Here is a 92,979-nt window from a genome sequence, read left to right as displayed (position 1 = left end):
GGAAAAAATAAACACCAAGACGCCGGTTTGTCCACCATGTCGCGACTCATCTGTCAACAATGTCGCGACTGATGACAGTTGTGGAGATGGCGGGAATTGAACCCGCGTCCTTCGCCACCGCGCCAGGGCTTCTCCGTGCGCAGTCCGCACAGATCTCTGCTCGACCCTCCGGATCAGGCGAACATGTCCGGATGATGGGCCCAGTCAGTGAGAGGTGTCCCCTTCAATCACCGCACTGACACGGTGGAAGGGCAAGCTCCCTAGTCGATGCCAGGGTCCGGGACGGGAGCGAGCCCGGCCTGACAGACACGCGGTCGCTACTTAGGCAGCGAGGGCGTAGTCACGCTGAGAGTTCTTCTCTGCGCTTATAACATGCTGCGACGCTTCAATCGGTGGTCTCCAGCCTGCACCGGCACGCTTCCCCTGGCTTAGTCGGCGAAGTCGAAACCAAGTCATCCCCTTGGAGTGAACTTCACTTCCCTCCTGCGGCGGGAACGTACAGTAACACCGCAGGAGCAGTTACTTTACATCCCTGACGGGGCAACACGCAAGTGCTCGACAGTCGCGCCCGGCCCCGCGTCGACCGCCAAGCGCACGGCGTTGGCCACGTTGCTCGCGTCCATCTTCGGCCGGTCGCCGTGCTTCGGGTCCGCCAGCATGTCGGTGTCGGTCCGGCCCGGATGGATCGAGGTCACGCGGATGCGCCCCTTTTCTTCCAGTCTGAGCGAATCAGTGAAGCCGCGCAGCGCGAACTTCGAGGCGCAGTAGGCGGTGTTCTCTTCCACGCCGTGGAAGCCGGCGCCGGAGTTGATGGTGACAAGGAGGCCGCCTGATCGTCGTAAAGCAGGCAGCAATGCGCGCGTGAGCGTGACGGGCGCGAGCACATTGATGTCCATCGTCTCGCGCCACTGCTCGTCTGTGATCTGCTCGAAGGGGTCCTTGTGCAGGACACCTGCGGCGAGCACCACGACATCGACGTTCTCGATCCGCGACACAGCCTCGGCCAGCGCCTCGGTGTCGCGTAGGTCAACCTCAAACGGCTCAGCGCTGGGCAGCACACTGACAATGTCGGACGCGTCGCGCGACGCCCCGGCGATGATGTGGTGGTCTTTACCCAGCTCCTCCGCGATCGCGCGGCCGATACCGCGGGACGCCCCTGTCACTAACGCTGTTTTCATGCCACCCAGTCTAGGTGGAAACAGGCTTAAGCCTTGATCCCCTTCAGCTTCCGCCCCAGATCACGGGTGATCTCGCGGTCCTCGGTGCGCTGCTTGATGGCGCGGCGCTTGTCGTAATCCTGTTTACCTTGGGCCAGACCAAGCTCGACCTTGACCCGGCCCTCCTTGAGGTAGAGCTTCAGGGGAACGAGGGTGCGATTGCCGTCGCGCAGTTTGCCCTCGAGGGTGTCAATCTCGCGACGGTGCAGCAGCAGTTTGCGGGTGCGGCGCGGTGAGTGGTTCGTCCACGACCCCATCGAATACTCGGGGATGTGCAGGTTGCGCAGCCACACTTCACCGTTGTCGATGGTGGCAAAGGCTTCGACGAGGGACGCTTTGCCGTCGCGAAGCGACTTGATCTCCGTGCCCTGCAGCACGATGCCTGTCTCGTAGGTATCCAGGATCGTGTAATCGTGGCGCGCCTTGCGGTTGGAAGCAATGACGTTGGAGCCGTCGGTTTTCTTCTTCTTGGCCATAGGCTACTTCCGGACGTAGGAGCGCAGCGCGACCTGCGCGACAAGGCCGGACACGACCAGCGCGGCGAGGCTGACCAGCGGCATAACGGTCCACACCGCGGAATCCGGCAGACGGGCAATGAGCAGATTCTGGTAGACGGGGTCGAGCATCTGGTCGACAATCTGTGTCTTGATCAGCCACACGCCAACCGTAGCGATGATCCCGCCGATGAGCACCGAGAGAGCTGCCTCGAGAATGAACGGGGCCTGCGTGAACCAGCGGCTGGCACCCACCATGCGCATGATGCTGATTTCCTCGCGGCGCGAATACGCCGCCAGCTGCACCATGTTCGAAATCAGGAAGATCGCAGCAAGCGCCTGAGCCGCCGCGATGATGAAGGTGGCGTTGCGGAACGAATCCATCGAGTCAGCGAGACCGCGGACATCACTGGCCTGATCGGCGACATAGGTCACCTGGGGCAGGTCGCGGACAGCATCAATCGGCGACGTATCCGTCGGATCCTCCAGCCGCACGTGCAGTGCAGCCGGCATCGAATCGCGGGATGTCTCCTCCACCAGGACCGGGTCAGACTCCTTGAACAGCTCAACGAAGCGCTCGTAGGACTGATCACGGTTGCGGAAAGTCACTGACTCGACGCGTTCATCGGCCTGCAAGATATCGCGCACCTGCGTGCAGCTTTGCGACGAACAATCCTTGTCCGTCTCCGAAACCTCATCACTGAGTTCAACCATGACTTCGACGCGGTCGAGATACAGGTCCTTCGTCTCGCTGGTTACCTGTGACATGAGGATGCCGGCGCCCACGAGCGCCAAGGACAGAGCCGTGGTGATGATCAGCGCGACCGTCATGGTGAGGTTGCGGCCCAAACCGCGGAAGCCCTCACGGAAGATGAAGTTCCAGTTCATTAGCTTTCCCTCCCGTAGACACCGTGCTTATCGTCGCGGATGAGCTTGCCCAGGTGGAGCTCAATGACGCGTTTGCGCATGTCGTTGACCGCACGGGCGTTGTGCGTGGACATCACCACTGTCGTTCCCATCCGGTTGATCCGGGCGAGCAACGCCATGATGTCGTCGGCGGTGGAGGGGTCGAGGTTGCCGGTAGGCTCGTCGGCAAGCAAAAGCCGAGGGCGGTCGACAAACGCGCGCGCGATCGCCACACGCTGCTGCTCACCGCCGGAAAGCTCATTCGGCATCCGGTTCGCTTTGGCATCGAGCCCAACAATCTCGAGGGCCTCCGGAACAAGCTTGTTGATCTTCGTCTTCGACTTACCGATCACCTCGAGGGCGAATGCAACGTTGTCGTAGACGTTGAGCTTCGGCAGCAACCGGAAGTCCTGGAAGACATATCCGATGGACTGACGCAGCTTGTTCACCTCGCTCCCCTTGAGGGCGTTGACGTGGAATTTGTCGAAGTAAATGTCGCCGGAGGTGACGTTCTCTTCGCGGATGAGCAATTCCAGGAAGGACGATTTGCCCGAGCCGGACGGGCCGATGAGGAAGACGAACTCCCCGTTTTCGATGTCGACGGAGATGTCGTCGAGCGCCGGCCGCGTGGACGTCGGGTACACCTTTGTCACGTTGGAGAAAGTGATCACCCGTGTCACTCTAGTGACAGATCGCGCCGGTTAGAAATCACGCGCCCCATAACCGCAGGTCCACCGACTTTGGAGGACATTCACAGGGGAAGTGAATCTAATTCGTGACTGGATGGGGCCGAGGAAGGATTAGACCTCTGCTTCTTGCTGCTCAGCCATGCGCCAGCGGATGCCGCTTTCCAGAAACCCGTCGATGTCGCCATCGAGCACCTTCTGCGGGTCGCCTACTTCGTAGTTGGTGCGTAGGTCTTTGACCATTTGGTACGGGTGGAGGACGTAGGAGCGCATCTGGTTGCCCCAGCTGGCGTTGCCGCCAGCACCGAGGGCGTCGAGCTCAGCTTTTTCTTCCTGCCGTTTGCGCTCAAGCAGCTTGGACTGCAGGACGTTCATGGCGGAGGCCTTGTTCTGAATCTGCGACTTTTCGTTTTGGCAGGTCACCACAATGCCGGTGGGCTCGTGGGTGATGCGCACCGCCGAGTCGGTGGTGTTGACCGATTGGCCACCAGGACCGGACGAGCGATAGACGTCGATGCGGATTTCCGAGTCCGGGATGTCGATGTGGTCAGTCTTCTCCACCACCGGCAGAACTTCGACTTCGGCGAAGGAGGTTTGACGGCGCCCCTGGTTGTCGAACGGCGAGATGCGCACCAACCGGTGCGCACCCTGCTCGACGGATAACTGGCCGTACATGTACTCGCCGTGCACGACGAACGTCGCCGACTTGATGCCGGCCTCCTCGGCGTAGGAAATGTCGTAGACATCGACCTTGTGCCCGTTCTTCTCCGCCCAACGGATGTACATGCGCATGAGCATCTCTGCCCAATCCGCCGCGTCGACGCCGCCTGCTCCGGAGCGGATGTTCACCACCGCTTCGCGCTGGTCGTACTCGCCCGACAACATTGTGGTCACTTCGAGGGTTTCGACGGCCGTGGTCAGGTCAGCGAGTTCATCCTCGGCAAGCGTGTAATCGCCCTCTTCCGCGGCGAGCTCGTACATGACGGGCAAGTCGTCGATACGCTGGCGTAGGCTGCGCACCCTGCGCACGCGCGCTTGGACGCTGGAGAGTTCAGTGGTCACGCTCTGAGCGTGCTCGGGGTCGTCCCACAGGCTCGGGTCGGCGGCCTGCTGCTCCAGCTCGCGCGCCCGGGCATCCATCTCGTCGAGGTCCATGACCTTCTCAATGGTGGTCAGGGTCTGCTCGAGCGACTGGATGCGGTTGCTGGTGTCGGGATTCATGTAAGCGCAGTGTAGTAGGAGACGATAGACTCGAACTACACCCCCACACGGGCGCCCGCGGCAGCGGGCTGAGATCGCACTGATAGGCCGTGCGAGCACCGTTCGAACCTGTCTGGTTAGCACCAGCGAAGGAAGTAAAGGAGAGGCAATGGCCGACATCTACGCCCAGGAAATTCACCTGAAGCACTCGTACGCGCCGATCGTGGAAGATGGTCTGGAAGTCCCGGAGACGGAAATCCAGCTCGATGACTCACCGACCGGCCCGAACGCGCCGTTCAAGATCTACCGCACCCGCGGCCCGTGGGCCGAGCCGGAAGAGGGTCTGCCGGATCTGCGTACCGAGTGGATCCAAGGCCGCGGCGACGTGGAGAGCTACACCGGCCGCGAGCGCAACCTCGAGGACGACGGTGTCCGCGCTATGAAACGCGGAGCCGCTAGCGAAGAGTGGCGCGGGGCTAAGCGCGAGCTCCTGCGCGCGAAAAGCGGAAAGCGCGTGACCCAAATGGCCTACGCACGCCGCGGCGAGATCACCCCCGAAATGCGCTTTGTGGCACTGCGCGAACACTGCTCTCCGGAGAAAGTCCGCGAGGAAGTCGCCGCTGGCCGCGCAATCATCCCGAACAACGTTAACCACCCGGAGAGCGAGCCGATGATTATCGGCAATGCGTTCTTGACCAAGATCAACGCGAATATCGGCAACTCCGCGGTGACCTCCTCCATCCGTGAGGAAGTAGACAAGTTGCGCTGGGCCACCCGCTGGGGCGCGGACACGGTCATGGACTTGTCGACCGGAAACGACATTCACACCACTCGCGAGTGGATCCTGCGCAATTCCCCGGTTCCCATCGGCACGGTGCCGATCTACCAGGCGCTGGAGAAAGTGGGTGGCGTCGCTGAGGACTTGACGTGGGAGATCTTCCGCGACACCGTCATCGAGCAGGCTGAGCAGGGCGTTGATTACATGACTGTCCACGCCGGCGTGCGCCTGCCGTACGTTCCGCTGACCTCGAAGCGCGTGACCGGCATTGTCTCCCGCGGCGGCTCGATCATGGCCGGCTGGTGCCTCGCGCACCACAAGGAATCCTTCCTGTACGAGAGTTTCGACGAGCTGTGCGAGATTTTCGCCCAGTACGACATCGCTTTCTCGCTTGGGGACGGTCTGCGCCCCGGCTCCGTCGCCGACGCCAACGATGCTGCACAGTTCGCTGAGCTGAAAACCATCGGCGAACTATGCAAGCGCGCCTGGGACCACGATGTCCAGGTCATGATCGAGGGTCCGGGCCACGTCCCGCTGAACATGATCCAAGTCAACAACGAGAAGGAAGAGGAGTGGTGCGGCGGCGCGCCGTTCTACACCCTTGGCCCGCTGGTGACCGACATCGCCCCAGGCTACGATCACATCACCTCTGCGATCGGCGCCGCCAATATCGCCATGGGCGGCACCGCGATGCTGTGCTACGTCACCCCGAAGGAGCACCTGGGCCTGCCCAACAAGGATGACGTCAAGACTGGTGTGATCACGTACAAGGTCGCCGCACACGCTGCCGACGTGGCCAAGGGCCACCCGGGCGCCCGTGACTGGGACGACGCGATGAGTAAGGCGCGCTTCGAGTTCCGCTGGAACGACCAGTTCGCTCTCTCCCTCGACCCGGAGACCGCGCAGGCCTACCACGATGAGACGCTGCCGGCTGAGCCCGCGAAGACAGCGCACTTTTGCTCCATGTGCGGCCCGAAGTTCTGCTCCATGCGCATCAGCCAGGACATCCGCGACGAGTTCAGTGATGCCATCGACGAGGCGCTGGATGACGAGAACAAGAAGCTCATCGCCGACCTGGGCATCCCCACCTTCGCGGGCGGGGAGGATTTCCGCCGCGGCGAGCGCGAGATGGCCAAGGAGTTCCGCGAGCTCGGCTCGAACGTCTACGTGAAGGAGTAATTCGGGGATAATGGCTGCTGTGTCTACCGCAGCATTCATCGAAAGCCATACTGACGCCCCCGACCACGAGCTCGCCGCGGCGCTGACCCGCACGGCCGGGGAGCTTGCCTTGCATATGCGCAACGAAGGTTTGGAGACGTCGCAAAAAACCTCCGTGTCGGATGTGGTCACGCAGGCTGACATGGCCGCGGAGCGCTTCGTGGCCGACGCGTTGATGGCGCTGCGCCCTGACGACGGCATCCTGGGCGAGGAGGGCGCGGCCAAGAAATCTACTTCGGGTCGCACGTGGGTGATCGACCCGGTCGACGGGACGTACAACTTCTCGTGCGGCTCGGATTACTTTTGCTCTGCGCTCGCGCTTGTCGAAGGAGCGCCCAGCGATCCAGAACGCATCTTCACCAGCGCTGTCACGCGCCCCGCATTGAACACGACCTGGGTGGCGCACGACGGAACCTCCGAGCGCAACGGTGAACAGCTCCCCCACTTGGAGAACGCACCGCTGACCCAGCTCGCACTAGCCACCTACCTGCACCCGCGCGACATGGACAACGCGGACATTCGGGGCGCCTGGATGCGAGCTGCGAGCCAGGCCGCCACGGTGCGCATGTGGGGCGCAGGCTCGGTTGATTTGGCGACGGTAGCCTCCGGTGGGATCGGCGGCTGGATCCAGCATTCGGTCGCGGATTGGGACTGGCTGCCCGGCAAAGCGCTCGTCGAAGGCGCTGGCGGGAAGGCCATCAAGGTCGACGCTGGTGGAGTGACCTGGTGCGTGGCGGGCAACAGCCAAGTGGTGGATGAGGTGGCAGCACTTTTGCTCCAGTAACAACGCCCCGATCTCGCTAGGATTGAGCGCCATGACCACCTATTCAGATGATCTCGCGCTCGCACTCGAGCTCGCGGAGCTTGCCGACGGCATCACCCTCGACCGATTCGAGTCCGCCGACCTCAAAGTCGACTCGAAGCCGGACATGACCCCGGTCTCCGACGCGGACATCGCCGTGGAGGCTGCACTGCGCGCCAAGCTGGAATCTGCCCGCCCATCCGACGCGGTCCTTGGTGAGGAGTTCGGTGGCGACGTGCAATTCGAAGGCCGCCAATGGGTCATTGACCCCATTGATGGCACCAAGAACTTCGTGCGCGGTGTGCCCGTGTGGGCCACCCTCATCGCGCTGCTTGACGGCGGCAAGCCCGTCGTCGGCGTAATCAGTGCTCCAGGCCTTGCCCGCCGCTGGTACGCCAGCCAGGGCTCCGGCGCGTGGCGCACGTTTTCCGACGGCAGCGTGAAGCGGCTCGGGGTGTCGGGCGTTGCGGAGTTGGAGGATGCGTCGATAAGCATCTCGTCCTTGAGTGGCTGGCGCGACCGCGGCTTGCGCGACCAACTGATCTCCCTGACTGACGATGTGTGGCGGCTGCGCGGCTACGGCGACTTCTTCTCTTACTGCCTGGTGGCAGAAGGTGCGGTGGACATCGCTGCGGAGCCCGAAGTGTCGCTGTGGGATCTCGCAGCACTGTCTGTTCTGGTCACCGAGGCTGGCGGGAGGTTCACCTCACGCGCCGGCGAGGATGGCCCGCACGGCGGTGACGCGGTGGCCACCAACAACTTGCTGCATGATGCTGTTCTAAGGAGACTGTCATGACCGCACCTGCTCCCACCCAGAAACCCCCTCGCCTCGTTGTCCCCGATCTCGCTCGCGGGCTGGCTCTTTGGGGGATCGCCATGGCGAATCTGACCACCTTCTGGATTATGAACTCCCCTGAGGGTGCCATTGGTAAGAGCCTCGGCTGGGTAGACCCAGACAGTGCTTCAGACCGTTTCGCTGCCCTGTTCTCGGGCATGCTCGTCCACACTCGAGGCCTGCCAATGTTCGCTACCCTGCTCGGTTTCGGCATCGGGCTACTCACTTCGAGCTTGCACCGGAAGAACTACCCAGTGGGCAAAGCCACACGCATGCTGGTTAAACGCTACGGCATCCTCGCCGTCTTCGGCTTACTGCACATGTACCTGCTGTTCAACGGCGACATCATGTTCACCTATGGCTTGGCGGGAATGCTCATCGCCACGATGATCAAGCTCAGTTCGAAGACACTGCGCATCTTTGCTGCGGTGTCCTTCTGCATCGCCCTGCTCCTGTCGACGATGTCGGTGATTACCGCCCTCGCCGGTGTGGACGTCGTGCCAGAGTTCACCCCAACTGAGCAAATCACCACAGCCGGCACCTACTTCATCACGACTATCCAACAAGCACCATTTTTCATGGTGAACTCGACGTTCGCCGTTCTCGCGGTCCTATGCGTCATGCTCATCGGGTTCATCTGGGCGCGGGAGGGGGTTCTGGCCAACGTCGACGCGCACCGAAGAACGCTCACTTTTTGGGCCACGCTCGCTGTAGTCATCAGCCTCGCTGTCGGCATACCGTGGGGCCTAGCGGCGATGGGTGTCATTAACGACCAATTGGATCAGGTCTTCATGGCCCTCAATATGGGCTTGGGCACATTCACCGGCCCCGGCATCCTGGCGCTGATCGCGTTGGCCACGAACGGGATTCAGAAGCGCATGTACGACGATGCCGCAGCCGGGCATCCAGTCGCTGCCCCGAAGATTTTGTACCCCTTTGTCGCGTTGGGTAAGCGTTCAATGTCCGGCTACGTCGCCCAGTCCTTCCTGTTCATCATCCTGGTCATGCCCTTTGGCTTCGGTCTCGGCGTGGACAGCACCATCTCGGAAAAGCTCCTCATCGCCGCCGGCGTCTGGTTGATCACCCTGGTGCTTGCGGTCATCCTCGAAGCCACAAACACCCCCGGCCCGTTCGAATGGGTCCACCGCCGCCTCGCCTACGGGCGCACGGGGCGGATCGAACCCTACGCGGAGGCCTACAATGGCCCACATGACGCAGGACAAGCACCCGGAGAACACGCCCGGCGGCCCGTCGGTCAAGGACGGGGAGCTGTACCAACGCCTCCGCCAGGAGGGCAATTCGAAGTCGAAGGCGGCGGCCATCGCTAACGCGGCGACGAATTCTTCGCGCTCCGATGTCGGTGCGAAGGGCGGCGAGTCTGGCTCCTACGATGACTGGACGCGCGAGGAGCTCTACTCCCGCGCGCAGGAGCTGGACATCCCCGGCCGATCCGACATGACCAAGGACGAGCTCATCGAGGCGCTGCGCAATGACTGAGCTTGATCTCCGCTGCTACTTCATCACCGGCCAGGGGCCTGACATCGTCGGCACTGCGCGCGCAGCCGCCGCTGGTGGCGCCGGAATGATCCAAGTGCGCAGCAAACCCATCAGCGCGCGATCGCTGTTCGAGCTCGGTCAGGCCGTCGCAGAGGCTGTCTACGAGGCCAACCCCGCCACGCACGTGCTTATCGACGATCGCGCCGACGTCGCCCTCGCCCTACGCCAGGCCCGCGTTCCTAACGTCGCCGGCGTGCACATCGGCCAGGACGACCTCGATCCGCGCATCGCGCGGGAGCTGCTTGGGCCCGATGCCATCATCGGTCTGACCACCGGGACTTTGGACCTCGTGCAGGATGCCAACCAGTACGCCGACGTCATCGACTACATCGGTGCCGGCCCGTTCCGCGCGACTCCGACGAAGGACTCCGGCCGCGAACCGCTGGGGCTGGAGGGCTATCCGCCGCTCGTCGCTGCATCTTCGCTGCCCGTCGTCGCCATCGGCGACGTCACCGTCGACGATGCCGCTGACCTCGCCGCAGCCGGCGTTGACGGCGTAGCTATCGTCCGCGGCATCATGAACGCCGAGGATCCGCAGGCGTACGTTGAGCGCGTGATCGCCGCCTTCGACAGGGGCAAGCAATCCCGCTAGAACAAGCTATACAGCGAGTACCCGCCGAGCACCACGGTGACCAAGAAGATGAAGCCGCCGAGGATGTTGGAGGCGAGGCCATTGGCGTTGTCTCCCAGCAGCTTCTTGTTGTTCATGGTGTAGAGCAAGAAGAACGCCACCACTGGCAGCAGGATGCCGTTGGCTGCCTGCGCCAGGACAATCACTTGGATCGGGTTGACACCGGTCACCGCGATCACCAGCCCGATGAGCACCACGGCCAGGTAGATCGCGCGGAACCTGTTGTCTTTCAGGTCGGAGGACCAGCCGAGCACGCCGGAGATCGCGTAGGCAGCGCCAAGCGGGCCGGCGATAGCCGAGGTCAGGCCAGCCGCGAACAGACCGATCGCCAACGCCCACGGCGCGAAGTCGCCGAGCACCGGGCGCAGTGGCTCCGCCAGGTCAGCAGCGGATTCGGCTTCGACACCCTGCACGAAGAGTGTGGCGGCCGCCGTCGCCAGGATCGCCAGGGTGATCAGGCCACCGACGGAGATGGACACGATGTTGTCCACACGAGCTTTCTTCAGCCCCAGCTCCCCCGGCTCATCGCCCCACTTTTCCTGGACCAGGTTGGAGTGGAGGAAGACGTTGTAGGGCACCACTGTCGTACCGATCAGCGCGATCGCCGTGAGCACCGAGCCGTCTGGAAGGCCCGGCACGAAAATTCCCTTGAGCATTGCGCCGAGATCCGGCTTCACTGCCACTGCGGTGATGAGGAAGATCAGCGCCAGAATGATCACGAGCGCAGTCATGAATTTCTCGATGACCTTGTAGCTGCCGGTCAGCAGAAGGACAACGATCACAGCGACGATGATGCAGGACAGGACAGGGATGCTCAGGCCGGTGACGTCGGAAAGCGCGAGGGCTGTACCCGTGGTGTCACCGCCAGCGTATGCGGCGCCGCCGATGCCGATCGCCGTGACAATGAGCGCGATCATCAGCAGCTTCGCCACTGGTGACTCGAACGTCTCGCGCATTGCTTCGCCCGTGCTCAACCCACCCATGAGTCCCAGGCGCGCAGACATTTCTTGCAGGATGATCGTGGCCACGATCGAGAACACGATCGCCCATGTCAGCGCGAAACCGTAGCTCGCACCCGTGGCCGTCGCCGTGGTGACTGTGCCCGGGCCAATGAACGAGGCACTAATGAGCAGGCCCGGACCGAGCCAGCCTGACCGTCGTTTAGCCGTAACCTCAGAGTCGTCGCGATCGTTTACTGCAGTGGACATCGCTGTTCCCTTCTGCGGTTGGTGACATGTTCCGAACTACTTTATCCGGCGAAACTGTCGGCCCACAGGGGTTCATCGAAATCAGCAATCTCGTAACCGTCATTCCGAACGGGCAGGGAATGGTTGTAAGAGACGTATTTGGAACCGTCGCGGAACTCGAAGACGATCTCATCGCCATGGCGCGTGATGGTCGTGTATCCCTCTGTGACCAGAGAGTGGCATCCGGAACATAAGGGCAACAGATTATCCAGGTCGGTCATGCCGCCTTCAGCCCAGTCGCGGATGTGGTGCATTTCAATGAAGCGTCGATGCGTACAGCCCGGAGTCGCGCACTGCCCGCCCCACATAGCCATGAGCGCGTTGACTTGCCCGTCCGTTGCTAGGCGGGTTGACCGACCGGTGTTCAGGATCAGGCCCTGATTACTCACCGTATCCAGCCTGACTAAGGCGTTGGATACGAGATGCTCCAGCGTCTCGGTCGTCGCTCCTGCATTGTTGGGCAAGTAGGCTCGCCCGTCCACGGTCATCATGACGTTCACGTGCGCGCCAGGCGCTCGGAGTGTGCTGATGGGTTTTGTACGGGCCATGTTCACGATTCCCATGAGGGAGAAGACCAGGGCGCGCGGCGTCGGCAAACCGAAGCCTGACACCTCCCGCTTTGCCTGTCGAACCTCCTCATCCTTCTCTTTTTCATGGATGAGCTCATCTACCTTCTCATTGTCGACCACCCCATCCCCACCCAGTAGCTTCTCTAGCTCCCCATCCTCGGCAGCGAACGCGAGATGCCCAATTTTGAGCGCAGCCTTGAAAGCTTCACCATCTGCGGCGTTGAGCCTCCCCCACAACTTCAAGTCACCGTCTGTTTCCTGCTTCAGCCGCAGGTAATACTCCTTGCCCTCCTCCTTCGACTCCTTATGTTTGGGCTTTCCAGCGAGAGCGCTTTCCAGACCGTGGTAGTTGAGCTCCATGCCCATCTTCACCAGCTCGAACTCATTGTCAGCGGTCAGGTACTTGAGCAGTAGACGCACCGCGGAGTAGCTCAGGTTACCGTCGAGGAACATCTCCGTCAGGTATGGGAAATCGTTCAGTTGCCGTGCAACACTCACGTACTCATGCGCCGTCGACTCCGATACCCCGAGTCGCCTGATTAGCCAGGCCGCCGTACTCGTCGCTCCGCACTCATTCGCTAACCCCATGTGATCGAAATCGCCAATCAGAATCAGCAGCCGCGCTTTCGAACACACAACCGTAACGTACGTAGCCACGATTTCCTCAGCCAACCACTCCAGATCCAGCTCTTCATCCAGTATGTTCATACTGACCACCACCCTTGTCAATGCCCCACGTTGTCGATTACCCCAACTCTACACAACAACCCGAACAACTGTCGCTCACATATTCGAACCAGTTGCAAAGCACGACTCCGCATTGCGGAGTCCCTGGGGTTTTAGAGCGGAGGCAAGCGCGGTGGAGCTAGTCCTCCATTTCCGCGAAGGCTTCCTCGACAGAATCGTGCTCCTCGCGCGCTTCTTCCCACACTTCCTTGGCGGCGGAGAGGTTCACCGCGGCGATGATCGCGCCGACCACGATGTCGAACCACGCTGTCGGCCATACGAAGGTGAGTAGACCGGCGAGAATGATGAGGATGTTGGCAAGGGCGTCGTTACGCGCCGCGAGCCACGCACCTGTCGCGAGTGACGAGCCCTGCTCCCGCAACTGCAGCAAGATCACTGCGCAAATGACGTTGACCACCAGCGCACCGAATGCCACCGCAGTCAGCCCTTCCGCAGATGGCGGTTCCGGGTTGAGAATCTTAGTCACAACCATCACGATCGCTGCGATCGCAGGAATCAGGATGAGCGCCGCGAGCACGCTTCCTGCTTTTCGACGGCGCGACGCCGGCCACGCCACGGCAAAGAAGACCAGCAGGTTGATCGCCGTGTCCTCGAGGAAGTCGGCCGAGTCGGCGAACAACGAGGCTGAGCCAATCACTACAGCTGCGGCGAACTCGACGAAGAAGTAGAGCAGGTTCAGCAGCGCCACGATGAGAACGGCGCGGCGGATTCGGTCAGTGTTCATACTGCCCATGGTGCTCGCAGCAGGCCTTTCACACAAAAAGAGACTCCGCATTGCGGAGTCCCTGGGGTTTTACCGTGTTTAGTAGGAGCTGAAGCCGTCCTCAGTCAGCTCGTGCTTCTCGTCGCCGGTGATGGCCGGGTTGAACACGGAGACGAGGATCAGATCCTCGTCCTTGCCGCCGCGGAGGTAGTGGGCGTCGTGCTCATCAAGCACATACACCGTGCCCGGAGTGATGGGGTACACGTTGCCCTCGGTGTCCTCGACCTCGCCGGAACCGCCGATGCAGTAGCAAGCCTCGAGGTGGTTACGGTACTGCAGCTTGGACTCAGTGCCAGCACGGACGACAGTGTGGGCGATGGCGAAGCCCATGTTGTCCTTGGCGGTGACAACACGCTCAGAGGTGCCGCCGCCCCACTCGACCTTTTCCACTTCGTCGCGGGAACGGGTGAACATAGCTAATGCTCCTTTTTTCGATCGGTTCGCAATCTCGACCCCAGGCTAACACCCATGACAACTGTCACGCCGAGATCGTGACAGCAGGGCTACGCTCGCCTTCCCGGCGCGCAGTGGAATGTGAAGCATGATCGAAACACAGAACGTGAGCAAGCATTTCGGATCGGTGAAAGCCGTTGAAGATGTCAGCCTGAGCATTGGCCGCGGTGAAATCGTCGGCCTGCTTGGGCGCAACGGAGCAGGCAAAACAACCCTGGTTGACCTCATTCTCGGATTGACCAAGCCGACAAGTGGCACAGTACGCGTGGCCGACATGACCCCGGCACAGGCCATCCGGGACGCACGCATCGGTGCGGTGATGCAGACCGGCGGTCTCCTCGACACTGTCACCGTCAAAGACACCCTGGCCATGATCAACTCCACGCACCGCGATTCCATCGGCGTGGAGGCCGCGATCGAGCAGGCGAATCTCACCAAGATTCAGAACCGCCGGGTGGGCAAATGCTCTGGCGGCGAGCAACAGCGCATTCGTTTCGCGATAGCGTTGCTGGGCAAGCCGGACATTCTCATCCTCGACGAACCAACCACCGGGATGGACGCCACCAGCCGCCACGAGTTCTGGGACACGATGCGCGCCCAGGCCCACTCTGGACGCACCATCATCTTCTCCACGCACTACCTCGAAGAAGCGGAGAACTTGGCCGAACGCATCATCGTGCTTGACCACGGCCAGGTCATCGCGGATGGGCCGACAGACCGACTCACTGCCGACGCGAACAAGAAGCGGGTCACAGCGCAGTCATCGCAGGGGCTTATCGACGTCACCACCAGCGACGCCGATTCCTACGCCCGGAAACTACTCACCGAGACCGATGCTCACGACCTGACCATCACCAGAACGTCCCTAGAGGACTCCTTCATCGCGCTCACCTCAGATAAGGAGCAGCCATGACCACCCTGAAGTTCGCACTGCACAACCTCAAACGCCTCAAATCCGATGCCTCTTCGCTGTTCTTCAACATCGTTCTTCCGGTGATTCTCTACCTCATTTTCGGTGCTGCCCAGCAGTATTCAACCGATGAACTGGGCAACGGCAATGTCGCCGCCTTCGTCATGCTCGGGATGGCCCTCTACGCGGGCATCTCAGGAGCTGTCTCCCAGTCGTCCTTGGTGGTCGTGGAGCACAACAGTGGATGGGGGCGGCAACTCGCACTGACACCACTGACGAACATGCAGATTGCGGTGGCGAGATTGCTCGTCATCATCGTTAACGTCGTGCTTCCTGTAGCCGCCGTCTTCCTCACTGGCGCGTTAGTCGACGCGGAAATGGACGCCAGCGCGTGGTTCTGGAGCTTCCTCATCACCGTCGCCGTGTCCTTGCCTTTCGGCTTCTACGGTTTGGTCTGGGCGCAATCGCTGAAGTCCCTCACAGCAGTCTCGATCGCCGCCACCTCAGTCACTCTGTTGGCCTTCGCTGGAAACACCCTGTTCCCGCTGACGAGCAACTTGATCGACTTCTCTCGGTTCACCCCGATGTACGGCGCCACCATGCTGTCGCGGTGGCCTGTGGCCGAAGGGCTCCAGCTGATCCAGGACGAACCCTTCCAAGTCACCGACCCCCTGTGGCAACCCATGCTCAGTATCATTGCCTGGACAGTCATTTTCGCTGTGATCAGTCTGGCCTTGGATAGCCGTGAGAAAGGGCGTGCGTGACCCAAGAAACGAACGGGAGCCGCTACCACCTCATCGAAGCCGGCATCTGGCTGATCCTTCTGGTCAGCCCGCTCGCCGGCTTGTTCGCCATGGAGCGCCCCGCCTGGCAATACGCTGCGGGCGCTCCGTTGATCGTGGTCTTCGGGGCGGTGTACCTGTGCGCGCACACAATCCGGGCACACCGCAACGACACCGTCAACGCGGCGTTGTGGGTGATTGCCCTGCTGATCCCCATTATCGGAGTGACCGCCATCATGGGGGTCTGGGGGGCAACAATGCTGCCGTACATCACGGCCGTGACCGGATCACTCATGCCGGTGCGCATGCACACGATCGTGGATCTCGCCATCATCTCAGCGTTCGGTATCTACGTGTTCTTCACGGGCACCCTGACAACCTGGATATTCTTCGGCGCGTCCGTGCTCATCGCGGTGACGGTAGGAACGCAGGTCAGCGCGACCAGGCTTAGCGACGAGCGCGTCCACCTCGCCGCTGAGCTCGAGCTGGCGCGACAACGCGAGTCGATTTACTGGGACGTGCACGATCTATTGGGTCATTCGCTGACCGTGATCAATGTGAAGACGTCGCTGGCGCGCAGGCTGGTGGACGTCGACAAGCAAGAAGCGGCGAAGGAGTTGGATGAGATCGTGGAGCTGTCCCGCCAATCACTTGAGGACGTCCGGCGTGCTGTGCGGACAACCCACACGCCGTCGTTGACCGCCGAGGTGGAAGCGGCGAGCTCGGCACTGGCGGCGGCTGGAATCGAGCCGCGGATCAACGTTCACGGCGCCACCGACTCGTCACTGTTCGGATGGGTGCTGCGAGAGGCGGTGACCAACGTGATTCGGCACTCCCAGGCGACGGAGTGCGAGATCGACGTAACTCCGCACAGGCTGGTCGTGGCCGATAATGGCATCGGCTTGCCGCCGGGCACGCGTCTGGGGAGCATCGCCGACAGGGTGAGCGCTGCGGGCGGTTCACTCGTGGTTCCACCCACCGATTCCGGAACGCGGCTGGAGGTGACAGCATGATCCGGGTGCTCATCGCCGACGATCAAGGGCTTCTGGTGGGGGCGCTGTCAGCCCTGCTCAACCTCGAGAAGGATATTGAGGTCGTAGCCACCTGCCGTTCGGGTGAGGGCGTTGTCGAGGCAGTGCGGGAACACAACGTGGATGTGGCGTTGCTCGACATTGAAATGCCCGGCCGGACCGGGTTGGAACTCGCCGCTGACTTGGCAGGGTCGCCGTGCAAGGTAGTCATTGTCACCACGTTCGGCCGGCCCGGATACCTGCGCACAGCCCTGGAGGCTGGGGCCGCGGGGTTCATCGTCAAGGACACTCCCCCGGATCAGCTCGCCGACGCAGTACGGCGCGCTCACGCTGGCATGCGGGTGGTCGACCCGCAGGTTGCGGAAGAATCCCTGTTCACCCCACCGTCGCCACTGACTGCCCGGGAGGTCGAGGTGGCCCGCGAAGCCCTCACCGGCGCGGAGATCAAGCAGATCGCAGCACGGCTGAACCTCTCAACTGGGACGGTGCGCAACCACATCTCGGCCATCATGACCAAGACCGGCGCGCCCAACCGCTACGCTGCCGCACGCACCTGCAACGACAATGGCTGGCTCTGAAGTCCTGAGAAAGGCGTAGGCTGGATGGCAATATGGCAGGGAATATTGCAGTCGTTGGGGCAGGCATCATTGGCCTGTCCACCGCTCTGACGCTAGCGGACCGCGGCCACAGCGTCACTGTCTATGACCCTGATCCGGTCAGCGGCGCGACGTGGCACGCGGGCGGCATGCTCGCCCCCGCCGCAGAGGTCGTGTACAAGCAGGACCCGCTCTTCCCGCTCATGATTGCGGCTGGACAGTGGTACCCCGAGCTCATCGAGCTCACCGCAAAGCACACAGATAAGCCCACCGGTTACCGGACCGACGGCACGATCGTCGTGGCCAAGGATCGCGCGGACAAGACGCACCTTGAGGAGCTGCAGGAATACCAGGAACTGCACGGCATGACTACCGAGCGCGTGACCACCCGCGAGGCCCGCACGCTCGAGCCCGCGCTCCATCCCGCTATTGCCGGCGCCGTGCACATCCCCGGTGACCACCAGGTCCGCCCGCGGCTGTTCGCAGAGGCGCTTATCGACGCCTGCCGCAACGCAAACGTCACCTTCATCCACGAAGCGATCCATGACGTCGATGAACTCGATGCGGACCAGATTGTGTTGGCCAACGGCCTCGGCGCCCGAGAGACCACCGGCTGGTTCGAGGGCGAGAACCCGCTCAAGTTGCGCCCCGTGTACGGCGACATGGTGGAGCTGCGCGTGCCGGAGCACCAGCGCCCGTTGGCGGACCGGGTGATCCGCGGCTTCGTCGAGGACCGGCCCATCTATGTCATTCCGCGCGACGGCGACGGGCTGACCCTCGGTGCGACCACCCGGGAAGACAACCGCCCCGACCCGCAGGCCGGAGGCGTGTTCCAACTGCTGCGTGACGGGATTGAGATCCTGCCCGCCATCGAAGACTGCGACATCGTGGAAACCCATGCCGGTGCACGGCCGGGCTCCCCCGACGACCTGCCATACCTCGGCAGAGTCAGTGACCGAGTGGTCGTGTCCACGGGGTACTTCCGGCACGGTATCTTGCTCGCGGCGGTGGGGGCTCGGTGCGGGGCTGAGCTCGTCGAAAAGCAGGAGCCGTCCGTAGACTTGAAAGCCTGCGATCCAATGCGCCACAGGAGGCAAGAATGAACCTGATCGTCAACGACGAAAACATCACCACCGACGCCACCGACGTCCAGAAACTGCTGGAAGAGCGCCTAGGCGAGGTGCCGAAGGGCACTGCTGTCGCCATCGACGGCGATGTTGTGCCGCAGTCGGAGTGGTCCACCCGCGTGCTTGAGGACGGCGCCCACGTGGACATCCTCACCGCTGTCCAGGGAGGCTAGGCGTGCTCGAGATCGCCGGCACGCAGTTCGACTCGCACCTGATCATGGGCACTGGCGGGGCAACCTCGCAGGACATGCTCGAGCGTGCGCTTGTCGCATCGGGCACAGAGCTGACGACAGTCGCGATGCGCCGCTTTGCTGCCCAGAAGAACGACGGCGAGCAGGGTGAGAGCGTCTTCGACCTGCTCGAACGTCTCGGCATCGCTCCCCTGCCCAACACCGCTGGGTGCCGCACCGCCCGCGACGCCGTGATCACCGCGAAGCTCGCGCGTGAGGCGCTGGGCACCGACTGGGTGAAGCTCGAGGTCATTGCGGACGACCGCACGCTACTGCCCGACGTCGTGGAGACCGTCGACGCGTGCGAGATGCTCATCGATGAAGGCTTCACCGTCCTCGCTTACAGCTCTGATGACCCAGTGGCCGCGAAGAAGCTCGAGGACATCGGTGCGGCGGCCGTGATGCCGCTGGGTTCGCCCATTGGCACGGGCCTGGGCATTCTCAACCCGCACAACATCGAGCTCATTTGCTCGCGGGCCGAGGTTCCTGTGCTTGTCGACGCTGGAGTTGGCACCGCCTCGGACGCCGCCCTGGCCATGGAACTCGGCTGCTCAGGCGTGCTGCTCGCCAGCGCCGTCAACCGGTCCCAGGACCCCGAAGCGATGGCGCGGGCGATGCGTCTTGCAGTCGAGGCCGGTTCGGCTGCGCGTGGGGCTGGGCGGATTCCGAAGAGGGAGCACGCGGTGGCGTCGTCAAGCTTTGAAGGGCTAGCAAGCTGGGCAGACCAGGTGCTTTAGAACTCATGGACGAGCAGAAACTGCTGGAACGGTTCATGTGGCTGTCCATTGCCGCATCGGTCTTTGTCATCGGCCTGAAACTCGTTGCGGCCTGGGTGACCGGGTCGGTCGGTTTCTTGTCAGACGCGATCGAATCGACCATCAATCTCGTCGCCGCGAGCGTCGGATTGTGGGCAATCAAGTTGGCCGCGAAGCCGGCAGACGACAACCACAACTTTGGCCACGCCCGCGCCGAATACTTCGCTGCGCAGGTGGAAGGCTTCCTCATCCTGGTGGCGTCGGTGGTCATCATCATTACCGCGGTAGGGCGCATCATCAACCCTCAGCCGCTAGAGCAGCTCGGCATCGGCTTGGTGTTCTCCATCGTGGCCACCGCCATCAATGCTGGTGTGGGGATTGTGCTCATCCGCGCCGGCAAGAAGTACCGCTCCACCACCCTCGACGCGGACGGGCGTCACCTGATCACCGACGTGTGGACCACCGTCGGCGTCATCGTGGGCATGGCATTGGTGTGGCTGACAGGTTGGGAGATCCTCGACCCGATCGTCGCCCTGCTGGTCGGTGCGAACATCCTGTTCACCGGTTACTCCCTGCTGCGCGGGGCCATCCTGGGTCTACTGGCGGAGACGCTGCCGGAGGATGAGGTCGCTACTGTGAAGTCCTTCCTCGCTGACTACTCCGCTGCTCACGGCGTTGAGTTCACCTCCGTGCGCACGACAGCCGCAGGCCGTCAGCGCTTCGTTGACCTGGTGATGCAGGTGCCGGGTCAGTGGACCGTGGATAAGTCCCACGACCACGCTGACGCTGTCGAAGAAGGCATTGCCGCAGCCCTGGGCGGGGCCGAAACGATCATTCACGTTGAGCCGTTGGGCCACCCGACCACCGTCGGGCCGATGACGCCGCAAAGCCCCCCGGTGAGCGCTGACTAGCGCTCACCCTCAACCTTCGTCGACCCTGCTGGCTCGACGGTGTCGATCTCAACTGGGGTGCCCTCGGGGACTTCGACCTCGACGACTTCCTCATCGCCGTCTTCGGTCTCGGCCTCGCCTTCGATGACGAGGGTCTCGGTGAGACGCCACGTCTCGTTGTCGTAGTCGTATTCGAGCTCAGGGCGGTCGATCTCATTGCCCTCTTCGTCATAGCCCGGCGCGGGCTTCGCTTCAGCTTCCTCGTACTTCTCCGGGGTGTCCGTCTTCTCCCACTGGCGGGAGCGGAACTTACGGTCCGCAGCAGCGTCATCATCCATCGCCTTGACCAGGGCGAACATCATGATGAAGTACACGAAGAAGAACGGCAGGGCGATGATGATCACCACTTCCTGCAGCGCCTGGATACCGGAATCGTTAATGAACAGCAGCGCGGCCGTGACCACGCCGACAGAGATCGCCCACGCAACGCGGTAGTAGGACGGCGTCGCTTCCTCTTCGCCAGTGGCGAATGTGTCCATCACCAGGGCGGCGGAGTCGATCGAGGTGACAAAGTAGAACACGATGACCGCCAGCGCGATCGTTCCGGTGATCATGTACAGCGGATACTGCGCCAACAAAGTGAACAGCGCCTGCGGAGTATCGCCGTCCTCGACGACGGGGCCGGTAAGGACTCCCGGGTCGTTGCGCTCCACTTCGATGGCGGTGCGGCCGAAGGCGGCGAACCAGACAATGTCGAAAATGGTCGGCGCAAGGATGGTACCGGCGATGTACTGGCGCACGGTGCGGCCGCGGGAAATGCGGGCGAAGAACATGCCCACGAACGGCGACCAACAAATCGTCCACGCCCAGTAGAACGCGGTCCAGGTGGCGTGCCAGCCGGGGTTCTCGTTGTTGGCATCGACCCAGAACATCAACTCCGGCAGCGAGGACGCGTAGATGCCGAAGGACTCGGTCAGGTGCTGGACAATCTTCAGCGTCGGTCCTGCCAAGACCAGGAACACCAGCAGAATCACGGAACCGACGATGTTGAGGTTGGACAGAATCTTCACGCCCTTGTCCAGACCCGTCGCCACGGAAATCGATGCGGCCACTCGTAAACGCGCTTGCCCAGAAGCGGCGAGAAAATCGACGAGTAGCGGGCGGGCATCTTCCGCTTCTACACGAAGTAGCCCATGGCCAGCCCCGGCAGGGTGAAGATCACCCACATGTGGATGCCAAAGTGGTAGTAGGTGAACTCGAATGCCTGGCGCACAGCGGAATCGCTCATGGACTCCATTCCGCCGCGTGGCGGGTTGAATGCGTGGTGCAGCGGTTCTGCGGCACCCCAGAACATCAGGGTCGCGCCCATGCCGGCTGCGAAGAGCATGGAGAACCAGACGGGCAGCGAGTACTCTGGCTCGTCGTCGTCATCACCGAGACGGAAATTTCCGTAGCGGGAGACGGAAATGACGATGAGGAACAGGAACACCGCAGAGACTCCGCCGATGTAGAGCCACGAGAAGTGGTCCATCATCCAAGCGGAGACGTGGGAGTAGAGTTCTCTAGCAGAGTCGCCGAATCCAATCGTGGCGGCGACGAAGACTGTGATGAATCCGGCCGCGGAGAAGAAGATCAGCGGGTCCGAGCGTAATTTGGACATGGTGATTAGGTTTAGGTTATGAGCGATCTACACGAGAATGAGCTTCGCCGTACTGCCCGGCAGATGAACCTGCCCGGCTTCGGGCCTGAGCAGCAAGAAGCGCTTCAGCGCGCCCATGTGTTCGTCATCGGCGCAGGTGGCTTGGGGTGCCCGATCATGCAGACGCTTGCGGCGACAGGCGTCGGGCACATTTCGCTTATCGACGATGACATGGTCGACTTGACCAACATCCACCGCCAGATCCTCTTCGGGGCCTCCGACGTTGGGCGGAAGAAGATCGAGGTGGCAGCAGAACGCCTCCGGGAACTGCAACCAGGCATCCGCGTTGACACGATCGAGGGCCGGCTGGATGCGTCGAACGCGACGGATCTCCTCGACGGGGTCGATGTGCTGATCGACGGCTCCGACACCTTCTCCACCAAGTTCCTCGCCGCCGACGCCGCCGAGATCACCGGCACTCCCCTGGTGTGGGGCTCGGTGCTGCGTTACCGCGGCGATGTGGCGTTGTGGTGGACCGGCCCCGGTGCACCTGAGACCGGAGCTGGCATGCGTGACCTCTACCCCGAACAACCAGACGCGGACTCCGTGCCGGATTGCGCGACGGCGGGTGTGCTCGGTGTGACTACGTCGGTGGTCGGCGGACTCATGTCCACTGAGGTGGTGAAGTTCCTCACCGGCATCGGCGACTCCACACCCGGCAAGCTGCACATTTATGACGCTCTGACCGCGTCCATCCGCCAGTTCACTGTCACGCGGGATCCAGGCCGACCGCTGGTCACCAAGGTAGCTCCAGATTATGGCGAGGTGTGCACGGTGCCGGAGGGGGCGGGTCCACTCGTCGATAAGCTTGAGCGCGGTGAGGCGATCGCGCTCGATGTGCGCGAACCGCACGAGAAAGCCATTAAAGACCTGCCGGTGCCCGGGCACTTGTTGCCCACGTCCGACATCGAACTCCACCCGAACATGGCCGCGGAGCTTATCGACGATCTCCCGGAGCACTCCGAAGTCGTTGTCTACTGCGCGTCCGGCGTGCGGTCCCAATGGTTCGTCGACACGTTCCAGCCATTGGCAGACCAGCGCGACATCCGGCTCGTCAACCTGCCGGGCGGTGTGAACGCGCTTTAGCGCATCTTGCTGCGGTGGTACAGAGTGCCTGCTAGCGAGGAAACGCAGGCGGAGCCGATCAGGACGAGGATGGTGTAAAGGATGCCGCTGACGCCCAGCATCGACAGGATCCACCCCGTCAGCAAGGCACCAATGACAGCTCCGGCAATAGCGACGACCCAGTTCATAATTGATTCTCCTTAATTATTAATGGGCCCCATGGTAGGGCATTGCTGGTGCTAGCGTTGTGGGCATGACTGATTCCGCGTGCAACCAGCTCCCCCGCCACGACGTCGACCCCGGCGGTCTTCTTGAATACTCGGCCGTGTTCAGCGACCGGTCTCTCAACCACATGTCCGCCCGCTTCATCGGCGTCATGCAAGAGCTGCAGGAGATTCTGCGCTCCACCTACAACGCCTCCAGCATGGCTGTGATCCCCGGCGGCGGCACCTTCGCTATGGAGTCCGTCGCCCGCCAGTTCGTGCGCGGGAAGAAGGCACTGGTCATCCGGACCGGCCAGTTCTCCTACCGCTGGTCCCAGATCTTCGAGATGGGTTCGCTCGCCGACGAGACAATCGTGCTGGGCGCCGAGCCGACCACCGACGAGGCACGCCCGTCCTACGCCCCGCCGGCAATTGAGAATGCCGTCGCCCGCATTCGTGAGGAGCGCCCATCCTTCGTCATCGCCGCGCACGTGGAAACCGCAGCCGGTCTTGAACTGCCGGACGACTACATCACCGAGCTGGCCCGCGCCGCCCACGACGCCGGCGGCCTGATGATTCTTGACTGCGTCGCCTCCGGCGCGAAATGGATCGACATGGCAGCAACTGGAGTGGACATCTTGCTCACCGCCCCGCAGAAGGGCTGGTCTGGCTCCCCGGCCACCGGTTACGTCATGTTCTCTGAAGCTGCCCGAGCCGAGCTGGACAACACCACCTCCGACTCTTTCGCCATGGACCTGGCCAAGTGGACCGCCATTTCTGAGGGGTACGTGGGCGGTTCCGCTGCCTACCACGCGACGATGCCGACGGACACCATCGAGCACAACCTCGAGGTGATGAAGGAAGCGCAAGAGACCGGCCTGGAGCAGCTCACCGAGCGCCAGGTCGAGCTGGGCAGCCGCATCCGTGGCGTGCTGGCAGACGCTGGCTTCCGCTCCGTCGCCGCCGAAGGTTTTGAGGCTTCCTCCATCGTGGTCATGCACGCTACGGCCCCCGAGCAGCAGAACGGCTCCGCCTTCAAGCAGGCCGGTCTGCAGATCGCCGCTGGCGTCCCGCTCCAGATTGGTGAAGCTGAAGACTTCTCCACCTTCCGCATCGGCCTGTTCGGCCTGGATAAGTGGGGCGATGTCGACCGCGCTGTCGAGCGCTTCGAAGAGGCACTCAAGCAGGTGATGTCCTAGCGCAGCGCGGGCAAAACGTGCTCGATGAGCTCATCAATCTGCTCCTCGGCCGGTCGCGTTGAGGTGCGGAAGTTCACCGACACGTGGTGAATGCCCATGCTGCGCTGTGATTTCAGCAGCTGGACGAGCACATTGCGCCCGAGCCGGTAGCCGAAAGTCCCGCCGCTGGCTGGCTCATCCGGGTCGGTGGACAAGTCGAGCCACAGCGACTCGGCGAACGGCTTGAACGCTGCCGGCCCCGTGGCGCCCTCGCGTGCGGCCCACTCGGCGACTGCGGCATTCCAGTTCGCCACGTTCACCCGCTGCACGTCGAGGCCCTTGTGGTACATGAACCAGCCGTGGGTGTGCTCTGCACGCCACTGCAGCGTCTGCTGGCATGAGCCGGTGGCCAGCAACGGCACCTCACACGCAGACGGCTTGGGCACCACATCCGCTCCGCCCATCTTGAAGCCCTGCCCGGCAACTTCCCAGCGGAGGGGTTTGTGGGAGGTGGTGGTGGCGCGTCGATAAGCGTGCACATGCTCGCGGAAAACCTCCGCGCGTATGCCTTTATCCATGCCGAACGCTGGGAACTCTTCGGGCCTGTCCCCCGTGGCCACGCCCATGAGGAAACGCCCGCCGGACAGCCGGTCAATCGTGGCCGCGCGCTTGGCCAGCAAAAGCGGATGCTGGAAGGGCACCACAATCGCCGCCGTACCCAGCGCGATGCTGGACGTGTGCGCAGCAAGGTAGCTCAGATACATCCACGGGTCATAGACCTGGCCGACGTCACCGAAGGTCTCCACGCGCAGCGGGATATCGCGCACCCACACGGCTGCGATCCCACCGTCCTGCGCTTTCTGCACAAGACGCAGCTGGTTATCCAGGCTGTCGGTGGGGTTGGCCTCGGCGTTCTCTTCGATCGGCAGCGACAGGCCCACTGTGAGCTCGCCGGGACGGAAGGTCCGCTGGAAACCGGGAAGCTCCCAGTACGGAGTGTCAGATAGGTCAAGGAGCGATCGTTCGTGGGCCATGGGCCCAGCGTAGCGGTGGAGGGTTAAAGCACAACTGCACCGACAAGGGCGGCCCCGATGACTACTGCCCACGGCGGTACCTTCCACGACGTCAGAGCGGCGAAGCAGACGACGGCGACGGACATCGTCACCACGCCCGTGATGCCCGCGGTGAACACCGGTGTGTACAGGGCCGCGCCCAGGATGCCGACCACTGCTGCGTTCGCTCCGGCGAGCGCACTGCCTGCTCGTGGCATCTGGCGGATGCGTTCCCAGAACGGCATCGCGCCGAGCACCAGCAGCGCGGCGGGTAGGAAGATCGCGACCGTGGCAATGGGCGCGCCCACAAGCCAGTGCATGCCGTCCGCGCTGGCCCCGAGGAACGATGCGAACGTGAACAGCGGACCAGGCATTGCCTGCGCTGCGCCGTAGCCGGCGAGGAACGTGTCATGGCTGACCATGTCAGGCACCGTCACCGATTCCAGCAGCGGCAGCACCACGTGTCCGCCTCCGAAGACGAGCGCGCCGGCGCGGTAGAAGGATTCGAAGATCCCCATGCCGGTTCCGCCGACAGCGCGTGCGATCGCCGGCAGAGCGAGCAACAGCACCACGAAGAGCACGAGGCAGACAATGCCGACTGTGCCCGAGCCGCTCCCTTCGCTTGCCGACGGCTCCTCCTCACGGCCCTCCCCCTTCAGAAAAGCCAGACCCGCAACGATGCCCACCGCAATCGCGAGCACCTGCACCAGCGGATGCGGAACGAGCAGCACGACGACGAGCGCCGCCACCGCGATGGCCGCACGGATCTTGTCGGTGATTAAGTTCTGCGCCATGCCGTGGACCGCCTGGGCGACGACGGCCACAGCAGCTGCCTTCAAACCGATGAGCCAACCGGCGTCGCTGATGTCGCCGAGGTATGCCACCCCGGCAGCGAACGCCACCATGAGCACGACCGACGGCATAGTGAATGCGAACCACGCCGCGAACATCCCCATATATCCGGCGCGCTGCAGACCAATGGCCATGCCGACCTGGCTGGATGCCGGACCGGGAAGGAACTGGCACAGCGCTACGAGGTCCGCGTACTGCTTATCGCTGAACCACTTCCGGCGCTCGACGAATTCGTCGCGGAAGAAGCCCAAATGCGCCGTCGGGCCGCCGAACGAAGTACAGCCAAGGCGCAGGAAGATCCTGAACACCTCAAAGGCCGAACCTCGGCTAATGTTTGCTGCTCCAGTTTTGCCGGTCGAGGTTGTCACGATGCCCTTTCTTACCAGAGCCGCTTTGAGCTGGCCCGATAAGTTCACCCACAGTTTCTCTTTTGGCTAGTCGCCCGGGCGGGGCGTTTCGTTGACTCCGCATTGCGGAGTCCCTGCGGTTTTGCTGTCGCCCGGGACCTGGGCCGCGGCTCGCACAGCGACGGCCCACCCATCCAGCTAGGCTGGCCTGACCGACAAGCTGGAGGGGTAAACGGATGAGCGAACCGAACGACGATCACCTAGGAGAAATTGTCCCTTGCAGATTCACCGAAGCTGATTTCGAAACGGGCCTGGCATGCATGCCGGGGTGGGTTCCCGCTGAATACCGGAACTTCCTTGAACAGCACGGAGTTTTCCACATCGCCGGTGTGGACTGGCTTTCGCCGGCCTCCGCACCAAATAGCCCTTTCAGCGTTGAATCTGGGCATGAGCAACTGACCCAATCAGCAGAGATGTTCGGAGAAGACCCGGATAGATGGTTCTCGGTTGCAATCTTTGACCTCGATGAATTCGCGTTGTACCACCTCAAGGACGACGGCTCCACGGAATTTGGCCACTTCCACTTCGAGGACCTGGAATATGTCGAAGGTCCATTCCCGACGATGACAGACTGGATGCGCACCTACACGGAGGAAATCTGATGACCGATCCCGCAAACGCACTGCCCGACAAGGTCATGGGGCCTGTCGACGACATGCTTTTCGACGAGCACGTGTTTGAGTCCGTGACGTTCCATGGCGCCCTGTTCCGCAATTGCACATTCAATGCCGTGGCTTTCCACAATTGCACGTTTAGAACCGTGCGGTTTGAAAACTGCCGCATTCAGCAACCACGGTTCGAAAAATCAACGGTTGAACACATCGCCTTGATTGATACCGCAGTCATCTCCCCCGTTCACCCGCTGAAAGGCGATTGGTTCGACCGGATCAGTGGAAGCACGCTGACCGATGTCGTCCTGCGCAAGGGTAAATTCCTCTACGACATCGTCGAGCACACCACGATCAGCGGACACCTCGAAGACGTCAGCTTCATGGAGCATCACACCAAGACGCAGCTGGACGAGGTCGACCTGTCCCAGTGCACCCTGGCGAACGTCAGCTTCACCGGCGTGCCGATGCAGCGCGTCAAACTGTCGGAGCATGACCAGAGCTTTGTCGACGAGAACTGGATCCAGACCGCTGATGAACTCCGCCAGCTCACATTGTCCTACTTCGACGACGAGAACTCGCGCAAACGTAAAGCGGCAGAGCAGCTGTTCAACATCATCGAAGCGGACGCATCCAACTTCCGCTCGAAGTACGACCTTCATCGTCCCGACCTGGACAGCCTCGGTTACGACGAGCGGCGCGGAGCACGCTACATCGATGAACTGTCTGGCACGACGAAACCCGAATGGATCCGCGAACCGATCGCCGAACTCTACGCAGAGATCGGCTGGACACCGCCGAGACCCGCACAATAAGGAGACCGGCTCATGTCCACTACGTTCAATCAGATGTTCGGCGAGTCAGGATCATCGAGCATTGAGTTTGAAGGGAAAACCCTTCACGGACGCCTGAGAATCAATCCTCAGAAGGAGCACCAAACTCTCATCGAGTGGTACTTTGACTCGCCCCACCCTCCGGAAGAGGTCGCCATCCGGGTCAAAGCGTTTCGCTGCAGCTTCCGGTTCCCCGGCATGGACACATCCAAAGAGGTGCTCGGGGTGCACGGGGAGGCGAACCGGGGGTGGGTGATCGTCGATAAGCTTGGCGACGATCCCATCGTGACCGTCACGAACGCCTGGATGGACCGCACATTCGGTGGGCAGTTCATCCAAGACCTCGGCAACCACGCCATGCTTATCGACGAAGTCGAGCCAGGCACCTTCCGCATCCGCGCAAACAACGCCAGCCCGGAAGACCGCATGGCCTTTAGCGACTTCACTGGGACCGTGAAAGTGACAACCCTGGCCGAGCCCGCTGACTACGAGGCGGGATACGGCGTCATCCACCCCGACTACCCCATTGAGCACTACCGCTACATCGACACCGGCGGTGAAGCTCTCACCCCCGAGGCCTACGCCGAAATGGCTTTCGTAGTTGACGACACGGCAGAGCCCACGAAAGCCATCGACATAGTTGGCTATCGGTGGTGCGATGTCGTCGACATCATCGGGCATGGCGAGAACTTCATCGATATGCGCCTCGACCTCGAAGAAGAATCCATGAGCGAGTTCGGCATCCGCGACGAAGCCAAGTTGTGGGGCTTGGCTGCTGTGCGTCTGAGCGATGGCACCATCCTCGAAGACGGCACCATCCGATACAAAACCCCCTAGCCGGTATTGAACTGCTCCCCATTAGTTGGACTGAGAAATCAGTTATCGACTAGTGGGGAGTAGTTTTCATTGAGATCACGCAGTTCGCTGTGTGAGGGCCAGCGTGAGCAGTTAGTTGATCTTTTCGAGCAGGGTATGGGTTCTGGTGCCGCTGCGCGCAGGGTTGAAGTTTCGAGATATGCATCGCGCGCGCTCTATCGGCGGTTTCAGCTACATGGCAGGCTATGTCTCGTGGAGAAACCGACGCAGCGGCAGTACTCGTTCGAAATCAAGAAAGCAATCGTCGAACGCCACCTCGCTGGCGAGACGAAGATGGATCTTGCGCGTGAGTTCGGCTTGTCTTCTGATCAGCTGGTCAAAGACTGGTCGTTGAAGTGGCGCCAAGGTGGCGATGACGCGTTGAAGCCGAAGCCGAAGGGCAGGCCCAAAGGCTCGTCCGCGCCGAAGAGGCTCACGGAGGAGGAGAAGCTTCGCCGCCGGATCGAGCGGTTGGAGGCGGAAAACGCTTACCTAAAAAAATTGCGGGACTTGAGGAAGCAGGGACCCGCCTGAAAGTCCAGGCGATCGTCATCCTCAAGTCGCACCACCGCCTGGAGTACCTGCTAGAGGCAGCAGGTATCCCGCGGTCGACGTTCTTCTACCACCAGAAACGACTCGGTGAGCCGGATAGGCATGCTGTGCTCAAAGACGCGATCCGGGAAAGCTTCGAGCGCAATAAGCATCGCTACGGCTACCGGCGAGTACTGCTGGACCTGCGTAATCACGGCTGGGTGGTCAACCACAAGCTTGTTTTCAAGCTCATGCGTGAGATGGGTCTTCGAGCCAAGGCCCGCCAGCACAGGCCTTACATCTCCTACTCCGGAACCGTCAGCCGCATCGCTGACAACAAGCTCGAGCGCAACTTCACCCCGGACACGCCAAACACCGCCTTTGTCAGCGATGTCACCGAGTTCAGAATCGCAGGCCGCAAAGTGTACTTGTCGCCAGTGATGGATCTGTTCGACCGCTCAATCGTCGCCCACACCGTGGCTACATCGCCGTCGACAGCATTTACCGCCACGTCTTTGACCAAGGCAATCGTGGCGTGTGCACCTGAACCCGGGTGGATAATGCACACCGATCAAGGCTTCCAGTACCAGCACTCGACTTGGCGCAAACTCATTGACGAACACGGTGGTGTTCAGTCGATGTCGCGTAAAGCCAACTGCTACGACAACGCGGTCATGGAGAACTTCTTCGGACACCTGAAAACCGAGATGTACCACGGGGAAGTCTTCGACACCGTCGAGGAGTTCATTAACGCACTCGATGGCTACATCGAGTGGTACAACACCGAACGCATCCAACAACGCCTCCAGGGCCTGACCCCGATGCAATATCGGAATCAGGCCCTGGAACCCCTACCCGCCTAGAATTAAACCAGTCCAACTTTCGGGGGCTAGTTCATATCACGCCAGCTAGGGGGTTTGAACGTTGGTAGCGGGGGCCAGATTCGAACTGACGACCTCTGGGTTATGAGCCCAGCGAGCTACCGAGCTGCTCCACCCCGCGTCGAGTGAGTTATGAACTTCACCTGCTGCCGTATCGGCAACGGGTGTTAACTATACGCAGACTTGCCCTGAACAACAAATCCCCTGGCCACACCGGAAAGTGGACCAGGGGCTCGTGGGGGTGTTCACCACCCGTTCGCCGGGGGTTCGCCAGCTGTTCAGGCTGGGGCGGTGTGAACGATTTAGCGCACCGGCCCATAAGTCCAAGACAATAACTGCCGGTCAGGAACTTACGCCGCGACCATTATGGAGCTGGAACCCTCATATCGTTCACCGCTAATGGGTCGGAGACGGCCCGCCAGGCCGCGCCAGTCCCAACTACTGCCCCTTCTGGTAGTCCTCAACGGCACGATCGAGCTCGTCAAGGGCTCGGCCGTATTCCTCGAAGGAACCGTCACGAGCGTCCTCGAGGCCGCGCAGGGCCTCGTCGATAGCCGTCAGGGCTTCCTCTTGGTTAGCCGGCGGGGCTGTGTCGCCGTCGGCCTCGCTTTCCTCGCTCTCCGCGTCGGTGTTGTCCGGGTCCGTTGCCGTGGCCTGATCCTCGGCGTCGGAAGTAGTCGAGTCGTCGGAGTCCACGATGGAGATGTCTTGGGCCTCCTTCGCGTCAATGCCCACCTGGCTGAGCGCCTGGGAGATCGTCGGGGCGTAACCGACGCGACCCTTGTAGAACACCAGCACACGCAGCAGCTTCGGGAACGCGGACTCCTGGTCCTTGCGCTGCGAGTAAATCGGCTCGACATAAAGGATCTCGCCGTTAGCAACCGGCAGGGTGAGCAAATTACCGTTCTTCAGCGTGTTGGAGCCCTCCCACAGGGTGCGGTCGCGGGCGACCTGGTCAGAGGACATCAGCGCGTCCTGAGCCTGCTTCGGACCCTGCGTCTGCGTATTGGTCGGCAGAACGCGGACGGTGATCTGGCCGTAGTTGTCCGGGTCGGAGGTGACCGACATGTGCGCGGCGAGGAACTCACGGCTCAGACCGCGGTACGGGGTGATCAGCTGGAAGGTCGGGTCACCCGTTTCTGGGTCGGCGGCCACAACGTAGTACGGCGGCTGGTTGAGCTCCTGGCGGCCTTCCGGCGCGGTCGGGTCGTTCGGGACGGACCAGAAGGCGTCGTTGTTGAAGAACACGCCCGGGTCAGACACGTGGTAGCGGGCCAGCAGCTCGCGCTGGACCTTGAACAGGTCTTCCGGGTAGCGCAGGTGGTCGCGCAGCGAATCGGAAATCTCCGAAGCGGGCTTCACCGTGTCCGGAAAAGCACCCATCCACGCCTTGAGGACGGGGTCCTCTTCGTCGAAGGCGTAGAGGTCGACCGAACCGTCGTAGGCGTCGACTGTCGCCTTGACGGAGTTGCGGATGTAACCGACCTCGTTGTTGACCAATCGCTGGTTGGTGCCCTCCGGGTTGAGCGCGTCCTGCGTGGTGTTCTGCAGGGATTCACGGGTGGAGTACGGCAGGGCAGACAGCGTGGTGTAGCCGTCGACGATCCACTTGATGCGGCCGTCGATAACAGCGGGGTACGTGGTGCTGTCGGTGGTCAGCCACGGTGCGACCTTCTCCACGCGCTGGCGCGGGTCACGGTCGTACAAGATCTTGGACTCGCTGCCGACACGGTCCGACAGGATGAGGTTGAGTTCCTGGTACTGCACCGCGTACGCGAGGCGGTCGATCCAGTTGCCGATGCTCACGCCGCCTTCACCGTCATAGGTGAACGAGGAAGAGTCGGTGTCGTACTCGAGCGGGCCCTGGCCGACATCGCCGACGATGGCGTAGTCGAGGCCATCTTCAGCGGACGCAATGACTGGGCCGTAGTAGACGCGCGGCTGGTCCACACGGATACCCAGCTCTTCGGCGTCTTCCTTTTCTTCCGCGTTGGCGTTGGCTTGCAGGTCCGACACCGTGAACACCGGCAGGCCACCGCGGGTGGAGCCGGCGTCCTGGGCAGCTTCGTCGACAATGTTGGCCTGTGCAGCCACAAAGCCGTTTCCGTGCGTGTACACCGTGTGGCGGTTGAGCCAGTCTTGCTGGTTCTCACGCAGAGCATTCGGGTCCAGCTCGCGAGCCGCGACGACATAGTCGCGCAGCTCCCCGTCGACTGTGTAGCGGTCCATGGCCAGCTGGTCGGGGAAGCCGTAGAAGTTGCGCAGCTGCTGATTCTGCGTGAACGTCGGCGACAGGATCTCCGGGTCGAGCAGACGGATGTTGGAGATAGTCGCGGAGTCGCGGCCCACTTCCCCGTCGTTCGTGCTTTCGGAACCCCAGTTGCTTTCGTAGGTCACTGTGGCGTCGGTAAGCCCGTACGCCTCACGCGTGGCTTCAATGTTGCGCTGAATGTACTCGGACTCGCGCGCCTGGCGGTTGGGTTTGACGGAGAACTGCTCAACCATCGCGGGCCATGCCTGGCCGATAATGAGCGAGGAGAACAGCATCAGCACAGTCGCCAGCACGGGGATGCGGAAATCGCGGAAGATGATCGACACAAAGAATGCCGCCGCTACCAGCACCGCGATGACTACCAGGATGATGCGCGCCGGCAGCTGAGCGTTGATATCGGTGTAGGAGGCACCGGTGAAGATGTCATTGCTGTCGTAGAGCAGCGTGTAGCGCTCCAGCCAGTAGTCAAGCGCCTTGACCAGCATCCACAGACCGGCAGTGACAGCGAGCTGGACACGCGCAGGCTTGGAAATGTGGCCCCGTGTTCCGCTGACTTGGTTGGCCACCCGGATGCCGCCCAGCAGGTAGTGGGTGACCAAAGCGACAAGGAAAGCAACGATCAGCAGCATCGACAGCACACTGACCACCGTGGACAGCGCCGGCAGGGCGAAGGCGTAGAAGCCTAAGTCACGGCCGAATTGCGGGTCCTGGGAGCCGAAGGAGGAGGAGTTGATCCACAGCAGGAATGTCCGCCAGGAGCCCTGCCCGATCATGCCGCTGATGAGCCCCACCACGATGGGCAGCCACACCAGCATGGAGCGCACGCTGGACTGGATGGAGGACTGGTATGCCGCCATCGGCGAATTCGGGTCGGCGAAGACGGAAACCCGTTCGCGGGTGCGCCACGCGATGAAGGCGGCGGCCCACGTGATCGCGCCGCCGAGCAGACCGAAGATCACGAACAGCGCCACACGGGCGAGGATGACGTTGGTGAACACCCCGCGGTACCCCACCTCACCGAACCAGCGAAACTCTGTGTAGAGGCCCACAAGTAGGGGGACGAGAAACAGAATCAGCGCAATGATTCCGAAGGTCACCAGTAGTTTATTCGTGGATTTCCCCGACTCCGGGCGGGGGCGGTTCAGGCGCGTGGCCAAATCCAGCTCCTTATAACGGCTTAGAACGATGAACTATTAAGCTTTAACACTAAAGTGCCTAACGCCTAAAAGACCAGAAGGGTTCCCCAGTTGCGCCAGCAAGCTCTCAACAAGGCCATGATGGAGGCCGTCGAGTTCGTCCACGCGGAAGGCTGGGACTCGCCGCCCACGCTGTTCGCCCTGGTACCGACGGAGTTGGTCGTGGACCAGCTCGCCGCACTCGACGAGGAGGCAGATTCCCCGTTGACCTTGGTGGTTCAGGAGCTCCCGGAGCACATCCTGCCTGGTTCGGACGAGTTGGGCGATTACATTGCGCGCCTGGCATGGCCGGAAGAGGTCGAGGGCATCATCCTGGCGCAGGAGATCGTCTTCGTGGACACCAGCGGCACTGCCGAAGCGTCCCCGGCCCGGTTGTTCTCCGGCGTGCTGCGGGACGAAGACATTGAGCAGACCTTGCTGCAGATCCGCCCGACCGAAGAGGAGCTGGAAGCGGCTGGCCCGTTCGCAGAAGACGATATCCAACTGCGCGGCGGACCCAACGTCGCACCCGCAGTCATCGGCGCATTGCGGTATAGCTTGGAGAACGATCCGCAGGAAGACGATCTACACTAAGGGGGTCTACTTTAAAGGAGTTACCCCCGTGCCGTCTTCGTCCCTGCCCCGCCATCGCCGTGCGCCTGTCGCGCTCGCGGCGATGAGCTTGGTTGTCACGCTCGCCGCCTGCTCTGACAAAGAGAGCAAAGAGCCTTTGCCGGCACCTGCGCCGGAATCCACCTCCGCTGAGACTGTGGCCGACGAATCCACGGCTGAGGAATCCACGGCGGAGACCAGCAAGCAGAACGGGTGGCGCCGCCGCAGCGACGATCCAGAACTCGTGGCTCAAGTCGCGGAGCAATTCGCGGCGCTTGCGCCCGCAGAGCTTTTCGACGCACTAGATACCTGCTCGGAAACCAGCCTGAAAGGCTCCATCGAATGCACCGGCGCTGATGTGGGAAAGATCCAGTTCTTCGAGTCCGAGTCCATGGCCGCAGACACAAAGGATCTGCTGACTGGGCTGAGGAGCTCCCGCATCGTTGAAGAGTCCGAGGACGGCAACAAGATCGTCGGCTGGTCGATGCTGGGCCGGACCGCCGTCCTCACCGTGGTGGACTCCGACAAGGGCCAGCTGCTGCAGCAGATGGTCGACAGCGGAGATGTTGACCCTGAGCAGCGCATTTACGAGCTGGGGCTAGCTGAAGACGACGGCAGCGGAGTGAAGACCCCTGCGCTCGCCACGGATGAAGAAGAGCAGGAAGGCGAGCAAGAAGAGCAAGACGCGAAGCAGCTGACCAACGAGCAGTAGCGCGCTAGTCCGCCGAGCAGGTTTTGACGGGGGATCCTTCGGAGAAGGCGGACATGGCGGCTACTGCGTCGTCAAGCGTGGCGACGCTCGCGACAACCATATCCCCCGCATCGACCTTGCTTGCTTCCTTGCAGTTGTTCTCGGGCGCGAGGAAGAGTTCTGCGCCGCCGTCGCGCGCGCCTTCGATCTTGTGCGTGATGCCGCCGATCGGACCGACGGAGCCATCTTCGGAGATGGTGCCGGTGCCCGCGACGTGCTTGCCGCCGTTGAGTTCGCCGGGCGAGAGCTTATCGATGACCGCGAGCGAGAAGATCATTCCTGCGCTCGGGCCTCCCACGTCGTTGAAGTTGTAGTTCACCGCAACATCGCCAGTGGGCTCCGAAGACATGGTCACACCCAGCAGCGGGACGGACTCATCCTGGGGGTTGGTGCCGAGGGTGATGGTGGCCTCCCCCGGCTCACCGTCGCGCTCGTACGAAATAGTGAGCTCGTCGCCGGGATTCTTTGACCGGACGAGGTCCTGGACCTCCTGCGGGGCGGAAACATCGGTGCCATCGACAGCTGTGATGATGTCTTCGGGCTTGAGTGCGTCGGCCGCAGCGCCGTCTTCGAGGACGTCGTGAATGAGGACGCGGGTCGGCTCCCCCAGGTAGCGCATTGCCGCGACCGTTGCGGCAGCTTCGGAGGCGACGAACGTGGCCTCATTGTGCTTGCGCATCTCCTCGTCCGACATATTTGCCGGCATGATCTGGTTGATCGGTACGAGCGTGTCATCGGAGATCAGCCAGCGGCTCAGTGCTTGCCCCACGGTCATGTTGGTGCGCACAGACACTGTCGTCATGTCCAGGCTGCCTGCGGTCGGATCGACATCCACCCCCTCAATTTCGATGACGGGAGTGCCATCGACTTCTTCCAGGGTGTTGAACGTCGGCCCCGGCCCCTGCGCCGCGAACGGCACTGTGAACCGGATATCGGTCCCCGGAATGCCCCCGGCCACGAACAACGCAGCCGCCACCGCAAGGGGAATACCGCCCCACACCACCGCAGCACGGCGGCGTTTCACGGAAGGAGCGGGTTGGTCCGCAGTAGCAGGCAAAGTCACGGCAGTAAAGCCTACAACAGCCTGTTCAAAAGACCGTGTTCGCTTAGAGCGTTGCCTGCTCAGCCCGTTTTTCATTGTAGGGCGTGTTTCACCGCCGGTAGGCTGGCCACCATGGTTAATGGATTCGGGTTCTCTTTCCCTAACGACGACCGCGATGATCGCGACGACCGGGACGGCCAGGACGGAAACGGCCGCAACGACGGCAACGGCCGCGACGATCAGGGCCGCCAGGACAACCCGTTCGGCCAGTTCGGGTTCGGCATTGGCGGCACCCAAGGCTTTAGCGGCGGCTTCGGCAACCTCGGCGAGGTCCTGGGCCAGTTCAGCGAGATGCTCTCCGGCTTGGGCGAGCAGGCCAATAAGGGCGGCCAAGAGCGCCCCAAGCAGGACGCGGTCAACTACGACGTGGCGCTGCGCGCTGCCCGCCAGGTGGTCAAGAACCCGCGTGGTGCGACTGCAGGCGACACGAATGCCGTTACGGAGTCGACGAGGCTTGCGAACCTGTGGATTGATGACGCAACGGCGCTCCCCGATTCCGGCTCCCGCCCCGAGGCATGGAGCGCGGACGACTGGCTGACCAACACCCTCCCCACCTGGAAGCGCATGGTCAGTCCAGTCGCGGAGCACATGGCCCGCGCCCAGCTCGACGCGATGCCGGAAGAAGCACGCGAGATCTTCGGCCCCATCACGCAGATGCTCGGCCACTTCAACTCGATGAACTTCGGCGCCAAGCTCGGCCAGGCACTCGGTGACTTAGCCAACCAGGCGCTGACCGGCAATGACTTCGGCCTTCCGGTCGCGCCGAAGGGTGTCATCGGCATCGTGCCGAAGAACATTGAGCCGATTTCGGAGCAGCTGTCTGTGCCGGGGCAAGAGGTGCTCGTCTACATCTCGGCGCGCGAGGCCGCCCGCCAGCGCCTGTTCACCCACGTGCCGTGGCTCGTCGAGCGCATTGTGTCGTCGGTTGAGGAGTACTCCGTCGGCCTGGAGCTGGACACTTCCCACATTGAGGAGAAGATCCGGGATCTCAACCTCGAGTCGGGCGACCCAGCGAAGATCCAGGAAGCGATGCAGGAGATGCAGGGCATGGACATGTCCCCGCGCGTCACTTCGCGCAACGCTGCCGCAGCAGATCGTTTGGAGACGCTGCTCGCGCTCGTCGAGGGCTGGGTCGAGGTTGTCGTTGAGGATGCCCTCGGCTCCCGCATCCCGTCCACTGCGGCGATGACGGAGTCGTGGGCACGCCGCCGCGCGACCGGCGGGTCCGCTGAGAACGCCTTTGCCAACGTCGTCGGCATTGAGCTGGGCGCTCCGAAGACGAACGAAGCCGCTGACCTGTGGCGCCGCGCTACCACTGCCGTCGGTGCGGAGCGCCGCGACAAGGTGTGGGATCACCCGGACCTGTTGCCCACGGGCGAGCACTTGGAGAATCCGGCAGCCTTCATCGACACGCTTCTCGACGACGCGCCGGACGACCAGTTCGACGAAGAGATCGCCAAACTCGAGGAAATGCTCGCGGAAGAGCCCGGCCCAAGCGAGGACGACCGCGGTACTGACGGCAGCTCCGGCACCGAGGACGACAAGAACGACTAGTTCTGCCCGAACCTCTGGAACGCCTCTAGATAGCCCTTCGCGCGTTCAGCGCGGGGGGCTTTGTCGGCGTGCTCCCAGAACTCAGGACCGTGGCCGGGGATGAAGGTGTGCACGAGTTCGTGGACCAGCACGGCGTCGACCACCCAGTCGGGCACGTCCCGTAACCGGTCGGAAATGCGAATGTCACCGGTCGCCGTGCTGCAGGACCCCCACAGTGTCGACTGGTTGGAGGTCCACCGCACGGACCCGATGCGCGCTTGCCCGTCGAGGACGGAGTCGTTGAGGGACTGTGCGCGAGCGAGCAGGTCCTCGTCGGACAGCGTGCTGGTGGTGAGTTTGCGCTCCATCTTCGCCAGGATTCCGTCGACAGCGTCGCGTTCCTGTGCGGCGGTGAAACGTGCCGGAATGCGAACTTCAATGCGGTCGCCTTTGAACCGTGCCTGCACGGTGCGGGTCCTTCGCGCAGAGCGGATCACGTCCACGTTGTCGCGGTCGAGCATGCGCAGTGTCCTCCCGTGTGCTGCAATGGCTCCTATGGGGGACTCAACATTAGTTCGTTTAGCGCCCGGTGTGAATGTGCTGGTCCGTGGGGAGGGATCGGTGCAGTTCGGGCTGGATGCGTCGAGAAGCGCGGTGCTGGACACGGCGCACCCGCGCGAGCTCAAGGACATCCTAGATGCCATGATCGAGCCTACGGCCGTGCGCGATGTTCTCAACGCCCTGCGAGGCATTCCCGAGATTGATGAGCCGGAGGCGCGGACGCTGGTCAACGATTTGCTGAACTACCGCATCCTCGTCGACGCCAACGAACGCACCGTCGTGGTGCTCGGCACTTCAGCATTGGCGGACGAGGTGGTGCGGTTGCTCCGCGCCGGCGGGATCACAGTGCGCACACCGCTTATCGACGAACGCCTCCACCCCTTCCTTTCCCGCCAATCCCCTGATACACCCGTCGTGGTTGTTGACCAGGTGCCCCAGCTGGTGCGGCTGCGCGAGGCGCTGGCCGATCACGCCGGGTGGATCATCCCGGTATTCACACTGGATTCGCGCGTGGTGGTCGGCCCGGCAAGCCTCGACGGGGACGGTCCGTGCCTTGAGTGTGTGCTCATGCACGCCCAGGAGCGCGACCCGCACACGCATGTCACCGCTACGGCACTGTCGCAGGCCTCGAGCACGAATGCCCCGGATCCTGCGGTGGTCGCCGCTGGCGCAGCTGCCGCCGCGGTGATCGTGCGCCGGTGCGCGGAGGTGCCAGAACCTCCCGGTGTGCTCGTTCCGGAAGCGGAGCCCGGAATCGCGCTGATCATCGACCCCTTCGGGCCGCAGTGGGTGGCTGAGCACCCCCTGGGCACGCACAAGAGCTGCCCTGCCTGCTTGTGAGGGGGCACGGAAGGGGTCAGCGGAAGTCTTCCAAGACGGCCAGCACGTCCTCGCCGTACTGTTCCAGCTTGGACGGGCCGATGCCGGAGATGTCCAGTAGTTCTGCGAGGCTTGCCGGCATCGCCTCGACGACAGACAGAAGTGTCGCATCAGTGAAGACCATGTACGGCGGGTGCTGCTTCTCGCGGGCGGTGTCCAAGCGCCACTGCTTCAAGGCTGTGAATGCGGCCTCGTTGTAGGTCGGCTCGCACTCCTCGTGCCGGCCGAGGGTCTTCTCGGCGGGCGTGGTGATGGGGTTGCCGCACACCCGGCATCTCTTCGGACGCTTGAGGCGGTCAGGGGTGGTCTCGACGTCGAGCTGCGGGGCAATACCGTCGAGGAACCGGGACCTGTCGCGGCTTTTCCGACCACCCTCCTGGCGGGCAAACGACCACGACAAGTGCAGGTGTTCGCGGGCGCGGGTGATGCCCACGTAGAACAGGCGCCGCTCCTCCTCAATCTGCTCGTCGCCAGCCTTGATCGCATGCGAGATGGGCAGCGTCTTCTCCACCAGGCCAACAAGGAAGACCGCATCCCACTCAAGGCCTTTGGCGGCGTGCAGGCTGGCCAACGTCACACCGTCGACAGCCGGGGGCTGCTTCGACTCCGCGCGCTGGCGCAGCGACTGCAACACTCCGGGCAGCGAGTCTGCTTCCCCAGTGTTCACGATGTCGGCGATGAGCTCCACCAACGCGTTGAGTGTCTGCCACCGTTCACGCTGCTGCGCACCCTCGGGTTCCGTGGCACTCAGACCCAGCGGGGCGAAAGCGGCGCGGGCGACAGTCACCGGGTCGTCCGGCAGGTCGTTGCGGCGGGTGGCCTGCACGAGCACGCCGATCGCCTCGCGGATCTCTGGGCGGTTGAAAAAGCCTTCGCCGCCGCGGACTTGGTAGACGATGCCAGCGTCAGACAACGCCTGCTCGAACACCGCCGACTGCGCGTTGAGGCGGTAGAGGATGGCGATCTCGCGGGGTGGGACGCCGCCGTCGATAAGCGTGCGAATCTGTGCCGCGACTTCGCGCGCCTCCGTCGGCTCATCAGCATAGGACGCGAACGTCGGCTCCGGGCCTGGTGCGCGCATGCCCTGCAGCTCAAGGCGGGTGCCAGCAGCGCGGCCGGACGCTTTGGAGATCACGGTGTTCGCCAGATCCGTCACCTCCGGGGTGGAGCGGTAGTCGCGCTGCAGCTTGACCACGGTCGCGTGCCCGTACGTCCGCGAAAAGTTCAGCAGATAGTCCGGGGAAGCCCCGGTGAACGAGTAAATGGTCTGGTTAGCGTCGCCGACGACAGTCAGATCATCGCGCTGGCCCAGCCAGCCTTCAAGCACACGTTGCTGGAGCGGGGTGACATCTTGGTACTCGTCGACGACGAAGGTTTGGTACTGGGTGCGGAACTCCTCTGCCACCGCTGGCGCGTTCTCCAGGGCTCCGGCGACGTGGAGCAGCAGGTCGTCGAAGTCGAGCGCCATGCCCTCGGGGCTGGTCTTCGACTGCTCGTAGCGCTTGTACACGGCGGCGACCTTCTCCGCGTCCGTCGGCGGTTCACGGTGGGAGTTAGCGATGGTCTCGGCGTAGCTTTCCGGGGTGACCAGGGACGCTTTGGCCCATTCGATCTCGCTGAGCAGATCACGCACCATATCCTTGTGGGACTCAAGTCCAACGGAGCGCGCTGCGCGACCGACCAGCGGGAATTTGTTGTCAATGAGGTGCCAGGGCATGTCACCTGCTACCTGCGGCCAGAAGTAGCGCAGCTGGCGTAGCGCGGCGGCGTGGAACGTGCGCGCCTGCACACCACCGATACCCATGTCGCGCAAACGGTCACGCATCTCCCCTGCCGCACGCGAGGTGAACGTCACGGCGAGCACGCGCTGCGGGGCGACAAAACCTTGATCGATGAGGTGCGCGATGCGGTAGGTGATGGTGCGCGTCTTACCGGTGCCAGCGCCGGCGAGAATGCACACCGGCCCGCGCGGAGCGGTGGCGGCGACGAGCTGATCGGGGTCGAGCTGAGTTTCGAGCTGGCTCAGGTCGATCATCGGCTAGCGGTCCTCTTCCTCTGCGCGGGCGGCTTCGCTCAGGTCGTCCGGAGTCTCGTCGGTGTAGCGGATGTACAGCAGGCGGTCGCCCGGCTCGACGGTCTCCGCCTCCGGCGAATCGAGGCGGTAGAGCTCGCCAGAGCGAACCACGCCCAGCACGATGTCGGCGAGGTGCCGGGGGTTGGCGCCGACTTCGTCGTCAATAATCGCGCGCTCAGCCACGGCGAAACCGGCATCGGGGCTGAGCAGGTCCTCGATCATCTCCACCACCGTCGGTGTCGACGTAGCGATGCCGAGCAGGCGGCCCGCGGTTTCCGAGGAGATGACCACCGAGTCCGCCCCGGACTGCTCGAGCAGGTGCTGGTTCTCGCCTTCGCGTACCGACGCGACGATGTTGACCCCCTGGTTGATCTCACGCACCGACAACGTGACCAAAACGGCTGTGTCGTCGCTAGACGGTGCGACCACCACGGAGCGTGCACGGCTCACACCGGCAATCTTCAACACGTCGGACTTGGTCGCATTGCCGTGGACGGCGATCAGGCCGCGGTTCTCCGCGTGGGACAGGGCCTCCTGGTTGTCGTCGATCACGACGATCTCCGACGGCGGCATGCCTTCTGCGATCAACGCCTCGACCGCGGAGCGGCCCTTCGTTCCATAGCCGACGACGATGGTGTGGTTGCGCACGGTTTTCCTCCAGCGCTGCAGTTGCAGGGTCTTACGCGAGTCTTCGGTCAGGACGGACAAGGTGGTACCGACGAGCAGCATCAGGAACGCCACACGCATCGGGGTGACCACCAAGATATTCACTAGGCGCGCCGTCTGCGTCACCGGGGTGATGTCGCCGTAACCTGTGGTGGATAGCGACACCGCTGAGTAGTACACCGCGTCAATGAAGGTGAGGTGCTCCGAATAACCGTCCTTGTCCAGCCACACAAGCACAGCGACGATGACAACAAGCAAGATGGCGTACAGGAACCGCCGGCTGATCAGTGCCCACGGCGTCGCCTTGTCCGCCTGCGGCAGACGGATGACATTTAGTAGAGCGTGGTCTGGCAACGCCGTCAACTCGTCGCTGCGGTTATCGCGGAAACGGATCGGCGGACGAAACGATGGTGCCATGGGTCACCTCCTTAATGCTGCATGTCTATATCGGACTCTAGACCTCTTGCCGCGGCGGTTTGCAGCAGCTCCTCCAGCTCGCCGCGTTCTGGCAGGTCGTGCGGGGCGAAGTCTTCCCCGGTGCGGACGTAGAAGAACACTGCGTTGACTGGCAGCCCGTCGCCGGCGATGCGTTTCCACGCCTCCCGGTAGACGGCCAGCTGCAGTTTCGCGGCCCGCATCTCCGTCGCCTGGGGTTTGGCGCCGGTCTTCCAGTCGACGATGGTCCAGCTGCCGTGCGGCGCCTCTGGTGTGGGCGCGTCACGGTACACAGCGTCAATGCGGCCGCGCACGCTCGCCGAGCCCAAGTCGATCTCAAAGGGGTGCTCGATGTGCGCCGGAGCGCGCTGCGCCCAGTGGCTGGCCTCAAAGGACGCCTTGAGGCGTGCCAGTGTGGTCGCGTCGACGTCGGGTTCGGTGTTGCCGGGCAGCTCGTCGTCGTCGAGAAGCGGGCGCGCACCGAAGAACCCCTCGATCCATTCGTGGAACGCTGTTCCGCGCTTGGCATAAGAGTTCGGTTTGAACGGCACCGGGCGGCGCGCGCGGCGGGCGAACTGCTCCGGGTTGGCGCGCAGCGCGACGATGTCGGAGGCGGTGAGCATTGCGGGCATGATGACCGGCACCGACGGGCTCATGGTGGCCTCATGCTCCTCGATCAGCGCTGTCACATCGCGCTCCCACAGCCCGTAGAGCTCACCGGCGGTGAGCTGCGGCAGGTCCTTAAGGGCCGCGTTGACGCGCTCAGCGGCATCCACTGCGGCAGGCTCGGCGCTGTAGTGCGGCCAGAAGCCTTCGCGTTCGCGAATGTCCGTCAGCTCATCCGTCACCGTCCCGTCCCACCAGGACAACACCTCCGCCATATCCCGGAAAGGCAGGAAGTGGGCGTAGGGCTCCACCGGCTTCTTCCGCGTCGGAGAGATCCCGGACGCCGTGACCAAAAGACGCCGCTCCGCCCGGGTCACCGCGACATAGAACAGGCGCGCTGACTCTTCGGCAAGCTCGGCGGTCTTGTCCTTTTTGTACTGGTTGGTGAGCTTCTGGAAGTCGCTGCGGGTGTCGGCTTCGTCGAGCGCCGTGTACGTGTCGTCCGGGATCGTCGCCACATACCCAAGGAAAGTCTCCGCCGTTCCGCCGTACGTTGCGGCGTCAGCGTGGGCGACAGCGACGGTGCGCCATTCCAAGCCTTTCGCCTTGTGCGCGGTGAGAATCTGCACTCGGTCGCCGGTGTTGGCAACAGTTCCGGGCGCCAGGCCGTCCTCATGCTCGGTGGCTAGCTCCAGGTAGTTCAGGAAGCCTTCCAGATCCGCACCCGGATAGGACGCGACCGTTTCAGCGAATTTGTCCAGATGCACAGTGCCGGTGTCGGAGGGGCGGGAGAGCACCTCGGTGCGGATGCCGAAGATGGAGATGATGTCGTCGAACAGGTCCGACAGGCGCTTCCCCAAGCTGCGCATGCGCAGGGCGCGCAGCTGCGAGGACAGCATCTGCAGGCGGGCCAGACCTTCCTCCGTGTAGCGCTCCGGCTCACCGAGGTCTGCCACCGCGTCGGCTAGACCAACGGAGCGCTCATTCTCCCCGACGGCGTTCTCGGCCTCGCGGATCAGGTCGGTGAGCTGGGCTTGCAACCGTTCCCGCGGATCTGCATCAGGCCTCAGCGCCGCTACAGCGCTGTCGTCTTGGTCGTGCGCCCGGCCGCCGGCCAGGTTCACTGCTCGCCGAGACAAGGCCGTGATGTCTTTCAGCCCCAACCCGCATGCGGGGCCAGCCAGGATGCGTAGAGCAGCGGCAGAATCTTGCGGGTGAACGAGCATTTTCGCGACAGCCACCGCATCGGCGACCTCCGGCACGGTCAGGAGACCTGCCAGACCGACAATCTCATAAGGGATGCCGCGCTCCTCCAGAGCTTCAGCAATCAGTGCGGACTGCTTGTTCTTGCGCACCAGCACAGCCGAGGAGACATCACCGTGCTCCGCCAACTGCTCGTGGAAGTCCACGGCCAGCATGTCAGCGACGGCGGCGATTTCCTCGTCCACAGGCCCGTAGAAGCCCACCTCTACAGTGCCGGGATCAGACGCCGGATTCGGATTGAGCGGTTCGACGGCGCGCTGCGGCCCCGGGGCGCCGAGCACGGCCGACGACACTGAGTTGGCCAGTGCCAGCACTTCCGGTGGGTTGCGCCATGAGGTGGTGAGCTGGGCTTTCGGGGCGGAGGCACCGTCGGCAAGCGGAAAGTCGTCGACGAACGCCTGCAGATTAGCGGCAGTGGCTCCGCGCCAGCCGTAAATCGCCTGCATCGGGTCACCGACGGCGGTGACGGTCAGCGGGTACGGGTGCCGCGCGAGGTCGTCGCGGTTTTCGCCGAACAAGCTGCGCAGAAGCACGCGCTGGGCGTGGGAGGTGTCCTGGTATTCATCCAACATGACCACCCGGAAGCGGCCGCGTTGGCTCTCCCCGACCGACGGGTGGTTACTGGCCAGTTGCGCCGCGACGGACATTTGCTCGTTGAACGTGACCACTCCGCGTTCGCGCAGCTCGCGGCTGAGCTCCTCCGCGAGGTCGGTGTAGGCGGCGCGAAGACGCTGCTTGTCTATCCAGCCGCGGACTTCCTTGGCGTACTGCTCTTTCGCTCTGCCGCGGGGAAGGGCTGCGACGTTATCAATGAACGCCTCCGCTTCCTCCCGCACCCGCGACGGCGGCATGAGGTCGTTGCCCATGTTGGCCACGAGCCGCAGCAGAGTGTCCACGACGGTGCTCACACCGGGGTTCGCATCGACACCGTCGAGCAAAGCGCCACCGTGATTGCTCACTACGTCCCAGGCGATGGAATGCAGCTCGGCATCGGTGATAAGCCGCGCGTCAGGCTCCACGGGGACGAGCAGGCCGTATTCGCGGATGAGGTCGCCGGCAAACGCGTCATAGGTGGACACGGTCGGCGCGATGACCTCGAGTGTCTCGGCCAGCCCGCCGCTGGGGTCCAAGTGGCGCACCAGCTGCTCATTCGCGGCGAGCTTCTCCAACCGGGTACGAATGCGCCTACCCAGCTCGTGCGCGGCCTTTCGCGTGAACGTCAGGCCGAGCACTTCCTCCGGCCGGACGTAGCCGTTGGCCACCAGCCACACAACGCGGGCCGCCATCGTTTCGGTCTTGCCCGCGCCCGCGCCAGCGACAACGAGGAGCGGGCCTGGGTCTGCCCCGATGACCGCCGCCTGCTGATCGGTCGGCGGGAACTTCTCCTTCAGGTACCGCGACAGTGTCACGGGTTGCATGTCAGCCACGGGTGGTCACCTCCCCTTCCGGTTGCACCGGACAGATTGCTTTGACATGGCAAAAGTCGCAGTGCTTGCCTGTCACAGCGCGCAGCCGAGGCCCGGTCATCTCCGCAGGCAGCGTGGCAATGCGCGCCGCGAACTCCTCGAGTTGCTCCGCGTCCTTTGGGGCTTGGTGGGCAGCGGTCACCTTCACCTGGTCGCTGCCAGGGTAAATCAGCGTTCCCCCGCCGACGTCGAGGGAGTCGGTCTCACCCGCCGTCGCCACCGAGGCGTCTGTGCCCTCCCTCAGAGCCCCGCGCGACAGTGCGAGCTGGTAGGCGAACAGCTGCGGGTTTTCTTCCGCCTCTGCGGCAGACGGATGATTCTTGCCGGTCTTCAAGTCGACGATGTGGACCGCTCCGCTTTCCTCGCGCTCCAGCCGGTCGATCCGACCGCCGATTCGCAGGCCCGGTGCGACCTCCACGTCGACCGGAACTTCTGTGTCCACAAGCTCGAACGTGCCGCGCGTCTCCTCGACCCATTGCGCCGCGCGACCGAGCAGACGCGTGAATTCCCGCAGATCGCTGACCTCTTTCCAGGACGGAACGGTGAACAGCGCGCGGTATGCCTCCAGCGTGTCCGCTTGGGCGAGTTCCACATCGGCCCCGTTTCCGACAGCCTCGAAGAAGTAGTGCGCGAGCGTTCCGCGTGTCATTGCGTCGCTCGACGCCGGCGCGACATCGCGCTCCAGCACGTTGCGCATGGGGCATTCCAGTAGTCCCTCAATGCGCGAGGGCGACAGGCGTCCAGGCGGTTCCACACCTTCGCTTATCGACGCCTCCCTGATCCCCCACCACTGACCCGGATCCGCCCCAGGCACACCGGCCTCGGCGAGGCGGGCGAGCTGGCGGGCAGCCTGGCGTTTGACGTCCTCGCTGGAGGACTCGTCGGTGATGGCGCGGCGCAGTTCAGCAACAATGTCTTCGACTGCGAGCACCCGGACCGGTGCCACATCGACGTGCACTTCTTCTCTGCCGGTGGTACTAGTGTCCACCCCGTCGAACAGGGTCTGCTGCTCAGCAGCTCCGGACGCGGCAGTGCCGGTGCTGACATGCTCCGGAATGATGCCACGCGCATCGGCGAACTGCTGCACGAAGCGCGAGGGCTCAATGACCTCATCCCCGTCCGGGGCGTCCACAGCGGTGACGATCACCTGCTCCGTCGCACGGGTGACAGCGACGTGGAAGAGGCGGAGTTCCTCCTTGAGGCGGTCCACGGTGTGAGAGACCGGGGTCGACGGATCAATGCCTTGATCGATAAGGTCGATGAGGTCTTCCTGGCGCATGAGCGTGCCGGTCTCGCTCAGTGTGGGCCATGACAGCTCCTGCACTTCGCTGACGATGACGCGGGCGAATTCACGCCCCGCCACACCGTGGGCCGTGAGCAACGGCACCGCGTCCGGAACGGCGGTGCGCCGGTCGCGCACACCGGTGGGCAACTCCTGCTCCTCAATGTGCGCGATGAAAGCCTCAATGGTGGCAGTCGGGCGACGCTCAGTGAAGTCACCCGCTGCGTCGAACAGCGCCATCATCGCGTCAAGGTCACGGTCTGCCTGGGATCCGGCCGCCCCGCCGCGCAGCGCAATGGCCATGAGGGATTCTGCCAGACCAGTCTGCGCCCAGACGGCCCAGAGCACCTCTTCGACGCTGCCGCCGTCGTCAAGCGAAGTGCGCCCAGCTTCCAGAACCCCGCGGATGCGGTCCAGGATGTCCAGCTCGCGCTGGGTGAGCATGGCTCCGAAATCGGGCAACTCTCCGCGCAACGCCAGCAGTTCGCTCAGCGTGTCCTCCGCGCGGACCTCTGGCCGCCAGCGGCGCAGGCCGCGCAGCAGACGACGCAACGTGACCGGATCTGCACCACCGACCGGTCCGAGCAGGAGCTCACGCCAGTGCGTGGCATCCAGACCGTTCAGAGCGCGCAGACCCAGCAGCATCGCAGCGACAATGCGTTGCTCCCCCAATACGAGGTCCGTCGGGTTGATCGCCACTGGCACCCCTGCTTGGAGGAGCGTGCGACGCAGCGGTTCGATCATCCCTACCGAGCGCACGACGACTGCCATGTCCCGCCACGGCACCCCCTCTTCCAGATGGGCGCGGCGCAAGGTGTCGGCTACGAACGCGTTGTTCATCGCGCCATCCGGAGCGATGACAGCGCGTGCAGTGGGAGTGCGCCGGGAAACACCGAGGTCGATGGTGGGCGCGTCCAGATTCTTGAAGAACAACGGGGAGGCGCCACGGAACCGGAATACAGCCTGCTCCTCGTCACCACCCACCACGGCAAGGTCCGCCTCCGCGATGAGTTGGTTCACAAGGATGCCGGAGGCGGGGTCGAGGTGCTGAGCATCGTCGATAAGCACTGTGCCCCACGTGCGCGGCAGTGGGCGCCGCACGACCTCGGCCACGAGCTCGGAGGCGGAATAACTGCGAGCGCCGTAGAGCGCCATGACATCCTGGTACTCGGCGAGGAAATCCCCCGCCGCGGACCAGACCGGAATGCCGTGAGTGCGGCCCATGTCCCGCAGCTGACCGGGAGTGAGGGTGCGTTCGACGGCGCGGAGCAAGAAATCGCGCAGCTGGCGGGCAAACCCGACCATGGGCAACGCAGGCCGCAGCTCCTCCGGCCACGAGCCAGTGCCGTCGGCGGCATTGCCCTGCAACAGCTCACGGATGGCGAAGTCCTGCTCAGCACCCGAGATCAACCGAATCGGGGTCGCCGCGGCGGCCGCCGGATCCTCGCTGGCGCGCAGCAACGCGAAGGCCAAGGAGTGGACGGAGCGGGCGATCGGCTCGTCAGCCACGAACCCGGAAGAGGTGAGCTTCTCGGACAATTCCTCGCGCACGCGGGCTGCCGACTCCTTCGACGCCGTGACGAAGACGATGCTGGAAGGGTCCTGTCCAGCTGCGATGCGGGCGGCGGCAACGTCGATGAGGAAGCTCGTCACACCGGCCCCAGCCTCACCGGTGACCTTGTGCACACCGCGTCCGGGCAGATCAACCGGCCACGACCGCGTGCTGTCGCGGCGCTCCCGGTGGACCAGGTAGGCCTGCGGGTTCGGAGGGAGAGTCAGGTGCGGCGAACTCATGGATAACAGTCTCTCATCTCACCCCGACATCGGGGCGGAACACGCCGCAAAGGAATAGAACACGTTTTCTAATCGGGCCCGGTGCGCGCCCCGATCGGCAAATAGGGGTCCGGTGCAGGCCCCACCCGGCGAATAGCTAGAGCCAGACAGCTAGATTGTCCGAATTTTGGCCCGAAACGGAGCCTTCTAGTCGTCTGAATCTAGCTAATCGCCATGGGGAGGGGGCTGCAAGCCTCGGCGAGCCCCAAGCGGCGAGCCCCAAGCGCAGACGGCTAGAGCGCCAACAAACCCCGAACGCGCTCGATCCGCTCGGTCTGTACCGCCGCCACGTGAGGGTTACCGGCCGCCAAGATCGCCCTGTACTCCAACGCGCGCTCGCACAGGAAGAACAGGTCCGGGATGTGGGACCAGCGGCTGAGGACGTGGTCGTCGACGGCGCCGGCCAACAGCCCGTCGATAAGCGTCAGGGCCGCGGTGTAACCGTGCGGGCGCGGCTCGGCGCTGGGCACAATGTCGCTGAGCGCGGGGGCGAGCGAGCCGGAGAAAAGGCAACAGGCGAGGAAATCCGCGTGGGTGAGCTGCCCGCCCTTGACGGCGGCGCCGGGCGCGGAAGACCAAGCGGCACGCTCGGCGCGGGCCCAAGCATCATCACGCTGGATGGCGGGGGCGGGGAAATAGGCGACAGCGTCGTCGAAACGCAAGGCTGCGGCGATCGCCTCGTCGATACGGGGGCCGGGCTGGCCCTCGATGAAGTCGGTGGCGCGGAAACCGGCCAGAGTGAAGCGGCCGTCGGTGGTTCGGACGGGCCGCGCGATCCGCAGACCCGGAACGGTGACCTTTTCCCGCAGTTTCGACGACCACGCGGCGTGCGCGGGCGCAGAAGAAATGACGATGCGCCCGTAGCGTACCCCGTTGCCCCACTCGTTGCCGAGCGGCTCCGGGCGTGCGTCATCGACTTGGAAAGACGTCAATACATGCCCCGGAATCGCCATATCAGCCGCCTTTCCTACAACGCAGCCGGGCGCGGGTACGGCCACGGGTTCGCAAGGCAGGTGTCCGCGTTATCCGGGTAGACCTCGCTCGGCGCGACACGCAGCAGCTCAGCGTTGTTCAGGCTCAGAGTCTGCTGCATCATGATCGGCGCGAGCTCCCCGTTGGTCGGGCACGGCTCGTGGGCCGCATACCCCAGGGCGTGGCCGACCTCGTGGTTGATCACGTACTGGCGGTAGGACCCCAAGTCACCGTTGAAGGGGGCGGCACCGCGGACCCAGCGGGACTCGTTGATGAGCACCCTGTCACCGTGCTCCTCACTGAAGAGACGGCACGACGTTTCCAGGCCCAAGTCGTCGCCGCACAACTCGCGGGCTGTTCCCACCGATGCCAGTTGGATACGCAGATCCGGTTCATCACTGGCGCTGACGTGCTCGAAGCGCACACCCGGATCATTAGTCCACCCGCGCGGGTCGGACAAGGTGGTGTCCACCATCGTGGCAAAGCTGTCATCGCCACCGAAGCGGCTGGTGTCAATGCCGTCTTCAACCTCGGTGCTGAAGCGCACCACCTGCTCTTCGCCCTTGCCCACGTTCATTCCGGGCGCACCGATGGGGCGGAACGTGCCCGCCCCTTCCTCGGTGTAGGGGCCGCCTGGGGGCAACTCCGTGATGGCTACCTCCCCCTCGGGCATCGGCGCCACCGTTTTGCGGGTCTCCTGCTCCTGCTCCTCCACCTGTCCCGGAGCGCGGTCTGATGCACCGATGGTCTCCCCGGACGGGGTGTTGACAATGCTCCAGATGACCAGCGCCGTCACCACAATCAAGACGGGAATGGCATACGCGCGCCAACCGTAGGTGCGCGCGAAGCGTGCCAGAGCGCCGTCGCTGGCGGTGTCGGGGTGGTGGCTCATAGGGGTTAATCTATCCCGGGCTTAACCGGAGAAGCCAACAGCACGCGGGGTGGAGTTACCCAATTCCACATAGAGGATGCGCTCGGTGCGCACGACGAACTTCATGCCGCGCTCGTCCTCCAGGGTCAGCGTCGGTGCGCCGGATTCGATGGCACGGGTAATCTGCCCCTGGATGTCCTCCTGGTTCTGCGGGGAGGTGATGGACAGTTCGCGGTGGCTGTCAGCCAAACCAATCTTGATTTCCATTGTGTCCTTAAACTTCGTTGTTACTTGCTCGTTGCTGCAATGGTCACATTGTAACGGTGGGCAGTTAAGATGTTCACGTGTCCGATCAGCAACCCACCTTCGCCGAGCTCGGTGTCGCCGCAGAGATTGTGGAGGCGCTCGGAGAGTCCGGCATTGAGCGCGTTTTCTCCATCCAGGAGTTGACGTTGCCGCTCGCGTTGGCGGGCCGCGATCTGATCGGTCAGGCCCGCACGGGCATGGGTAAGACGTTCGCCTTTGGGGTTCCCCTGTTGGACCGCGTGTTCGACGATGCGGCAATTGAGGAACTTGACGGCACCCCGCGCGCTCTGGTGATCACCCCCACGCGCGAGCTCGCAGTTCAGGTCAGCGAGGATCTCACGCTGGCAGCGTCGAAAACGCCCGTCCGCTTGACGACGATTTATGGCGGCCGCCCCTACGACGAGCAACTGAACGCCCTGGAAGCCGGTGTCGATGTCGTGGTGGGCACGCCCGGCCGTCTGCTGGACCTGCATGAGCGCGGCGACCTGGTCTTGGACCGCGTGGCCATTCTCGTGCTCGATGAGGCCGACGAGATGCTCGACCTGGGCTTCCTGCCCGACATCCAGCGGCTGTGGGGAGCGTTGAGTCAGCCGCTGCAGACGATGCTGTTCTCCGCCACGATGCCAGCACCGATTCTGAAGCTGGCGCGGGAGATGATGAACAAGCCGGTGCACATCCGCGCCGAGTCTGCTGATTCCTCCCAGCTGCACGACACCACCAAGCAGGTCGTGTTCGTCTCCCACAAGATGGATAAGCCGAAGGTTGTCGCCCGCGTGCTGCAGGCCGACGGCCGTGGCCGGACCATTATTTTCACCCGCACGAAGCGCACCGCCGCTGAGGTCGCCGAGGACGTGGCGCGGCGCGGTTTCGCCGTCGGCTCCGTCCACGGTGACCTGGGGCAATCTGCCCGCGAGCGGTCGCTGGAGGCGTTCCGCAAGGGGGATGTGGAAATCCTCGTGGCCACTGATGTCGCCGCCCGAGGAATCGATGTCGACGACGTCACTCACGTGATCAACTACCAAACTCCGGATGACCCGATGACCTATGTCCACCGCATTGGCCGCACCGGCCGCGCGGGCCGCACAGGCACGGCTGTGACCTTGGTCGGGTTCGATGAAACCGGGAAGTGGAAGATCATTTCCGACGAGCTGGGCCTGGACATGCCGGAGCCGCCGTCGTGGTTCTCCACGTCGCCCGAGCTTTTCGACGCGTTGAGCATCCCCGAGGATGCCGCGTCCTCCGTCGGACCGGCCCGGGAGGTGCACGGCATCCCCAAGCGCTCCGGCGGTGAGGGGCAGAAGCAGCGGTCCCGCTCGCGTTCTGGCTCCGGTTCGCGCTCGCGTTCCGGGAGGCGCCGATGAGCTCCAACACTCCCCTGCGGCGCACCCGTGGAGACCTCATCGCCACGGCCGTGATCGCGGCCGTATGCGTTTTGCTCCTGCTCATTGCGTACTTCACGGCGCCGATCCGCCAAGACGAGCTCGCACCTGCCGCCGAAGAATTCCCCGATGCCGGCATTTTGGCGAACGTGCCGAACGGCCTCACTGAGAGTCACACCTTGCCGGATGCTTCCCCCTCGCCAAGGCCTCTCGTGGTCAATGGTCTCGTGATCACTTACGCAGACAACACGATTACCGCCACGAACCCGGCGGGTGAGCCAGAGTGGACCTACAAGCGCGGCCCTGAGCTGTGCGGCATGGCCAGCGCATGGGGCAACGTCGTTGCTGTGTACCGCACCAAGATCGGATGCGGCGATGTTGTGTCCATTAAGGCAGCGACCGGCCAATACGTGGACACCCGTTCCGCTATCTCACCCGAGCACGTGGCTGTCATCGCGTCGAATGACCGCGTGGGCAGCGTCGGTAATGCGGGCATCTCGCGTGCCGAGTTGTGGCGCTCCGACTTGGTCCGCACCGTCGAGTACGGCGAACTGGAAGCACGCCAGGAGCCGGAGACGCAACCGAACCCCGGTTGCACCCTGACCTCCGCGCTCACCCGCACCGAGCTGTTGGCCATCACGGAGCGTTGTGAAGACGGGGCGTGGCTGCGCTTCCAGAAGACCACTCCGGAGGATTCCCGTAAACCGGAGATGCACGACGGGTCCGTCGCCATCCCGGAGGGCGCCTACCTTGTGGGCATCAGCCAGGACGCCGCGGCGATCCACGACCCGGCGACCTCCAAGGTCACCTCCTACGACAAGGATGGCGTGGAACTCGCCAGCGCATCCGTCCCAGAGTCGAACCTGCTGGCGGACTCCGCGATCGGTGTCGCCGACGTCCAGACTGCGGATCTGCCGCACCACATGAGCTACTTCGACGGCAACAACCTGCTCCTGCTTGACCCGGCTACCTTGGCCGTGACCACGATTTACCAGGGCGCGCTCGGCACCGGTGCCGCCATTGGTGGCCGGCTGCTCTACGCCAGCTCAGACGGCATCGCCGTGGCGGATTGGGATAGCGAGACAGTGGAGAAAGTCATCCCTGTCGACCGTGGCGGTTTCACGGGGCAGGTGGCGGTGGCGTCGGCAGGGCCGACCATCGTCGAAAAGCGAGGCGCTGACGTCGTCGTGCTGGACGCGTCCTAGCGCTGCTGTCGCGCGCGGCGCTTGTCAAAGTTCGATGTCGCCCAATCCGTCGATGCCGGGTGAAGCGCGCACCCGAGTGCGAGCATCGCCGCGATCAGCGTGGTCACGCCGAGTGCGACTGCTCCCCCGCTGAACATGAAGAACGTTATGCCGAGCAGCAGCACGTTGATGAACACGATGATGGATCGGCCCCACTGGCCACCGCGCAGGATGTTGATGGCGCCGTAGAGCATCGGCCCGAAGGCTGCCAGGATGAACAGTGCCGTGCCCACTCCCACGAAGGCGAAAGCGGCGGTGTCCGACTCCACTAAAGCCTCATCTGCCCCCATGCGTGCCTGCGTGATGGCGAAGTAGATGCCGTAGCCGATCGCGGCGACACCTTCGACGATTGCGACCGTGGCAGACATTTTCATCGGCGCAGGCGCAGACGTAGGCGCGAGGGTGTCCGGGGTTTCTTGGGGGCTGGGTGTCGAACTCACGCATCTCATCCTATGTGGCGTCCGCGATTTGACGAACTCCCCTTGCACGGTTTTCCCGCGGTGCCCCCGTTTGTGCACCACAACGGGGTTTTCGCTTATCGACGCTTCGTCCCTCCCCCCTCCAAACCCCAGCCGGCAAGCAGCACTGAATATGAATTAGGTCACAATTTGGCGTTAACCCCTAGCGCGCGCTATGTAAACATGCCATTATTCTCGGGTAGCAAAAACAAAGAGCTAGTTACCTAGCCACTAACTCCAAGCCACCACGGAGTTAACATCCGGTAAACGGAAGACGGGTCTCGGAGCCACCGAGAACACCGCCCGTAGGGAAGCCGGATTCTTCTACTTTGCGCAAACCCTGATCTCCAGGATCACCGTGACCGCAGTGTGCCTGTACCGCACTCGCTTTGAGGCGTTGTGCTTTCCAGATGCATGCCTGCTTCACGGGGGTTTGTTAGTGGTGCGCACGCTCGACCAAGAACGCAACAACATCACACAGAACCCACTGAATTAAAGGAGACCCCCATCATGGATTGGCGCCACGAAGCTGTTTGCCGCGACGAAGACCCCGAACTGTTCTTCCCGGTCGGTAACTCCGGCCCCGCACTGTCCCAGATCGCCCAGGCCAAGCTGGTCTGCAACCGCTGCCCCGTCACCTCCCAGTGCCTGAAGTGGGCACTTGAGACCGGCCAGGATGCTGGTGTGTGGGGCGGCATGTCCGAGGAAGAGCGCCGCGCGCTGAAGCGCCGCAACAAGCAGCGCAACCGCCAGCGCCTTTCCGCTTAAAGTCCCGCTGCCACAGCGGTGTGAACGGGGGCAATTATCGCCCCACCGCTCCACCCCGATACAGTGAACGCATAGTTCCTAACACACCGATGGCCCAAGGAGGTCGTGATGAGCAAGCGTGGTCGTAAGCGCAAGGACCGCCGCAAAAAGAGTGCAAACCGCGGCAAGCGTCCCAACTCTTAAGCACGAATAGAAATGTCCCTTCGCCGAGAAATCGGTGAGGGGACATTTTTGCTGCCAGTCTGCCCCGGCAGATTGCGCTAGTCGAAGAGGGTCTGGGTGTAGGACACCGAGGAAATGGAGATTGACTGCACGATCTTCTGCCGGAGTCCTTCCGGGGCTTGGTCCTGGCAGTTGCACCGCCGGACGATGGAGCGCACTTGCTTCTCCGACTCGAGCCACGCAAAAGATTGGGGGCAGGCTTGAATGATGGCTTCGATCTCGTCGGCACGCTCGGCAGGTGTGGCCGGGTCGAAGTATTCGCACAAAAGCGCGTGAGCCTGGGCGGGCTCGATGCGGCACTCGTCTTGAGACATTAGTTCGCGTCCTCCAAACCGATTCCTTGCGCGTTTGCTACGTCCTTCAACAACCCGCGCAGCTGTTTTCTTCCACGGTGCAGCCGGGACATCACTGTGCCGATGGGAATGTCCAGCGCTTCGGCGATTTCCTTGTAGGCCAAACCCTCGACGTCGGAGAGGTAGACGACCATGCGGTAGTCGTCGTTAAGCGAGTTCATCGCGTCGGCGATTTGCTGGTCCGGAAGATTGTCCAGCGCCTCAACCTCAGCCGATTGCAGACCTGTCGAATCGTGCGAGCTGGTGGTGTACAGCTGGCGGTCCGTGACGTCTTCGGCGGACGTCTCCAGCGGGCGGCGCTGCTTCTTGCGGTAGCTGTTGATGTACGTGTTCGTCATGATGCGGTACATCCACGCCTTCAAGTTCGTGCCCTCTTTGAAGGAATCGAACGCGTTGAACGCCTTGAGGTAGGTCTCCTGCACCAGGTCCTCTGCGTCTTGCGGGTTGCGCGTCATCCGCAGGGCGCCGCCGTAGAGCTGGTCCAGCAGCGGCATGGCCTCCTCGGTGAAGCGGCGCTCGAGGTCTTTATCGGGCATGGGTGCCACTATAGCTAGGCTTGCTGCCATGGCTGCCCGTACCCGCGCGCTGGAAGCGCTTGAAACTGCCGGTATCGACTATGAGCTGCTCGAATACGCTGCGCACAGCGATCACTTCGGTGATCACGCCGTCGCGGAGCTCGGCCTGGACCCCACGTTGACGCTGAAGACACTCGTGATTTCCCACGGCCGCGACTTCGCCGTGTGCTGCGTGCCGGTCTCAGGCCACTTGTCGCTGAAGAAAGCTGCCAAGGCTCTGGGCTGGAAGAACGCCGAGATGGCAGACCCTGCCGCCGCGCAGCGCATGACGGGCTATGTCGTCGGTGGCATCTCGCCGCTGGGCACCTCCCGGGCCTTGCCCACGCTTATCGACGCCTCCGTCGCCCACACCGACCGCATCACCTGCTCCGCCGGCCAACGCGGTCTCTCGTTCGCGGTGAGCCCGCAGGACCTCGCGGCGGCAGCGGGGGCTGAGTTCGCCGACATCGCCAGCAGCTAGTTAAGCCGCCGGCGTTCCTTGAACGCGGCCCGGAAGGACGGTTTCTCCGCCACGGTCTCCCCGCGCGCGTTGAACAGCGGCGGGCCGTCCTCGTCCTTCTTCCAAGTGGGCAACAGGCCCCAGCGCGCGGAGTCGATCTGCGCAGCGGACTCGGCAATCCGGATGAGCGGCACCTGGTTGGTCGGCGCGATGTTGTACCGCGGCGGCGGGGTGCCGTCGGGTGTGGCCACATCGGTCACGCCGGGAAGCTGGCTGACGGCTTCGACGAGATCGTGGCCGGTGGTGAAGAGAACGAAGCGTCCGCACATGCTCGGTAATATTAACCGCATGACGCAACTCTGGCCCGCGCCCTACCACCCCGACCCCATCATCCACACCCAGGTGATTCCGGGGTCGAAGTCGTTGACGAACCGAGCCTACGTGCTCGCCGCCCTCGCTGACGGACCATCGACGCTGGTCGGAGCTTTGCGTTCCCGCGACACCGATCTCATGGAGTCCGCGCTGGAGAGCATGGGCGTGCAGTTCACGCGCGATGGGGAGGCGGTCACTGCCACCCCAGGCGCGCTCACAGGCGCCCAAGTCGACTGTGGGCTCGCAGGCACCGTCATGCGGTTCGTGCCCGCCGTCGCAGCGTTCGCGTCCGGGCCCGTGCTTATCGACGGCGACCCACAAGCCCGCTCCCGCCCCGTCTCGACCATCCTCAACGCGCTTCGCGACCTTGGCGTTGACGTGGAGGGGGATTCCCTGCCGTTCACGGTGAATGGATCGGGATCGGCGCTGGGGGGACGGGTGGAGATTGATGCGTCGTCAAGCTCGCAGTTTGTGTCGGCCTTGCTTTTGGCTGGTGCCCGCTTTGAGCGCGGCATGCAACTGGTGCACACCGGCGGGAAGCTGCCGTCGATGCCGCACATTCAGATGACTGTCGACATGGTGCGCGACGCCGGCGTGACCGTTGAGACCGGTGACAACGAGTGGACCGTGCAGCCTGGCCCCATCGCCGGGCGGACGTGGATGATCGAGCCGGACCTGTCTAACGCCACCCCGTTTCTCGCGGCAGCGGCCGTGACCGGCGGCGAAGTGACTGTCCCTTTCTGGCCGCAGGAAACCACGCAGGCCGGGGACGCGATCCGCGGCATTCTCCAACGCATGGGTTGCGACGTGTCGCTGGTCCCCAACGGGCCGGCGCACGCGCTGAAAGTCACCGGCCCGGAAGGCGGAAAACTGCGCGGGATCTCGCTGGACATGAGTGACATCGGCGAACTCACCCCGACGGTCGCCGCGCTTGCTGCCCACGCCACCACACCGTCCGAACTCACAGGCATCGCGCACCTGCGCGGCCACGAAACCGACCGCCTCGCAGCGCTCTCCGCCGAGATCAACGCGCTGGGCGGCCAGTGCAACGAGCTTGACGACGGCCTGCGCATCACCCCCGCCCCCCTCCACTCCGGCACCTGGCACTCCTATGCCGACCACCGCATGGCCACCGCCGGTGCGATCATCGGTCTGACCGTTGAGGGTGTTTCCGTCGAGGACATCGGGACGACAGCGAAGACGCTGCCCGGGTTCGAGCACATGTGGACCGGCATGGTCGGCGGTGCCCATGGCTAGACGCGCCTCGCGGGACTTCTCCAGCTACGACGAATCCGATGTCCGCGTCCGCCCCGGCAAAGGCTCGCGCCCGCGGACAAAGGACCGGCCGAAACATGAAGATGCCGTCGTTGGCCTCGTCGTGTCGAAGGACCGCGGCCGGTGGGGCGTCGTCCTGGAGGAAGGCCCGGAGGCCGGCACGCGCGTGGTGTGCATGCGCGCCCGCGAACTCGGCCGCACTTCCATCGAGGTCGGCGACCGCGTCGGCGTCGTTGGCGACACCTCCGGCCAGAAGGACACCCTCGCGCGCATTGTGAAACGCCAGGAGCGCACGTCTGAGCTGCGGCGCACTGCCGATGACACCGACCCGTACGAGCGCATCGTCGTCGCCAACGCCGAGATCCTCCTCATCGTCTGCGCTGTGGCTGATCCCCCGCCGCGCACCGGTTTCGTCGAGCGCGCCCTCATCGCCGCGTTCGTCGGCGGCGTCACGCCTGTCGTGTGCTTGACCAAATCTGACCTGGACGACCCCGGCGAGTTCGAGCGCGAGCTGCGCGACTTGAACGTCGACGTCCTGCGCACCGGCATCGAGGATGACCTCGCGCATCTCCGCTCGCTTATCGACGGCCGCCTCTCCGCCCTCATCGGCCACTCCGGCGTCGGAAAATCAACCCTGGTCAACCGGCTCGTCCCCGACGCGAACCGTGAAACCGGGGAGGTCTCCGGGGTTGGTAAAGGCCGCCACACCTCTACTCAGTCGGTGGCGCTCGAGCTCCCCGCCGATGGGGACACCGCACAGGATGGCGCGACCGAGGTTGAATCCGGCGGCTTCGAGTCTGGCGGCTGGATCATCGACACCCCGGGTATCCGCTCCTTCGGCCTCGCCCACGTCTCGCCAGACGATGTCATCGCGACGTTCCCGGATCTTGCCGAGGCCACCGAGGCCTGCCCCCGCGGCTGCACCCACATGGGTCCGCCAGCTGATCCGGAATGTGCGTGGGACCAGCTCGCCACCGAGACCACCGACACCGCTGACACCGCTGCGCCCGCTGACACCGCTGCGACCGCCTCGGGCGGCGAGGATTCGGTGATCCGCCGCCGGGTCGACGCGGTCCGCAGCCTGCTTGCGGCCCTCCGCATCAACGAAACCACCTACGACTAGGTACCCGCAGCCGCCCCAGCAGGCTCCCGGCAGACCTCCCCACCGCGAATGACTAGATCCAAACAGCTAGTTTGTTGGTTTATCGGCCCCAAATCGAACGAACTAGCTGTCTGGAACTAGCTAACCGGGAAATGGGGGTGGCAGGCCGGGACGGCGGGGCAGCAGGGCGCTAGGCTAGGCCAGCGGCGCCGGCCCAGCGGGCCGGGGGCGGCTAGAGCAGCTCGATGAGGAAGGGCAGCTCGGTGGGGTCGTAAAAGGCCAGGTAGTTGTCCTGGGCGTCGCCGACGGCGAGTTCGGCGTCTTGGTCGCCGAGGTCGGCTTCGTCGATAAGCTCTGTGGCGCGGCGTGTGGCATCCTCGGCTTCGGCGATGTCGATGTGGATGGCAGCGACGTCTTCAAGCGCGACGGGACCGGCGAGTTTGACCGTGGACTCCCCCATCTCCGGCTCCAGGCTCGCGTCAACGTCGGCGGAAATGACCACGCGGCGGTATGGGAAGTCCTCCTCGTCACCGATGGCGAGCAGGCGCAGGGATGCCAGGGCGGCGTCGTCGAACGCGACGAGTTCGATCTCTTCCTCGTCACCGGAGGTGAAGAACTCGGTCAGCGCCGGCGTCGCGGCGAATGCCCAGCCGTTGCGGGCGTGGATCAGCCCATCGTTGTCGAGCTGTTTGAGCATGCCGAACGTGGCGGGGATGTACACGCGCACGCTAGAACTCGCCCTCGATGTCGAACAGGGACTGGATCTCCACGACGGTGCGGTCGAAGGCAGTGTGGAGGATGCCGATCAAACCGGCTTCGACGGCGCCGCGGACGTTGAGGATGTTGTCGTCAATCAGCGCGCATTCGTTCAGCGGCACGTCCATCGCGTCGGCAGCAGCCTGGAATGCAGCGGCCTCGGGCTTTTCCGCGCCGATCTCACCGGACAGGACCACCGCGTCGACGTGGCCGCGGAACTCCCACTCGCGGATGTGGTCCGCGTCAGGCCCGCCCGGATCGTTGGAGAGGATCGAGGTGGCAATGTCGTGCTCGCGCAGCGCGGCCAGCAGCTCTCGCCAGCGGCGGGTGTCTTCCTCATCGACGTCCAGAACACCGCAGTAGTCCACGATCAAACCCTGCATCATCCACGTCCTTTCATTGCTCACTGCAGTGCGCATCACCGCGCCCCGCAGGACTGCTTTTACCGGCACAATGATACATAGCCCACGTCGCGTCCGCTGCCGCCATTGTCCCGCCCCTATGGAGGCACGCATGTACCATCCTGTCCCCGGTCACACCCACTTGAAGGTCCTTGTTCCGGAGCCTGCGGTCGGCCCGGAGCCGGAATCTCCGTTGCCGAGCGGTTCGCGGTTGTCGCCGCTTGTGCGCATTGCTCTCGACGCCGCGTTCGGTGTCCGAGAGCTGCGCGTTCTGCAACAACGCACGTACAGCTTCGGTGTGCGCAAACACGTTGCGGCGCGGCGTCGCGCGTTTCCGTCGCCCTCGACCGTGCGCGTGCTGTCGTGCCACGGCCGCGACACGCCCCACGGCACCGAGCTCTACGGCAGCATTGTGTCTGACGGGAGAACGTATGGCTGGGTCGCGCTTATCGACGACGGCCGCCTGATCACCTTCCGCATCCTATGAGGATCAGACCTGGACGGTGCCAGGACCCTCTGCGCCGTTGCCGTCAACGCCGTCCTGCTGACGCTCGAACTGCTTGCGCAGCATGAACAGCTGTCGGACGGTTTCTTCCTTCACGCCGTCGTTCATGGCGTTGAACATGTCGCCGCCCTCCTTCTGGTACTCCACCAGGGGGTCGCGCTGCGCCATGGCGCGCAGGCCGATGCCTTCCTTGAGGTAGTCCATCTCGTAGAGGTGCTCGCGCCACTTGGTGTCGATGATCGGGAGGATGACCATGCGCTCAACGTTGCGCATCTGCTCTTCGCCACCGATCTCGGCGACGTTGTCCTCCAGCTGGTCGTACTGAGCGTTGGCATCGTCGATGACGGCCTGGCGCAGCTGGGAGGCGGAAAGCTCGCCTGGGGAGCCGTACTCGGAGCCGTCGATAAGCTCGTCGGGCGTCATGGACGGGCCGTAGAGGGAATCGAGCGCGGTCCACAGCTGGTCCAGATCCCAGTCCTCGACGTAGCCGTCCATCGTGGCGCCGTCGACGTAAGCGCCGACAGTGTCGTCGATCATGCGGCGGATCTGGTCCTTGATGTCCTTGGAGTCAAGGATCTCGCGGCGCTCACGGTAGACCACCTTGCGCTGCTCATTGAGGACCTCGTCGTACTTCAGGACGTTCTTACGGGTCTCGAAGTTCTGGTTCTCCACCTGGGACTGCGCACCCTTGATGGAGCGGGACACCATGCCGGCCTCGATCGGGACATCGTCGGGAACGTTGAGGCGGTTCATCATGTTCTCCATGGACGCACCGACAAAGCGAACCATCAGCTCATCGCGCATGGAGAGGTAGAAGCGGGTCTCACCCGGGTCACCCTGACGGCCAGAACGGCCGCGCAGCTGGTTGTCGATGCGGCGGGACTCGTGCCGCTCGGTGCCGATGACGTACAGGCCGCCGGCGTCGCGCACCTCGTCGCCAAGCTTCTCGCTCTTCTCTTTCGCCTGCGGCAAACCGGCATCCCATGCTTCCTGGTATGCCTCTTCGTCCTCGAAGGGGTCCAGGCCCTGCTCCTGCAGGCGGGCGTCGAGCAGGACTTCCGGGTTGCCGCCGAGCACGATATCGGTACCGCGGCCGGCCATGTTGGTGGACACGGTCACGTTGCCGGGCAGGCCGGCCTCGGCGATGATGCGGCCCTCTTCCTCGTGGTACTTCGCGTTGAGCACGTTGTGCTTGACACCCTTGCGGGTGAGCAGCTGCGACAGGTACTCAGAGCGCTCGACGGAGGTGGTACCCACCAACACCGGCTGGCCTTTGTTCACGTGCTCCGCGATGTCCTCGGCCACAGCGGCGAACTTCGCTTCCTGAGTCTTGTAGATCAGGTCGTCGTGGTCCTTGCGGATGTTCGGCTTGTTCGGCGGGATCGCCACCACACCCAGCTTGTAAATCTGGCTGAGCTCGGCGGCCTCCGTCTCCGCGGTACCGGTCATGCCGGCAAGCTTGTTGTACAAACGGAAGTAGTTCTGCAGGGTGACGGTGGCCAGGGTCTGGTTCTCGTTCTTGATCTCCACGCCCTCTTTGGCCTCGATCGCCTGGTGCATGCCCTCGTTGTAACGGCGACCCGGCAGGATGCGGCCGGTGAACGCGTCGACGATGAGGACCTCACCCTGGCGGACGATGTAGTCCTTGTCGCGGGTAAACAGCTCCTTCGCCTTGATGGCGTTGTTCAGGTAGCTGACCAGGCTGGAGTTTTCCGGCGCGTAGAGGTTATCGATGCCGAGCTGGTCTTCGACGTACTCCACACCGACCTCGGAAACACCGACGGTGCGCTTGCGCTGGTCCACGTCGTAGTGGATGCCGGCCTTCATGCGCGGCGCCAGCTGAGCGAAGACGGTGTAGAACTGGCTCGTCGAATCAGTCGGACCAGAGATGATCAGCGGAGTACGGGCCTCATCGATAAGGATCGAGTCGACCTCATCCACGATGGCGAAGTTGTGGCCGCGCTGCACCATGTCCTCCACCGACTTGGTCATATTGTCGCGCAGGTAGTCGAAACCGAACTCGTTGTTGGTGCCGTAGGTGATGTCGCAAGCATAGGCCTCCTTGCGCTCCGGCGGGCGCAGGTCCGAAAGGATCACTCCGACGGTCAGGCCGAGGAAGCGGTGCACACGGCCCATCATCTCGGCGTCACGCTTAGCCAGGTAGTCGTTCACCGTGACGATGTGCACGCCCTCGCCGCCCAGTCCGTTGAGGTAGGCCGGCAGCACCGAGGTCAGAGTCTTACCTTCACCAGTCTTCATCTCGGCGACGGAACCGAAGTGCAGGGCGGCACCACCCATGATCTGCACCTTGTAGTGCTTCTGCCCCAGCACGCGCCAGGACGCCTCCCGGGCAGTGGCAAAGGCGTCGAGCAGGATCTCATCCATGCTCGTGCCGTCTGCCAGAGCCGCCTTGAACTCGTCGGTTTTGGCCTTGAGCTCTTCATCGGTCAGCGCTGCGTACTCGTCCTCGAGGGCGAGTACCTGGTCAGCAATTTTGTCGTAACGCTTGACCGTGCGGCCTTCACCGGCGCGCAGCAGTTTGGACAGTCCGAACACGTGGTGCTTCCTTTGTGTCTGGGTCAGAATTCAAATTCAAAGGACAATTGTACGCACGCCCCGCCCAAGTCCTACTTTCAGGCAGCTGGGAAGCGTGTCGGAAGTTGCGAAACTGCCTGCCGCGGCGTGGGGCCGGGCAGGCAGCGTCGATAAGCGGCGAAGGCTTAAGCCTCTTCCTCCGGAACGAGCGTGATCAGTCCGTAGTCGTAGGCGTGGCGGCGGTAGACCACCGACGGGCGCTGGTTCTCGTCGTTGATGAACAGGTAAAAGTCGTGGCCGACAAGCTCCATCTCAGACAGAGCCTCATCGACGGACATCGGGGTGGCCGGGTGCTCCTTGGTGCGCACGACCTGGCCCGGCAGATTCTCGTTGATGGACTCCGTGTACTTGTCGGCATAACGGTCGTCCTGCTCCTGGCGTGCCTGCTCGGCCTCCGCGACGAGCTCGGAGGTGACCTCGTAGGTGGACTTCGGTGCACGGTGGCCGCCCATGGAGATCTCGCGGCGGACCTTCACTTTGCGCAGGGAACGCTCCATCTTGCCAATCGCGGACTCCAGCGCAGCGTAGAAGCTGTCCTCTTTCGCCTCCGCGCGGGCGAGGTGGCCCTTGCCGGTCGCGGTGATCTGGATGCGGTTGGCCTGCGCTTCACGGCGCGGGTTCGGCTCGTGCTTCAGCTCGACGTGGAAGAAGTTCAGCGTCGGATCGAGCTTTTCAACCTTGGCCAGTTTTGTGTTCACGCGCTCCTGGAAGTGCTCCGGAACCTCGACATTACGGCCGGTGATGGTCACCTGGGCGTTCGGGCTCAAGGTTTCTTGGCGGTTCTCGTCTGCAGAAGTCATCTGCTGCCTCCTTCGGCTTCGGATCGGACGTTTTGAACACAATCGCTATATACCGTTTCACCCAAATTATACCGCCCGCTAATATCTGTCAGCCATTAGTTCATCTTGTTCATCCATTGGTTCACTGCAACTGTGTTTACGCTGCGCACAGCACCAGGCACGCAGTAACAGTCGCGCCTGACGCCATGAGCTTTTCGACGCTCGACTGCAACGTCGCCCCCGTTGTCACCACATCATCAACCACCACGACCGGCTGCCGCGGCACCCCGGTCAGGATGACGTTTCCCTGCAGGTTGCGGCGGCGGCCGGATTCATCGAGACCGGCTTGGTCGGCCAATCGGTCGGGCAACGCCAGCACTGCATGGGTAGGGCGCCCGCTCGCCGCGCAGATCGCGGTGACGGGGTCGCCGCCGCGAGCTCGGGCCGACCGGGGGCGTGTCGGCGCGGGCACGAGGTGGATGCCGGCAGGGATGTCACCGCGGGCTTCCAGATAGCCCAGCGCGGCGGCGATGACAGCCCCGACGTGGCGGCGCACCGCAACGTTACTGTGCTCCTTCATCGCCAACACCACGCCCCGGTGCGGGTCCGCATACGGCCCAAGGGCGTACACCGGCACATGCGGGTTCACGTTCGGTGAGTGCCGGAACGGCGGGGAGGCCAACTGGCGCCGGCAGGCCGAGCACAGTAGGTGTCCGTGTTCCCCACAGCCGGCGCAGCGGCGCGGCAAGATCAGCTCACCGAACTCCCCCAGCATCCCCATGCCCGTGCCCCCGAGCTCTCTTTAGGGCCTTGGCAGCACCGGCGCCGCGCGCACGCCCTGCTGGCCGGGCACCTCACGCCAGTTCACGTTCTCGCGGATCTGCACTGGCCTCTGCATGAGCACCTTGGAGTCCGTGATGTACATCGTGTCGTCGGACGCCCCGAGGGCCACCACCGGACCGCTGATGTTGCCTGACGGCAGTGCAGTGGCCGTGGAGCCATCCATTTCTACCCGATAGACCGGAGTGTTCATGATTGACGTTCCCACCAGCAGGGACCCGTCCGGCTGCCAGTCCACAGCAACGGCTGCCCCACCGAGTTCGGTCGCGGCGTACTTCACCACGTTGACGACGGCGCGGCTGCCGTCGTCACGCCTTTCGACGACACCGACCGCCAGGTGTCCATCAATGATCATCACCACGCGCGCGCCAGTCTGGGATAACCGCAGCACGGAAATCTCCCCGCTTAAAGATTCCGGGAGGCTCATTTCGACGTCGTTGACTGTGACCTCGCCGTTCGTCGATGAGCGGTCCAGGCGCACGACGCGCTGGCCGTCGAGAACAGTCCACGCCGCAGTGTGGTCCGGCTCCAGCGAGGGGCGGGTGAGACTCTCCGCGCGCAGAACCTCCCGCGAACTCGCCTTATTGCTGTTGCCCCGGCCGCTGTCGCCGTTGTTCCCGTCAGAGCCGAGCCTGCCGAAGACCAGGGCTTGCTCCCGCTCGCTGACGTTGACCGCCGCGGCGTAAGCGCCGTCGTCACTGATGTCGATGTGGGAAATGTCGCCGATCTTGTCCAGCTCCGGGATGGACTCGACTTCACTGTCATCGCCGCCCGGATAGCTCACAGCCTTAATGGAACCGTCAGACAGCGTGTACAGGCTGGGGCCACCATCCGGCTGCGGGACTGGGTTGAGGTCAGCGAAGTCGTCGGTGGTCAACTCCACGGACTCATCGAGCAACGCGGCACCATCCGCCTTGATGGAGTACGGACCGCGCACCCCTGCTTCGTTGAGGGTCCACACCACCTGGGCGGCGAACCGGGCGCGGGTTTGCTCGTCGGCGTCGGCGAGGCCAGTGAACTCGTAGATGCCGTCGTTAAGCCCGGTGAACGCCACGTCCTCCGGGATGGCAGAGCGCACAGCGGGAGCAATGCGCTCCTCAGGGCCGCCGACGAGCATGTTCATCAACAGGGTCTCTATCGACGGGACCCGCGCATAGACCCAGCGGCGGTCCGACACGAGAGACTGCCCGGTGGTGTCGTAGTAGTAGAGGTTGCGCGGTTCATAGTGGCTGCGCAGGTCAGTGCGGTCAATGACCACCTCATTGGGCAGGGCGCCAATGCGCCATTCGCCGTCTTGCTGGGACAGCTCCATTGTCGCCTCGTACTGGCGGTTGTCACCGGGCTGGAACGCGCCACCGGGCAGCAGGTAGCCCACGATGCGGCCGGCGACAGAGTAAGAGCGCTTGTTCTGGTCCGTCGAGGCCCGCGACGTCAAGTCGAAGCTATCGAGAACGAACGTGATGTCCCGCGGCGCCCACATCTCCGCCATCGGCGCAGTCATATACCGGCGAGCAGCTTCGAAGTCCCCGGTCGGGTTCGCGGACGCAGCGAAGAACTCGCGCAGGAGTAGGTCCGGCTCCATGCCTTCGCGGGGCTCTTCGACGGGCATCGGAGCGCGCTGGTCGTTGAACGGGTGCAGCACGTGCGGCTCAGTGCTTGTCGGCAGCGTGGCGCAGCCGGTCGCAGTGAACAGCAGCCCCGCGCCAGCCAGCGCGAGTACAGCTGTGCGGCGGCGGTGAGTGCTGGGGTTCATGAAGTGCATTATCGCCCCTCTTCCTTGGAGCGCACCATCCGCTGCGCTTTCGCACCGGCAAAACCGGGGTCCACATATGCCCATCCGATCTCACGGGGAGCCACGCCAGGGCCGCCCACAGCATCTGTCGCTTCAGCAGCCCCGGGCTCCTGCGGCACCACCAAGTTCACTGGCGGCTCCGAGTAGGGAACCTCGGGATCGCGCGGCAGCACGAGCCGGAACTGGGAGCCCACGCCGGGGGTGCCGGCGGCGTCGAGAAGCCCGTGGTGCAGCTGGGCGTCCTCGCGCGAAATGGCCAGGCCCAGGCCGGTGCCGCCCGAATGGCGCTTGCGGGACGAGTCCGCACGCCAGAAGCGGTTGAACACGAGCTCCTCCTGGCCGGGTTTCAGGCCAACGCCGCCGTCGGTGACGGTGATTGCCACGGCATCCTCGTTGGAGGTGAGCTCCAGCACGACCGGGTTGCCCTCGGAGTGGTCGATGGCATTGGCCAGCAGGTTTCGCACAATGCGCTCGATACGGCGGGGATCGCCGATCATCGTGACCGGTGTGTCCGGCATGTCGAACTCCACTGCAACATCGAGCTCTTCGGCGAGGTGGCTGGTCTGTGCCCAGGCGGATTCGATCGGGCTGCGAACGTCGATGCTCGTGGCGGAGAGTTCGGCGACACCAGCGTCATGTCGCGAAATCTCCAGCAAGTCCGCCAACAGAGCCTCAAAGCGGTCGAGCTCCTTGGTCATCAGCTGGGACGCGCGACGGGCGTGGGGCTCGAGTGCTTCTTCGTCGGCGGCGATCATGTCCGCCGCCATACGCACGGTGGTCAGCGGCGTGCGTAGCTCGTGGGACACGTCGGAGGTGAACTGCCGTTGCAGGTCACCGTATTCCTCGAGCTGGTTAATCTGGCTGGACAGCTTGTCGGCCATGTTGTTGAAGGACAGCGCCAAGCGGGCCATTTCGTCCTCGCCTTCGACGGCCATGCGCTCCTTGAGGTGACCGCCGGCCAGGCGCTCTGCAATGCGGGAAGCAGAGCGGACCGGGGAAATGAGCTGTTGAGAAGACAGCCACGCAATACCCACCAGGAGCACCACCACCACGATGCCGGCAGAGGTGAGCAGACCGCGCATGAGGGCCAGGGTCTGCCGTTCGCTCTCCATGTCCATGACCAGGTAGAGCTGCAGGTCTGGAATGTCGGAGTTGGTCGGCGTGCCGATGATCATCGCGTTGTACGCTTCACCGTCGTGCTGCGCCGGCGTGAACTGGTACGCCACTTGCCCACGCCCCACGAAATCCACAAGGCGCTGCGGAATGACGAAGTTCTCTGGGGCGCTGATCGCGCCATCTTCGGACGGCACCAAGAGCACCGGCTCGTAGGCGCCTGTCGACGGCTGATCCTGCTGCGACCGCTGCGCCAACGCAGCACGCGCAGTGTTCAGGCGGCCTTGCGTGGACGTCGTCGTGGCGGTGTTCTGGAGCTGCTCTTCGACGGCAACGCGGACGCGTTCAAGGTCAGATTGGGCGTTATCGACCTTCGTGTCGACCAGGCGCTGCGTCACCACAGACGCCAGGGCTAACACGAGCACGCCCATGACAATCGTGGACACGATGAGAACCGTGCCCACGAACCTGACCTGCAGCGAGGTGCGCCACCTGTGGGAGAAGCGGTCCCTCGCCTGACCAAAACGACCCAGAGCGATCCCCTACTTACCGGTCTTGTATCCCACGCCGCGGACGGTGAGGATGATCTCCGGGTTCTCCGGGTCGTGCTCGATCTTTGAGCGCAGCCGCTGCACGTGCACGTTCACCAGACGGGTGTCGGAGGCGTTGCGGTAGCCCCACACGGATTCCAAGAGTTCTTCGCGGGTATGCACCTGCTGCGGTTTGCGCGCTAGTTCCACAAGCAGATCGAATTCGAGCGGGGTGAGAGAAATCTCCTTCCCGTCCCGGGTGACAATGTGCTGCGGCACATCCACCTGCAGATCGCCAATCTCCAGGATCTCGCTGGGTTCCTCAGAGTTCTGGCGCAGGCGCGCACGGATGCGGGCGATGAGCTCGCGCGGTTTGAACGGCTTAGTGATGTAGTCGTCCGCGCCAGATTCCAGGCCGAGCACGACATCGACAGTGTCGGTCTTGGCGGTGAGCATGACGATCGGCACGTTGGATTCCTTGCGGATTTCCTTGCAGATGTCCACGCCGCTCATGCCCGGCAGCATCAGATCCAGCAGGACCAGGTCGGGGTCCTGATCGCGGAATGCGCCGACAGCGGCACCGCCGTCGGTCACCGGAACGGCTTCAAAGCCCTCGGCTTCCAGGACGATGGTCAGCATCTCGGAGATGGCAGGGTCGTCATCAACAACCAGAATCTTCGGTGGCATCGTTACTCCTTAGCGCAGGTGCCCAATCACTTCCATAATAGGCGCTGCATCAGTGGCACGGACCCACTGACTCTCCCAGTTCGTCTCCGCCATTTCCGCATACGCCGCGTACGTCGCGTCCTGCAGGGAGGCATCGCGTTCATAGCGGTCGCGGGTCCGCGAAGCGTCCGCCTGTTCGCGGGATCGTGCCCGCGCCCGCGCAGTGTCCGGCGCGGTGTCCACGAGCACCTGCAGGGCGGGTCGGGGCAGCCCGAGGCGATCGAATTCGAGCTCGGCGATCCACGCGCGGTCGTCGATACGCCCCGTGCGCGCCGACGTGTACGCCGCATTCGAGGCGACGTAGCGGTCGAGCAGGAGCACATCGCTTGGCGACGACGCCCACTGCCACAGCTCCCCGACCACCCCGTACCGGTCGAGGGCGAACATGACGGCCATGCCGTGGGCGGAGTCGGTGAGGTCGCCCATCTTGCCGTGCAGTGCGTCGGCCGCGAGCTGGGCGTGGAGAGACTCGTTGTAACGCGGGAACGCCATGGTCGCCGCGCTGTCGATCCTGTCGGTGGCCCCGAGTTCGCGGATCAGTTTTTGGACCAGCGTGTTCTTGCCGGCGCCGTCGATGCCCTCGAGTGCGACAATCATTAGTAGCGGTAGTGCTCGGGCTTGAACGGGCCGGCGACGTCGACGCCGATGTACTCCGCCTGTTCCTTGGTCAGCTCAGTGAGGTGGCCGCCCAAGCCTTCGACGTGGATGCGCGCGACCTTCTCGTCGAGGATCTTCGGCAACAGGTAAACCTGGTTTTCGTAGTTGTCGGTGTTGGTGAACAGTTCAATCTGCGCGATGGTCTGGTCCGCGAACGAGTTGGACATGACAAACGACGGGTGGCCGGTCGCGTTGCCCAGGTTGAGCAGGCGCCCCTCAGACAAGACGATGATGGAGTTGCCCGACGGCAGCGTGAACAGGTCCACCTGGGGCTTGATGCTCTCGCGGGTGACATCATCGCGGTGCAGCAGGGATGCCATGTCGATCTCGTTGTCGAAGTGGCCGATGTTGCCCAGGACAGCGTGATCCTTCATCTTCATCATGTCGTCGAAACCGATGATGCCCAGGTTGCCGGTCGCGGTGATGACGATGTCCGCATCACCAATCGCCTCATCGACCGTGACCACCTTGAAGCCGTCCATGAGCGCCTGGAGCGCGTTGATCGGGTCAATCTCCGTGACAGACACGATCGCACCCTGGCCGTCGAGTGCTTCAGCCACACCCTTGCCCACGTCGCCGTAACCGCAGACAAGGGCCTTTTTGCCGCCGATGAGCATGTCGGTGCCGCGGTTGAGGCCGTCGATGACGGAGTGGCGGGTGCCGTAGCGGTTGTCGAACTTCGACTTGGTCACCGCGTCGTTGACGTTCATCGCCGGGAACGGCAGCGTGCCCTCATTGGCGAAGTGGTACAGGCGGTGAACGCCGGTGGTGGTCTCTTCGGTGACTCCCTTGACTTGCTCTGCCGTGCGGGTCCACTTGTTCGGCTCTTCAGCCAGGGTGTCGCGCAGCATGTTGAAGAAGGAGATCTGCTCGTCCGAATCGGTCTCATCAGTAGACGGCACGGCGCCGGCGTTCTCGAACTCAGCGCCCTTGATCACGGCGGAGGTGGCGTCGCCGCCGTCATCCAGAATCATGTTCGGGAAGATGGCCTCCCCGTAGCGTTCGCCCCAGCTGAAGATCTGCTTCATGCACCACCAGTACTCGTCCAGGGTCTCGCCCTTCCAGGCAAACACTGGCACACCCTGCGGGTTCTCCGGGGTGCCGTCCTTGCCCACGACGATCGCCGCGGCAGCCGCATCTTCGGTGGAGAAGATGTTGCAGGAGGCCCAGCGGACTTCCGCGCCCAGGTGCGTCAGCGTCTCAATGAGCACAGCCGTTTGCGTGGTCATGTGGATCGCACCAGCAATGCGCGCGCCTTTGAGCGGCTGCTCCTCCTCGTACTCGCGCCGCAGCTGCATCAACCCCGGCATCTCGTGCTCAGCCAGCTCAATCTGCTTACGGCCTGCCTCGTGCAGGGAAAGATCAGCGACCTTGAAGTCCAGATCCATGGTGGGGGTTCTCCTTATTGTCTGCAGTGTCTCGCGTCTCAGCGTCTCAGCGTCTCAGTGACTCAGCACGAGAATACGGGGTCATTCCCCAGCCCCTTAGGAGAGGGCTTCGATGAACTGGTCCACGTCGTACTCAGTGTCGCTCGCGGCGAGGTCTTCGAGGATGGCAACTGCAGCGTCGACAAGCTTTTCATCGAGCTCCGCGGACGTCGTACGCAAAAACGGGTAGGAATCCGCGATGTCCCCTGCGGAGAACGGCGCGCCCGCCCAAATCGCGGCGACCGTGGCTGCAGCCTGGCCGTTGAGGAGCTCATCCTCAGACGCGTTGTCGCGGTCGACGGCGAGCAGGCAAGCATCACGCACTGCCTCCATTCGCTCGTCGGCATCAAGGGAGGCCAGTTCGTCGAGGAAGTCGACGTTGACATCCTTATTGAAGATCGCGGTATCCCACGTGCTCATGCCTTGCTCCTTACCCTTCACATCTGCTCAAGTTCGCCCCTATACAGCGCTTTTCAGAATCTACTACTAGCGCTTGGCAGGCTGCCTGTCTACAAGAACCAGGCAACGCGCGGGAAATTGGGTCTAGCCTAGCCTACATTTCCATGGTAACTTGTTACCGAGTTGTTATTGATCAGCAACAACGCGGGGACATTGCGCGACACAATGAGCGAAGGAGGATGTCATGGAGCTGACCAAACGCCGTTTCGCCGTCTACATGGCATCCGGTCTTGCCTTGGCGCTGCTCCTCGGGCTCGCAGTGTGGAAGATCCCCAGCCCCAGCATGAACATGCGTTCCGACGACACTGAGATCGCCGGCCAACCCGTCGCCAAAACTGGCGATGAAGAAGCCGCAGCAAGCACCGACCCCATATCCATGACCGAGGACCTCCAAGCCTCCGAGAGTGGTTCACGTGCAGCCACGGAAGATCGCGCAGATTCTAACTACGCAGCCGACCCGCTCGCCCCGCCCAACGCTCGGCTCGACGGCGCGCGCGAGGACGGTAGTGAAACCAGCTACTACCGCCCCACCAACGCCGCCCCGAGCCCGCGAAACAACGGCAACGCCGATGAGAGCACGAACGGAAAGAACGGTTCCCGCACCCCGAGCCAGACCCCGCGATCCGGCCAGGCCAACCAGTCCCGTTCTAACTCTGATTCCCAGCCCGAGTCACGCCCAACCACCCGCGGCAACGGCGAGACCACCCGTCCGGAGCGCCCGCAGGACCCCGGCACCGCACCGGCGACTGTTCCGAACGAGAACTACGAGCCCGCACCGCGTCCGGACTCCACCAACGACCAAACTCCGCAGCCTGCGGACCAGCCCGCTTCGCCTGCCGACGACAACGCCACACCGCAGGGCGGCAACGCAACACCGCAAGGCGACAACCCTGCGCCTCAGAGTGGCAACGCCACACCCCAGGGCGGTAATGCTGCACCTCAGGGCGGTAACCCCACGGTCCAGAGCGGAAACGCTTCTCCGCAGGGCGGTAACCCCACGGTCCAGAGCGGAAACGCTGCACCACAGAGCGGCCAGGTCAGCGAGCAGCGCTCCGAAGACCCCTTCTCCGCTGCAACTCGCGAAGAGCGCGCAGGCAGCGAGAGCCAAGTACAGGAGTAGCTCGGGGCCTAGCGCTCGGATCAGCCTGGCCTTAAAGTGCGATCCCTCGCAGCTGCCACCCCTCTAACCCGCTTCCAGCGGCGTTGCGCGCAAAGCGTGCGCAAAACTTTACATGCGTGATTCTTTATGGTTTCAAACACGCAGGTAGTGAATTTCTATCGCTCTACCAGTATCTGGCGGATGTCAACTTTTGCGCAGATGCTCACCCCTTCCAGCCCGGCGACCCCGTCGGGTGGCGTCTCACAGTCGGTATCTCAGAGAGCCACTCGCGCGTAGAAGACCTCAGCCACCTCGTGGCCGGCAGCGCGAACAGAGAAAGGCCCGTCATCGGCCGGGATCCATGCGGCTGAGCCAGCTTTGAGGTCAATGGCCTCGCCAGAACCGCACGTGACAGCACCCTTTGTGCACAGAAGAATGCCGGGACCCGCACCGGAACCTGCACCCGGACCCGCACCGGCATCAGAGCCGGCACCGCCGTCGCCCACCTGCAACGCTCCTGCGCTGGGGTAGAGCCGGTGCCGGGTGAGCACGAAATCCTCAATCGGGACGGGATACTCGGTGGCCTCACCGTAGGGGGCGGTTGAGGTGCTGGTGGCGATGCGCGGGTCGGCTTGGGTGGTGAAGTCGCAAATCCGCACGAGCTCAGGGACGTCGACGTGCTTGGAGGTCAACCCGCCACGCAGGACGTTGTCGGAGCTGGCCATGATCTCGACGGCCATGCCGCTGATGTAGGCGTGGAGCCGCCCAGCGCCGAGAAAGAGGGCCTCACCGGGGGCGAGCTCAATGTAGTTGAGCAGCAGGGAGGCCAGCACGCCGACGTCACCGGGATAGCGGTCGTTGAGCTCGATGAAGCAGGCCATCGCCTCAACCATCCACGCTTCCGCTTCAGGTGAGGGGGATTGGGCGGAGGCGTATATAGCGTCGATAAGCTCGAGGCGTTTTGCGCGCGGCAGCGAAATCCACGTGGTGAACAGGGCGCGCAGCCCCTCTTCCTCGTTGTCCGAGTGGAGGAAGGGCGCGTAGCGGTTCAGCGGGGCGCAGTCGAGGTGCTCGATCAACGCGAGGGTGTCAGCGACGGGGCGCAGACCAGCCAACGCGCGGAACGGGGTCAGCGCGACAAGGAGCTCAGGCTTGTGGTTGGGATCCTTGTAATTCCGCTTGGCGCTGCTCAGCGGGATACCGGCGGCGTTCTCCGCGTCGAAACCAGCCTGCGCCTGCGCGCTGTCCGGGTGCGCTTGGACGGACAGGGGCGCTTCTGCCGCGAGGATCTTCAGAAGGAATGGCAGCTGGGCGCCGAAGCGGGACTCCACCGCAGCCCCCAGGGCGGATGTCGGATCGGTGGAGATGAGGGAGTCAAGACCGGTGCCGTCAACGAGCGACGGCGCTGTGCGGTGGGCACCGAACCACAGTTCTGCTTCGGGTTGCGCCGTTGGCGCCGGCTCGCCGCGCAGCTGGGCCAGCATTGTTTTGGAGCCCCAGGGGTAAGTCTGCAGGGCTGGAGTGATCAGTTTCACGGTCGCTCCCCTACTATCTTGTCAGCTCAATGATAGAGCGCGCACGGCCCGTTCACGGGCGGTCCAGCTAGGAATCGTCTGAGAGCGCCGCAGCGGCGTGGGCGCGCACAATCAAGCACAGTGCCTGCGCAAACGAGCCAGCAGCAGCCGACCTCTCTGCTCGCCCACAGGCCAGCCGCGCATCGTCCTCGCCCCACACGATCGTGCCCACGGACACCACCGGGCCGTCTAGGTAGGGGTCGTGGAAGATGTCGTCCGCAGGGCTCGAGGTCTCCTCCAGCGCGCCAGCAAGCTCATGCTTATCGACGAATCCTCCCGCCAACCCCTTCACCGACCACAACACCGCAGCCACCTCGGCCACCACTGCCCCGGTACGCGTGTAGCCGGTGTGCATGATCCGCTTGCCCGCCACGAACTCGCGCAGCTGGCGGGCCAGGTTGGTCGTCGCGTCGCGTTCGGGTGAGAGCTGGCGCAGTTCCTCATCGACGTCGTCGGCTGCTGCGGAGAGTTCAGCCACCTCATGCGGCAATGCCCCCTCCAGCGTCTGCAGCACAGCTGTTACAGCCGCGATGGTGCGCAGCGGCGACGCCCCGAGCGTGGTCGGCGGGGCGGGGAGGACCACGGTGGAATCAGGCGCGTCCTCGACAACGGGCCCCGTCTGCGGCCCGGCCAAAACGGTCTCAGCACCACGGCCTGCCGCGGTGGCCATGGCGCGGGTCACGGCCTGTGCATCGGGCGCGTCGCCGACGACCACGACGACATCGAGCGGGCCAACATAGCCCGGCAACTCGTCAGCCACCACAACAGGCCAGCGCAGGCCAGCACCGGCCCCAGCCTCACTATCCTGCCCCGCCAGAGCGAGAGCACACCGCGCCGCTACAGCCGCGATCTGGTCGGTGGCCAGCACCACCACACTGCGCGGGTTCACCCCGGCAAGGTGCTCCAACCGCCCCGCAGCCTCGGCCACGGCGCGCAGCTGCGCACCTTCATGGGCGACGTCGAAGAACCGCACGGTTTCCCGGTCGTAGTGCGCTGCGCCCTCGAAGTAGCGGTTGGAGGGGTCGGTCATGACCGGATGATTCCCAGCACTTCGTCGACCACAGCGTCGACCTCAGCCTGCGTTTCGGCTTCGACGTTCAACCGCAGCAGCGGTTCGGTGTTGGACGCGCGGACGTTGAACCACGTCTTCGACCCCGCCAAAGAGACGGTCACACCGTCGAGGGTGTCCACCGATTCCGTCCGGTCGGCGAACGCGTCGACGACGGCGTCCATTTTGGCCTGCTGGTCGGCGACCTCGGAGTTGATCTCGCCGGAAGCGGCGTAGCGGTTGTACTGCGCCATCAGCTCGCTCAACGGCTTGTCGTGCTCCGCCAGGGCCGCCAGCACGTGCAGGGCGGCCACCATGCCCGAGTCCGCGTTGAAGAAGTCGGCGAAGTAGTAGTGCGCCGAGTGCTCGCCGCCGAACAGCGCGCCCTTCTCCGCCATCTGCGCCTTGATGTAGGAGTGGCCCACACGCGTGCGCACACCCTGGCCGCCCTTCGCGTCGATCAGCTCGGGCACGGCCTGCGAGGTGATCGCGTTGTAGATGATCGTCGCGCCGGGATTGTCCTCCAGCGTGCGCTCTGCCACCAGTGCGGTGATCGCAGACGGGCTCACCGGGTCGCCCTTTTCATCGACGACAAAGCAGCGGTCAGCGTCACCATCAAAGGCAAGGCCGATATCTGCGCCCTGCTTGACGACGAACCCCTGCAGATCCCGCAAATTCTCCGGCTCCAAGGGGTTGGCCTCATGGTTGGGGAAGGTGCCGTCCAGTTCGAAGTAGAGGGGGCGAACATCTTGGTCCCCAAGCACCGCGGGCACGGTGTGTCCGGCCATGCCGTTGGCGGCGTCGACCGCGATGACGAGCTTCCGATCTTCGGGAAGCGGCACCAGTTCGCGCAGGAAGGAGGCGTAGTCGTCGAGGATGTCGTCTTCCTTGACGGTGCCGGTGGGCCCGTCGAAGGCGGGAGCGCCGTTTATAAGCATCTGAGTGATCTCCGCCAAACCGCTCTCCTGGCTGACCGGTGTCGCGCCCGCGCGGCAGAGTTTGATGCCGTTGTACTGGGCGGGGTTGTGCGAGGCGGTGAACATTGCGCCTGCGCAGCCGAGCGTGCCGGCTGCGAAGTAGAGCTGGTCTGTGGAGGTCAGTCCGAGCGCGACGACGTCGAGGCCCTGGCTGGTCACGCCGTCAGCGAACGCGGCGGCGAGCTCCGGAGAGGACGGGCGCATGTCGTGGCCGACGGCGACGGTCTTCTCCCCTTCTTCGCGCAGGATGGACGCGAAGGCGGCGCCGGCATCGAAGACGAAGTCGCGGTCAACAGTGGCCTTATCGGCGGGCTCGACCAGACCGCGGATGTCGTAGGCCTTCACTGCTTGCGTGACAGCCTCGCGGCTGCGCTTAAGTGGTTCGCTCATGCCTTACGATCCTAGACCGGTGTCAGCGCTCGGGTGCGCGCCAGGGATTGAATACAGGCACACCGAGCTCTGCAAAGTCCTTGACATTGCGCGTCACCACCGTGAGCCCGTGCACTGAGGCGGTGGCACCCAGCAAGGCATCTATCGCTGGCTTTGGATTAGGCACGTGTGTTTGCGCTGCTCGACGGGAGATCTCCAGCGTAATCGGTAGTGTACGGCCCTCGAATCCATCCAACACGGCTTCATCCAGCCAGTTACGCAGTCGCATGGCCTGGACCTCATCTCGACGCGATAGCCGCAAGATACCCACTTCGATCTCGAGCACGGTTAGAACAGAAATGTTGAGTTTGAAAGGGTCCACAGACTCTACCCAACTCAGCACCCCTTCATTGGGGCGGGACCGTTGAAACTCACTGAGAACGTTTGTGTCGAGGAGATACATCAGAATTCCGGAACCCTGAACTCTAGATCTACCCTTTCAAACTCAGCGTCGACTGGATCGCTCATGCGTAGCTTTCTTACAAAGCTCGATCCATCCCCCTGCAGTTTCCGGTATGCCTCTATCGAGAGCAGGACATGCGAAGGTTTTCCCCGCTCGGTGATGACAACAGGACCGTCGAGAGCGGCGCGCTTAGCGGCGCCAACATCATGGTTGAAATCGCGCGAAGAAATCGTCGTCACCGCACCCTCCTTGTAGTTACGTAGTTACATAGTCCACCGCGTCGGGGCTGCGGTCAACGCCTGCCGCTAATTCCCCTCTTCGGCGGCAGCCTCCGCCTCCGGATCCGGCACAATGCTCAAGTGCGCACGGCGGGCAGCCCTGTGTTCCTCGAGGTGCTCCCCGATGCGCTTGGTGCGGTAGACGGGGTGGTTGGAGGTCTGCGGGTTGGTGAAGTCGCGGCCGTCGAACTCGATCGGGTCACGGGTAGTATCCACCAGGCCAGTGGTCACACGCCCTGCCTCAGACACAGCTTGGGCCAGCGCGGTGAGCTCTTCTTCATCAGACAGCTCAATGTTGTCGATGCGCACCATGTCCCACCCCACCGGCGCTGTGATGTGCTCCGAGTGTCGCTGGCATAAATCCCACGCGTGCGGGTCCGGGCTGGGTGACAACGGACTGACAATGGCCGTCTTCTCGGAGTACGCGTACACCAGCGTGGCGATGGCAGGCCGGCCGCACCCCGGGCGGCAGCAACGACGAAAGGTACTCACGGCTCACTAGTGTAAGCGCGCCTGACAGATTTTTGCCCCTCGCCACGCGGCGTGCCCCCATCCTCCCCCGTGACCGGCTGGCTTAGATTGAAGGCATGTCCTCCACCGTGACAGGCCCTGACCGCGAGCGCGATCCGCGCGGCGAGCGCAACGACGCACAAGCCGGCCCGCCGCCTGACCCGTCGTGGCTGCCACCGCGCCGGGACCGGCATGGCCGCGGCGTTCGCGGGCCTATGCTGCCGGTGGCGGTACCCCGGTACCGGACCCGTTCAATGGCGTTCGACCAGCTCGTCTTAGAGGCCTACGCGCCGTTGCAGAACGCGTACTCTACGCAGCTGTCCGGCGTGGACCTGGCTGTAGACACAATCCCGCGCATGCGGATGCGCCGGGATGCTGCGCACGCGAGCGCTTCGGCAGTTCTGCCGGATGAGATCTTCGCGGACGGCCCGGTCCCCCTCGGCCGCGTCCTGCAAGCTGGCGTGGACCGCTACGGCAATCCGACCCGCGCGCGTTTCGTGGTGTTCCGCGCACCCATTGAGCGCAGAGCAAAAACAGCCCGGGAACGTGCCGAGCTGTTGACTACTGTTTTGACCGCCTTGGTGGCCAACTACCTCAACCTGGATCCGCGGGATATTGACCCGGACTTTCAGTGGTAGCTAGCCGATCTGGCGGCGGAGGCGGCGACGCTCACGGTCGGAGAGTCCGCCCCAGATACCGAAGCGCTCATCGTGCTCGAGCGCGTACTCGAGGCACTCGTCGCGCACCGCGCAGGCCTGGCAGATGCGCTTAGCCTCGCGGGTGGAGCCGCCCTTCTCGGGGAAGAACGCTTCCGGGTCTGTCTGGGCGCACAGCGCCTGGTCTTGCCATTCCTGCTCGACGGTGCCGAACAGTTCGTCGAGGGTCATTCCGCCCGCGGCCGCACCGCGAAGAATGGCGTTGTCAACCATGTCTTCCACGCCATCCCCTTTCTGAGTAGTTTCGATCGCACCGTTGGAGACACCGTCTGGAGTCGCCGACTGGAAGTTCGTGGGTTCCGTGCTTTCCGTGTGGAATTACACTAATGCGATTAAAACGGCGGGTGCCAAATAGCGTCAACTGAGATTGACTCTTCTCAGCCGAATAAGAGGGTTTCCTCAGAGAAAGCGGTTCATTTTCCGCGTAAGGCACCACACCAGTCACACCAGTAACACAGGGCTTTTTCCGGGGGTAAACTCCGGGGGTACTACATGTAGTAGGTGAAATAGGGGTTAGCCACTATTCCGCTACTAATTTGGGGTGTCGCTACGCGTCCGGGGAGAAGCGCACACCCAAGTCCGGAATATTCACGCCCGGCCAGATGCGCATGCCTCCCTGCAGTTCACACCGTGCGCCGATCTGCACGCCATCGCCGATCACGCAGTCCTGGATGCGCGCGTTCGCACCGATGCGCGCGCCGGAGGCGATGATGGAATCGCGAATCATGGCGCCTGGCTCGACGGTCACTCCGTCGAAAATCACGCAGTCGTCTAGACGGCAGCCCGCGCCGATGGTAGAGCCGCGGCCGACGAAGGTTCCGCCGACGAGGATGGCGCCACCGGCAACGCCGGCGGAATCGTCGACAAGCGATTCGCCCGTGCGCCCCTCAAGGAGAGGCGAGGGAGCAATGCCGCGCACAAGGTCGGACGAGCCCTGGACAAAGTCGGACGGGCGACCCATGTCGCGCCAGTACGTTGTGTCCACGTGGCCGTAGACGCGGGCGCCGGACTTCAGCAGGCCGGGGAAGGTCTCGCGCTCGACGGACACTGCGCGGCCCTGCGGGATGGACTGGATCACGTCGCGCTGGAAGACGTAGCAGCCGGCGTTGATCTGGTCGGTCGGCGGTGCCTCAGTCTTCTCCAGGAAGGCCTGGACGCGGCCGTCGGCATCAGTGGGCACGGAACCGAACTGGCTCGGGTCCGGCACGCGCACGAGGTGAAGGGTGACATCCGCCTCGCGCTCGGCGTGGGTAGTCAGGATCTGGCCCAAGTCAGCGCCGGAGAGCACATCGCCGTTGAAGATCATCGCGGTGTCATACCGCAGCCGGGACTCGACGTTGCGGATCGCGCCGCCGGTGCCCAAGGCTTCCTCCTCCACAACGTATTCGATCTCTAGGCCGAGGTCGGAGCCGTCACCGAAGTGCTTCTCAAACACCTCTGCCTTATATGAGGTACCCATGACCACGTGCTTGATGCCAGCGGCCTGGATCCGCGCAAGAAGGTGCGCCAGGAACGGGTAGCCAGCAGTAGGAAGCATCGGCTTCGGCGTGGAGACTGTGAGCGGGCGAAGGCGCGTGCCTTGGCCGCCGACAAGAACAACGGCGTCCGTCTGCGCAGGATCAATCGTAGAAACCATGCGTTCAACCTAACCCGATCGATCAAGAAAACCGCGCATTAACCTGTCACGGATCGGTTGCAACTTCATAGGAGCAAGCTCCCAGCTACCCCACAGCACGGGCGAGCAGGGCGCGCGCCTTCAGCCCTGACCACAGCACCAGCCGGAGCGGAGCCTCCCACCAGTGCGGATGGCGGTCAGCCTGGAACCGGTAGGCGGAGTCGTGGTGCGCCGGCGTGGTCACCGCGGAGTACTTCTTCGCGGCGTGGCCCTGGTCGTGAGTGATGAGGGCATCGGGGCAGAACAGGTTCGTCCACCCGGCGCGGGTCAAACGCTCGCCAAAGTCAATGTCTTCGAAGTACATGAAGTAGCGCTCGTCGAAGCCACCGAGCGCCTCAAACGCATCCCAGCGGACCAGCAGGCATGACCCGGACAGCCATCCAGCGCGGCGCAGCGTGTCCATACCTTCCCCAGCCTTGTAGGCGCGGCTGAACGGATTGCCCGGCCAGAACGGGTACAGCACAGCATGGCCAATCCCGGTGACCAGCGTGGGCACTTCGCGTGCCGACGGATACGCCGACCCGTCCGCCTCTAGAATCCTCGGTCCTACTGCCCCGGCTTCCGGGTGCGTCCGTGCGCACTCGATAAGCGCATCGATGGAACCGGGCAGGAACTCCACGTCGGGGTTGACGATGAGGAAGTAGGTGGGGTTGATGTGGCCGGCGTTTTTGACGTCGACAAGCGAGCGCGCTGCGAAATTGATCGCGGGGCCGTACCCGATGTTGCCGCCTGTGGGCAGGAAATCCACGCTGTCGTTGGCGCAGGCGACATCCTGCGGCACCCCGTCGGCGGAACCGTTGTCCGCGCAGATGAGGCGGGTGGGAAACACGGTTGCCTCGGCAAGCGATTCCACTAGCGCCGGCAAATGCCTGCCCGGCGAGTAGGTCACGGTGATCACTGCCAGCGGAGTTTCGGGGTTGGTCACAGTGGGGCAGCTTACCGCGCGCGGGAAGAGTTTTGGCGGGCCCGTACCGTATACTTCTGAGCTAATTCGAGACAAGGGGCGAGACGATTCGTGAGTGAGCACTTGAGGCCTGTGCGCGACATTCAGGCGGCTCCGTCGCGTGCACGGGACATCTCCCAAGCAGGGCACCCGGCCGTCAAGGGCCTGCTGGCCACGTTGTCTGTTGTGCTGCTCGTTATCGCCGGAATGGGCTACTACTCCATCGGCCGCCTGGGCAACAGCCTGTCCGCCTCCGAACTGGACCTGGGCAACAACGACCTCGACGGTGCCGACGGTGCCGTGGACATTCTCCTGGTCGGATCAGACTCGCGCACGGACGCTCAGGGCAACCCCCTCTCTGACGAGGAACTCGCCCGCCTCAACGCCGGTGAGGCCGAGGGCGAGCTCAACACCGACACCATCATGGTCGTGCGCGTGCCCAATGACGGCTCCCGCGCCACCGCCGTATCCATCCCCCGCGACACGTACGTCCACGACGACACCTTCGGCAACACGAAGATCAACGGTGTCTACGGCCTTCACGCGCTGGACAAGCGCGAGGAGCTCACCGCAGACGGCATGGACGAAGGCAAACCCATGGAGGAACAGGTCGCGCGCGCTGGCCAGCAGGGACTGATCAACGCCGTGGCGGACCTGACCGGTGTCGAAGTCGACCACTACGCCGAGGTGGGCCTGCTCGGTTTCGTGCTGCTCACGGACGCTGTCGGCGGTGTCGACGTCTGCCTGAACGCCGCCGTGGACGAGCCGCTATCCGGTGCGAGGTTCCCCGCTGGCCGCTCCACCCTCAACGGCACCCAGGCCCTGGCGTTCGTGCGCCAGCGCCACGACCTGCCGCGCGGCGACTTGGACCGCATTGTGCGCCAGCAGGTGTTCATGGCTTCCCTGGTGAATAAGGCGATCTCCGCCGGCACACTGTCCAATCCGGCGAAACTGCGCGAACTGTCCACCGCTGTGGAGCGCTCCGTGACCGTGGACACTGGCTGGAACATCATGTCCATGGCCACCCAGATGTCCGACCTGGCTGCCGGCAACGTGCATTTCGTGACCATCCCTGTCACCTCCGTCAACGGTGTGGGTGACTACGGCGAGTCCATCGTCACCGTCGATACCGGCCAGGTGCACAACTTCATGGATGAGCTGGCGCGCGAGGAGGGTGTCACAGAGCCAGGTGCAGACGGTGCAGGTGCCGGTGCTGCAGAGTCAGATAAGGACGCTTCCGGAGGCGCCGCTGCTGCCCTGCCGGATACCGTGCAGAACTACACAGCGACGGTCCTCAACGCCGGGGAGATCACCGGCCAGGCCAGCGGCGTGGGTGCCTACCTGTCGGAACAGGGCATGACGGTCGAAAGCGTCAGCAACGCGAGCCCCGGCCTGTACTTCGAGTCCCAGATCCTCGCCGCTAACCCGAGTGATCCGGCAGCGGTCAAGCTGGCAGAAGCACTCGGTGGCCTGCCCATCGTGGCACATGAGACTGTGGAGGCAGGCTCTGTCGTCGTGGTCATCCACGACGATTACACCGGCCCGACCTCCGACTCTGCCGCCGCCGCTCCCACCGAGGTCTCCCAGGAAGAGACCGTGGGTACGCCCGGTGAGGACTTCGGAGCCGCCGAGGTCGCCCCAGAGTTCAACGCCGGCGGCACCGGCCCCCGCTGCGTGAACTAACCGTGTCTGCCGGCTGGAATACTGCTCGGCCTTATGCAATTTTTTGCAACCTTGTGACCAGCGAGTTCATCTGAGCAGTATTCCGGAAAACCCCGAGCAGTATTCCAGCTCCCCGGGGTTACGCGCCCCAACCGTGACCGCGGCCACTCCCCGCCGAGAAAATCCTTACTATGGGGCGCATGAGCTTGCTCACACCCCTCCTCTCCGCCGACCCCGCCAGCCCCAGGCTGACCGTCTACGACGAGGTCGCAGGCACCCGCATGGAGTTCTCGGCGATGACGTTGGACAACTGGGCCAACAAGATTGCCAACATGCTTATCGACGAATTCGACCTCGACCCCCACGATCCCTTCGGGGAATCCCCGACCATCATCGTGGACCTGCCAGTGTCGTGGCAGGCGGCAGTCATCCCGGTAGGCATATACAACGCAGGGCTGAGCCCGTACGTGGACGTCAACCATGAGAAGCACCAGTCCTCTGCGGGTCCGCGACTCGTGTTCACCACCGTTGAGCGGGCGAAGGATTGGGACGGCGTACCGGATGTCGTCGTGGTCTCCAACGACCCATTCGGCCGGGGCGTGGTCGAATCCGGCGGCACTCTCCCACCGGGGCTGGTCGACTTCGGCCCGACGGTGCGGTTCTACGGCGACCAGTTCTATGACAACCCGTACGATCTGAACAGCTGGGTTCTCCCAGTGGACGGCCCCGAGCGCTACCTGGTCCCCGGCTGGACCACGGGCCCGGAATTCGAGCGCCGGATCATGTGCCCGCTGGCTGCCGGCGGGTCCGTCGTGGTCATTGCAGGCGTGGCGTCCGCCGAGCGCGTGGAGCAGATCATGGAGGCGGAAAAGGTCACGGAGACGCTCAGCTAACCGAAACCGGCTAGCGCCCGTAGCGGCGCCGCACGTACTTGCGCCACACCACCCGCGCCGCCGAGTGCGGCGTGGCCACAATCTCGCGGGCGTAGTTCTTCAACCGGGACTTTCCCGGCGTCGGCGCAGCCACCACTGTCACGGGCACCTCGAGGTGCGCCGCCCACACGCGTACCCGGGCGACGTGGAACCCGTTGGTGACCACGATCAGCCGCCGCGCGTCCGGGAACAGAGCCCACGACTGTTCCAGGTTCTCATTGGTGGAGGTGGCGAAAGGCTCTTCGATGATGTCGCGGGCATCGACACCGTTGTCGGCCAGCCACGCAGCCATGACGGCAGCCTCCCCATGACCGGATACGACGACGGGCCGCCGGCCGTGTGACGCGACGTACTCGGTAGCTGTGCGGAGGCGAGCTTCGAGCATGCGGGAGGGGCGGCCGTCGATAATGCGGGCGCCAAGTACGACTAACGGGTCGCGGCCCGAGGTGTTACTCACCGCCGAGGAGACGCTCGCGCAGGGCCTGGTCTTTGCGCTCGACGTCCTTGGCCATGTTCTCCTGGTAGTCGACCATTTTGCGCTGCACCGCCGGGTCGGTTGCACCAAGGATGCGCGCAGCGAGCAGGCCGGCGTTCTTCGCCCCACCGATGGAGACAGTCGCCACGGGCACACCACCGGGCATCTGCACGATAGACAGCAGCGAGTCGAGACCGTCCAGGTCCGCCAGAGCGCGCGGGATGCCGATGACCGGCAGCGGCGTCGCGGCCGCCACCATGCCCGGCAGGTGCGCTGCCCCGCCCGCGCAGGCAATGATGACCTGCAGGCCACGGGTGTGCGCATCCTTGGCGTAGGCGAGCATGCGCTCTGGGGTGCGGTGGGCGGAGACGACACCCACCTCGAACGGGATTTCAAACTCCGCGAGGACCTCCGCCGCCGGGGCGACAGTGTCCCAGTCAGAGTCGGACCCCATGATGATGCCTACTTGCGGTTCCATCTACGCTCCTGTTCCCTTCACGATGATCTCCGCGGCCGCCTTCGCCGTCTCCAGCACAGTATCCAGGTCGTGGCCCGCGACGTTGACGTGCCCCATCTTGCGCCCCGGGCGGTAGCCCTTGCCGTAGAGGTGCACTTTCGCCTCCGGGTAGCGGCGCATGACTTCTGCAACGCGCTCCTCCATCGGCTGGGTTGGCTCGGTCTCCCCGCCGAGAGTGTTCACCATGACGGTGAACGGCGCGGTCATCTCCACCGAACCGAGTGGCCAGTCCAGCACTGCGCGCACGTGCTGCTCGAACTGGCTGGTCACACAGCCATTCTGTGTCCAGTGGCCAGTGTTGTGCGGGCGCATGGCCAGCTCGTTGACGATCACCTCGTCACCGTCGGCGAACAGCTCCACGGCCAGCACGCCGGTCACGCCGAGCTCTTCGGCCACGTTCATCGCTAGCTCTTGGCAGTAGGTGGCCATCTCCGGCGCCATGTTCGGCGCAGGAGCGATCGCTTCCACACAAATGCCGTCGCGTTGGCGGGATTCCACGACCGGCCACGCCCGGATCTCGCCGGACGGGGTGCGCGCGACCATGGCGGAGAGTTCGCGGTCAAAGTCGATCTTGCGCTCCGCGTACAGCGGGGTGCCGTCTGCCAAAAGCTTATCGACGAGCTCACCCGCCCCCTCCCGCGACTTCGGGAACCACACACCGTGGCCGTCGTACCCACCGCGGGTGGCCTTGAGGCACATCGCGCCTTCGACCGAGTCGAAGAAGGTCTCCGCATCCTCGACGCTCTCAATGGCGGCGAACTCCGGGACTGGCGCCCCGATCTCTGCCATCTTGCGGCGCTGTTCCAGCTTGTCTTGGGCGTAAATGAGTGCCTGGGGTTGCGGCTGCACGCTCACCCCGGAGGCAATGAGCTCATTCAAGAATTCATTAGGAACATGCTCGTGGTCAAAGGTAGCGGCGGCGGCGCCGGAGCAGACTCTTTTGACGTCGTCAAGCACTGTGTAATCGCCGATGACCACGTCGCCGAAAACCTGCGCGGCGGACGCGTCGGCGGAGCTGGCGAGCACCCGGGGTTTCAGGCCCAGCTCAATGGCTTCGGTGTGCATCATCCGGGCAAGCTGGCCATCGCCGATCACGGCGAGAATGGGCATTCCCTGGGGGTCTCTGTTCGCTGTGTCACTCACGCTTGTCCACTCTAGTGAGCCTGCCCGCCCGACGAGCGCTGGACCTGCTTTCGGTATGCCACCCAGGGCGGCGTAGGACGCATCCCGAACTCAGTCCCATGCGCCACAGCAGCCACAACTAGGCGCGCGGGACACAATGCCATCTATGTGACAGGGGTGACTCAGTTCGGGATGGGTCCTACGCAGTTCCATGGCGCAGTCCGGCACCCCTCGCCCCCAACCGCCTCGCATGGCTACCATCGGGCCTATGACCACGATTGGCCGCCACACGATTTTCCAAAACTCCCTCATGTCCGCGCTTCTCGACGGCATCTATGACGGTGAACTCACCATCGGCGACATGCTGTCTCGCGGCAACTTCGGCCTGGGCACCTTCGACGCCCTCGACGGGGAGATGATCATCCTGGACGGCACGTGCTACCAGCTGCGCGGCGACGGCTCCGCCACCATCGCCGACCTGGATCAGAAGAGCCCGTTCGGGCAAGTGACCAACTTCGTGCCGAAGATCGTCGCCGACGCACCGAAGGGGATGCGCCGCAGCGAGCTATCCGCATTCATCGACGAGCTGCAGCCGTCCGGGAATTACCTGCACGCTGTGCGCATTACCGGCAGCTTCGACACCGTGACCACCCGCACGGTGACCAAGCAGGAGAAACCCTACCCGCCGATGCAGGACGCCGTTGCCGACGACAAAGAAATCAAGTTTGAAAACGTCTGCGGCATCATCGGCGGCTTCCGCACCCCCGGCTACGCGAAGGGCATTGGTGTGCCGGGCTGCCACGTGCACTTCATCGATGAGGACCGTACCACCGGCGGCCACGTGCTGGACTACACCGTTCATGAGGCCGTGATTGAGCTCTGCCCCGCCACGGACATCGAACTCCACCTGCCGCTGACGGCCGACTTCGCGGCGGGCAACCTCTCGCCTGAGGATCTGGACCAGCAGATCCACGACACTGAGGTGAAAAACTAGAGCAGCTGCCGGTGGGAGCGGAAATAAGTGAAGGGATCCCTTCCGATGCTTCGGTTCTAGGACCGGTATTCGGACGTGACCCCTTCGGCTGGAGCTATCCAAAGGGCCAATACGGCCCCTGTGCTCTCTCAACATAAGATAATAGATCGGTAGTCGAGGAAAATCAAGAGACGCATCGGTTCGAAGGGGGAAATCGGATGCACGGCAGTGAGCACGGCAAGCTAGTTCTGAGCGCGCTTAGTGAAGAGCGCACTGCGAAGTATTTGGCTCAGACGGGAAACAACGCTGATCGGGCTTTGAGTTTGTACAAGTGGGATTCGAGACTATCTGCCGCGATGTGGAGTTTGATTTCGCTTTTCGAGGTCGTTTTAAGGAACAAGCTTTGCGATGCAATTGATGCTTGGAGCGATTCAGTCACTCCCCCTAGCAATAAGCAGTGGATCAAGGAGCCGAAGGACAATGTTCGTGAGCCGCTTTCCAAAGTGAGCGCGTCCATTGCTAACTCAGCTAAAGGCAAGGCAGCGAAAGCCAAGGAGCTACGCGATAGTGGTGAAGGCCTAATTGGAGGGCAACATCCCCGCATGGGGGAGCCAATTACGCGGGATGACCTGATTGCTCAGGTGACCCTGACTCAGTGGAAGGAAAACTTCTTCTACCGCTCCCCCGAAACGCAGCCGGACGGGGAAGTCAAGTTCTTTCCGGATGAGACTCGATACAACGATCTCACAAGGGTCTACGAGGCCATTACTGAGCCGGCGCTTTCTGCGGGCCCCAGACCGATTGATCCCGATCGAGCAAGTTTCTTGATGCACCGGATCAACTTGCTTAGGAACCGGATCGGCCACCAAGAGTCCCTAATTGACATTGACTGCGGTAGATTGCGAAAGGAAATCTTTGAACTTCTCAATTGTCTTGATCCGGCCGTGCTCGAGCACTACTCTTCCAACGACCCGATCCCCGGAATCTTGAGGGACGACCCAAGGAAAAGGAGAGCTTCCAGCTAGAGCAACTGCCGGCGGATGAGCTCCTCCACCCGCTTGGAGCGCCCCACATCGGGGAAGTACACCGGCTGCGCGTAACCGAACACAGCGATGCTCATTCCTCCGCGGTAGCGCCGGGCACCGCGGATCTGCGCCAGCGGGATCGACTCGGTCCGGCCGCGGCCGATGTAGAGGACACGCTTGTTAGTCACCACGAAGCGTTGCCGGCGCGAGCGCACAAGCGGAAACACAAACCGCCACAGCGCGAGCACCGCCCACACCGCCACGGCGCCGTTGCGGAAAGCTACATCCACCCCGTTGACGTCCATCCATCCGATGGCCATCCACGACAGGGCGGTGATGACGATCAGCTCGAGGAAGGGGAACACCAGCGTCGTCATCGGCGGCGCCATGTCCGCCAGGACGACTTCTCCCCTACCGAGCTTGATCTTGGACACGTCAGGGAGTTTAGTTGGCGGGTCGCAGGTGAGTCACGTCGCCAGTGGAGTAACTCATCCCATCCACGACAACTTCGCCATGCTTATCGACGTCGTCGACGACCCCCTCCACGTCGCCCTGCACCGTCGACAAGCGAACGCGTTGGCCGATGCTGGCCGAGACTGCCCTGTAATCGTCGAGGATCGCCGCGTCGCGGTCTTGCCACTGTGTGAGGCGCTCGCCGAGCGCGCGGAGCAGGTCGGTGACAAATGAATCCCACTCAATAGTGATGCCCTCGAGGTTGAGGGCCGTGGACCAGTCTGTGGGCAGATCCTCCGCGCGCCACGCGATGTTGAGGCCAAGGCCCATGACCAGCATGGTGTTGTCGCCGTTGACATCAATCTCACCGAGGATGCCGCAGAACTTCTTGCCGTTCAGCAGGACATCGTTGGGCCACTTGAGCTGGGCGTTCGGTATGATATCCGTCACGGCCAGGCCGGTAGCTAGGCCGGCGAGGCCGACATCCTCGACGTGCTTCAGTTCCACCGCGACCGACATGAGCAGGCTCGCCCCCGCCGGCGCCTCCCACACCCGGCCGAGCCGACCCTTGCCGCCCGTCTGCCGGTCCGCGATGAGCACGTGGCCCGGCTCCCCCGACGCCAGCAGCTCTGTATTCGTCGAGGATGCTGTCTCCACATGGCGCACGTCGCTCCAGTACTCGGCGACCTCGGATTCAATGCGGGCAATGTCCTGAACTGTCATGGGGTCCAGAGTATCGGGACCGCAACCTCATTGTGGCGACCGCGACTGCCCTGCCGAGGCAGTCCATTACGACGAGAACGCACTCCCACCGACTCCGCACTGCGGAGTTCCTGCGGTTTTGCACCCGCTCCGCAACCCCGCCGCTGAACTTACACTGGGCGCCATGTCGGACATGAAGCTGTTCACTGTCGGTTATTCGAAAAAGAGCGCCGAGGAGTTCTTCGACTTGTTGCGCGACAACGGCGTGAAGCGGGTGGTGGACATCCGCCGGCACAACACGAACCAGCTCGCTGGCTTCACCAAACAGGACGACCTCGCGTGGTTCCTCGATGTCATTGTGGGCATCGACTACGAGCACGTCTTGGAGCTCGCCCCGAGTGAGGAGCTCATGCACGCCTACCGCAAGGAGGGTCTGCCTTTCGACGAGTTCGCCGAGAAGCTCCGCAAGCAATTCGACGACCGCAAGATGCCCACCAAGGCGACGTTCGACTGTGCGGCGCTGCTGTGCTCGGAGGCGGACCCGTCCACATGCCACCGACTCGTTGCGGCGGAATACCTGGCGGAGAAATGGTCCGGGGTGGAAGTCATCCACCTATAGCGGACCGCTGACGGGCAGCTCCGTCACTCGCCGAGCACGCCAGCAATCAGCCCACGCACCTTCGCGTCGATGTCGTCGCGGACCAGCCGCATTCGCTCCATGCCCTCAATTCCGCGTGTCGACGGCTCATCCGTCACCCACCGCTCCATCGTCCCGCGGGCATCATCGGGCAGGTCCAGCTGCGCTTCCTCACCGATGACCACAACACGGTCTGCAGTGCGGAGGATCTCCGGGTCAACCGCCTTCGGGTGCCCGTCGGACATGTCCGCGCCGACCTCTTCCAGCGAGGCGGCAGATTCCGCGTTGATCGACGTTCCGGGTTCGGTGCCGGCCGAGTGGATTTCAAGCCGCTTCCCCGCGTGCTTTTCCGCGAGAGCAGCAGCCATTTGGGATTTCCCGCCGTTGCGGACACAGACGAACAGGATCTTGGGAGTAGGTGACATCATGCATCCTTTCTATACCGGTGAACTCGCTGCCGATGCACGCGCGGGCGACTCTTGCCGCTCAGGCAGGGTCGGGTCACCCGGGAACAGCTTGGGCCCGATGCCCCGCATGACGTAGACGAGGCCCACCAAGACCGGGATTTCAATCAGCGGCCCGATCGTACCCGCGAGCGCCTGCGCGGATTCGGCGCCGAAGGTGCCGATGGCCACAGCGATGGCCAGCTCGAAGTTGTTGCCCGCGGCGGTGAACGCCACCGACGCCGACTGCGCGTAGCCCATCCCCGAAACCTTGGCCACAATGAGCGCGACGGCGAACATTCCAACGAAGTAGATCAGCAGCGGCACTGCCACTCGAGCCACCGTCCAAGGACGGGCGATGATCTGGTCTCCTTGCAGGGAGAACAGCAACACGATGGTGTACAGCAGACCGACAAGCGCGAGCGGGGAGATCGCTGGGAGGAATGTCGCTTCGTACCAGTCCCGGCCCTTGGCCTTCTCACCGATGATCCGGGAGACAACGCCTGCGAGCAGCGGTATACCCAAAAAGACTAAGACGGAGGTCACGATCGCCCAGAAGGAGAAGCTTGCCGACGCCGTAGGCAACCCCAGCCATCCAGGCAGGATCTGCAAATAGAACCACCCCAGCACACCGAACATGAGCACTTGGAAGACCGAGTTGATAGCCACTAGCACGGCGGTGGCTTCGCGGTCGGCGCAGGAGAGATCAGACCACACGAGCACCATGGCGATGCACCGGGCCAAGCCCACAATGATCAGACCTGTGCGCAGCTCGGGCTCATCGGGCAGGAAGATCCACGCGAGGGCGAACATGACCGCCGGGCCGACGATCCAGTTGAGGACGATGGAGACCGCCATGAGCCGCTTGTCCGTGGCGATTTCCTTGGTCTTGTCATAACGCACCTTCGCCAACGGCGGGTACATCATCACCAGCAGGCCCAGCGCGATCGGCAGCGAGATTCCGCCGACCTCCATGGACTGCAACGCACCGCTCAAACCCGGGAACCAGTTGCCCAGCGCCAGCCCCAGCGCCATCGCAAGAAGGATCCAGACCGGCAGGAAGCGGTCGAGGAATGACATGCGGGCGGGTTCCCGCGCCGCGTCTGGCTCAGACATAGGACACCTTTCGTATCGACGACTATCAATACGAAATCTAAAACTGTTATTGATCCCTGTCAATATGAAAGAGTGGGAACCATGGCCGCTCCGAATACCCCTCCGACAGCATCCACCTGCTGCTCCCTGAGCGCCGGGTTGCTCACTCTCGCAGACGCCGACCGCTACGCCCAGCTGTTCAAAGTGCTCGCCGACCCCGCCCGCCTGCGGCTGCTCTCCCAACTCGCCGAAGACGGCTGCGGCCCCATCAGCGTCTCCGAGCTCGCAGAGCAATCCGGCCTGAGCCAACCCACGGTCTCCCACCACTTGAAGAAGCTCACCGACGCCGGCCTCCTCCGCAAAACCCGCCGCGGGAAAACCGTCACCCACACCGTCCGCCCCGAGCCCTTCGCTGAGCTCCGCACCGTCCTGCAGATGGATTAGCCAGCCATCCGAACGACCACATCCACGCCGGCCACCACGACCCTAGGGACTCCGCACTGCGGAGTTCCTAGGGTTTTACGCGTGGGCGCTACATTCCCGCCGATCGCATAGCGGACCGAGCGGTCTACACGCCAAGACCGCACCTGAATTTAAACCCTGGCCATGAAAGACCAGCGCACATAGTGTGGAATTCACTCAACCGAACCCGACGTAGACTGAAAGGTCTATTTTCATGGCTGACATCCCCCTGATCACACTGACCGACAAAGACCGCGAAAACCTCGACCGCTTAGCCCAGTTCCCTCTTTTAGACGCCATCAACGGCCGTCGCTCCCGCCGCTTCCCTCTCGGCGGCCACGTGCCGGCCGGACCACTGGCATATCAGAGCAAGCACGACATCCAGCCGCTCAGCGATCTCGAGCGAGCAATCGTTCTGGCGACCGTCGCTGGCGTGACGGGCTGGCACCACAGCATCACGCACCACCCGGGTTACGCGCCGAAACTGCCGGACTATTCGGGCAGCGCCGCCGGCCGCACGTTCCCGTCAGCGGCTGGCTTCCACATCGCTGACTTCTTCTTCACCGACGAGTCCGGCACCTACGCTCTGTCCACGCGCGACGCGACGCCGGAGGTCCCTTTCAACGAGAACGAGGGCTTCACCGAAGCCCGTCTCAACTCCGTCCTACGTCGAGTGCGAAAGCTTAGCGACGACCGCCTCTGGATCCCCCGCGAAGAGCCCTACCTCGAGGGACACAAGGCGGATTCTAGGGGTCGTTGCAACATTTCCTAGCTTTCAGCTAAACCTAACAGCTCCGCCATCCGCTCCGCAGGAG

General features: G+C 63.5%; 92 protein-coding genes, 1 tRNA gene, 1 other RNA gene, 3 pseudogenes and 1 riboswitch. Of the genes and pseudogenes, 41 read left to right on the top strand and 56 right to left on the bottom strand.

What is annotated here, in order from left to right; all coding sequences use genetic code 11:
• Positions 1-78 precede the first annotated feature (78 nt).
• The 6 genes from ssrA to prfB all read right to left on the bottom strand — a co-directional run bounded on the left by ssrA (position 79) and on the right by prfB (position 4,524).
• Positions 79-460: a transfer-messenger RNA gene (ssrA, locus tag KBX17_RS09300) on the bottom strand.
• A gap of 64 nt (positions 461-524) precedes the next feature.
• Positions 525-1,178, bottom strand: a complete 654-nt coding sequence (locus tag KBX17_RS09295) for an SDR family oxidoreductase (RefSeq protein ID WP_256019547.1) — start codon at positions 1,176-1,178, stop codon at positions 525-527.
• Between the two features lie 26 nt (positions 1,179-1,204).
• Positions 1,205-1,693 (bottom strand): SsrA-binding protein SmpB, encoded by a 489-nt coding sequence (gene smpB / locus KBX17_RS09290; protein ID WP_005291508.1) that lies wholly within the window; start codon positions 1,691-1,693, stop codon positions 1,205-1,207.
• A gap of 3 nt (positions 1,694-1,696) precedes the next feature.
• Positions 1,697-2,599, bottom strand: coding sequence for a permease-like cell division protein FtsX (gene ftsX / locus KBX17_RS09285; protein WP_256019545.1), 903 nt, complete (start codon positions 2,597-2,599; stop codon positions 1,697-1,699).
• Positions 2,599-3,288 (bottom strand): cell division ATP-binding protein FtsE, encoded by a 690-nt coding sequence (gene ftsE, locus KBX17_RS09280; RefSeq protein WP_005291511.1) that lies wholly within the window; start codon positions 3,286-3,288, stop codon positions 2,599-2,601. The genes ftsX and ftsE overlap by 1 nt, the downstream gene beginning before the upstream one ends.
• 129 nt (positions 3,289-3,417) lie before the next feature.
• Entirely contained in the window at positions 3,418-4,524 is a 1,107-nt protein-coding gene (prfB, locus tag KBX17_RS09275) for a peptide chain release factor 2 (RefSeq protein ID WP_256004673.1), read from the bottom strand.
• Positions 4,525-4,561: 37 nt separating this feature from the next.
• Positions 4,562-4,675, top strand: a riboswitch (TPP riboswitch).
• Here prfB and thiC point away from each other — a divergent pair.
• The 6 genes from thiC (at position 4,673) to KBX17_RS09245 (ending at position 10,285) form a co-directional block, all read left to right on the top strand.
• A complete protein-coding gene (thiC, locus tag KBX17_RS09270) occupies positions 4,673-6,460 on the top strand; it encodes a phosphomethylpyrimidine synthase ThiC (protein WP_256019543.1) in 1,788 nt (595 codons plus the stop codon). Its footprint overlaps the riboswitch before it by 3 nt.
• Before the next feature lie 10 nt (positions 6,461-6,470).
• The gene (locus tag KBX17_RS09265; protein WP_256019542.1) at positions 6,471-7,283 is read left to right on the top strand and encodes an inositol monophosphatase family protein; all 813 of its coding nucleotides are present in this window, start codon (positions 6,471-6,473) and stop codon (positions 7,281-7,283) included.
• Positions 7,284-7,314: 31 nt separating this feature from the next.
• On the top strand, positions 7,315-8,097 hold the full coding sequence (hisN, locus tag KBX17_RS09260) for a histidinol-phosphatase (protein WP_256004678.1): 783 nt from the start codon (positions 7,315-7,317) through the stop codon (positions 8,095-8,097).
• A complete protein-coding gene (locus KBX17_RS09255; RefSeq protein WP_256019540.1) occupies positions 8,094-9,464 on the top strand; it encodes a DUF418 domain-containing protein in 1,371 nt (456 codons plus the stop codon). Before hisN ends, KBX17_RS09255 begins: the two co-directional genes overlap by 4 nt.
• Positions 9,346-9,633, top strand: a complete 288-nt coding sequence (locus KBX17_RS09250; RefSeq protein ID WP_256019539.1) for a Rho termination factor N-terminal domain-containing protein — start codon at positions 9,346-9,348, stop codon at positions 9,631-9,633. Before KBX17_RS09255 ends, KBX17_RS09250 begins: the two co-directional genes overlap by 119 nt.
• Positions 9,626-10,285 (top strand): thiamine phosphate synthase, encoded by a 660-nt coding sequence (locus KBX17_RS09245; protein WP_256019537.1) that lies wholly within the window; start codon positions 9,626-9,628, stop codon positions 10,283-10,285. Before KBX17_RS09250 ends, KBX17_RS09245 begins: the two co-directional genes overlap by 8 nt.
• On the opposite strand, the gene KBX17_RS09240 is transcribed toward KBX17_RS09245, so the two are convergent.
• The 4 genes from KBX17_RS09240 to KBX17_RS09225 form a co-directional block, all read right to left on the bottom strand.
• Positions 10,282-11,532 carry an Nramp family divalent metal transporter gene (locus KBX17_RS09240; RefSeq protein ID WP_256019536.1) on the bottom strand — a complete coding sequence of 417 codons (1,251 nt, stop codon included), beginning with the start codon at positions 11,530-11,532 and terminating at the stop codon, positions 10,282-10,284. The two genes, KBX17_RS09245 and KBX17_RS09240, sit on opposite strands and share 4 nt — an antisense overlap.
• Positions 11,533-11,573: 41 nt before the next feature.
• Positions 11,574-12,848, bottom strand: a complete 1,275-nt coding sequence (locus KBX17_RS09235) for an HNH endonuclease signature motif containing protein (protein WP_256019534.1) — start codon at positions 12,846-12,848, stop codon at positions 11,574-11,576.
• A gap of 157 nt (positions 12,849-13,005) precedes the next feature.
• Positions 13,006-13,611, bottom strand: coding sequence for a cation transporter (locus tag KBX17_RS09230; protein WP_255997968.1), 606 nt, complete (start codon positions 13,609-13,611; stop codon positions 13,006-13,008).
• A 78-nt stretch (positions 13,612-13,689) separates the two neighbouring features.
• Entirely contained in the window at positions 13,690-14,064 is a 375-nt protein-coding gene (locus tag KBX17_RS09225; protein WP_255997969.1) for an ectoine synthase, read from the bottom strand.
• A gap of 127 nt (positions 14,065-14,191) precedes the next feature.
• Here KBX17_RS09225 and KBX17_RS09220 point away from each other — a divergent pair, with 127 nt between their 5' ends.
• Genes KBX17_RS09220 through KBX17_RS09185 form a run of 8 tightly spaced genes read left to right on the top strand, consistent with a single transcriptional unit; the run spans position 14,192 to position 20,445 of the window.
• Complete coding sequence (locus tag KBX17_RS09220; protein ID WP_256019533.1) at positions 14,192-15,016, top strand: ABC transporter ATP-binding protein; 825 nt, start codon at positions 14,192-14,194, stop codon at positions 15,014-15,016.
• On the top strand, positions 15,013-15,777 hold the full coding sequence (locus tag KBX17_RS09215; RefSeq protein WP_256019531.1) for an ABC transporter permease: 765 nt from the start codon (positions 15,013-15,015) through the stop codon (positions 15,775-15,777). The genes KBX17_RS09220 and KBX17_RS09215 overlap by 4 nt, the downstream gene beginning before the upstream one ends.
• Positions 15,774-16,808, top strand: a complete 1,035-nt coding sequence (locus KBX17_RS09210) for a histidine kinase (protein WP_256019530.1) — start codon at positions 15,774-15,776, stop codon at positions 16,806-16,808. The genes KBX17_RS09215 and KBX17_RS09210 overlap by 4 nt, the downstream gene beginning before the upstream one ends.
• Positions 16,805-17,404, top strand: coding sequence for a response regulator transcription factor (locus KBX17_RS09205; protein WP_256004691.1), 600 nt, complete (start codon positions 16,805-16,807; stop codon positions 17,402-17,404). Before KBX17_RS09210 ends, KBX17_RS09205 begins: the two co-directional genes overlap by 4 nt.
• 32 nt (positions 17,405-17,436) lie before the next feature.
• Positions 17,437-18,525 (top strand): glycine oxidase ThiO, encoded by a 1,089-nt coding sequence (thiO, locus tag KBX17_RS09200; RefSeq protein WP_256019528.1) that lies wholly within the window; start codon positions 17,437-17,439, stop codon positions 18,523-18,525.
• Entirely contained in the window at positions 18,522-18,722 is a 201-nt protein-coding gene (gene thiS / locus KBX17_RS09195; protein WP_256019526.1) for a sulfur carrier protein ThiS, read from the top strand. Before thiO ends, thiS begins: the two co-directional genes overlap by 4 nt.
• A 2-nt stretch (positions 18,723-18,724) precedes the next feature.
• Positions 18,725-19,516 carry a thiazole synthase gene (locus KBX17_RS09190; protein ID WP_256019525.1) on the top strand — a complete coding sequence of 264 codons (792 nt, stop codon included), beginning with the start codon at positions 18,725-18,727 and terminating at the stop codon, positions 19,514-19,516.
• Between the two features lie 5 nt (positions 19,517-19,521).
• The gene (locus KBX17_RS09185) at positions 19,522-20,445 is read left to right on the top strand and encodes a cation diffusion facilitator family transporter (protein ID WP_256019523.1); all 924 of its coding nucleotides are present in this window, start codon (positions 19,522-19,524) and stop codon (positions 20,443-20,445) included.
• Here the strand turns inward: KBX17_RS09185 and KBX17_RS09180 are convergent.
• Positions 20,442-22,084: pseudogene (locus KBX17_RS09180) on the bottom strand (BCCT family transporter). The gene KBX17_RS09185 and the pseudogene KBX17_RS09180 overlap by 4 nt on opposite strands.
• An 18-nt stretch (positions 22,085-22,102) precedes the next feature.
• Between KBX17_RS09180 and KBX17_RS09175 the strand changes: the two are divergent.
• Entirely contained in the window at positions 22,103-23,209 is a 1,107-nt protein-coding gene (locus KBX17_RS09175; protein WP_256019522.1) for a ThiF family adenylyltransferase, read from the top strand.
• On the opposite strand, the gene KBX17_RS09170 is transcribed toward KBX17_RS09175, so the two are convergent.
• The gene (locus KBX17_RS09170) at positions 23,206-23,376 is read right to left on the bottom strand and encodes a hypothetical protein (RefSeq protein WP_005291562.1); all 171 of its coding nucleotides are present in this window, start codon (positions 23,374-23,376) and stop codon (positions 23,206-23,208) included. The two genes, KBX17_RS09175 and KBX17_RS09170, sit on opposite strands and share 4 nt — an antisense overlap.
• Before the next feature lie 65 nt (positions 23,377-23,441).
• Here KBX17_RS09170 and KBX17_RS09165 point away from each other — a divergent pair, with 65 nt between their 5' ends.
• Positions 23,442-24,590: an aminotransferase class V-fold PLP-dependent enzyme gene (locus tag KBX17_RS09165; protein ID WP_256019520.1), complete on the top strand. Its 1,149-nt coding sequence runs from the start codon at positions 23,442-23,444 to the stop codon at positions 24,588-24,590.
• Here the strand turns inward: KBX17_RS09165 and KBX17_RS09160 are convergent.
• Positions 24,587-25,603, bottom strand: a complete 1,017-nt coding sequence (locus tag KBX17_RS09160; protein ID WP_256019519.1) for an LLM class oxidoreductase — start codon at positions 25,601-25,603, stop codon at positions 24,587-24,589. The two genes, KBX17_RS09165 and KBX17_RS09160, sit on opposite strands and share 4 nt — an antisense overlap.
• A 23-nt stretch (positions 25,604-25,626) precedes the next feature.
• Positions 25,627-26,841 carry a chromate efflux transporter gene (chrA, locus tag KBX17_RS09155; RefSeq protein WP_256004706.1) on the bottom strand — a complete coding sequence of 405 codons (1,215 nt, stop codon included), beginning with the start codon at positions 26,839-26,841 and terminating at the stop codon, positions 25,627-25,629.
• A gap of 215 nt (positions 26,842-27,056) precedes the next feature.
• Here chrA and KBX17_RS09150 point away from each other — a divergent pair, with 215 nt between their 5' ends.
• From KBX17_RS09150 to KBX17_RS09135, 4 genes are all read left to right on the top strand, one after another.
• Positions 27,057-27,482, top strand: a complete 426-nt coding sequence (locus KBX17_RS09150) for a hypothetical protein (RefSeq protein WP_255997980.1) — start codon at positions 27,057-27,059, stop codon at positions 27,480-27,482.
• On the top strand, positions 27,482-28,303 hold the full coding sequence (locus KBX17_RS09145; RefSeq protein ID WP_255997981.1) for a pentapeptide repeat-containing protein: 822 nt from the start codon (positions 27,482-27,484) through the stop codon (positions 28,301-28,303). Before KBX17_RS09150 ends, KBX17_RS09145 begins: the two co-directional genes overlap by 1 nt.
• A gap of 12 nt (positions 28,304-28,315) precedes the next feature.
• Entirely contained in the window at positions 28,316-29,158 is an 843-nt protein-coding gene (locus KBX17_RS09140) for a hypothetical protein (RefSeq protein ID WP_256019517.1), read from the top strand.
• 69 nt (positions 29,159-29,227) lie between these two features.
• Positions 29,228-30,570 (top strand): IS3 family transposase gene (locus tag KBX17_RS09135; RefSeq protein WP_256019516.1). Its coding sequence is split into 2 segments (ribosomal slippage): positions 29,228-29,669 and positions 29,669-30,570, totalling 1,344 coding nucleotides; the frame shifts between segments, so codons are not numbered across the junction.
• Between the two features lie 62 nt (positions 30,571-30,632).
• Here KBX17_RS09135 and KBX17_RS09130 read toward each other — a convergent pair.
• Together KBX17_RS09130 and KBX17_RS09125 are read right to left on the bottom strand one after the other, a co-directional pair.
• A tRNA-Met gene (locus KBX17_RS09130) sits at positions 30,633-30,709 on the bottom strand.
• A gap of 317 nt (positions 30,710-31,026) precedes the next feature.
• Positions 31,027-34,017 (bottom strand): UPF0182 family protein, encoded by a 2,991-nt coding sequence (locus tag KBX17_RS09125; RefSeq protein WP_370687601.1) that lies wholly within the window; start codon positions 34,015-34,017, stop codon positions 31,027-31,029.
• Between the two features lie 117 nt (positions 34,018-34,134).
• Between KBX17_RS09125 and KBX17_RS09120 the strand changes: the two genes are divergently transcribed.
• Both KBX17_RS09120 and KBX17_RS09115 read left to right on the top strand, forming a co-directional pair.
• Entirely contained in the window at positions 34,135-34,629 is a 495-nt protein-coding gene (locus KBX17_RS09120) for a PPA1309 family protein (protein ID WP_256019550.1), read from the top strand.
• A gap of 28 nt (positions 34,630-34,657) precedes the next feature.
• The gene (locus KBX17_RS09115) at positions 34,658-35,359 is read left to right on the top strand and encodes a hypothetical protein (RefSeq protein WP_256019514.1); all 702 of its coding nucleotides are present in this window, start codon (positions 34,658-34,660) and stop codon (positions 35,357-35,359) included.
• A gap of 4 nt (positions 35,360-35,363) precedes the next feature.
• On the opposite strand, the gene KBX17_RS09110 is transcribed toward KBX17_RS09115, so the two are convergent.
• The gene (locus KBX17_RS09110) at positions 35,364-36,461 is read right to left on the bottom strand and encodes a PDZ domain-containing protein (protein WP_256019511.1); all 1,098 of its coding nucleotides are present in this window, start codon (positions 36,459-36,461) and stop codon (positions 35,364-35,366) included.
• A gap of 111 nt (positions 36,462-36,572) precedes the next feature.
• Here KBX17_RS09110 and KBX17_RS09105 point away from each other — a divergent pair, with 111 nt between their 5' ends.
• Entirely contained in the window at positions 36,573-38,054 is a 1,482-nt protein-coding gene (locus tag KBX17_RS09105) for a zinc-dependent metalloprotease (RefSeq protein ID WP_256019510.1), read from the top strand.
• Here the strand turns inward: KBX17_RS09105 and KBX17_RS09100 are convergent.
• A complete protein-coding gene (locus KBX17_RS09100) occupies positions 38,051-38,554 on the bottom strand; it encodes a M48 family metallopeptidase (RefSeq protein ID WP_256019508.1) in 504 nt (167 codons plus the stop codon). The two genes, KBX17_RS09105 and KBX17_RS09100, sit on opposite strands and share 4 nt — an antisense overlap.
• 34 nt (positions 38,555-38,588) lie before the next feature.
• Here KBX17_RS09100 and KBX17_RS09095 point away from each other — a divergent pair, with 34 nt between their 5' ends.
• A complete protein-coding gene (locus KBX17_RS09095) occupies positions 38,589-39,434 on the top strand; it encodes a hypothetical protein (protein ID WP_256019507.1) in 846 nt (281 codons plus the stop codon).
• A gap of 16 nt (positions 39,435-39,450) precedes the next feature.
• Here the strand turns inward: KBX17_RS09095 and KBX17_RS09090 are convergent, their stop codons facing one another.
• From KBX17_RS09090 to KBX17_RS09060, 7 genes are all read right to left on the bottom strand, one after another.
• A complete protein-coding gene (locus KBX17_RS09090) occupies positions 39,451-41,508 on the bottom strand; it encodes an ATP-dependent DNA helicase UvrD2 (RefSeq protein WP_256019505.1) in 2,058 nt (685 codons plus the stop codon).
• Positions 41,509-41,511: 3 nt separating this feature from the next.
• A complete protein-coding gene (locus tag KBX17_RS09085; protein ID WP_005286028.1) occupies positions 41,512-42,630 on the bottom strand; it encodes a TrkA family potassium uptake protein in 1,119 nt (372 codons plus the stop codon).
• A gap of 11 nt (positions 42,631-42,641) precedes the next feature.
• The gene (locus KBX17_RS09080) at positions 42,642-45,935 is read right to left on the bottom strand and encodes an ATP-dependent helicase (RefSeq protein ID WP_256019548.1); all 3,294 of its coding nucleotides are present in this window, start codon (positions 45,933-45,935) and stop codon (positions 42,642-42,644) included.
• Position 45,936: 1 nt separating this feature from the next.
• Entirely contained in the window at positions 45,937-49,059 is a 3,123-nt protein-coding gene (locus KBX17_RS09075) for an ATP-dependent DNA helicase (protein WP_256019504.1), read from the bottom strand.
• A gap of 272 nt (positions 49,060-49,331) precedes the next feature.
• Entirely contained in the window at positions 49,332-50,051 is a 720-nt protein-coding gene (locus KBX17_RS09070) for a hypothetical protein (RefSeq protein WP_256019497.1), read from the bottom strand.
• A gap of 14 nt (positions 50,052-50,065) precedes the next feature.
• The gene (locus tag KBX17_RS09065; RefSeq protein WP_255996080.1) at positions 50,066-50,962 is read right to left on the bottom strand and encodes a DUF3152 domain-containing protein; all 897 of its coding nucleotides are present in this window, start codon (positions 50,960-50,962) and stop codon (positions 50,066-50,068) included.
• Between the two features lie 21 nt (positions 50,963-50,983).
• Positions 50,984-51,208 carry a DUF3107 domain-containing protein gene (locus KBX17_RS09060; protein WP_005286043.1) on the bottom strand — a complete coding sequence of 75 codons (225 nt, stop codon included), beginning with the start codon at positions 51,206-51,208 and terminating at the stop codon, positions 50,984-50,986.
• Positions 51,209-51,285: 77 nt separating this feature from the next.
• On the opposite strand from KBX17_RS09060, the gene KBX17_RS09055 reads away from it, so the two are divergent.
• Positions 51,286-52,608 carry a DEAD/DEAH box helicase gene (locus KBX17_RS09055; RefSeq protein WP_256019496.1) on the top strand — a complete coding sequence of 441 codons (1,323 nt, stop codon included), beginning with the start codon at positions 51,286-51,288 and terminating at the stop codon, positions 52,606-52,608.
• Positions 52,605-53,831, top strand: coding sequence for a hypothetical protein (locus KBX17_RS09050; RefSeq protein ID WP_256019494.1), 1,227 nt, complete (start codon positions 52,605-52,607; stop codon positions 53,829-53,831). The genes KBX17_RS09055 and KBX17_RS09050 overlap by 4 nt, the downstream gene beginning before the upstream one ends.
• On the opposite strand, the gene KBX17_RS09045 is transcribed toward KBX17_RS09050, so the two are convergent.
• The gene (locus tag KBX17_RS09045) at positions 53,828-54,310 is read right to left on the bottom strand and encodes a hypothetical protein (RefSeq protein ID WP_256019492.1); all 483 of its coding nucleotides are present in this window, start codon (positions 54,308-54,310) and stop codon (positions 53,828-53,830) included. The two genes, KBX17_RS09050 and KBX17_RS09045, sit on opposite strands and share 4 nt — an antisense overlap.
• Before the next feature lie 528 nt (positions 54,311-54,838).
• Between KBX17_RS09045 and KBX17_RS09040 the strand changes: the two genes are divergently transcribed.
• Entirely contained in the window at positions 54,839-55,096 is a 258-nt protein-coding gene (locus KBX17_RS09040; protein ID WP_005286053.1) for a WhiB family transcriptional regulator, read from the top strand.
• Positions 55,097-55,204: 108 nt separating this feature from the next.
• On the top strand, positions 55,205-55,279 hold the full coding sequence (locus KBX17_RS11570) for a 50S ribosomal protein bL37 (protein WP_095066802.1): 75 nt from the start codon (positions 55,205-55,207) through the stop codon (positions 55,277-55,279).
• Between the two features lie 77 nt (positions 55,280-55,356).
• Here the strand turns inward: KBX17_RS11570 and KBX17_RS09035 are convergent, their stop codons facing one another.
• A complete protein-coding gene (locus tag KBX17_RS09035; protein ID WP_256019490.1) occupies positions 55,357-55,632 on the bottom strand; it encodes an anti-sigma factor in 276 nt (91 codons plus the stop codon).
• Entirely contained in the window at positions 55,632-56,207 is a 576-nt protein-coding gene (locus tag KBX17_RS09030; RefSeq protein ID WP_005286057.1) for a sigma-70 family RNA polymerase sigma factor, read from the bottom strand. The genes KBX17_RS09035 and KBX17_RS09030 overlap by 1 nt, the downstream gene beginning before the upstream one ends.
• 28 nt (positions 56,208-56,235) lie before the next feature.
• Between KBX17_RS09030 and ybaK the strand changes: the two genes are divergently transcribed.
• Positions 56,236-56,706 (top strand): Cys-tRNA(Pro) deacylase, encoded by a 471-nt coding sequence (gene ybaK, locus KBX17_RS09025; RefSeq protein ID WP_256019489.1) that lies wholly within the window; start codon positions 56,236-56,238, stop codon positions 56,704-56,706.
• A 2-nt stretch (positions 56,707-56,708) separates the two neighbouring features.
• On the opposite strand, the pseudogene KBX17_RS09020 reads toward ybaK, so the two are convergent.
• Positions 56,709-57,014 (bottom strand): annotated as a pseudogene (locus KBX17_RS09020) (SOS response-associated peptidase family protein); the annotation flags it as partial.
• 19 nt (positions 57,015-57,033) lie between these two features.
• On the opposite strand from KBX17_RS09020, the gene aroA reads away from it, so the two are divergent.
• Both aroA and KBX17_RS09010 read left to right on the top strand, forming a co-directional pair.
• Positions 57,034-58,314 carry a 3-phosphoshikimate 1-carboxyvinyltransferase gene (aroA, locus tag KBX17_RS09015; RefSeq protein ID WP_256019487.1) on the top strand — a complete coding sequence of 427 codons (1,281 nt, stop codon included), beginning with the start codon at positions 57,034-57,036 and terminating at the stop codon, positions 58,312-58,314.
• Positions 58,307-59,455: a ribosome small subunit-dependent GTPase A gene (locus KBX17_RS09010; protein WP_005286068.1), complete on the top strand. Its 1,149-nt coding sequence runs from the start codon at positions 58,307-58,309 to the stop codon at positions 59,453-59,455. The genes aroA and KBX17_RS09010 overlap by 8 nt, the downstream gene beginning before the upstream one ends.
• 211 nt (positions 59,456-59,666) lie before the next feature.
• On the opposite strand, the gene KBX17_RS09005 is transcribed toward KBX17_RS09010, so the two are convergent.
• Entirely contained in the window at positions 59,667-60,161 is a 495-nt protein-coding gene (locus KBX17_RS09005; protein WP_255994562.1) for a hypothetical protein, read from the bottom strand.
• A gap of 1 nt (position 60,162) precedes the next feature.
• A complete protein-coding gene (locus KBX17_RS09000; RefSeq protein WP_255994577.1) occupies positions 60,163-60,573 on the bottom strand; it encodes an HAD-IA family hydrolase in 411 nt (136 codons plus the stop codon).
• A gap of 130 nt (positions 60,574-60,703) precedes the next feature.
• On the opposite strand from KBX17_RS09000, the gene KBX17_RS08995 reads away from it, so the two are divergent.
• Positions 60,704-61,078: a hypothetical protein gene (locus KBX17_RS08995; RefSeq protein WP_256019486.1), complete on the top strand. Its 375-nt coding sequence runs from the start codon at positions 60,704-60,706 to the stop codon at positions 61,076-61,078.
• Between the two features lie 3 nt (positions 61,079-61,081).
• Here KBX17_RS08995 and secA read toward each other — a convergent pair whose 3' ends face one another.
• From secA to KBX17_RS08950, 9 genes are all read right to left on the bottom strand, one after another.
• Positions 61,082-63,652 (bottom strand): preprotein translocase subunit SecA, encoded by a 2,571-nt coding sequence (gene secA / locus KBX17_RS08990; protein ID WP_005286080.1) that lies wholly within the window; start codon positions 63,650-63,652, stop codon positions 61,082-61,084.
• Between the two features lie 164 nt (positions 63,653-63,816).
• Positions 63,817-64,491, bottom strand: a complete 675-nt coding sequence (hpf, locus tag KBX17_RS08985; RefSeq protein WP_256019484.1) for a ribosome hibernation-promoting factor, HPF/YfiA family — start codon at positions 64,489-64,491, stop codon at positions 63,817-63,819.
• A 136-nt stretch (positions 64,492-64,627) separates the two neighbouring features.
• Positions 64,628-65,251 (bottom strand): ComF family protein, encoded by a 624-nt coding sequence (locus KBX17_RS08980; protein ID WP_256019482.1) that lies wholly within the window; start codon positions 65,249-65,251, stop codon positions 64,628-64,630.
• 21 nt (positions 65,252-65,272) lie between these two features.
• Positions 65,273-67,063 carry an LpqB family beta-propeller domain-containing protein gene (locus KBX17_RS08975; protein WP_256019480.1) on the bottom strand — a complete coding sequence of 597 codons (1,791 nt, stop codon included), beginning with the start codon at positions 67,061-67,063 and terminating at the stop codon, positions 65,273-65,275.
• An 8-nt stretch (positions 67,064-67,071) separates the two neighbouring features.
• Entirely contained in the window at positions 67,072-68,694 is a 1,623-nt protein-coding gene (gene mtrB / locus KBX17_RS08970; protein WP_370687289.1) for an MtrAB system histidine kinase MtrB, read from the bottom strand.
• A gap of 63 nt (positions 68,695-68,757) precedes the next feature.
• Entirely contained in the window at positions 68,758-69,432 is a 675-nt protein-coding gene (gene mtrA / locus KBX17_RS08965; RefSeq protein WP_005286095.1) for an MtrAB system response regulator MtrA, read from the bottom strand.
• 9 nt (positions 69,433-69,441) lie between these two features.
• Positions 69,442-70,068 carry a dTMP kinase gene (locus tag KBX17_RS08960; protein ID WP_256019479.1) on the bottom strand — a complete coding sequence of 209 codons (627 nt, stop codon included), beginning with the start codon at positions 70,066-70,068 and terminating at the stop codon, positions 69,442-69,444.
• A complete protein-coding gene (ahcY, locus tag KBX17_RS08955) occupies positions 70,068-71,516 on the bottom strand; it encodes an adenosylhomocysteinase (RefSeq protein ID WP_256019477.1) in 1,449 nt (482 codons plus the stop codon). The genes KBX17_RS08960 and ahcY overlap by 1 nt, the downstream gene beginning before the upstream one ends.
• A gap of 96 nt (positions 71,517-71,612) precedes the next feature.
• Entirely contained in the window at positions 71,613-71,975 is a 363-nt protein-coding gene (locus KBX17_RS08950; protein WP_040423400.1) for a DUF4259 domain-containing protein, read from the bottom strand.
• A gap of 223 nt (positions 71,976-72,198) precedes the next feature.
• Here KBX17_RS08950 and KBX17_RS08945 point away from each other — a divergent pair, with 223 nt between their 5' ends.
• Complete coding sequence (locus KBX17_RS08945; RefSeq protein WP_256019476.1) at positions 72,199-73,134, top strand: hypothetical protein; 936 nt, start codon at positions 72,199-72,201, stop codon at positions 73,132-73,134.
• A 254-nt stretch (positions 73,135-73,388) separates the two neighbouring features.
• Here KBX17_RS08945 and manA read toward each other — a convergent pair whose 3' ends face one another.
• The 6 genes from manA to KBX17_RS08915 form a co-directional block, all read right to left on the bottom strand.
• A complete protein-coding gene (manA, locus tag KBX17_RS08940; protein WP_256019474.1) occupies positions 73,389-74,648 on the bottom strand; it encodes a mannose-6-phosphate isomerase, class I in 1,260 nt (419 codons plus the stop codon).
• 67 nt (positions 74,649-74,715) lie between these two features.
• Positions 74,716-75,717: a hypothetical protein gene (locus KBX17_RS08935; protein ID WP_005286114.1), complete on the bottom strand. Its 1,002-nt coding sequence runs from the start codon at positions 75,715-75,717 to the stop codon at positions 74,716-74,718.
• On the bottom strand, positions 75,714-77,102 hold the full coding sequence (locus KBX17_RS08930) for a phosphomannomutase/phosphoglucomutase (RefSeq protein ID WP_256019473.1): 1,389 nt from the start codon (positions 77,100-77,102) through the stop codon (positions 75,714-75,716). The genes KBX17_RS08935 and KBX17_RS08930 overlap by 4 nt, the downstream gene beginning before the upstream one ends.
• A gap of 22 nt (positions 77,103-77,124) precedes the next feature.
• Positions 77,125-77,544: a type II toxin-antitoxin system VapC family toxin gene (locus KBX17_RS08925; RefSeq protein WP_256019471.1), complete on the bottom strand. Its 420-nt coding sequence runs from the start codon at positions 77,542-77,544 to the stop codon at positions 77,125-77,127.
• Positions 77,544-77,783 (bottom strand): type II toxin-antitoxin system Phd/YefM family antitoxin, encoded by a 240-nt coding sequence (locus tag KBX17_RS08920; protein ID WP_005286123.1) that lies wholly within the window; start codon positions 77,781-77,783, stop codon positions 77,544-77,546. Before KBX17_RS08920 ends, KBX17_RS08925 begins: the two co-directional genes overlap by 1 nt.
• A gap of 66 nt (positions 77,784-77,849) precedes the next feature.
• On the bottom strand, positions 77,850-78,314 hold the full coding sequence (locus tag KBX17_RS08915) for a DUF3499 domain-containing protein (RefSeq protein ID WP_083770202.1): 465 nt from the start codon (positions 78,312-78,314) through the stop codon (positions 77,850-77,852).
• A gap of 233 nt (positions 78,315-78,547) precedes the next feature.
• Between KBX17_RS08915 and KBX17_RS08910 the strand changes: the two genes are divergently transcribed.
• Positions 78,548-78,970 carry a metallopeptidase family protein gene (locus KBX17_RS08910; RefSeq protein WP_083770338.1) on the top strand — a complete coding sequence of 141 codons (423 nt, stop codon included), beginning with the start codon at positions 78,548-78,550 and terminating at the stop codon, positions 78,968-78,970.
• On the opposite strand, the gene KBX17_RS08905 is transcribed toward KBX17_RS08910, so the two are convergent.
• The 3 genes from KBX17_RS08905 to KBX17_RS08895 form a co-directional block, all read right to left on the bottom strand.
• The gene (locus KBX17_RS08905) at positions 78,971-79,261 is read right to left on the bottom strand and encodes a WhiB family transcriptional regulator (protein ID WP_370687010.1); all 291 of its coding nucleotides are present in this window, start codon (positions 79,259-79,261) and stop codon (positions 78,971-78,973) included.
• Between the two features lie 334 nt (positions 79,262-79,595).
• Positions 79,596-80,684 carry a sugar phosphate nucleotidyltransferase gene (locus KBX17_RS08900; RefSeq protein WP_005286134.1) on the bottom strand — a complete coding sequence of 363 codons (1,089 nt, stop codon included), beginning with the start codon at positions 80,682-80,684 and terminating at the stop codon, positions 79,596-79,598.
• Between the two features lie 85 nt (positions 80,685-80,769).
• Positions 80,770-81,648 carry a glycosyltransferase family 2 protein gene (locus KBX17_RS08895; protein WP_256004406.1) on the bottom strand — a complete coding sequence of 293 codons (879 nt, stop codon included), beginning with the start codon at positions 81,646-81,648 and terminating at the stop codon, positions 80,770-80,772.
• Positions 81,649-81,738: 90 nt separating this feature from the next.
• On the opposite strand from KBX17_RS08895, the gene KBX17_RS08890 reads away from it, so the two are divergent.
• Both KBX17_RS08890 and KBX17_RS08885 read left to right on the top strand, forming a co-directional pair.
• The gene (locus KBX17_RS08890) at positions 81,739-83,349 is read left to right on the top strand and encodes an LCP family protein (protein ID WP_256019469.1); all 1,611 of its coding nucleotides are present in this window, start codon (positions 81,739-81,741) and stop codon (positions 83,347-83,349) included.
• Between the two features lie 179 nt (positions 83,350-83,528).
• Complete coding sequence (locus KBX17_RS08885) at positions 83,529-84,221, top strand: TIGR03089 family protein (protein WP_255994548.1); 693 nt, start codon at positions 83,529-83,531, stop codon at positions 84,219-84,221.
• 10 nt (positions 84,222-84,231) lie between these two features.
• Here KBX17_RS08885 and KBX17_RS08880 read toward each other — a convergent pair whose 3' ends face one another.
• From KBX17_RS08880 to KBX17_RS08870, 3 genes are read right to left on the bottom strand one after another with little or no spacing between them, the layout of a single operon-like run.
• Complete coding sequence (locus KBX17_RS08880) at positions 84,232-84,717, bottom strand: YdcF family protein (RefSeq protein ID WP_005286144.1); 486 nt, start codon at positions 84,715-84,717, stop codon at positions 84,232-84,234.
• Entirely contained in the window at positions 84,710-85,213 is a 504-nt protein-coding gene (gene purE / locus KBX17_RS08875) for a 5-(carboxyamino)imidazole ribonucleotide mutase (protein WP_255994546.1), read from the bottom strand. Before purE ends, KBX17_RS08880 begins: the two co-directional genes overlap by 8 nt.
• Positions 85,214-86,395 (bottom strand): 5-(carboxyamino)imidazole ribonucleotide synthase, encoded by a 1,182-nt coding sequence (locus KBX17_RS08870; protein WP_256019468.1) that lies wholly within the window; start codon positions 86,393-86,395, stop codon positions 85,214-85,216.
• 247 nt (positions 86,396-86,642) lie between these two features.
• Between KBX17_RS08870 and budA the strand changes: the two genes are divergently transcribed.
• Entirely contained in the window at positions 86,643-87,368 is a 726-nt protein-coding gene (budA, locus tag KBX17_RS08865; protein ID WP_256019466.1) for an acetolactate decarboxylase, read from the top strand.
• A gap of 197 nt (positions 87,369-87,565) precedes the next feature.
• Entirely contained in the window at positions 87,566-88,372 is an 807-nt protein-coding gene (locus KBX17_RS08860; RefSeq protein ID WP_005286156.1) for a hypothetical protein, read from the top strand.
• Here the strand turns inward: KBX17_RS08860 and KBX17_RS08855 are convergent.
• Positions 88,369-88,806, bottom strand: a complete 438-nt coding sequence (locus tag KBX17_RS08855; protein ID WP_256019465.1) for a hypothetical protein — start codon at positions 88,804-88,806, stop codon at positions 88,369-88,371. The two genes, KBX17_RS08860 and KBX17_RS08855, sit on opposite strands and share 4 nt — an antisense overlap.
• A 10-nt stretch (positions 88,807-88,816) precedes the next feature.
• Positions 88,817-89,548 (bottom strand): biotin--[acetyl-CoA-carboxylase] ligase, encoded by a 732-nt coding sequence (locus tag KBX17_RS08850; RefSeq protein ID WP_256019463.1) that lies wholly within the window; start codon positions 89,546-89,548, stop codon positions 88,817-88,819.
• Between the two features lie 163 nt (positions 89,549-89,711).
• On the opposite strand from KBX17_RS08850, the gene KBX17_RS08845 reads away from it, so the two are divergent.
• Entirely contained in the window at positions 89,712-90,146 is a 435-nt protein-coding gene (locus KBX17_RS08845) for a DUF488 family protein (protein ID WP_005286164.1), read from the top strand.
• Positions 90,147-90,169: 23 nt separating this feature from the next.
• Here KBX17_RS08845 and KBX17_RS08840 read toward each other — a convergent pair whose 3' ends face one another.
• Together KBX17_RS08840 and arsB are read right to left on the bottom strand one after the other, a co-directional pair.
• On the bottom strand, positions 90,170-90,589 hold the full coding sequence (locus KBX17_RS08840; protein ID WP_256019462.1) for a low molecular weight phosphatase family protein: 420 nt from the start codon (positions 90,587-90,589) through the stop codon (positions 90,170-90,172).
• 12 nt (positions 90,590-90,601) lie between these two features.
• Positions 90,602-91,723, bottom strand: coding sequence for an ACR3 family arsenite efflux transporter (gene arsB / locus KBX17_RS08835; protein ID WP_256019460.1), 1,122 nt, complete (start codon positions 91,721-91,723; stop codon positions 90,602-90,604).
• Positions 91,724-91,804: 81 nt separating this feature from the next.
• On the opposite strand from arsB, the gene KBX17_RS08830 reads away from it, so the two are divergent.
• A complete protein-coding gene (locus KBX17_RS08830) occupies positions 91,805-92,146 on the top strand; it encodes a helix-turn-helix transcriptional regulator (RefSeq protein ID WP_256019459.1) in 342 nt (113 codons plus the stop codon).
• 232 nt (positions 92,147-92,378) lie between these two features.
• A pseudogene (locus KBX17_RS08825) lies at positions 92,379-92,775 on the top strand (hypothetical protein); the annotation flags it as partial.
• Positions 92,776-92,979 lie beyond the last annotated feature (204 nt).

Source organism: Corynebacterium sp. CCUG 65737, from assembly GCF_024454115.1.
GTDB classification, from domain to species: Bacteria; Actinomycetota; Actinomycetes; order Mycobacteriales; family Mycobacteriaceae; genus Corynebacterium; species Corynebacterium genitalium.
This window is presented reverse-complemented; position numbering and strand designations above follow the sequence as displayed.

Excerpts from the sequence above, each read along its gene's own strand:
- ahcY (WP_256019477.1), bottom strand. The coding sequence starts at position 71,516 with ATGGATCTGGACTTCAAGGTCGCTGATCTTTCCCTGCACGAGGCAGGC.
- KBX17_RS08945 (WP_256019476.1), top strand. The coding sequence starts at position 72,199 with ATGGAGCTGACCAAACGCCGTTTCGCCGTCTACATGGCATCCGGTCTT.
- KBX17_RS08930 (WP_256019473.1), bottom strand. The coding sequence starts at position 77,102 with ATGAGCGAACCACTTAAGCGCAGCCGCGAGGCTGTCACGCAAGCAGTG.
- budA (WP_256019466.1), top strand. The coding sequence starts at position 86,643 with ATGACCACGATTGGCCGCCACACGATTTTCCAAAACTCCCTCATGTCC.
- KBX17_RS09255 (WP_256019540.1), top strand. The coding sequence starts at position 8,094 with ATGACCGCACCTGCTCCCACCCAGAAACCCCCTCGCCTCGTTGTCCCC.
- KBX17_RS09050 (WP_256019494.1), top strand. The coding sequence starts at position 52,605 with ATGAGCTCCAACACTCCCCTGCGGCGCACCCGTGGAGACCTCATCGCC.
- KBX17_RS09215 (WP_256019531.1), top strand. The coding sequence starts at position 15,013 with ATGACCACCCTGAAGTTCGCACTGCACAACCTCAAACGCCTCAAATCC.
- KBX17_RS09145 (WP_255997981.1), top strand. The coding sequence starts at position 27,482 with ATGACCGATCCCGCAAACGCACTGCCCGACAAGGTCATGGGGCCTGTC.
- KBX17_RS08860 (WP_005286156.1), top strand. The coding sequence starts at position 87,566 with ATGCACGGCAGTGAGCACGGCAAGCTAGTTCTGAGCGCGCTTAGTGAA.
- KBX17_RS09185 (WP_256019523.1), top strand. The coding sequence starts at position 19,522 with ATGGACGAGCAGAAACTGCTGGAACGGTTCATGTGGCTGTCCATTGCC.
- KBX17_RS09205 (WP_256004691.1), top strand. The coding sequence starts at position 16,805 with ATGATCCGGGTGCTCATCGCCGACGATCAAGGGCTTCTGGTGGGGGCG.
- KBX17_RS08975 (WP_256019480.1), bottom strand. The coding sequence starts at position 67,063 with ATGAACCCCAGCACTCACCGCCGCCGCACAGCTGTACTCGCGCTGGCT.
- purE (WP_255994546.1), bottom strand. The coding sequence starts at position 85,213 with ATGGAACCGCAAGTAGGCATCATCATGGGGTCCGACTCTGACTGGGAC.
- KBX17_RS09265 (WP_256019542.1), top strand. The coding sequence starts at position 6,471 with ATGGCTGCTGTGTCTACCGCAGCATTCATCGAAAGCCATACTGACGCC.
- KBX17_RS09225 (WP_255997969.1), bottom strand. The coding sequence starts at position 14,064 with ATGTTCACCCGTTCCCGCGACGAAGTGGAAAAGGTCGAGTGGGGCGGC.
- KBX17_RS09080 (WP_256019548.1), bottom strand. The coding sequence starts at position 45,935 with ATGCAACCCGTGACACTGTCGCGGTACCTGAAGGAGAAGTTCCCGCCG.
- KBX17_RS09105 (WP_256019510.1), top strand. The coding sequence starts at position 36,573 with ATGGTTAATGGATTCGGGTTCTCTTTCCCTAACGACGACCGCGATGAT.
- mtrA (WP_005286095.1), bottom strand. The coding sequence starts at position 69,432 with ATGCCACCGAAGATTCTGGTTGTTGATGACGACCCTGCCATCTCCGAG.
- KBX17_RS08980 (WP_256019482.1), bottom strand. The coding sequence starts at position 65,251 with ATGGGGATGCTGGGGGAGTTCGGTGAGCTGATCTTGCCGCGCCGCTGC.
- KBX17_RS08850 (WP_256019463.1), bottom strand. The coding sequence starts at position 89,548 with ATGACAGTTCAGGACATTGCCCGCATTGAATCCGAGGTCGCCGAGTAC.
- KBX17_RS09170 (WP_005291562.1), bottom strand. The coding sequence starts at position 23,376 with ATGAACTGGGTCGTCGCTATTGCCGGAGCTGTCATTGGTGCCTTGCTG.
- KBX17_RS09010 (WP_005286068.1), top strand. The coding sequence starts at position 58,307 with ATGGCTAGACGCGCCTCGCGGGACTTCTCCAGCTACGACGAATCCGAT.
- KBX17_RS08960 (WP_256019479.1), bottom strand. The coding sequence starts at position 70,068 with ATGATTGTCGCACTCGAGGGCATCGACGGCGCCGGCAAGAACACGCTG.
- KBX17_RS09295 (WP_256019547.1), bottom strand. The coding sequence starts at position 1,178 with ATGAAAACAGCGTTAGTGACAGGGGCGTCCCGCGGTATCGGCCGCGCG.
- KBX17_RS09140 (WP_256019517.1), top strand. The coding sequence starts at position 28,316 with ATGTCCACTACGTTCAATCAGATGTTCGGCGAGTCAGGATCATCGAGC.
- KBX17_RS09060 (WP_005286043.1), bottom strand. The coding sequence starts at position 51,208 with ATGGAAATCAAGATTGGTTTGGCTGACAGCCACCGCGAACTGTCCATC.
- hisN (WP_256004678.1), top strand. The coding sequence starts at position 7,315 with ATGACCACCTATTCAGATGATCTCGCGCTCGCACTCGAGCTCGCGGAG.
- ftsX (WP_256019545.1), bottom strand. The coding sequence starts at position 2,599 with ATGAACTGGAACTTCATCTTCCGTGAGGGCTTCCGCGGTTTGGGCCGC.
- aroA (WP_256019487.1), top strand. The coding sequence starts at position 57,034 with ATGACGCAACTCTGGCCCGCGCCCTACCACCCCGACCCCATCATCCAC.
- KBX17_RS09000 (WP_255994577.1), bottom strand. The coding sequence starts at position 60,573 with ATGCAGGGTTTGATCGTGGACTACTGCGGTGTTCTGGACGTCGATGAG.
- KBX17_RS08840 (WP_256019462.1), bottom strand. The coding sequence starts at position 90,589 with ATGTCACCTACTCCCAAGATCCTGTTCGTCTGTGTCCGCAACGGCGGG.
- thiS (WP_256019526.1), top strand. The coding sequence starts at position 18,522 with ATGAACCTGATCGTCAACGACGAAAACATCACCACCGACGCCACCGAC.
- KBX17_RS08830 (WP_256019459.1), top strand. The coding sequence starts at position 91,805 with ATGGCCGCTCCGAATACCCCTCCGACAGCATCCACCTGCTGCTCCCTG.
- KBX17_RS09035 (WP_256019490.1), bottom strand. The coding sequence starts at position 55,632 with ATGTCTCAAGACGAGTGCCGCATCGAGCCCGCCCAGGCTCACGCGCTT.
- KBX17_RS09040 (WP_005286053.1), top strand. The coding sequence starts at position 54,839 with ATGGATTGGCGCCACGAAGCTGTTTGCCGCGACGAAGACCCCGAACTG.
- KBX17_RS09160 (WP_256019519.1), bottom strand. The coding sequence starts at position 25,603 with ATGGCCCACGAACGATCGCTCCTTGACCTATCTGACACTCCGTACTGG.
- KBX17_RS09075 (WP_256019504.1), bottom strand. The coding sequence starts at position 49,059 with ATGAGTTCGCCGCACCTGACTCTCCCTCCGAACCCGCAGGCCTACCTG.
- prfB (WP_256004673.1), bottom strand. The coding sequence starts at position 4,524 with ATGAATCCCGACACCAGCAACCGCATCCAGTCGCTCGAGCAGACCCTG.
- KBX17_RS09065 (WP_255996080.1), bottom strand. The coding sequence starts at position 50,962 with ATGAGCCACCACCCCGACACCGCCAGCGACGGCGCTCTGGCACGCTTC.
- KBX17_RS09220 (WP_256019533.1), top strand. The coding sequence starts at position 14,192 with ATGATCGAAACACAGAACGTGAGCAAGCATTTCGGATCGGTGAAAGCC.
- KBX17_RS09150 (WP_255997980.1), top strand. The coding sequence starts at position 27,057 with ATGAGCGAACCGAACGACGATCACCTAGGAGAAATTGTCCCTTGCAGA.
- KBX17_RS09250 (WP_256019539.1), top strand. The coding sequence starts at position 9,346 with ATGACGCAGGACAAGCACCCGGAGAACACGCCCGGCGGCCCGTCGGTC.
- ybaK (WP_256019489.1), top strand. The coding sequence starts at position 56,236 with ATGGCTGCCCGTACCCGCGCGCTGGAAGCGCTTGAAACTGCCGGTATC.
- KBX17_RS09070 (WP_256019497.1), bottom strand. The coding sequence starts at position 50,051 with ATGGCGATTCCGGGGCATGTATTGACGTCTTTCCAAGTCGATGACGCA.
- thiO (WP_256019528.1), top strand. The coding sequence starts at position 17,437 with ATGGCAGGGAATATTGCAGTCGTTGGGGCAGGCATCATTGGCCTGTCC.
- KBX17_RS08845 (WP_005286164.1), top strand. The coding sequence starts at position 89,712 with ATGTCGGACATGAAGCTGTTCACTGTCGGTTATTCGAAAAAGAGCGCC.
- KBX17_RS09090 (WP_256019505.1), bottom strand. The coding sequence starts at position 41,508 with ATGATCGACCTGAGCCAGCTCGAAACTCAGCTCGACCCCGATCAGCTC.
- arsB (WP_256019460.1), bottom strand. The coding sequence starts at position 91,723 with ATGTCTGAGCCAGACGCGGCGCGGGAACCCGCCCGCATGTCATTCCTC.
- KBX17_RS08910 (WP_083770338.1), top strand. The coding sequence starts at position 78,548 with ATGCTGCCGGTGGCGGTACCCCGGTACCGGACCCGTTCAATGGCGTTC.
- KBX17_RS09240 (WP_256019536.1), bottom strand. The coding sequence starts at position 11,532 with ATGTCCACTGCAGTAAACGATCGCGACGACTCTGAGGTTACGGCTAAA.
- thiC (WP_256019543.1), top strand. The coding sequence starts at position 4,673 with ATGGCCGACATCTACGCCCAGGAAATTCACCTGAAGCACTCGTACGCG.
- KBX17_RS09175 (WP_256019522.1), top strand. The coding sequence starts at position 22,103 with ATGAGCGATCTACACGAGAATGAGCTTCGCCGTACTGCCCGGCAGATG.
- KBX17_RS09165 (WP_256019520.1), top strand. The coding sequence starts at position 23,442 with ATGACTGATTCCGCGTGCAACCAGCTCCCCCGCCACGACGTCGACCCC.
- KBX17_RS09230 (WP_255997968.1), bottom strand. The coding sequence starts at position 13,611 with ATGAACACTGACCGAATCCGCCGCGCCGTTCTCATCGTGGCGCTGCTG.
- KBX17_RS08900 (WP_005286134.1), bottom strand. The coding sequence starts at position 80,684 with ATGGTTTCTACGATTGATCCTGCGCAGACGGACGCCGTTGTTCTTGTC.
- hpf (WP_256019484.1), bottom strand. The coding sequence starts at position 64,491 with ATGACTTCTGCAGACGAGAACCGCCAAGAAACCTTGAGCCCGAACGCC.
- KBX17_RS09245 (WP_256019537.1), top strand. The coding sequence starts at position 9,626 with ATGACTGAGCTTGATCTCCGCTGCTACTTCATCACCGGCCAGGGGCCT.
- KBX17_RS08905 (WP_370687010.1), bottom strand. The coding sequence starts at position 79,261 with ATGGTTGACAACGCCATTCTTCGCGGTGCGGCCGCGGGCGGAATGACC.
- KBX17_RS08995 (WP_256019486.1), top strand. The coding sequence starts at position 60,704 with ATGTACCATCCTGTCCCCGGTCACACCCACTTGAAGGTCCTTGTTCCG.
- KBX17_RS09030 (WP_005286057.1), bottom strand. The coding sequence starts at position 56,207 with ATGCCCGATAAAGACCTCGAGCGCCGCTTCACCGAGGAGGCCATGCCG.
- KBX17_RS09085 (WP_005286028.1), bottom strand. The coding sequence starts at position 42,630 with ATGGCACCATCGTTTCGTCCGCCGATCCGTTTCCGCGATAACCGCAGC.
- KBX17_RS09120 (WP_256019550.1), top strand. The coding sequence starts at position 34,135 with ATGATGGAGGCCGTCGAGTTCGTCCACGCGGAAGGCTGGGACTCGCCG.
- KBX17_RS09095 (WP_256019507.1), top strand. The coding sequence starts at position 38,589 with ATGGGGGACTCAACATTAGTTCGTTTAGCGCCCGGTGTGAATGTGCTG.
- KBX17_RS08925 (WP_256019471.1), bottom strand. The coding sequence starts at position 77,544 with ATGTATCTCCTCGACACAAACGTTCTCAGTGAGTTTCAACGGTCCCGC.
- KBX17_RS09235 (WP_256019534.1), bottom strand. The coding sequence starts at position 12,848 with ATGAACATACTGGATGAAGAGCTGGATCTGGAGTGGTTGGCTGAGGAA.
- KBX17_RS09100 (WP_256019508.1), bottom strand. The coding sequence starts at position 38,554 with ATGCTCGACCGCGACAACGTGGACGTGATCCGCTCTGCGCGAAGGACC.
- KBX17_RS08935 (WP_005286114.1), bottom strand. The coding sequence starts at position 75,717 with ATGACCGACCCCTCCAACCGCTACTTCGAGGGCGCAGCGCACTACGAC.
- KBX17_RS08950 (WP_040423400.1), bottom strand. The coding sequence starts at position 71,975 with ATGAGCACGTGGGATACCGCGATCTTCAATAAGGATGTCAACGTCGAC.
- smpB (WP_005291508.1), bottom strand. The coding sequence starts at position 1,693 with ATGGCCAAGAAGAAGAAAACCGACGGCTCCAACGTCATTGCTTCCAAC.
- KBX17_RS08885 (WP_255994548.1), top strand. The coding sequence starts at position 83,529 with ATGAGCTTGCTCACACCCCTCCTCTCCGCCGACCCCGCCAGCCCCAGG.